The 100,225-nt window shown below is 66.4% G+C and carries 99 protein-coding genes and 1 rRNA gene (1 of these 100 cut by a window edge); 41 read left to right on the forward strand and 59 right to left on the reverse strand.

Translation table 11 applies throughout. The features are described from left to right. A protein-coding gene (locus IB255_RS22850; RefSeq protein WP_024765462.1) for a GNAT family N-acetyltransferase crosses the window boundary here: on the reverse strand, positions 1-17 show its beginning. It extends 268 nt beyond the left edge of the window; 17 of the gene's 285 nt are visible here — the first part of the coding sequence; the start codon lies at positions 15-17; the stop codon falls past the left edge of the window. 22 nt (positions 18-39) lie between these two features. After that, entirely contained in the window at positions 40-1,314 is a 1,275-nt protein-coding gene (locus tag IB255_RS22855; protein WP_081520597.1) for a hypothetical protein, read from the reverse strand. A 237-nt stretch (positions 1,315-1,551) separates the two neighbouring features. Here IB255_RS22855 and IB255_RS22860 point away from each other — a divergent pair, with 237 nt between their 5' ends. The 4 genes from IB255_RS22860 (at position 1,552) to IB255_RS22875 (ending at position 4,219) form a co-directional block, all read left to right on the forward strand. Further along, the gene (locus IB255_RS22860; protein ID WP_045208591.1) at positions 1,552-2,241 is read left to right on the forward strand and encodes a crotonase/enoyl-CoA hydratase family protein; all 690 of its coding nucleotides are present in this window, start codon (positions 1,552-1,554) and stop codon (positions 2,239-2,241) included. Positions 2,242-2,400: 159 nt separating this feature from the next. Further along, complete coding sequence (locus IB255_RS22865; protein ID WP_081520664.1) at positions 2,401-2,592, forward strand: hypothetical protein; 192 nt, start codon at positions 2,401-2,403, stop codon at positions 2,590-2,592. Between the two features lie 348 nt (positions 2,593-2,940). Then, on the forward strand, positions 2,941-3,162 hold the full coding sequence (locus IB255_RS22870) for a hypothetical protein (RefSeq protein WP_081520598.1): 222 nt from the start codon (positions 2,941-2,943) through the stop codon (positions 3,160-3,162). Between the two features lie 85 nt (positions 3,163-3,247). Further along, positions 3,248-4,219 carry a magnesium and cobalt transport protein CorA gene (locus IB255_RS22875; RefSeq protein WP_081520665.1) on the forward strand — a complete coding sequence of 324 codons (972 nt, stop codon included), beginning with the start codon at positions 3,248-3,250 and terminating at the stop codon, positions 4,217-4,219. A 123-nt stretch (positions 4,220-4,342) separates the two neighbouring features. On the opposite strand, the gene IB255_RS22880 is transcribed toward IB255_RS22875, so the two are convergent. The 4 genes from IB255_RS22880 to IB255_RS22895 all read right to left on the reverse strand — a co-directional run bounded on the left by IB255_RS22880 (position 4,343) and on the right by IB255_RS22895 (position 9,299). Continuing rightward, on the reverse strand, positions 4,343-5,080 hold the full coding sequence (locus tag IB255_RS22880) for an amidotransferase (RefSeq protein WP_192210888.1): 738 nt from the start codon (positions 5,078-5,080) through the stop codon (positions 4,343-4,345). A 204-nt stretch (positions 5,081-5,284) separates the two neighbouring features. Then, positions 5,285-5,839, reverse strand: a complete 555-nt coding sequence (locus IB255_RS22885; RefSeq protein WP_192210889.1) for a cysteine hydrolase family protein — start codon at positions 5,837-5,839, stop codon at positions 5,285-5,287. A gap of 92 nt (positions 5,840-5,931) precedes the next feature. Continuing rightward, a complete protein-coding gene (locus IB255_RS22890; protein ID WP_192210890.1) occupies positions 5,932-8,076 on the reverse strand; it encodes a 3-hydroxyacyl-CoA dehydrogenase NAD-binding domain-containing protein in 2,145 nt (714 codons plus the stop codon). A gap of 17 nt (positions 8,077-8,093) precedes the next feature. Continuing rightward, complete coding sequence (locus tag IB255_RS22895) at positions 8,094-9,299, reverse strand: acetyl-CoA C-acetyltransferase (RefSeq protein WP_081520602.1); 1,206 nt, start codon at positions 9,297-9,299, stop codon at positions 8,094-8,096. Between the two features lie 672 nt (positions 9,300-9,971). Between IB255_RS22895 and IB255_RS22900 the strand changes: the two genes are divergently transcribed. Further along, positions 9,972-10,775, forward strand: a complete 804-nt coding sequence (locus IB255_RS22900; RefSeq protein ID WP_081520603.1) for a cytochrome c — start codon at positions 9,972-9,974, stop codon at positions 10,773-10,775. Positions 10,776-11,009: 234 nt separating this feature from the next. Here IB255_RS22900 and IB255_RS22905 read toward each other — a convergent pair whose 3' ends face one another. From IB255_RS22905 to IB255_RS22920, 4 genes are all read right to left on the reverse strand, one after another. Beyond that, positions 11,010-11,744, reverse strand: coding sequence for a proteasome-type protease (locus IB255_RS22905; protein WP_081520604.1), 735 nt, complete (start codon positions 11,742-11,744; stop codon positions 11,010-11,012). 67 nt (positions 11,745-11,811) lie between these two features. Further along, entirely contained in the window at positions 11,812-12,621 is an 810-nt protein-coding gene (locus IB255_RS22910; RefSeq protein ID WP_081520605.1) for a transglutaminase family protein, read from the reverse strand. Continuing rightward, positions 12,618-13,568 carry an alpha-E domain-containing protein gene (locus IB255_RS22915; RefSeq protein ID WP_045208605.1) on the reverse strand — a complete coding sequence of 317 codons (951 nt, stop codon included), beginning with the start codon at positions 13,566-13,568 and terminating at the stop codon, positions 12,618-12,620. Before IB255_RS22915 ends, IB255_RS22910 begins: the two co-directional genes overlap by 4 nt. A gap of 2 nt (positions 13,569-13,570) precedes the next feature. Further along, positions 13,571-14,983, reverse strand: a complete 1,413-nt coding sequence (locus tag IB255_RS22920; protein WP_081520606.1) for a circularly permuted type 2 ATP-grasp protein — start codon at positions 14,981-14,983, stop codon at positions 13,571-13,573. A 328-nt stretch (positions 14,984-15,311) separates the two neighbouring features. Between IB255_RS22920 and ydcS the strand changes: the two genes are divergently transcribed. The 5 genes from ydcS to IB255_RS22945 all read left to right on the forward strand — a co-directional run bounded on the left by ydcS (position 15,312) and on the right by IB255_RS22945 (position 21,009). Next, a complete protein-coding gene (ydcS, locus tag IB255_RS22925; RefSeq protein ID WP_081520607.1) occupies positions 15,312-16,484 on the forward strand; it encodes a putative ABC transporter substrate-binding protein YdcS in 1,173 nt (390 codons plus the stop codon). A 278-nt stretch (positions 16,485-16,762) separates the two neighbouring features. Further along, complete coding sequence (locus IB255_RS22930; protein ID WP_138216385.1) at positions 16,763-17,782, forward strand: ABC transporter ATP-binding protein; 1,020 nt, start codon at positions 16,763-16,765, stop codon at positions 17,780-17,782. Then, the gene (locus tag IB255_RS22935) at positions 17,782-18,681 is read left to right on the forward strand and encodes an ABC transporter permease (protein WP_081520609.1); all 900 of its coding nucleotides are present in this window, start codon (positions 17,782-17,784) and stop codon (positions 18,679-18,681) included. The genes IB255_RS22930 and IB255_RS22935 overlap by 1 nt, the downstream gene beginning before the upstream one ends. Further along, a complete protein-coding gene (locus IB255_RS22940) occupies positions 18,671-19,492 on the forward strand; it encodes an ABC transporter permease (RefSeq protein WP_081520610.1) in 822 nt (273 codons plus the stop codon). The genes IB255_RS22935 and IB255_RS22940 overlap by 11 nt, the downstream gene beginning before the upstream one ends. Before the next feature lie 92 nt (positions 19,493-19,584). Further along, positions 19,585-21,009 carry a gamma-aminobutyraldehyde dehydrogenase gene (locus IB255_RS22945; protein WP_081520611.1) on the forward strand — a complete coding sequence of 475 codons (1,425 nt, stop codon included), beginning with the start codon at positions 19,585-19,587 and terminating at the stop codon, positions 21,007-21,009. 248 nt (positions 21,010-21,257) lie between these two features. Here IB255_RS22945 and IB255_RS22950 read toward each other — a convergent pair whose 3' ends face one another. The 6 genes from IB255_RS22950 to IB255_RS22975 form a co-directional block, all read right to left on the reverse strand. Further along, positions 21,258-21,962 carry a type 1 glutamine amidotransferase gene (locus IB255_RS22950; protein WP_081520612.1) on the reverse strand — a complete coding sequence of 235 codons (705 nt, stop codon included), beginning with the start codon at positions 21,960-21,962 and terminating at the stop codon, positions 21,258-21,260. A gap of 228 nt (positions 21,963-22,190) precedes the next feature. Beyond that, entirely contained in the window at positions 22,191-22,529 is a 339-nt protein-coding gene (locus tag IB255_RS22955) for a ribonuclease E inhibitor RraB (RefSeq protein WP_045208619.1), read from the reverse strand. Positions 22,530-22,810: 281 nt separating this feature from the next. Then, positions 22,811-23,494 carry a hypothetical protein gene (locus IB255_RS22960; RefSeq protein ID WP_081520613.1) on the reverse strand — a complete coding sequence of 228 codons (684 nt, stop codon included), beginning with the start codon at positions 23,492-23,494 and terminating at the stop codon, positions 22,811-22,813. Between the two features lie 154 nt (positions 23,495-23,648). Next, complete coding sequence (locus IB255_RS22965; RefSeq protein ID WP_081520614.1) at positions 23,649-24,407, reverse strand: SDR family oxidoreductase; 759 nt, start codon at positions 24,405-24,407, stop codon at positions 23,649-23,651. Beyond that, positions 24,404-25,381: an alpha/beta hydrolase gene (locus tag IB255_RS22970; RefSeq protein WP_192210891.1), complete on the reverse strand. Its 978-nt coding sequence runs from the start codon at positions 25,379-25,381 to the stop codon at positions 24,404-24,406. Before IB255_RS22970 ends, IB255_RS22965 begins: the two co-directional genes overlap by 4 nt. Then, on the reverse strand, positions 25,365-26,840 hold the full coding sequence (locus tag IB255_RS22975; RefSeq protein WP_192210892.1) for a flavin-containing monooxygenase: 1,476 nt from the start codon (positions 26,838-26,840) through the stop codon (positions 25,365-25,367). The genes IB255_RS22970 and IB255_RS22975 overlap by 17 nt, the downstream gene beginning before the upstream one ends. A 146-nt stretch (positions 26,841-26,986) precedes the next feature. On the opposite strand from IB255_RS22975, the gene IB255_RS22980 reads away from it, so the two are divergent. Then, positions 26,987-28,003 (forward strand): AraC family transcriptional regulator, encoded by a 1,017-nt coding sequence (locus tag IB255_RS22980; RefSeq protein WP_192210893.1) that lies wholly within the window; start codon positions 26,987-26,989, stop codon positions 28,001-28,003. Between the two features lie 19 nt (positions 28,004-28,022). Here IB255_RS22980 and IB255_RS22985 read toward each other — a convergent pair whose 3' ends face one another. From IB255_RS22985 to speE, 3 genes are all read right to left on the reverse strand, one after another. Then, positions 28,023-28,808 carry a sulfite exporter TauE/SafE family protein gene (locus tag IB255_RS22985; RefSeq protein ID WP_081520618.1) on the reverse strand — a complete coding sequence of 262 codons (786 nt, stop codon included), beginning with the start codon at positions 28,806-28,808 and terminating at the stop codon, positions 28,023-28,025. Positions 28,809-29,074: 266 nt separating this feature from the next. Then, positions 29,075-31,153: an LTA synthase family protein gene (locus tag IB255_RS22990; protein ID WP_192210894.1), complete on the reverse strand. Its 2,079-nt coding sequence runs from the start codon at positions 31,151-31,153 to the stop codon at positions 29,075-29,077. A 322-nt stretch (positions 31,154-31,475) separates the two neighbouring features. Beyond that, complete coding sequence (gene speE / locus IB255_RS22995) at positions 31,476-32,336, reverse strand: polyamine aminopropyltransferase (RefSeq protein ID WP_192210895.1); 861 nt, start codon at positions 32,334-32,336, stop codon at positions 31,476-31,478. A gap of 194 nt (positions 32,337-32,530) precedes the next feature. Between speE and IB255_RS23000 the strand changes: the two genes are divergently transcribed. Both IB255_RS23000 and IB255_RS23005 read left to right on the forward strand, forming a co-directional pair. Next, positions 32,531-33,436, forward strand: a complete 906-nt coding sequence (locus IB255_RS23000; protein WP_081520621.1) for a DNA-3-methyladenine glycosylase family protein — start codon at positions 32,531-32,533, stop codon at positions 33,434-33,436. Between the two features lie 2 nt (positions 33,437-33,438). Continuing rightward, entirely contained in the window at positions 33,439-33,915 is a 477-nt protein-coding gene (locus IB255_RS23005; RefSeq protein ID WP_081520622.1) for a methylated-DNA--[protein]-cysteine S-methyltransferase, read from the forward strand. A 26-nt stretch (positions 33,916-33,941) separates the two neighbouring features. Here the strand turns inward: IB255_RS23005 and IB255_RS23010 are convergent, their stop codons facing one another. Together IB255_RS23010 and IB255_RS23015 are read right to left on the reverse strand one after the other, a co-directional pair. Further along, a complete protein-coding gene (locus tag IB255_RS23010) occupies positions 33,942-34,475 on the reverse strand; it encodes a methylated-DNA--[protein]-cysteine S-methyltransferase (protein WP_081520623.1) in 534 nt (177 codons plus the stop codon). Between the two features lie 24 nt (positions 34,476-34,499). Continuing rightward, positions 34,500-35,078, reverse strand: a complete 579-nt coding sequence (locus IB255_RS23015) for a helix-turn-helix domain-containing protein (protein ID WP_081520624.1) — start codon at positions 35,076-35,078, stop codon at positions 34,500-34,502. Between the two features lie 67 nt (positions 35,079-35,145). On the opposite strand from IB255_RS23015, the gene IB255_RS23020 reads away from it, so the two are divergent. Next, positions 35,146-35,673, forward strand: a complete 528-nt coding sequence (locus tag IB255_RS23020) for a dihydrofolate reductase family protein (protein ID WP_081520625.1) — start codon at positions 35,146-35,148, stop codon at positions 35,671-35,673. Between the two features lie 52 nt (positions 35,674-35,725). On the opposite strand, the gene IB255_RS23025 is transcribed toward IB255_RS23020, so the two are convergent. The 6 genes from IB255_RS23025 to aroC form a co-directional block, all read right to left on the reverse strand. Then, the gene (locus tag IB255_RS23025) at positions 35,726-35,917 is read right to left on the reverse strand and encodes a PLDc N-terminal domain-containing protein (protein WP_045208647.1); all 192 of its coding nucleotides are present in this window, start codon (positions 35,915-35,917) and stop codon (positions 35,726-35,728) included. Positions 35,918-36,000: 83 nt separating this feature from the next. Beyond that, positions 36,001-36,684, reverse strand: coding sequence for an acireductone synthase (mtnC, locus tag IB255_RS23030; protein WP_081520626.1), 684 nt, complete (start codon positions 36,682-36,684; stop codon positions 36,001-36,003). Between the two features lie 166 nt (positions 36,685-36,850). Further along, positions 36,851-37,396 (reverse strand): 1,2-dihydroxy-3-keto-5-methylthiopentene dioxygenase, encoded by a 546-nt coding sequence (locus IB255_RS23035; RefSeq protein ID WP_024765430.1) that lies wholly within the window; start codon positions 37,394-37,396, stop codon positions 36,851-36,853. Between the two features lie 47 nt (positions 37,397-37,443). Next, entirely contained in the window at positions 37,444-38,070 is a 627-nt protein-coding gene (locus IB255_RS23040; protein WP_081520627.1) for a methylthioribulose 1-phosphate dehydratase, read from the reverse strand. Continuing rightward, on the reverse strand, positions 38,054-39,214 hold the full coding sequence (locus tag IB255_RS23045; RefSeq protein ID WP_081520628.1) for an MFS transporter: 1,161 nt from the start codon (positions 39,212-39,214) through the stop codon (positions 38,054-38,056). The genes IB255_RS23040 and IB255_RS23045 overlap by 17 nt, the downstream gene beginning before the upstream one ends. Before the next feature lie 55 nt (positions 39,215-39,269). Then, a complete protein-coding gene (gene aroC / locus IB255_RS23050) occupies positions 39,270-40,361 on the reverse strand; it encodes a chorismate synthase (RefSeq protein WP_192210896.1) in 1,092 nt (363 codons plus the stop codon). Between the two features lie 123 nt (positions 40,362-40,484). Between aroC and IB255_RS23055 the strand changes: the two genes are divergently transcribed. Both IB255_RS23055 and IB255_RS23060 read left to right on the forward strand, forming a co-directional pair. Further along, positions 40,485-41,504, forward strand: coding sequence for an alpha/beta hydrolase (locus IB255_RS23055; RefSeq protein WP_081520630.1), 1,020 nt, complete (start codon positions 40,485-40,487; stop codon positions 41,502-41,504). A gap of 49 nt (positions 41,505-41,553) precedes the next feature. Continuing rightward, complete coding sequence (locus IB255_RS23060; RefSeq protein ID WP_081520631.1) at positions 41,554-42,333, forward strand: hypothetical protein; 780 nt, start codon at positions 41,554-41,556, stop codon at positions 42,331-42,333. 70 nt (positions 42,334-42,403) lie between these two features. Here IB255_RS23060 and prmB read toward each other — a convergent pair whose 3' ends face one another. Further along, entirely contained in the window at positions 42,404-43,318 is a 915-nt protein-coding gene (gene prmB / locus IB255_RS23065; RefSeq protein WP_139791696.1) for a 50S ribosomal protein L3 N(5)-glutamine methyltransferase, read from the reverse strand. Between the two features lie 180 nt (positions 43,319-43,498). Here prmB and IB255_RS23070 point away from each other — a divergent pair, with 180 nt between their 5' ends. The 3 genes from IB255_RS23070 (at position 43,499) to IB255_RS23080 (ending at position 45,215) form a co-directional block, all read left to right on the forward strand. After that, complete coding sequence (locus IB255_RS23070; protein WP_081520633.1) at positions 43,499-44,095, forward strand: cysteine hydrolase family protein; 597 nt, start codon at positions 43,499-43,501, stop codon at positions 44,093-44,095. A gap of 173 nt (positions 44,096-44,268) precedes the next feature. Beyond that, positions 44,269-44,589: a hypothetical protein gene (locus IB255_RS23075; protein WP_081520634.1), complete on the forward strand. Its 321-nt coding sequence runs from the start codon at positions 44,269-44,271 to the stop codon at positions 44,587-44,589. A 68-nt stretch (positions 44,590-44,657) separates the two neighbouring features. After that, entirely contained in the window at positions 44,658-45,215 is a 558-nt protein-coding gene (locus IB255_RS23080) for a Smr/MutS family protein (protein ID WP_081520635.1), read from the forward strand. Here the strand turns inward: IB255_RS23080 and IB255_RS23085 are convergent, their stop codons facing one another. Beyond that, entirely contained in the window at positions 45,216-45,764 is a 549-nt protein-coding gene (locus tag IB255_RS23085) for a carboxymuconolactone decarboxylase family protein (protein ID WP_081520636.1), read from the reverse strand. It abuts the gene before it with no gap. A 74-nt stretch (positions 45,765-45,838) separates the two neighbouring features. On the opposite strand from IB255_RS23085, the gene IB255_RS23090 reads away from it, so the two are divergent. Continuing rightward, positions 45,839-46,180: a winged helix-turn-helix transcriptional regulator gene (locus IB255_RS23090; protein WP_081520637.1), complete on the forward strand. Its 342-nt coding sequence runs from the start codon at positions 45,839-45,841 to the stop codon at positions 46,178-46,180. A gap of 91 nt (positions 46,181-46,271) precedes the next feature. Beyond that, positions 46,272-46,817 (forward strand): GTP cyclohydrolase I FolE, encoded by a 546-nt coding sequence (folE, locus tag IB255_RS23095; protein ID WP_017517249.1) that lies wholly within the window; start codon positions 46,272-46,274, stop codon positions 46,815-46,817. Between the two features lie 64 nt (positions 46,818-46,881). On the opposite strand, the gene IB255_RS23100 is transcribed toward folE, so the two are convergent. The 4 genes from IB255_RS23100 to IB255_RS23115 form a co-directional block, all read right to left on the reverse strand. Beyond that, a complete protein-coding gene (locus IB255_RS23100; protein ID WP_225594963.1) occupies positions 46,882-47,733 on the reverse strand; it encodes a cache domain-containing protein in 852 nt (283 codons plus the stop codon). A gap of 97 nt (positions 47,734-47,830) precedes the next feature. Then, positions 47,831-48,292 carry a bacteriohemerythrin gene (locus IB255_RS23105; protein WP_081520638.1) on the reverse strand — a complete coding sequence of 154 codons (462 nt, stop codon included), beginning with the start codon at positions 48,290-48,292 and terminating at the stop codon, positions 47,831-47,833. 367 nt (positions 48,293-48,659) lie between these two features. Further along, positions 48,660-49,262 (reverse strand): glutathione S-transferase family protein, encoded by a 603-nt coding sequence (locus tag IB255_RS23110; RefSeq protein WP_192210897.1) that lies wholly within the window; start codon positions 49,260-49,262, stop codon positions 48,660-48,662. Between the two features lie 10 nt (positions 49,263-49,272). Then, on the reverse strand, positions 49,273-50,430 hold the full coding sequence (locus IB255_RS23115) for a PLP-dependent aminotransferase family protein (protein ID WP_081520640.1): 1,158 nt from the start codon (positions 50,428-50,430) through the stop codon (positions 49,273-49,275). Between the two features lie 82 nt (positions 50,431-50,512). On the opposite strand from IB255_RS23115, the gene IB255_RS23120 reads away from it, so the two are divergent. Continuing rightward, positions 50,513-50,956 carry a MarR family transcriptional regulator gene (locus tag IB255_RS23120; protein WP_081520641.1) on the forward strand — a complete coding sequence of 148 codons (444 nt, stop codon included), beginning with the start codon at positions 50,513-50,515 and terminating at the stop codon, positions 50,954-50,956. Here IB255_RS23120 and IB255_RS23125 read toward each other — a convergent pair. Beyond that, positions 50,953-51,594, reverse strand: a complete 642-nt coding sequence (locus IB255_RS23125) for a hypothetical protein (RefSeq protein ID WP_081520642.1) — start codon at positions 51,592-51,594, stop codon at positions 50,953-50,955. The genes IB255_RS23120 and IB255_RS23125 overlap by 4 nt on opposite strands. A 166-nt stretch (positions 51,595-51,760) precedes the next feature. Between IB255_RS23125 and IB255_RS23130 the strand changes: the two genes are divergently transcribed. From IB255_RS23130 to IB255_RS23140, 3 genes are read left to right on the forward strand one after another with little or no spacing between them, the layout of a single operon-like run. Continuing rightward, a complete protein-coding gene (locus IB255_RS23130; RefSeq protein WP_081520643.1) occupies positions 51,761-52,363 on the forward strand; it encodes a LysE family translocator in 603 nt (200 codons plus the stop codon). A gap of 13 nt (positions 52,364-52,376) precedes the next feature. After that, positions 52,377-53,576, forward strand: a complete 1,200-nt coding sequence (locus IB255_RS23135) for a benzoate/H(+) symporter BenE family transporter (RefSeq protein ID WP_081520644.1) — start codon at positions 52,377-52,379, stop codon at positions 53,574-53,576. 54 nt (positions 53,577-53,630) lie between these two features. Next, complete coding sequence (locus IB255_RS23140) at positions 53,631-54,794, forward strand: AAA family ATPase (protein ID WP_081520645.1); 1,164 nt, start codon at positions 53,631-53,633, stop codon at positions 54,792-54,794. Positions 54,795-55,079: 285 nt separating this feature from the next. Here IB255_RS23140 and IB255_RS23145 read toward each other — a convergent pair whose 3' ends face one another. Beyond that, complete coding sequence (locus IB255_RS23145; RefSeq protein WP_081520646.1) at positions 55,080-55,970, reverse strand: bile acid:sodium symporter family protein; 891 nt, start codon at positions 55,968-55,970, stop codon at positions 55,080-55,082. 325 nt (positions 55,971-56,295) lie between these two features. After that, positions 56,296-57,057 (reverse strand): SDR family oxidoreductase, encoded by a 762-nt coding sequence (locus IB255_RS23150; protein WP_081520647.1) that lies wholly within the window; start codon positions 57,055-57,057, stop codon positions 56,296-56,298. 237 nt (positions 57,058-57,294) lie between these two features. Here IB255_RS23150 and IB255_RS23155 point away from each other — a divergent pair, with 237 nt between their 5' ends. Further along, positions 57,295-58,299 (forward strand): NADP-dependent oxidoreductase, encoded by a 1,005-nt coding sequence (locus IB255_RS23155; protein ID WP_081520648.1) that lies wholly within the window; start codon positions 57,295-57,297, stop codon positions 58,297-58,299. A 473-nt stretch (positions 58,300-58,772) separates the two neighbouring features. Next, positions 58,773-60,518 carry a SulP family inorganic anion transporter gene (locus IB255_RS23160; RefSeq protein ID WP_081520649.1) on the forward strand — a complete coding sequence of 582 codons (1,746 nt, stop codon included), beginning with the start codon at positions 58,773-58,775 and terminating at the stop codon, positions 60,516-60,518. Here IB255_RS23160 and IB255_RS23165 read toward each other — a convergent pair. Beyond that, positions 60,486-62,441: a methyl-accepting chemotaxis protein gene (locus IB255_RS23165; RefSeq protein ID WP_192210898.1), complete on the reverse strand. Its 1,956-nt coding sequence runs from the start codon at positions 62,439-62,441 to the stop codon at positions 60,486-60,488. The genes IB255_RS23160 and IB255_RS23165 overlap by 33 nt on opposite strands. Positions 62,442-62,714: 273 nt before the next feature. On the opposite strand from IB255_RS23165, the gene IB255_RS23170 reads away from it, so the two are divergent. After that, a complete protein-coding gene (locus IB255_RS23170) occupies positions 62,715-63,089 on the forward strand; it encodes a hypothetical protein (protein WP_081520651.1) in 375 nt (124 codons plus the stop codon). Positions 63,090-63,113: 24 nt separating this feature from the next. On the opposite strand, the gene IB255_RS23175 is transcribed toward IB255_RS23170, so the two are convergent. After that, a complete protein-coding gene (locus IB255_RS23175; RefSeq protein ID WP_192210899.1) occupies positions 63,114-63,722 on the reverse strand; it encodes a flavin reductase family protein in 609 nt (202 codons plus the stop codon). A 65-nt stretch (positions 63,723-63,787) separates the two neighbouring features. After that, positions 63,788-64,066: a hypothetical protein gene (locus IB255_RS23180; RefSeq protein WP_081520653.1), complete on the reverse strand. Its 279-nt coding sequence runs from the start codon at positions 64,064-64,066 to the stop codon at positions 63,788-63,790. Positions 64,067-64,218: 152 nt separating this feature from the next. Between IB255_RS23180 and IB255_RS23185 the strand changes: the two genes are divergently transcribed. Further along, on the forward strand, positions 64,219-64,566 hold the full coding sequence (locus IB255_RS23185; RefSeq protein ID WP_081520654.1) for a GFA family protein: 348 nt from the start codon (positions 64,219-64,221) through the stop codon (positions 64,564-64,566). Positions 64,567-64,831: 265 nt separating this feature from the next. Here IB255_RS23185 and mnmH read toward each other — a convergent pair whose 3' ends face one another. Further along, complete coding sequence (gene mnmH, locus IB255_RS23190; protein ID WP_081520655.1) at positions 64,832-65,932, reverse strand: tRNA 2-selenouridine(34) synthase MnmH; 1,101 nt, start codon at positions 65,930-65,932, stop codon at positions 64,832-64,834. Beyond that, positions 65,932-66,966 carry a selenide, water dikinase SelD gene (selD, locus tag IB255_RS23195; protein ID WP_081520656.1) on the reverse strand — a complete coding sequence of 345 codons (1,035 nt, stop codon included), beginning with the start codon at positions 66,964-66,966 and terminating at the stop codon, positions 65,932-65,934. The genes mnmH and selD overlap by 1 nt, the downstream gene beginning before the upstream one ends. A 108-nt stretch (positions 66,967-67,074) precedes the next feature. Between selD and IB255_RS23200 the strand changes: the two genes are divergently transcribed. After that, entirely contained in the window at positions 67,075-68,112 is a 1,038-nt protein-coding gene (locus IB255_RS23200) for a patatin-like phospholipase family protein (RefSeq protein WP_081520657.1), read from the forward strand. A 237-nt stretch (positions 68,113-68,349) separates the two neighbouring features. Here the strand turns inward: IB255_RS23200 and IB255_RS23205 are convergent, their stop codons facing one another. The 6 genes from IB255_RS23205 to kdpF form a co-directional block, all read right to left on the reverse strand. Then, entirely contained in the window at positions 68,350-69,042 is a 693-nt protein-coding gene (locus IB255_RS23205) for a response regulator (RefSeq protein ID WP_081520667.1), read from the reverse strand. A 40-nt stretch (positions 69,043-69,082) separates the two neighbouring features. Continuing rightward, complete coding sequence (locus IB255_RS23210) at positions 69,083-71,740, reverse strand: sensor histidine kinase (protein ID WP_081520658.1); 2,658 nt, start codon at positions 71,738-71,740, stop codon at positions 69,083-69,085. Between the two features lie 154 nt (positions 71,741-71,894). Then, the gene (gene kdpC / locus IB255_RS23215; protein WP_081520659.1) at positions 71,895-72,443 is read right to left on the reverse strand and encodes a potassium-transporting ATPase subunit KdpC; all 549 of its coding nucleotides are present in this window, start codon (positions 72,441-72,443) and stop codon (positions 71,895-71,897) included. A 170-nt stretch (positions 72,444-72,613) separates the two neighbouring features. Continuing rightward, on the reverse strand, positions 72,614-74,674 hold the full coding sequence (kdpB, locus tag IB255_RS23220; protein ID WP_081520660.1) for a potassium-transporting ATPase subunit KdpB: 2,061 nt from the start codon (positions 74,672-74,674) through the stop codon (positions 72,614-72,616). 12 nt (positions 74,675-74,686) lie between these two features. Continuing rightward, a complete protein-coding gene (kdpA, locus tag IB255_RS23225) occupies positions 74,687-76,381 on the reverse strand; it encodes a potassium-transporting ATPase subunit KdpA (protein ID WP_081520661.1) in 1,695 nt (564 codons plus the stop codon). A gap of 8 nt (positions 76,382-76,389) precedes the next feature. Continuing rightward, complete coding sequence (kdpF, locus tag IB255_RS23230) at positions 76,390-76,479, reverse strand: K(+)-transporting ATPase subunit F (protein WP_009618573.1); 90 nt, start codon at positions 76,477-76,479, stop codon at positions 76,390-76,392. A 321-nt stretch (positions 76,480-76,800) separates the two neighbouring features. Between kdpF and IB255_RS23235 the strand changes: the two genes are divergently transcribed. The 5 genes from IB255_RS23235 (at position 76,801) to IB255_RS23255 (ending at position 81,657) form a co-directional block, all read left to right on the forward strand. Further along, on the forward strand, positions 76,801-77,556 hold the full coding sequence (locus tag IB255_RS23235; protein ID WP_081520662.1) for a response regulator: 756 nt from the start codon (positions 76,801-76,803) through the stop codon (positions 77,554-77,556). Continuing rightward, positions 77,537-78,667: a sensor histidine kinase gene (locus IB255_RS23240; protein ID WP_151186502.1), complete on the forward strand. Its 1,131-nt coding sequence runs from the start codon at positions 77,537-77,539 to the stop codon at positions 78,665-78,667. The genes IB255_RS23235 and IB255_RS23240 overlap by 20 nt, the downstream gene beginning before the upstream one ends. Before the next feature lie 107 nt (positions 78,668-78,774). Beyond that, positions 78,775-79,560 (forward strand): EF-hand domain-containing protein, encoded by a 786-nt coding sequence (gene xopAW / locus IB255_RS23245; RefSeq protein WP_081519169.1) that lies wholly within the window; start codon positions 78,775-78,777, stop codon positions 79,558-79,560. Between the two features lie 128 nt (positions 79,561-79,688). Continuing rightward, positions 79,689-80,336: a FadR/GntR family transcriptional regulator gene (locus IB255_RS23250; RefSeq protein ID WP_081519168.1), complete on the forward strand. Its 648-nt coding sequence runs from the start codon at positions 79,689-79,691 to the stop codon at positions 80,334-80,336. Between the two features lie 43 nt (positions 80,337-80,379). After that, positions 80,380-81,657, forward strand: a complete 1,278-nt coding sequence (locus tag IB255_RS23255; RefSeq protein ID WP_081519167.1) for a CynX/NimT family MFS transporter — start codon at positions 80,380-80,382, stop codon at positions 81,655-81,657. A 279-nt stretch (positions 81,658-81,936) separates the two neighbouring features. Here the strand turns inward: IB255_RS23255 and IB255_RS23260 are convergent, their stop codons facing one another. The 11 genes from IB255_RS23260 to IB255_RS23310 form a co-directional block, all read right to left on the reverse strand. Continuing rightward, positions 81,937-82,992: an AI-2E family transporter gene (locus tag IB255_RS23260; RefSeq protein WP_081519166.1), complete on the reverse strand. Its 1,056-nt coding sequence runs from the start codon at positions 82,990-82,992 to the stop codon at positions 81,937-81,939. 89 nt (positions 82,993-83,081) lie between these two features. Continuing rightward, the gene (locus IB255_RS23265; protein WP_412548131.1) at positions 83,082-83,981 is read right to left on the reverse strand and encodes a DUF4892 domain-containing protein; all 900 of its coding nucleotides are present in this window, start codon (positions 83,979-83,981) and stop codon (positions 83,082-83,084) included. 83 nt (positions 83,982-84,064) lie between these two features. Beyond that, a complete protein-coding gene (locus tag IB255_RS23270) occupies positions 84,065-84,925 on the reverse strand; it encodes an alpha/beta fold hydrolase (protein ID WP_081519165.1) in 861 nt (286 codons plus the stop codon). Between the two features lie 9 nt (positions 84,926-84,934). Next, complete coding sequence (locus tag IB255_RS23275; protein WP_081519164.1) at positions 84,935-85,735, reverse strand: alpha/beta fold hydrolase; 801 nt, start codon at positions 85,733-85,735, stop codon at positions 84,935-84,937. Between the two features lie 228 nt (positions 85,736-85,963). Continuing rightward, on the reverse strand, positions 85,964-86,611 hold the full coding sequence (locus tag IB255_RS23280; protein WP_081519163.1) for a LysE family translocator: 648 nt from the start codon (positions 86,609-86,611) through the stop codon (positions 85,964-85,966). Between the two features lie 45 nt (positions 86,612-86,656). Continuing rightward, positions 86,657-87,460, reverse strand: coding sequence for an AraC family transcriptional regulator (locus IB255_RS23285; RefSeq protein WP_081519162.1), 804 nt, complete (start codon positions 87,458-87,460; stop codon positions 86,657-86,659). Between the two features lie 357 nt (positions 87,461-87,817). Beyond that, positions 87,818-88,243, reverse strand: a complete 426-nt coding sequence (locus IB255_RS23290) for a hotdog fold thioesterase (RefSeq protein WP_081519161.1) — start codon at positions 88,241-88,243, stop codon at positions 87,818-87,820. Between the two features lie 15 nt (positions 88,244-88,258). Next, on the reverse strand, positions 88,259-89,926 hold the full coding sequence (locus IB255_RS23295) for an AMP-binding protein (RefSeq protein WP_081519160.1): 1,668 nt from the start codon (positions 89,924-89,926) through the stop codon (positions 88,259-88,261). 259 nt (positions 89,927-90,185) lie between these two features. Then, positions 90,186-90,650: a phosphohistidine phosphatase SixA gene (gene sixA, locus IB255_RS23300; protein ID WP_081519159.1), complete on the reverse strand. Its 465-nt coding sequence runs from the start codon at positions 90,648-90,650 to the stop codon at positions 90,186-90,188. Continuing rightward, positions 90,647-91,003, reverse strand: a complete 357-nt coding sequence (locus IB255_RS23305) for a DUF4389 domain-containing protein (RefSeq protein ID WP_081519158.1) — start codon at positions 91,001-91,003, stop codon at positions 90,647-90,649. Before IB255_RS23305 ends, sixA begins: the two co-directional genes overlap by 4 nt. A 12-nt stretch (positions 91,004-91,015) precedes the next feature. Continuing rightward, entirely contained in the window at positions 91,016-92,038 is a 1,023-nt protein-coding gene (locus tag IB255_RS23310; RefSeq protein ID WP_081519157.1) for an NAD(P)H-dependent glycerol-3-phosphate dehydrogenase, read from the reverse strand. Positions 92,039-92,220: 182 nt separating this feature from the next. On the opposite strand from IB255_RS23310, the gene IB255_RS23315 reads away from it, so the two are divergent. From IB255_RS23315 to IB255_RS23340, 6 genes are all read left to right on the forward strand, one after another. Next, on the forward strand, positions 92,221-94,329 hold the full coding sequence (locus IB255_RS23315) for a TonB-dependent receptor plug domain-containing protein (RefSeq protein ID WP_230986157.1): 2,109 nt from the start codon (positions 92,221-92,223) through the stop codon (positions 94,327-94,329). A gap of 1 nt (position 94,330) precedes the next feature. Continuing rightward, on the forward strand, positions 94,331-95,251 hold the full coding sequence (locus tag IB255_RS23320) for an ABC transporter substrate-binding protein (protein WP_081519156.1): 921 nt from the start codon (positions 94,331-94,333) through the stop codon (positions 95,249-95,251). Continuing rightward, positions 95,248-97,164, forward strand: a complete 1,917-nt coding sequence (locus IB255_RS23325; protein ID WP_081519155.1) for an ATP-binding protein — start codon at positions 95,248-95,250, stop codon at positions 97,162-97,164. The genes IB255_RS23320 and IB255_RS23325 overlap by 4 nt, the downstream gene beginning before the upstream one ends. A gap of 231 nt (positions 97,165-97,395) precedes the next feature. Beyond that, positions 97,396-97,911 carry a 3-hydroxyacyl-[acyl-carrier-protein] dehydratase FabA gene (gene fabA / locus IB255_RS23330; RefSeq protein ID WP_017517389.1) on the forward strand — a complete coding sequence of 172 codons (516 nt, stop codon included), beginning with the start codon at positions 97,396-97,398 and terminating at the stop codon, positions 97,909-97,911. Positions 97,912-97,921: 10 nt separating this feature from the next. Then, on the forward strand, positions 97,922-99,139 hold the full coding sequence (fabB, locus tag IB255_RS23335; RefSeq protein WP_045208787.1) for a beta-ketoacyl-ACP synthase I: 1,218 nt from the start codon (positions 97,922-97,924) through the stop codon (positions 99,137-99,139). A gap of 118 nt (positions 99,140-99,257) precedes the next feature. Next, positions 99,258-99,716: a GNAT family N-acetyltransferase gene (locus IB255_RS23340; RefSeq protein ID WP_192210900.1), complete on the forward strand. Its 459-nt coding sequence runs from the start codon at positions 99,258-99,260 to the stop codon at positions 99,714-99,716. A gap of 209 nt (positions 99,717-99,925) precedes the next feature. Here the strand turns inward: IB255_RS23340 and rrf are convergent. Beyond that, positions 99,926-100,041: ribosomal RNA gene (gene rrf, locus IB255_RS23345) — 5S ribosomal RNA — on the reverse strand. Between the last annotated feature and the right edge of the window lie 184 nt (positions 100,042-100,225).

Consider the following 100,225-nt stretch of genomic DNA (forward strand, 5'->3'; position numbering starts at 1 on the left):
GACAACGACTCACTCACTTGCTCTCTCCTTCGCAGGGCCTCACAACATGACCCGCACCTGATTGATCTTGTTCAGGCGGAGGAACATTTCCGCCGAGCCCGTCCCGATCATGACGGTGATATAGACTCGGCCGTTCTCCACCTTGTGCAGCACACCCTGATAATAGGCACCATCAAACGTGATGAACTGCAGGCGCTTGCCTGTGTACTGGGCAAGACTTTCAACGCTAACGAACTCATATTGCTGCGTTTTGGCCTGCGACTCAACCGTTTCCGGGGCCGAAACCATTTGATACTGGCTTTCCGGCGTGAGTTTTTCCTTAGCCGGATCGACCCACGCGAACCCCAGCGGTGTGACTGACTGCTGGTTCACTAAGACGACCGGATGCAACATCTGGATCACATCCTTGGGCTCGAAAAATTGCAGACCGCCCCAGGCCATTCCCTCACTGGGCATCAGCTCGATGCGCAGCGAACGCGGATCTTCCAGGTAACGGCCATAGGCCTCGAGTAGCGGCTTGTCGAGCGCGACGCGCTGCTGGCGCAAGGCCTTGTCGAATTTCTCCAGCGACAGCGCGGTGTAGGCTTTCTGATCGACGCCCAGCTTGCCACGGCAGAATTCGCTGACCCGGCGCTGGTACTGGTTGTCGTTCATCTCGAAGACGACCTGGGATACCCGCGGCGGGTTCACGCGCATGTCGCCCGGACGCTCGGAAACGTTCATCAATGTCATGCTGGTGTGCATGTCGAGCATGTCGCGAGTGTCGCTGCGCAGGTCGAAGGTCAGGGTCTGCGCGCCCGGCTGCATGCGGTAGGAAAACTCGATATCCGACTCGAGGGTGCGGTACCCCATCTGCAGCAACTCATCGACGCCGATGTTGCGGACGTTGCCGCAGGCCACTTCGCTCATGGCAGTGAAGGCGCTCTTCTCTGCCGGCTTGGCGTACAGCGATTGCATGAACGGACCGTGGATCTGCAACTCGACGCCCTTGAGGTCTGCTGCCATCTGCTCCGGCAGCTTGCCCTCATCCAGACGCTCCTTGAAGCTCAGCAACTCGCGCAGCCCATTGAACTTCAACTGGGCGTGGGAGACCTTCAGGCTGTCACCGGCCATGGGCACCCTGATCACCACGTTCTGCAGACCGACACGGCCGTCGAAGGACGAAGAGATTCCGCCATAGGTGATCTCCATGAACGGAGAGACGCGGGCGATGGCTTCGTTCACCACGCTGCGTACGGAAAGCCAGAGCGACGCCTTGATGATGAGGGCGATCGCCACGACGGCAAAAAGGGACCACTTGAGAATCTTCGACATGGCAGGCACATCCTGGATTGTGCGAGAGCGGGACGCAGGGATACTGGCAGCTTAACAGTACGCCTGAGACCTCTCCACGAACGCCGTCGGAATTTGCGTGCACAGCGCACAGAAATCGCCCGAATTTAGTGGCATGCGGCTGACTCATCAGTCAGTCAAAACGCTTTACGCACCAGGCCTGCGTCAGTATGTTCTGGCCACTTCCAACCCAAGGACTGCAACCCAGGACCCTCTGCCATGAGTGAGCTGATCAGCTACCAATTCGAAGACGGCATCGCCACCCTGACCCTGAACAACGGCAAGGTGAACGCCATCTCCCCGGCGGTCATCGAAGCCTTCAACCAGGCCCTGGACCAGGCGGAGAAGGACCGTGCCATCGTCATCGTCACCGGCCAGCCGGGCATCCTCTCCGGCGGCTACGACCTCAAGGTGATGACCTCCGGCCCGGAAAACGCCGTGAACCTGGTGGCCGCCGGCTCCACCCTGGCCCGCCGCATGCTGTCCCACCCGTTCCCGGTCATCGTCGCCTGCACCGGCCACGCCGTGGCCAAGGGCGCCTTCATCCTGCTCTCGGCGGATTACCGCATCGGTGTCGACGGGCCGTTCCAGATCGGCCTCAACGAAGTGGCCATCGGCATGACCATGCACCACGTCGGCATCGAACTGGCCCGTGACCGCCTGCGCCGTTCCGCCTTCACCCGCTCTGTGGTGAACGCCGAAATGTTCAACCCGCGCGACGCCGTGGACGCCGGTTTCCTCGACAAGGTGGTGCCGGCCGAACAACTCCAGGCCGCTGCCCTGGAGGCCGCCCAGCACCTGAAGAAGCTGAACATGACCGCCCACCGCAACACCAAGCTGAAAGTGCGCAAGCAGTTGCTGGAAACCCTGGACAAGTCCATCGAGCTGGACCGGAACCACCTGGCCTGATCGCCCGATGACCCAAAGCCCGGCCTGGTGCCGGGCTTTTTCATGCCACCACTATTACCTAAATAGCAATACTGATTAAGCCTGTTTGCTATTTTTCAAAAATTATTACGCATTAACCTATAGATGAACCCGAAACAAACCAACCCAGAGGTGTTCATCATGAAACTCAACATCATCGCCGCCAGCGTACTGGCCGCCGCTACCGCCTTCGCCGCCCAGGCCAGCTTTGCCGAAGAGTCCCCGCTGATGCAGGACCGCATGGTTCACATGACCCAGGCCGCTATTCAGCAACAACAGTCCGAGCAGTCCGCCAGCCAGGTGAATGTCGAAGCCGCTTCCAAGCAGGGCTGAAACCCTCACATCCCGCCAGCCGCCTGCAGCAGGTGACGTCATGCAACCCTGCCCGAAGCGAAAAGCCCGGCGTGATGCCGGGCCTTTCAGGGACGATGACGCAACCTCAGTGCTTTTCGACGGCCGCCACGCCCGTCGCCTCCCCTCCCTGACGAGGGTCAAGCAGCCATGAAGCCCGCCAGAGTTCCGGAAACATCCGATAGCGTCCCGCCACTCACCTCCTTGCGTCTGGTCGTAGCGCCGCCATCTATCAATTTGCCTGATACCGGGAACCAACCGGCATCGTTATTCAATCGAAATGACCAAAGCGACACTGGGCCATCACTTCCCCTGACCCGAGTCGCCAGCATGAACCGCCAAGCCCACCGCTACGCCCGCAACGGCGCCCTCGCCGCCCTGGGGCTCTACACCATCGTGATCCTGGTGGTCACCGCCCTCAGCGCCGGCTTCGATGGCGCGCGCCGTGCCCCGGTGGACAACATCGACCGCAGCGGGCTCTTCGAACGTTTCAACCAGGCGGTGCCCGTGGCACTGCAAGGCCTCCAGGAAGCGCTCACGCCTCACTCCTGATTCCGCTTCGCTGGCGCGTCGCGCCAGGCTGGCCAACACTCAATCCCTGCAGAACGACCTATCCAGCAGCAGGGTGGGCTTGAGCATGGGCCGAGTCATCGCTTCCGCCGTCTACAGCAAGGGCCGCAAGGTCTCCGACATCCCGCTCGAGGACGGCTACCGCTGGGCGTGTCAACCCGACCACTTCGTCTGGACCGGCCTGCAGGAGCCAACGCCGGAAGAGATGTTCAACCTGCAACGGCAGTTCAACCTGCACGAGCTGGCCGTGTCAGACGCGCTGGAAAAGCACAGCAGGCCGAAGCTGGAAACCTTCGGCGACGCGCTGTTCATCGTCATCTACTCACCGATCCGCGCCGATAGCCGACTGATGTTCGTCGAAACCCACCTCTTTGCCGGCATCGGCTACATCATCAGCGCGCGCCATGGCTTCTCCCAGTCCTACGCCCAGGTCCGCCAGCGCTGCGAGGCGCGACCGCTGCTGCTGGCCCATGGCACCGACTTCGTGCTCTACGCCCTGCTGGATTTCGTGATGAGCAATTACGAGCCGGTGGTCGAGGCGATCCGCGCGGAGATTGAGGAGGTGGAACAAGAGGTGCTGCGCAAGTCGCTGACCCAGGAGCAGATCGAAAAGATCTACGGCCTGCGCCGTGAAGTACTGCGGCTCAGGCGCTATGCCGCGCCCATGGTGGAAATCTGCCAGGAGCTGCAGCGCCTGGACTTCCCCTTCATCGACAAGCAGATGCGCCCCTACTTCCGCGACGTGGCGATCCATGTGAACCGCCTGCTCGAAGACCTCACCACTTTGCGCGACGTGGCCAGCCAGACCATCGAGGTCGGGCTGGCGCTGGAGTCCTCGCGGCAGAGCGTGGTGCAGCGCAAGTTCGCCGCCTGGGCAGCCATCCTCGCGTTCCCCACCGCCGTGGCCGGCATCTACGGGATGAACTTCGAGTACATCCCGGAGCTACACTGGCACTACGGCTACTTCCTGATCATGGGGCTGCTGGCGCTGGGCTGCGTCGGGCTCTACATCAGCTTCAAGCAGGCCGACTGGCTCTGACCGCAAGCTACAGATGCCCCCGGGAAGCTCCACCCATCCTACAAAAGCCGTTTGCCGATACCCCGTCTCCAGAATCGAAAACGCCGCTCGATTGAGCGGCGTTTTCAGTCAACACGGCAGGAGTCAGGCCGCGCTCTTCTTTTCATCACGCCCCTGCTGGACGAAGCGCATCATCCATTCGCCGACCGCCGTACCCTGGTGCGGGCGCGAGAGGCTGTCGATGCCGGACTGGAACACCGGCTCGCTGAAGATGTGCTTGCGCAGCTCGAGGATCGCCTGGGAATAGTCGCTCTGGAACTCCGGGTGTCCCTGGAAGCACAACACCTGGTCACCGATGGCGTAGGCGGCGTTCGGGCAGAAGTCGCTGGAGGCGATGCGACGGGCGCCGTGGGGCAGCTCGGTAACCTGGTCCTGGTGGCTGACCAGCAGGGTCAGGGCATCGCCCGGCGCCGGGCTCATCCACTCCGGCTGCTCCTCGATGCGGTAATCGTGGATACCCACGCCCCAGCCCTGGCTCGCGCGCTCGGTCTTGCCGCCCAGCACCAGCGCCAGCAGCTGGTGGCCGAAGCACACGCCCAGCAGCTTGTCGCCGCGCTGGTAGAGCTTGAGCACGTAGTCCTTGAGGGTCTGGATCCAGGGATCAGTGCCGAAGGAGTCCGCCTTGCTGCCGGTCACCAGGTACGCGTCGAACTTCTCATCTTCGGGCGGGTAATGCCCTTCCACCACGTTGTAGACCGTGAACTCGGCCGGAACGGGTTGCTTGGCGAACAGTTGCTGGAACATCCAGCCATAGCCCTTGTACTGATCGATGAGTTCGGGGCGGAGGATGTCGGTTTCCAGAATGCAGATGTGCAACGACATGCAGGGGTGATTCCTGGGGGGTTGGCGGCTGATAAGAATGGTTTTCCTGACACTGATGAAACGCGCGTGAAAATTACGCCCTATTTTTTCACCACACAAGATGCCGAGGCCGATTCTTGTGTAGGAATTTCAGGGGAAATACCGGAAAAACCGACTTCCTTCAATTGCACGGATGCACAGGAGTGACGGCCGGTTGGCAAGGATTCAGCCGATGGACCGCCTTTGCAGCAGCGAGTTCGTGTCCAGGACCTGCGCGTACTCGCCCTGCAGGTTGGCCAGGGACATGGCGTGGACCTCCTCGGCACTGCGTTGCACACCGTTGAAATCGCGCTTGTCGAAGGCGAAACAGGCGTCGGCGACGACCTGCGTAGTGAAGCCCAGGTTGCCCGCCGTGCGCGCCGTGGCCTCCACCGAGTTGTTGGTGCTGACGCCGCAGATCACCAGCGCCCCGATATCCCGCACACGCAGCCAGCGCTCCAGCCCGCTGTGGATGAAAGCGTCGGGGACGTTCTTTTCCACCACGTGCTCATGCTCCCGCGGTGCCAGCGCCTCCTGGAACTCGGCGCCCGGCTGCCCGGGCCAGAACGGCGAGCCCGGTGTTCGCGACATGTGGCGGATATGCACCAATGGCCAGCCTTCCCGGCGCCAGGCGGCCAGCAGCTCGCCGATGCGCTGCTCGGCCTGGGGGTTGTTGCGCGGCTCCAGGCTGTCACGCATGCCTTTCTGCTGGTCGATGATCAACAAAGCGGGAGGCGTCATCGGAGCGATCCTGCTGAAGGGGAAGACGCCATCCTACGGTTTGCACAGGCAAGAAAAAACCGGCACAGGGCCGGTTTTTCTTGCAGGTACGGTCAGAACTGCTCGTTACGTGCGGCCTTCTCCAGCAGCAGCGCCGGCGGCAGGAAACGCTCGCCGTACTGCTCGGCCAGATACTCGGCGCGGGCGACGAAGTCCTTCAGGCCGTACTGGTTGATGAACTGCAGTGCGCCGCCGCTCCAGGCCGCGAAGCCGATGCCGAAGATCGAGCCGATGTTGGCGTCGGCGGTGGAGGTCAGCACGCCCTCCTCCACGCAGCGCACCGTCTCGATGGCCTGCACGAAGAGAATGCGGTCGCGCACATCCTCGGCGGAAATCTGCGCGTCAGCCTTCTCGAAGCGCTGCTTCAGCTCCGGCCACAGGTGCTTCTTGCCGTTGGCGGGATAGTCGTAGAAGCCAGCGCCGGCAGCTTTGCCCGGGCGCTTGTACTCGTTGACCATCAGGTCCACCACCGCGAAGGCCGGGTGTCTGGGCAGTTGCTTGCCTTCTGCTTCCAGATCCTTGCGGGTCTGCTCGCGGATGTGGGTCATCAGGCTCATGGAGACTTCGTCGCTGATCGCCAGCGGGCCCACCGGCATGCCGGCCTGGCGCGCCTGGTTCTCGATCATCGCCGCCGACACACCCTCGCCGAGCATGGCCAGGCCTTCGTTGGTGAAGGTGCCGAACACGCGGGAGGTGAAGAAACCACGGCTGTCGTGGACGACGATCGGGGTCTTCTTGATCTGCAGGACGTAGTCGAAGGCGCGGGCCAGGGTAACGTCGTCGGTCTTCTCGCCGCGGATGATCTCCACCAGCGGCATCTTGTCCACCGGGCTGAAGAAGTGCAGGCCGATGAATTTCTGCGGCTGCGCCACGGCTTCGGCCAAACCGGTAATCGGCAGGGTCGAGGTGTTGGAGGCGATCACCGCATCGGGCAGCGCGGCAGATTCGGCGGCAACGCTGACCTTGGCCTTCAGGCCACGGTCCTCGAACACCGCTTCGATGATCAGGTCGCAGCCTTCGAAGTCAGCGTCGCTGGCGGTCGGCTTGATCCGCGCGAGGAAGGCATCGCGTTTCTCGGCGCTCATCTGGCCCCGGCCGACCTTCTTGTCCAGCAGGCCGGCGGAATAGGCCTTGCCCTTCTCTGCCGACTCCAGGGAAACGTCCTTGAGCACCACCTCGATGCCGGCGGCGGCCGAGACGTAGGCGATGCCCGCGCCCATCATGCCGGCACCGACTACCCCGACCTTCTTCGTCTGCTGCGGCGGGATACCCTGCGGACGGGATTTGCCGGCGTTGATCTCGTTGAGCTGGAACCAGAAGGTGCCGATCATGTTCTTCGCCACCTGGCCGGTGGTCAGCTCGGTGAAGTAGCGCGCCTCGATCAGCTGAGCGGTGTCGAAGTCCACCTGCGCGCCTTCGACGGCGGCGCACATGATCTTCTCCGGCGCCGGGAAGCAGCCCTTGGTCTTATCGCGCAGCACGGAAGGCGCGATGGCCAGCATCTGCGCCACGGCCGGGCTGGATGGCGTGCCGCCGGGGATCTTGTAGCCAGCGCTGTCCCACGGCTGCTTGGCGGCCGGGTTGGCGGCAATCCACTCACGGGCCTTGCTCAGCAGCTCGTCGCGACTGGAAGCCAGCTGATGGATCAGGCCGGCCTTGAGTGCCTGGTCCGGGCGCACCTTCTTGCCTTCGGCCAGGTACGGCAGGGCCTTCTCCAGGCCGAGCAGGCGCACCATACGCACCACGCCGCCACCTCCTGGCAGCAGGCCCAGGGTGACTTCCGGCAGGCCGAGCTGGACGTGGCTTTCGTCCAGGGCGATGCGGTGGTGACAGGCCAGGCAGATTTCCCAGCCGCCGCCCAGGGCCGCGCCGCTGATGGCGGCGACTACCGGCTTGCCGAGGGTCTCCAGGCGACGCAGCTGGCCCTTGAGCACCAGGATGCCTTCATAGAAGGCCTGGGCATCGGCCTTGGTCACCTTGATCAGTTCATTGAGGTCGCCGCCGGCGAAGAAGGTCTTCTTCGCGGAAGTGATCACCACACCGGCAATCGACTCCTTCTCGGCTTCCAGGCGCGCCACGGTGGCGGCCATGGCCTCGCGGTAGACACCGTTCATGGTGTTGGCGCTCTGGCCGGGCATGTCCATGGTCAGGACGACGATATTGTCCTGGCCTTTCTCATAACGGATGGCGTCGGTCATTTTCTTGTTCTCCGGCCTCAAACCCTTTCGATAATCGTCGCGATACCCATGCCGCCGCCCACGCAGAGGGTGGCCAGGCCGTAGCGCAGGTTGCGCCGCTCCAGTTCATCCAGCAGGGTGCCGAGGATCATGCAGCCGGTGGCGCCCAGCGGGTGGCCCATGGCGATGGAGCCGCCGTTGACGTTGACCTTGCTCTCCGGCACGCCCATGTCCTTCATGAACTTCATCACCACCGAGGCGAAGGCTTCGTTGACCTCGTAGAGGTCGATGTCCTCGGCCTTCAGCCCGGCCTTGGCCAGCGCCTTGCGGGTCGCCGGCGCGGGGCCGGTGAGCATGATGGTCGGGTCGGTGCTGGTCACCGCGGTGGCGACGATGCGTCCGCGGGCCTTCAGGCCCAGTTCGCGGCCCTTGGCCTCGGAGCCGATGAGCATGGCGGTGGCGCCGTCGACGATGCCCGAGCTGTTGCCCGGCGTGTGCACGTGATCGATGCGCTCGACGAAGCTGTACTTGCGCAGCGCGCTGGCGTCGAAGCCCATCTGCCCCATCATTTCGAAGCTGGGTTTGAGCGCGCCGAGGCCTTCGAGGGTGGAGTCGGCGCGGATGAATTCGTCATGGTCGAGCAGGACGATACCGTTCTGGTCCGTCACCGGCACCAGGGATTTGCCGAACAGCCCTTCAGCGCGGGCCTTGGCGGCCTTCTGCTGGGAGCGCAGGGCGAAGGCGTCGACGTCGGCGCGGCTGAAGCCTTCCAGGGTGGCGATCAGGTCGGCGCCGATGCCCTGGGGCACGAAGCTGGTGTGCAGGTTGGTTTCCGGGTCCAGCGCCCAGGCGCCGCCGTCGGAGCCCATGGGCACGCGGGACATGGATTCCACGCCGCCGACCACCACCAGGTCCTCGAAGCCCGAGCGCACCTTCATGGCGCCCAGGTTGACCGCTTCCAGGCCCGAGGCGCAGAAGCGGTTGATCTGCACGCCGGCGACCTGCTCGTCCCAGTCGGCGACCAGCGCGGCGGTCTTGGCGATGTCCGAGCCCTGGTCGCCCACCGGGGTCACGCAGCCCAGGACGATGTCGTCGACCTGCGCGGTGTCGAGCTGGTTGCGCTGCTGCAGCGCGCGCAGGACCCCGGCCATCAGGTTGACCGGCTTGACGCTGTGCAGCGCGCCGTCCTTCTTGCCCTTGCCGCGGGGAGTACGCACCGCGTCGTAAATGAATGCTTCGGTCATGGCGTTCTCTCTTAGAGTTGTCGTCACGCAGGCGTGGCGTGTCGGCCTACCTTAGCGGCGTATCGGCGCGCGGCAATGACCGCAGCGCTCAGCGCAATTGACCGCCACGCTCAGCCACCGACCGGCGGCGAACGGGTCGAAGGCTCTGGAAAGGGGCTGCCGGAGCAGGCAGACGAACGGTCGAAAAGCTGAACAGAGCTGTCACGGCCCGGTCATATAGAGGGAATATGCCTGAAGCTGCAGGACTTGCTGCCAGATGGTCTAAGCCCCCGCGGCACTAGGCTTAGACTCAATCAGGCAGATGATGCGAAGAGTGCCGTTGCCGGGTTTTGCCGGCTCGGCTCGATAAACCAGAAGCCAAGGCATGGGCGTCACTATCAACAGGCCGTGAGTGAGCCGTGCCAAGAACAAGAAAGGCGGAAGGACATCATGGACAAACAATCGAGAAAGTGGCGTCAGGCTAGCCTGATCGTCTTCGCAACCACCGTTGTTTTGATCATCCCCAATCTGAGTCGTCTGGTCGGCTAGGGCCAACACCCGGCAACCCCGCCGCTGCGTACCGCGTGCCGCCATTCGCGAGCCACGGTCAACGCAGCGCGGGAGCCACCTGCCTCCTGCTGCGCCCACTCCTCTGCTAATGTTCCGCGGCCCTCTCCCGCCACGGATGCGACCATGCGCCCACTGCTGCTGACGCTGCTGCTGCTCTGCCCCACCACTTTCGCCGCCACGCTCACCCTGGAACTGCCCGACGGCAGGCAAGACTTCAGCACGGAACAACTGCTGACCAACCCCAAGGCGCAGGACATCGAGATTCCCGCCGACGTCTCCTACAACCGCACCATGCATTACCGCGCGGTACCGCTGGCGGCGCTGCTGCAGGGCGTGAAGCCGGCCGACCACCTGCAAGCCGTGGCGCTGGATGGCTTCGCTGCCGAACTGCCGGCCGCGCCGCTGCTGGCGGAAAAAGGCTCGCGCGCCTGGCTGGCCATCGAAGAGACAGGCAAACCCTGGCCACCGTTGGCCGAAGGCAAGCCTTCCGCCGGGCCTTTCTATCTGGTGTGGACCGATCCGAAAGCCGCCGGCATCGGCCCGGAGCAATGGCCCTTCCAGGTCGCCAGCATCCGTTACCTCAAGCCGCTGGCCGAGCGCTTCCCCGCGCTGCTGCCGGCGAAGAATGCGCCTGAATCAGTGCAGAAGGGCTTCGCTCAGTTCCAGAAGAACTGCCTGGCCTGCCACCGCCTGAACGGCGCCGGTGACTCACAGTTCGGCCCGGACCTGAACCTGCCGCACAACCCCACCGAGTACTTCGCGCCGGGCTATCTCAAGCAGTACATCCGCGATCCGCAGAGCCTGCGGCACTGGCCGGAAGCGCGGATGAAGGGCTTTGCGGCGGATGTGGTCAGCGATGCGGAACTGGAGCAGATTGTCGCCTACCTGAAGCACATGGCGGGGCGGAAGGTGAAGGCTGGCGGGTAACCAAACCGGCACGGTAATGGCTCGCGAGCATGCTCACTCCTGCAGAGCATCCATCGAAAGTTCCGGGTGCATCGGCGCAAGGGATTGCCCTCACCCTAACCCTCTCCCAGAGGGAGAGGGGACCGTTCGGAGCAGGATGAAACGACCGCGTCAGCCGGCACGGACGGCTCCCTCTCCCCTTGGGAGAGGGCTGGGGTGAGGGTTTCAGCTCAAGCGCAGATGCTTAACCAGGCCTCAGTGCCAGTAATCCCCCGGCGGCGCCGGCAGTTCACCGAGCAACTGGCGCAGCCCCGCGCCCCACTGGTTGCGAATGCCCTCGAAATACGGGTCACCCTCCTGGATGCGGTACCCCGCCGGCACCTCCAGGCTGCCCTCGCGGTACACCAGCAGGTCCAGCGGCATGCCCACCGAGAGGTTGCTGCGGATGGTCGAGTCGAAGCTGATCAGCGCGCAGCGCAGGGCCTGCTCCAGCGGCGTGGCGTAGCTCATGGCGCGGTCGATGATCGGCTTGCCGTACTTGCTCTCGCCGATCTGGAAGTACGGCGTATCGCGGCAGGACTCGATGAAGTTGCCCTGCGGGTAGACGTTGAACAGGCGTGGCACTTCGGTGCCGATCTGCCCGCCGACCAGGAAGGAGCTGCCCAGGTCGACGCCCTGGTTCTGGCCGATGTTCTCGTCGTGATCGACCACCTCGCGCAGCGTCGCGCCGACCAGCCGCGCCGCTTCGAAGAGGTTCTCCACCGTGCCGAGGTTCGGCCCGTCGCCGCCCATGCGCTGGCGCAGCGTGCTGATCACCGACTGCGAGGTGGCCAGGTTGCCGGCGCTCTGCACCACGATCAGGCGCTCCCCCGGCGTGCCGAAGATATGCAGCTTGCGGAACACCGCGATGTTGTCGACGCCGGCGTTGGTGCGCGAATCGGAAACGAAGACCAGGCCCTGGGCGAGGTTCATGGCGACGCAGTAGGTCATGGCTTTCTCATGGCGGCAGGAACTGGCACCGATCTTATGCCGGTGCCGTCGCTTGTGCCACGCATCCTCACTGTTGCGCCTGCTGCATCTGCTGCAGATGACCCGGCGCCACGGTGACGCGGGCGTGCATCTGCTCACCACCGCCGCCCCGGCGCATCCCGCGCACCGGGCAGGCATCGAGGTAATCCAGGCCCACCGCCAGTTTCAGATGCCGCTCAGGGCGATCCAGCACGTTGGTCACGTCGAAACTGTACCAGGCGTCATCGAGCCAGGCCTCGGCCCAGGCGTGGCTGGCCAGGTGATCCTCCACATCGGTGTAGAGATAGCCGGAGACGTAGCGCGCCGGCACACCGAGGTAGCGCAGGCAGGCGAGGAAGGCGTGGGCGTGGTCCTGGCAGACGCCCTGCCCGGCCGCGAAGGCTTCGGCGGCGGTGCTGTCCACCTGGGTCGAGCCCGGCACGTAGGCGATGCGCTCGTTCAGCGCCTGCATCAGGCGAATCATTGCCTTGCGGTCGCGGCGATCGGAACACTGGGCACGGGCGAACTCCTGCAGCGCGCCGTCGGCCTGGGTCAGCCGGGTGCTGCGCAGGAACGGCAGCGGCGACAGGTGATCGTGCTCGCGCTCGTTCTCCACGTCGATTTCCACCTGACCGTGGGCGGCGATGACAATGGCCTCGTGGGGCTCATCCAGGGTCAGTACGTGAAGGATGTTGCCGTAGGCATCGCGCTGCGGGTGTGCCGGTCGCGGCAGGTGCAACTGCCAGTCGAGCACATGCTGGCGCTCGCTTTCCTGCGGGGTCAGCCGCAGGTACTGGATGCTCGCGCGCACCTGGTCTTCGTAGCGGTAGGTGGTGTCATGGCGGATGGAGAGTTTCATGCGGCCTCCAGGTACGAGCTGTGAATGGCGTTGGCGAGCTGGCGCACCAGCCCGATGTGGTCGGTGATCCAGGGGTGCAGGCCACTGCCCAGTACTTCGTCGATGCCGGTGTAGCGCACCCGCGCTTCCAGTTCGGCGGCCAGACGCTGGGCCGGGCGGCCGTTGATGCCGGGCAGGCTGGCGAGGATCTGGCGCAGCTCTTCGGCGCAGGCCAGCAGCGAGCGCGGGACGTCCTCGCGCAACAGCAGGAGTTCGGCGATATTCCGTGCGTTGAGGGCGTCGCGGTACAACTCGGTGTAACCCTCGAACGCCGACAGCGCGCGCAGCAGCGCGGTCCACTGGTAGTAGCCGCGTGCCGTGCCTTCGGCCGGGCCAGCGCTGTGCTCACCCAGCACCTGATGGCGCGCGTCGAGCAGGCGCAGGGTGTTGTCGGCGCGCTCGATGTAGGTGCCCAGGCGGATGAAGTGGAAGGCATCGTTGCGCATGCTGGTGCCGAAGGTGGCGCCACGGAACAGGTGCGAGCGGTCCTTCACCCATTCGCAGAAGTGGCTGATGCCGTAGCGCAGCAGGCCCTGGTGGGCGATGTCGCGCATCTCCAGCCAGGTGGCGTTGATGTTCTCCCACATGTCGGTGGTGATCCGTCCGCGCACAGCGTGGGCGCCGGCACGGGCGGCGCCGAAGCAGGAGTAGATACTCGCGGGGTTCTGCGCATCCAGGGCGAAGAAGTTCAGCAGACGTTCGGCGTGCAGCTCGCCGTGGCGGGCGAGGTAGGCGTCGAGGTTGCCGGTGATCAGCAGCGGCATGGCCAGTTCTTCCAGGCCGTCGCCACGGCCGTCCTGGGGCATCAGCGACAGCGAGTAGGACACGTCGAGCATGCGCGCGAGGTTCTCGGCGCGCTCCAGGTAACGCGACATCCAGTACAGGTCGGAGGCGGTTCTACTGAGCATGCTTAATCCTCTACTACCCAGGTGTCCTTGGTACCGCCACCCTGTGACGAGTTGACGACCAGCGAGCCTTCGCGCAGCGCCACGCGGGTCAGCCCGCCGGGCACCAGGCGCACGTTGTCCGGCGCGGAGAGCACGAAGGGGCGCAGGTCGATATGGCGCGGGGCGATGCCGTTCTCGACGAAGGTCGGGCAGGTCGACAGGCTCAGGGTCGGTTGCGCGATGTAGGCTTCCGGGCGCGCCATCAGCCGGGCGCGGAAGGCTTCGATCTCGGCACTGCTGGCGGCCGGGCCGACCAGCATGCCGTAGCCGCCGGAGCCCTGCGCTTCCTTCACCACCAGCTCGGGCAGGTGCGCCAGCACGTGGGACAGGTCCTGCGGGCGGCGGCACTGCCAGGTCGGCACGTTGTGCAGGATCGGCTCCTGGTCGAGGTAGAAGCGGATCATCTCCGGCACGTAGGGATAGACGGACTTGTCATCGGCGACGCCGGTGCCGATGGCGTTGGCCAGCACCACGTTGCCCGCACGGTAGGCGGCCAGCAGGCCGGGCACGCCGAGCATGGAGTCGGGGTTGAAGGCCAGCGGGTCGAGGAAGTCGTCGTCCACCCGCCGGTAGATCACGTCCACCGGCATCGGGCCGGAGGTGGTGCGCATGTAGACGCGCTCGTCGCGAACGAACAGGTCGGCGCCTTCCACCAGCTCCACGCCCATCTCGCGGGCCAGGAATGCATGCTCGAAGTAGGCACTGTTGAAGCGACCGGGCGTCAGCACCACGACGCAGGGCTGCTCCACTTCACTGGCCTGACGCAGGGTGTCGAGCAGCAGGTTCGGGTAGTGGTCGATGGGCGCGATGCGCTGGGCGCCGAACAGTTCGGGGAACAGGCGCATCATCATCTTGCGGTTCTCCAGCATGTAGGAGACGCCGCTGGGGGTGCGCAGGTTGTCTTCGAGGACGTAGTAGGCGCCGTTGCCGTCGCGCACCAGGTCGATGCCGGCGATGTGCGCATAGACGTTGCCGGGCACGTCCAGGCCCTGCATGGCCAGCTGGTACTGGTCGTTGGCCAGGACCTGCTCGGGCGGGATCAGGCCTTCCTTGAGGATGCGCTGGTCGTGGTAGAGGTCGGCGAGGAACAGGTTGAGCGCCTGCACCCGCTGGATGCAGCCGGCCTCGATGATCTTCCATTCGCTGGCCGGGATGCTGCGCGGGATGGTGTCGAAGGGGATCAGGCGCTCGGTGCCCTGGTCGTCGCCATAGAGGGTGAAGGTGATGCCCGCGCGATAGAACAGCAGGTCGGCCTCGCGGCGGCGCTGCTGCAGCTGTTCGCCGGGCATGTCCGCCAGCCAGCGGGCGAACTCCGTGTAGTGCGGTCGGCAGGCGCCAGCGGCGTCATGCATTTCGTCATAGAACACCCGAGCCATCTTCCACTCCTTGTTGCCGCTCTCACTCGGCTACAGGTGCCGTCGCAAGGCCCGTGCCAGAGGTCGATTTCCTGTCCATTCAATGACTTGCAAAGGCTGTTTGCGCAGACCGCACTGCCATGGTGCGAAACCGCCACCGCCCCTGCGCGCCGCGCCCTTTTTGGGGCCACGGGCCGCGCCAGGGCTCGCTTGTCAGCCTCCGGGGCCAGAACTACGCTGCAAGAGCGTGGCCATTCCCCATGGACTCGCAGCGGTCAACGGAGGTGCCATTTTTCTGCGCGCTGGTTCCGCAGTGGCTCCCACAACGAAGAACAACAGGAGTCCGTCCATGTCATCAGTGCAATTGCTTTCACTGAAAGTCGCGGCGCTGGCCTTTGCCGGCGCCGGCCTGCTCGCCAGCGGCTCGTTGCAGGCCGCCGAGGCGCTCAAACAACTCGGCAATCCCGAAGGGGCGCTGGATATCATTGCCTGGCCCGGCTACATCGAACGCGGCGAGAGCGACAAGAATTACGACTGGGTCAGCCAGTTCGAGAAGGACACCGGCTGCAAGGTCAACGTGAAGACCGCCGCCACCTCCGACGAGATGGTCAGCCTGATGGCCAAGGGCGGCTACGACCTGGTCACCGCGTCCGGTGACGCTTCCCTGCGGCTGGTCTACGGCAAGCGCGTGCAGCCGATCAACATCGCCCTGGTACCCAACTGGAAGAACGTCGACCAGCGCCTGCAGGACGCGCCCTGGCACACGGTGGACGGCAAGCACTACGGCACGCCCTACCAGTGGGGGCCGAACGTGCTGATGTACAACACCAAGGTCTTCCCCAAGGCGCCGGAAAGCTGGAGCGTGGTGTTCAGCGAGCAGAAGCTGCCCGACGGCAAGTCGAACAAGGGCCGCGTGCAGGCCTACGACGGCCCGATCTACATCGCCGACGCGGCGCTCTACCTGAAGACCGCCGAGCCCAAGCTGGGCATCCAGGACCCCTACGAGCTCAACGAGGAACAGTACGCCGCCGCGCTCAAGCTGCTGCGTGAACAGCAGAAGCTGATCCACCGCTACTGGCACGACGCGACGGTGCAGATGAGCGACTTCAAGAACGAAGGCGTCGCCGCTTCCGGCTCCTGGCCCTATCAGGTCAACGCGCTGCAGGGCGAGAAGCAGCCGATCGCCTCGACCATCCCCGGCGAAGGCGTCACCGGCTGGGCCGACACCACCATGATGCACGTCGACGCCAAGCACCCGGTATGCGCCTACAAGTGGCTGAACTGGTCGCTGGAGCCCAAGGTGCAGGGCGACGTTGCCGCCTGGTTCGGCTCGGTGCCCGCCTCACCCGATGGTTGCACCGGCAGCCAGTTGCTGGGCGAAAAAGGTTGCGCCACCAACGGCTACGACCAGTTCGACCGCATCGCCTTCTGGAAGACGCCGCAGGCCAAGTGCGACCAGGGCCAGTGCGTGCCGTACAGCCGGTGGACGCAGGACTACATCGCGATCATGGGCGGGAGGTGATGCTGCATTGCTCGCCTGAAAGCCCCTCTCCCCAGCCCTCTCCCTGAAGGGAGAGGGGGTATCCGAGTCAGGCATGCTGCCGTGCAAATGGCATGCTTGGGCGCAGGTTGATGCCATGATTACTCTTGATGCCGATCCAGTCCCCTCTCCCTTCAGGGAGAGGGTTAGGGAGAGGGAGCTCGGCATCAGCCACACCATGGATTCCGACTGACCAAGCACCCTCTTCCCCATGCGCTACCTTTTCTGATGCAGCCCCCGCCATTCAGGTAGCCAGCAGCATGACCACAGCCGTCCAGTTCACCGACGTGAGCCGTCATTACGGCGAGGTGCGCGCCGTCGATTCGGTGTCCATCGAGATCCGCGACGGCGAGTTCTTCTCCATGCTCGGCCCTTCCGGCTCGGGCAAGACCACTTGCCTGCGGCTGATCGCCGGCTTTGAGCAACCCACCTCCGGCTCCATCCGCATCCATGGCGCAGAAGCGTCGGGCCTGCCGCCCTACGAGCGCGACGTGAACACGGTATTCCAGGACTACGCGCTGTTCCCGCACATGAGCGTGCTGGACAACGTCGCCTACGGCCTGAAAGTGAAAGGCGTGGCCAAGGCCGAGCGCTACCACCGCGCCGAAGAGGCCCTGGGCATGGTCGCCCTGGCCGGGTACGGCAAGCGCAAGCCGGCGCAGCTCTCCGGCGGGCAGCGCCAGCGCGTCGCCCTGGCCCGCGCGCTGGTGAATCGCCCGCGCGTCCTGTTGCTGGACGAACCCCTCGGCGCGCTCGACCTGAAGCTGCGCGAGCAGATGCAGGTGGAGCTGAAGAAGCTGCAGCGCCAGCTCGGCATCACCTTCATTTTCGTCACCCATGACCAGAGCGAAGCGCTGTCCATGTCCGACCGCGTGGCGGTGTTCAACAAGGGCCGCATCGAACAGGTCGACACCCCCGGCAACCTCTACCGCCGCCCCGCCACGCGCTTCGTCGCCGAGTTCGTCGGCACCGCCAACGTGCTGCGCGGCGACCTCGGCCAACGCCTGCTGGGCGAGTCGCGCCCGCACTCGCTGCGCCCCGAGCACGTGCGCTTCGGCCGTGCGGGCGACGGCGAGCTGGAAGTCAGCGGCACGCTGTTCGACGTGCAATACATGGGCGCCAGCAGCCGCTACGAGATCGAACTGGAAAACGGCGTGCGCCTGGTCGCGGCCCTGCCCAATGGCGAGCGAGAGGAGCAACGGCCGAAACCGGGTGACGCGGTGACCGCCTGCTGGGCACGCAGCGCGCTGGTGCCGCTGCTCGAGGAGCCGGCGCCGTGATGGCGATCTCCAGCTTCCTCTACCGGCGCAGCACGCTCTACCTGCTGATGCTGCTGATCCCGCCGCTGCTGTGGTTCGGGGTGATCTACATCGGCTCGCTGTTCGCCCTGCTCTGGCAGAGCTTCTACACCTTCGACGACTTCACCATGGCGGTGACGCCGGACCTGACCCTGGCCAACTACCAGGCCCTGTTCAACCCGGCCAACTACGACATCGTCCTGCGCACCTTCAGCATGGCGATTGCCGTGTCGGTGGCCAGCGCCGTCCTCGCCTTCCCCATCGCCTACTACATGGCGCGCTATGCCGGGCCCAAGGAGAAGGCCTTCTTCTACATCGCGGTGATGCTGCCGATGTGGGCCAGCTACATCGTCAAGGCCTACGCCTGGACGGTGATCCTGGCCAAGGGCGGCATCCTCTACTGGGTGATCGAGCACCTGCACCTGCTCGGCCTGCTGGACCTGCTGCTGCAAGTGCCAGGCGTGGGTGGAAACACCCTGTCCACCTCGCACCTGGGGCGCTTCTGGGTGTTCACCTACGTCTGGCTGCCGTTCATGATCCTACCGATCCAGGCCGCCCTGGAGCGCCTGCCGCCATCGCTGCTGCAGGCCTCGGCGGACCTTGGCGCGCACCCGCGGCAGACCTTCTTCCAGGTGATCCTGCCGCTGGCCTTCCCCGGCGTGGTGGCGGGCTCGATCTTCACCTTCAGCCTGACCCTGGGCGACTTCATCATCCCGCAGCTGGTGGGCCCCAGCGGGCTGTTCATCGGCACCATGGTCTACGTACAGCAGGGCGCGGTGGGCAACATGCCGCTGGCGGCGGCCTTCACCCTGGTGCCCATCGTGCTGATCGCCGTCTACCTGTCCATCGCCAAGCGACTGGGGGCTTTCGATGCGCTCTGACGCACATTCCACCGATCGCCCCTCCTGGTTCCTGCGCCTGGCAGCCTGGGGCGGGCTGGTGTTCCTGCACTTCCCGATCCTGGTGATCCTGCTCTATGCCTTCAACACCGAGGAGTCGGCCTATAGCTTCCCGCTGCAGGGCTTCACCCTGAAGTGGTTCAGCATCGCTTTCCAGCGCGGCGACGTGCTCGACGCCATCTGGCTGTCGGTGAAGATCGCCTGCGTGGCCACGCTGATCGCCATGGTCCTCGGCACCCTGGCCGCCGGCGCGCTGTACCGCCGCGACTTCTTCGGCAAGGAGAGCATCTCGCTGATGCTGATCCTGCCCATTGCCCTGCCCGGCATCATCACCGGTATCGCCCTGCTCTCGGCATTCAAGACGCTGGGAATCGAGCCGGGCTTCCTGACCATCGTCATCGGCCATGCGACCTTCTGCGTGGTGATCGTCTACAACAACGTCATCGCGCGCTTCCGCCGCACCTCCTTCAGCCTGATCGAAGCGAGCATGGACCTGGGCGCCGACGGCTGGCAGACCTTCCGCTACATCATCCTGCCGAACATCGCCACGGCGCTGCTGGCCGGCGGCATGCTGGCCTTCGCCCTGTCGTTCGACGAGATCATCGTCACCACCTTCACCGCCGGCCACGAGCGCACCCTGCCGCTGTGGCTGCTCAACCAGCTGAGCCGCCCGCGCGATGTGCCCATCACCAACGTCGTCGCCATGCTGGTGATGCTCGCCACCATGCTGCCGATTCTCGGCGCCTACTACCTGACGCGCGGGACCAGCGATGTGGCGGGCAGCGGGAAATGATTCCTGGCGTTTTGCGAAGCGCCCCCTCCCCAGCCCTCTCCCTGAAGGGAGAGGGCTGGGGAGGGGGGAAACCCATTGAAGGAGGAGCCCCCATGCAAACCAAACTCCTGATCAACGGCCAGTTCGTCGCCGGCGAAGGCGCCCCGCTGGATATCCTCAACCCCGCCACCGGCACCGTGATCGGCCAGATCGCCGAGGCCAGCGAAGCCCAGGTGGACAGCGCCGTGCGCGCCGCCGACGCAGCATTCGACGGCTGGTCGCAGACTGCGCCGAAAGACCGCGCCATGCTCCTGCTGCGCCTGGCCGACCGCATCGAGGAGCACGCCGAGGAGCTGGCCAAGCTGGAATCCGACAACTGCGGCAAGCCCTACGCCGCCGCGCTGAACGACGAGATCCCGGCCATCGCCGACGTATTTCGCTTCTTCGCCGGTGCCTGCCGCGTGCTGCCAGGTTCCGCCGCCGGCGAGTACCTGCCTGGCTTCACCTCGATGATCCGCCGCGACCCGGTGGGTGTGGTCGCCTCCATCGCACCGTGGAACTACCCGCTGATGATGGCAGCGTGGAAGCTCGGCCCGGCGCTGGCCGCCGGCAACTGTGTGGTGCTCAAGCCTTCGGAGCAGACGCCGCTGACCGCTCTGCGGGTGGCCGAATTCATTGCCGAGCTGTTCCCCGCCGGCGTGGTCAACCTGGTCTTCGGCCGCGGCCCGAGCGTGGGCGCGCCGCTGGTGAGCCACGACCTGGTGCGCATGGTTTCGCTGACCGGCTCGGTGGGAACCGGCAAGGCCATCATCCGCAGCGCCGCCGACAGCGTGAAGCGCCTGCACATGGAGCTGGGCGGCAAGGCGCCGGTGATCGTCTTCGACGACGCCGACCTGGAAGACGTGATCGCCGGCATCCGCACCTTCGGCTTCTACAACGCCGGGCAGGATTGCACCGCCGCGTGCCGCATCTACGCCGGCAAGAAGGTCTATGACAACTTCGTCGCCGACCTCGCCAGCGCGGTGTCGAGCCTGAAGACGGGTCTGCAGAACGACCCTGATACCGAGCTTGGTCCGCTGATCACCGGGGCCCAGCGCGACCGCGTCGCCGGCTTCGTCGAGCGCGCCAAGGCCAGCCCGCACATCCAGATCGCCACGGGGGGCAAGGTGGTCAGCGGCAATGGCTTCTTCTACGAACCGACGGTGGTGGCCAACGCCCAGCAGGACGACGAGATCGTCCGCCGCGAAGTGTTCGGCCCGGTGGTTTCGGTGACCCCGTTCAGCGACGCCGACGAGGCGGTGCGCTGGGCGAACGACTCCGACTATGGGCTGGCCTCGTCGGTGTGGACGAAGGATGTCGGCCGCGCCTCACGGGTGGCGGCGCGGCTGCAGTACGGCTGCACCTGGGTGAACACCCACTTCATGTTGTGCAGCGAGATGCCCCACGGCGGCTTCAAGCAGTCCGGCTACGGCAAGGACCTGTCCATGTACGGCCTGGAGGACTACACCGTGGCGCGGCACATCATGTTCAAGCATTGAGCCGGTGGCAGAACGGATTACCTGTAGAAACAACAGCGCTCTTCTGCGCAATCCGTGCCTGGGCTATCCCCCTCACCCCAACCCTCTCCCTTAGGGAGAGGGGGCAGTCCGTATCGGCTGACACCAAGGTTTCATCCTGCACCGAACGGTCCCCTCTCCCTAAGGGAGAGGGTTAGGGTGAGGGGTTCTTGATCTCGTAGGAGCGGACTCCGTCCGCGATGGCTCGCCGCCGTACCGAAACAGCAGGATCAGACCAACCCGGCCAGCCTCAGCCAATGCTGGTAGAAACCCTCTGCCACGCGGTTCATCGCCGCGACCTTCTGCGGCAGGTCGGCCAGCATCGCTTCCGCGCACTCCTGGCTCGGCTGGCTGGGGTCCTGGTATTCCGGGAAGCCATTGACCCAACCGCTCACCAGTTCCTCGGTCATCTCCGGGTGGCCCTGCAGGCCGAGTATGCGCTCGCCGAAGCTGAAGCCCTGGTTCTCGCACCAGGGGCTGGAGAGCAGGCGGGTGGCGCCTTCGGGAAGGTCGAAGGTATCGCCATGCCACTGGTAGATCGGGAATTCCTCGGGCAGGTGCGCCAGCCACGGGCTCTGCCCTTCCTGGCGGCGCATCGGCTGCCAGCCCATCTCGGTGTACGGCAGGCGGTGGATATCGGCGCCCAGCGCCTTGGCCAGCAGTTGACCACCCAGGCAGTGGCCGATCATCGGCACGTCGCGCTCGATGAAGCGGCGGATCGCAGCGATCTCGTCGCGCAGCCATTGCAGGTCGTCGTTCACGCTCATGGGCCCACCCATGATGGCGACGGCTTTCGGCCGCTCCAGGTCGTAGCCATCCAGCTCGCCCAGATCGACACGGCGCACGTCGAACGGCAGTTGCAGTCGGTCGAGCAGCGCGCCCAGGTGGCCGGGCGGGCAGAAATCGACGTGGGTCAGGATCAGGATATCGGTCATGGTCACCTCCGCGCGGCAGTCTGCCGCATCGGTGGCGGTGAGGAAACCCGGCGTGTCCGCAAGCGCGTCCTTGCACGGCTGCCGTCCTGGCGCCGTTCCCCGGACGAAGAAAGGCGCGCCGTCACAGCTGGCGACGGCGCGCATTTTCATTCTTACGGGTAAAGAGCACGGGTGAAAAACGCGGGTAGAAGATCGGCCGTCGCAAGACGGCTCAACGACGTGTTGCGATCAACGCAGGGAGGTGACCTCCTGGGTCACGCCCCATCCATCGAGCGTACCGCCCAGTGGCACCACGACTTCCTCAAGGTCGTGTTCGAAATCGCCGATGGCGGCATGGGTGGCGAACATCACCTTGCTGATCTGCAGGTTCCAGCCGCCGTCATCGCGCGCTTCGACCTGGGTTCTCAGCGACTCGCCGCGAAACTGCCGGGCAGCTTTACGGGCGTTCTGTTCATCGGAAAAGATGGCGAAAAAATCGATGGGATGAATACGAGCGAAATCGAAGCCACCTTCCTTCATCCGGCGCAACACGTTGACGCTGATATCCTCCGAGAGGGGCTTTTCCATGGTACGCACCTCCTGTCGAGACGTTCAGAGTGTATTCCCCGCCAACGAACACGCCCTGCGCGGGCGTATTCCGGGCACTTCAGTGTGCCGCCGGGAAACGTCAAATGACGCAACGTCCCCCGAAATGGTGGCCAACTCCGCCGAACGCGCCGAGCGGCGCAGCGGATATCTCCCGGCCACATTGCTCAGCGTAGCGTCTGGCGGCGGGCCCTGCCGCTACTTTGACACCAAGGCCCGTTCGGCGGCGACAGGCGGCAGCCCGATGGCGCCATCCGGGATGGCTACCCACCCAGCGCCAGGCAGATGCCAGTCATGGCCACGCCCAGCGCTGTGAATCCAACGGCGCCCTGCCACGGCCGGCCGCCAGCCCAGCGCGCCAGCAGCCAGCCCAGGCCGAACATCAGCAGCAAACCCGTGATCTGCGCCAGGCGCAGCGCCAACAGGTCGTCGTGGATAACCAGCAGCGGCAGGATGATCGGCAAGGTCGCGAGGAAGGTATGGCCGGCCAGGATCAGCCACGCCAGCCAATGCTCGCGCCCCAGGCTCGGCGCTTCCCCGGTACCGAGCAATGATTTCAGGAAGTTGCCGCGCAGGCGCTGGACGTCGCTGCTCTGCAGGTGATCCACCATCAGGTCCGGGAGGAATTCCCGCAGGCCTTCGCGGAAGCTCTTCTCGTCCGCCGACCGGCGCAGGGCGCGCAGGCCGGCGTGGCGATGCTCACGGTCCACGCGCATGCCAACCAGGGTCATCAGGGCGTCGACCATGCCCCACGCCAGGTTGCAGCCCAGCGCCGCCAGCACCAGTTGCTGTCGTCCTGCGCCATCGGCGGCGGTGGGAATGACCGAGATGATGGTCAGCGCCATGATCACCCCGAAGGCGACCTCGCTGAGCCGGTCGAACGGATCGGTCAGGTCGCTCCAGGCCTTGCTCCAGGCGGCTTTCCAGGAAAGTCGCGATTGCTCCACGAATCAGGCTCCTTCACTGCGTTGCCGCCCCGGCCAGAAGGCGCCGGGGCGGATTTCCAGTACGCAGTCTAATGGGAGCGTCCGACAGTGACGTTGATCGCAGCCGTTCTCCAGGAGAATCTCGACGCGGACCGTGAACGCCCGCGCGCTGCGCTCAGCGACTGAGCCAGGCCATCACCCAGCGGTTGATCGCCGGCGGTGAGAGCTGCCCGGACCAGTACATGGCGCGGAACATCGCGCCGATGGGCCGGTGCACACCGCCGCTCTGGGCCTGCCGCCACGCGGCCTGGGCGATGTCCTCGGCCACCAGGGTGACGCCCAGGCGACGCAGCACCGGCGGCTCGAAGGTCTGGCTGGCGACCATTGGCGTGCGCACGAAGGGCGGCATCAGGTCGGCGACGCGGATGCCCAGCTCCCGCCACTCCAGCTCCAACGCCTCGGTCAGCCCGCGCACGGCGAACTTCGACGCCGAGTAGCTGGCCATCTGCGGCACGCCATAGAGCCCGGAAGCCGAGCCCATGTTCAGCACCTGCGCGCCCGGCGTGCGCTTGAGGTAAGGCAGCGCGGCATAGCAGCAATTGAGCACGCCCTGTACGTTGATGGCGATGATGCGGTTGTGCTCGGCGAGGCTGATGTCCTCGAAGCGCCCGAAACGCAGGATGCCCGCGCAGTTGAACAGCAGGCGCAGGTGCCCGTTGTGGGCTTCGGCGAACTCGCGCACCGCCGCCGATACCGCATCGGCATCGGTGACATCCAGCGCCCTCTGCCAGGCGCCGTCCAGCTCGGCTGCCAGCGCCGCCAGTGGCTCGGGATTGAGGTCGATCAGGCCGACGCGCCAGCCGCGCTGGTGGAACAGCTTCGCGGTGGCGGCGCCGATGCCAGAGGCGGCCCCGCTGATCAGGATGGTGTTCATCGCTGCATTCCTTGCATTGAGGTGGGTTGCGGGTGCCCGGCCTGCAAATGGCTGGCGAGAAAATTGGCGACGTCCTGCAAGGCGCGATCGGCCACGTCCAGCAGGCCGGCGTGGGCCTGGAACACGTGCCAGCAACCGGGAAACCGCTGCAGCTGCACGGTATTGCCATAGCGCCGCGCAGCATCGACGAAGCGCAGGCTGTCGTTGCGCAGCACCTCGTCCTCGCCGACCTGGATCAGTAGCGGCGGCAGGCCGCCCAGATCAGCGTGCAGCGGCGACAGCCGGGCGTCCGCGCGGGGCACGCCCGGCGGGCAGAACATGCCCATGGCACTGTCCATCCAGGCGCGGGTGATCAGCGGGTCGCCCGCTGCCGGCGCGTGGAGGTGTTCATTGGAGAGATCGGTGACCGGCGAGAAGGTCACCAGCGCACCGGGCATCGGCAAGCCCTGCGCCTTGGCTTCCAGCGCCAGCTGCAGGGTCAGGTGACCGCCGGCGGAATCCCCGGCCACCGCGATGGCGGGCGCAGGGATGCCCTTGTCCAGCAGAGCGCGGTAAGCCGCCACGGCATCTTCACGCTGAGCGGGGAAGCGATGCTCGGGCGCCAGGCGGTAGTCGATCACCCAGACCTCGGCCTTGCAGCGCCGCGCCAGGTTGGCGGTGATCGCCCGGTGCGTAGCCGGTGAGCCGATCAGATACGCGCCGCCGTGCAGGTAGAGGATCACCCTGCCCTCGCCGACACCTTCCGACCGCCAGACTTCGGCGGGAACGCCGCCCAGCGTCGTCTGCTCCCGGTGCACGCCGCGCGGCGTCAGCGTGGCGGCCGTCAGCCCACGCAGCAAAGCGCGCTGCGCCTTCACCGGCAACTGCGGGCCCATCAGCCCGCGGAACAGCAGGTTGAGCGCGCCACGCAGGGCGGCCGTCAGCAGCTTCTGGCGGGTCGACAGCGGCACTTGCGGTTCAACGGATGCAGTCATAGTCGGCGAACTCCGGCTGACGGGTCTGTTGGCGATAGCGGAAGGTGAAGCCCGGCCAGTTCACGGTATTGCGCCCGCTGGCGGTCTTGTACCAGCTGCTGCAACCGCGCTCCCAGATGGTGTGCCGCAGGTCGTGCTGCAACTGGCGGTTGAAGCCCTGCTGCGCCTGCCGCTTGAGGTCCAGGTACTTCAGGCCCTCGCGCTGGATTCGCTGCAGGCAGCCGAGCACATAGGGGAACTGGCTCTCCAGCATGTAGATGATGGAGTTGTGCCCCAGGTTGGTGTTCGGCCCGTAGAGGATGAAGAAGTTGGGGAAGCCGCTGACACTGATGCCCTTGTAGGCCTCGGCACCGTCACTCCAGGCCTGGTTCAGTTCGCGCCCGGCGAGGCCGGTGATTTGCATCGGCGCGAGGAACTCGGTGGCGGCGAAACCGGTGCCGTAGATGATCGTGTCCACCGGATGCCGCACGCCGTCGCGGGTGACGATGGCGTCCTCGGTGACTTCGCGGATGCCGGTATCCACCAGCTTCACGTTGCTGCGCGCCAGCGCCGGGTAGTAGTCGTTGCTGATCAGGATACGCTTGCAGCCCATGGGGTAATCGGGCTCCAGCCGCGCGCGCAGTTGCGGATCGCTGATGCTCTTGCGCATGTGCAGGTGGAAACTGATCCGCATGATTTTCATCATCGGCGGGAATACGGTGAAGGCCAGCGCGCGGGCCTCATGCTGGATGTACTTCAGGCCCCGGTCCAGACGCTGCAGCCAGGGCAGGCGCGACTTGATGCGGCGCTCCCAGTCGGCGTAGGGGCGGTCCGGCTTGGGAATCACGTAGGCGGCGCTGCGCTGGAACAGCAGCAGCTCGGCCACCTTCGGAGCGATCTGCGGGACGAACTGGATGGCGCTGGCGCCGGTGCCGACTACCGCGACGCGCTTGCCCTCCAGCGGCGCACCGTGGTCCCACTGCGCGGAGTGGAACGCCTTGCCCTGGAAGCGTTCGATGCCCGGCAGCTTCGGGATCAGCGGGCGGCTCAGCTGGCCGAGGGCGCAGACCAGCGACTGGGCGCGCAGCTCCTCGCCGTCGGCGCAGGCCACCCGCCACTCGCCGGCCGCTTCGTCGAAGCTCGCCTCGCGCACTTCGCAGTTGAAACGGATGCGCTCACGCAGGCGGTACTTGTCCGCGCAGTGCCGCGCGTAGTCGAGGATTTCCGCCTGGGGCGCGAACTTGCGCGACCAATCGGCCTTGGGTTCGAAGGAGAAGGAGTACAGATGCGAAGGCACGTCGCAGGCGGCGCCCGGATAGACGTTCTCGCGCCAACAGCCACCGACGTCGGCAGCCTTCTCGAGGATCAGGAAGTCCTGGATGCCCGCTTGCTGCAGGCGGATCGCCAGGCCCAGGCCGGCAAAGCCGGCACCGATGATCAGCACGCGCGGGGCGGCCGATCGACGGGATGATGTTGTCATTGTTGTGCTCCCGGTTTCGAAGTCCGCACAGCGGCGGATGACACCATCCTAGTGCGACTTCCTACCGCAGGTTATGGCATAGTCGGACATAAAATTGTGACTTTCGGTCACCCCTGATTTTCGGTCATTTGAAAGCCGAGGTTCCGATGCCTGCTACTCCAGCCTGGTCGCCGCGGCGCAGCGCCATCAGCGTGCAGCTCATGACGCAGTTCGGCCTCGACCACGGCATGACCCTGGAACAGTGCCTGGATGGCACGGGCCTGGACATCGGCGTGCTCGCCGACCCGGGCGCCGAGGTGGAAGCCAGCCAGGAACTGGAGCTGCTGCGCAACATCAACCGGCAGATCGGCCAGCGCCCCGGTATCGGCCTCAAGGCTGGCCTGCGTTATCACCTCAACACCTATGGCATCTGGGGCTTCGCCCTGCTCAGCAGCTCGACCTTCCTCAGCGCGGCGCACCTGGGCCTGCGCTACCTCGACCTGACCTACGCCTTCCACCGCATGACGCTGGAGGAGCACGACGGCGAGGCGCACCTGGTGCTGGACGACTCAGCGGTGCCGGAAGACCTGCGCGACTTCCTCATCGACCGCGACGGCGGCGGCGTGCTGCGCATCCAGCGCGACCTCACCAACCAGCCGCCGCCGATCCGCCAGGCGCTGTTCCGCCGCGAGGCGCCGGCCGACCTGCAACCGTACATCGATGAACTGGGCGTGACGCCGCTCTTTGGCCAGGCGGAGAACCGCATCGTCTTCGACAGCCGCATCCTCGAAATGCCGCTGCCGGGCGCCAACCCAGAGGTGGCGCGCCGCTGCGAGGAGCAGTGCCGCGCCCTGCTCGCCCGGCGCCAGGTGCGCACCGGGCTCTCCGGACAGATCCGTGATCGACTGCTGGGCACACCGGGGCGGCTGCCGGACATGGAACAACTGGCAGATGAGCTGCACATGACGTCGCGCACGCTGCGTCGCCGGCTGGAAACCGAAGGCAGCAGCTATCGCGCCCTGCTGGACGAGGTACGCCAGGCGCTGGCCGAGGAGTTGCTGGCCACCGGGGCGATTCGTCTGGAGGAGATTGCCGAGCGGCTCGGCTATGGCGAGGTGTCGAACTTCATTCACGCCTTCCGCCGCTGGAAAGGCGTGACGCCGGGGCGTTTCCGCCGCGGCTGAGCGCTCGGGAAGCTGGCGCTTAGAAGACCAGCTTGTAGCCGATCATCGCCAGCATCACAGCCAGGCACGGCCGCAGGATGCCGTCCGGAATGCGTCCGGCCAGGTGGCTGCCGACGTAGATGCCCGGCAACGAGCCGATCAGCAGGTAGCCCAGCAGGCCCCAGTCCATGTTGCCCATGCTGGCGTGGCCGAGGCCGGCGACCAGGGTGAGCGGTACGGCGTGGGCGATCTCGGTGCCCACCAGGCGGCGGGTGGCGAGGAACGGATAGAGGATGAACAGTGCCACGGTGCCCAATGCGCCGGCGCCGATGGAGGTCAGCGCGACCATCGCGCCGAGGATGGCGCCGGTGATCACGGTCAGGGTGTTCAGCTTCGAGCCACTGAAGTGGAAACTGTCGCCGGCATGGCGCTGGGCGAAGGCCAGCACCTGCTTCTTGAACAGCACTGCCAACGCAGTGAGCAGCAGCACGACGCCCAGGGCGTTCTTGATCACGGCGTTCATGGCCGCGGTATCGGTGTGCAGGCTGTGCAGGAACAGCAGCGTCAGCGCCGCCGCCGGAACGCTGCCCAAGGCCAGCCAGCCGGTGATGCGCCAGTCGATGTTGTCGTTCTTGCGGTGAACCAGGACGCCGCCGGACTTGGTAATGGCGGCATAGAGCAGGTCGGTGCCCACGGCGGCAGCGGGGTTGATACCGAACCAGAGGAGAATCGGCGTCATCAGCGAACCGCCGCCGACACCGGTCATTCCAACGATAAAGCCAACGACAAGACCCGCGATTACGAAACCGATATTGCCAACATCCATCTACGCGTCCTGACTGGCGAAACTGATCACCTCGTGGTGTGGGCGGCAGGATAACGGCTTTTCTTATAATCCATTAGATCGATGTGGTCTTACTTTATAACTGCTTTTTACCGTTAATCGGGTTGCTTATTTCCTATCCGCAGCGCCTGGCATAAGCCTTCTAGGAGCGCGCCACACGCGCGATCGCGGGCATTGTCCGCGCCTACAGGATGCTCCGTCAGTGAATGAAAAAGGGGCCCGAAGGCCCCTTTTCACTCAGCGCTCGATCACTTCACGTCAGGCTTGCCGTCCACCACGCCAGCGGTGTTGTCCAGCAGGCTCTTGGTCGCGGTCTGGATGAAGGACTCCAGGCGCACGCGCAGGCTCTCCTGGTCGGACGCGCCGTCCACACGCTTCACGCCGAAGTCGCTGCCCAGCTTGTAGTCGTAGACGCGGATATCGCCTTCCTTCGGACGGATGAGGATGCGGTTACCGGAAATCACGGCGACCACCTGCTCGCTGCCCGACGGCTTGATGACGCCGATGCCCTTGTCGCCAGCCGGCAGGTTCAGCAGGTCGCGGCCCCAGCACTGGTGACGCACTTCACCGCCCAGGCGGCCCATGATGGTCGGCACGATGTCGATCTGGGTGCCGACGGTATCGCGGGTCGCGCCGAACTTCTCCTGGATGCCCGGGGCAACCAGCAGCAGCGGCACGTTGAAGCGGAACAGGTCCATCTCGGTCAACTGCTCGGGACTGCCGAAACCATGGTCGCCGACGACCACGAACAGGGTGTCCTTGTAGTACGGCGATTTCTTCGCCTTCTCGAAGAACTGCCCCAGCGCCCAGTCGGAATAACGCATGGCGGTCAGGTGCTCGTCGAGGCTGCCGTTACCGGTCACGCGCTCCACCGGCAGATCCTTGGGCAGTGCGTAGGGCACGTGGTTGGACAGGGTCTGCAGCAGGGCATAGAACGGTTTGCCGGTGGCTTCGAGCTTGTCCAGCTCCTCGTTGCCGCGAGCGAACATGTCCTGGTCGGACACACCCCAGGTCGGGTCGGAGAACACCGGATTGACGAAGTCGTTGCGGCCGATGAACGAGGTCATGCCCTGGTTGGCGAAGAAGCCGGACTGGTTGTCCCAGGCGAAGTCGCCGTTGTAGACGTAGACGTCCTCGAACTTGCGCGCCGACAGCAGCTGCGGCAGGCCGGAGAACTTGTGGCCACCCTCGGGCGTCTGCATCAGGTATTCGAAGCCCGGCAGGTTGGGGAAGCACGCCATGGTGGCGAACATGCCCTGGTGGGTGTGGGTGCCGTTGGAGAAGTACTGGGTGAACAGCAGCCCTTCCTTGCTCATCTTGTCGAAGTACGGCGTGATGTTGCCCTTGCCGCCCAGCGCACCGACATAGTGGCCGGCGAAGCTTTCCATCAGGATCACCACGACGTTCTTGATCGGCAGGGTGCCGTCGGCCGGCGGGGTGTAGTCGCGGCGCACGGCGGCATCGTCGGCGTCGACCAGCTTGTCGTCCGGCATCACCAGCATCTGGCGCACCACATCGCGTGCCTGGTCCACCGGCAGGGTGGCTTTCCAGATGTTGTCGCGGTCTTCGGACAGGAAGCGACTCTCGGCAGCCTTGATCAGGCTGAGGGTGCCGTTCAGGCCCAGCTGGTTGGCGAACATCGAATCGGTGGTGAAGGCATCGCCCCAGCGCAGCGGCGGGCCCTGGCGCAGGGTGCCGCGAGCGGCCACCACGCACAGCAGGATCACCACCAGCATCACGGCCACGCGGATGTACCAGACGGCGGCGGACGGACCGGAAGCATCCGGACGGGTGGCGCGGTCGATGCCGCGGAACAGCAGGTACAGGATCCAGGTGGCAAAGGCCCAGGCCAGCAGATAGCGAACCACCGGGTAGCCGTACCAGATCATGCTCATGACCGTCTTCGGGTCTTCGGACATGTACTGGAACACCAGGCTGTTCAGGCGCTGGTGGAACTCGCGGTAGAAGTCCATCTCCAGCACGCCGAGGAACAGCGTGATGCTCGCGGCGATGGTCAGCCAGGTCTTCCACAGCCAACGCCAGCCCATGGCGCGCACGCTGGCGATGGCGAACACCAGCGGGGCGACGATGTAGACCACCGCGCGGATGTCGAAGCGCATGCCGGTGATGAAGGCCTCGACGAAAGTGGACGCCGGGGTGCTGCCGATCAGCTCGCGGTTGTAGACGAGCAGTGCCACGCGCAGCAGGGAGAACATCACCATCAGCGCAACGACGCTGAGCGCGGTGAACGCCAGGTGGCTGGACAGGGTCGGCCGCGTGAGGCTCGCACCGGTCTGGCGGTTGGTCAGGACTTCTGATTGGCCCATTTCTTGGTTCCGTTGTGAACGTTCAGGGTTCGAAGGAGCGTCGCCATGGCCGGACAGACGGGCTGCCCGCGCGAGCGCGAAAGGCTGCGGCATTACACCGCAAAAGCAGCGGCGTCGCATTCTATTGTGCGCGCCTTAAGCGGACATTAAGCCTGGCGGTGCATTCGTTTCGGGATGATGCAAGCGTGAACCGGCGCAGGTGGGACCGCCTGACGGCGGGGATAGTGCCGGCCGGCATGTGAAGAAAATGTCCCGAAGGACGGGCAATCCGGGGCATTGCGCCCCTGCCCACCACGCGCGGGGCGTGGCGGGCAGCGCTGGATCAGTCGTTGGCCGGCTTGCCGATGGCCTGCAACACGTACTGCGGCAGGGCGAAGGCGCCCTGGTGGATGGCCGGGTTGTAGTAGCGGGTCTGAATGCCGCTTGCAGCGAAACGCCGGGCCAGGGTGGCAACGTCGACCTTGCGCAGCGCCGGGTTGGTCGAGCCCCAGGCGAAGGTCATCGAGCCGCCGATGTAGGTCGGCACGGCCGCCTGGTAGAAGTGCCAGTCGGTGAACAGGCCGTTCATGCGCCCAGCGGTGTTGCGCACGGTGTCCAGCTGCATGAACGGCGTGCCGTTCTGGGTCACCAGTACACCGCCTTCGTTCAGGCAGCGGTGGCAGGCCTGGTAGAAGTTCTCCGAGAACAGCACTTCGCCCGGACCGATCGGGTCGGTGGAGTCGGAGATGATGACGTCGAACTTCTCCGTGGTGGTGGCGACGAAGCGCATGCCATCGTCGATCACCAGGTTCAGGCGCGCATCGTCGAAGGCGCCCTGGGAATGGTTGGGCAGGAACTCCTTGCACATGTCGACCACGGTACCGTCGATCTCGACCATGGTGATGTGCTCGACGCTGGCGTGCTTGGACACCTCACGCAGCATGCCGCCGTCGCCGCCGCCGATGATCAGCACGCGCTTGGCCGCGCCATGGGCGAGGATCGGCACATGGGTGAGCATCTCGTGGTAGATGAACTCGTCGGCCTCGGTGGTCTGGATCACGCCGTCCAGCGCCATCACCCGGCCCATGCGGGCATTCTCGAAGATCACCAGGTGCTGGTGCTCGGTGCGCACCTCGTGGAGCATCCTGTCGACGCTGAAACGCTGGCCATAGCCGTCGTAGAGGGTTTCCTGGTAATCGTGCATGCAGTGGGCTCCCGTCGGGACAAGACACTAGGAGGGGACGGCCGGGCCGCCCCGAAAGAGGCGCGCATTCTACGTGCCGGAAGATGACAGGTCGAACCCTGCTGTCGGCGCCTTCCATATAAACAGCCTGAGCGCGACAGTTTGAAAGTCAGGCGCGGGAGGACAGCCCGCCGCGCAACAGGTAAGGTCGCCGCATGAACAACACAGCCACCGACTCCCGCAGCATCCGCCTGCCCTACCGGGCCCCCTGGGACTGGCAGCAGTTCCACGAGCACTTCGCCCTGCGCAGCCTGGCCGGCGTCGAATGCCTGTCGCCCCGGCGTTACGCCCGCAGTGTCCGGCTGGGCGCGGACAGCGGCTGGTTCAGCGTTACGCCGCTGGATGACCGCGCCGAGCTGGAACTGGAGCTGCACCTGCCGACCCGTCACGCCGAGGCGCTGACGGCTCGGGTACGCAAGATGTTCGACCTGGACAGCGACCCCGCGCCTATCGCCGGGCACCTGGGCGAAGATGCCGTCCTCGGCCCGCTACTGCTGCAAGCCCCCGGCCTGCGCCTGCCCACTGCGTTCGACCCGTTCGAGCAGGCTGTGCGCGCCATCGTCGGCCAGCAGGTCACGGTGAAAGCCGCCGTGACCATCGTCGGGCGGCTGGTGCAGCGTCTGGGCGAGACGTTGCCAGGAGAAGCCGAAGGCCAGCCAACCCGCCTCTTCCCCACGCCCGAAGCCCTGGCCGGAGCCGACCTCGCCGGTATCGGCATGCCCGGCAAGCGGGTGGAAACCTTGCAGCGCTTCTCCGCCGCCTGCGCCAGCGGCGCGCTGGCACTGCACGTGGACGACGGCGCCGAGGACCTGGTGAAACGCCTCTGTGCCCTCCCCGGCATCGGCCCATGGACCGCGGAGTACGTCGCCCTGCGGGCCTTCGGCGACCCGGATGCCTTCCCCGCCGCCGACCTGGGCCTGCTCAAATCGCCCGTCTGGGGCGCCGAAGGCATCACCGCCCGCGAACTGCAACGCCGCGCCGAAGCCTGGCGGCCATGGCGCGCCTACGCCGCCGTCTATCTGTGGCACGCCTATTCCCAGGCCGGCCGAACCGGAGGATGACCATGCACTACCGCTACCACGACAGCCCCACCGGCCGCCTGCTGCTGGCCGGCGACGAGGGCGGTCTGCGAATGCTCTACATGGACCTGGAGACGCGCCACTATCCCGAGCCTGACTGGCAACAGGGCAGCCCTTTGCTGGACGAGGTAGCGCGGCAGCTGGACGAGTATTTCGCCGGCAAGCGCCAGCGCTTCGATGTGCGTCTCAATACTGGCGGCACCGAGTTCCAGCGCCAGGTCTGGCAGGCGCTGCTGGAAATCCCCTACGGCTACACCACCGTCTATGCAGAACTCGCGCGACGCATCGGCCGCCCCAGGGCAATTCGGGCGGTGGGCGCAGCTAACGGCGCCAATCCCATCAGCATCATCGTTCCCTGCCACCGGGTGATCGGCAGTAACGGCAGCCTGACCGGCTACGCCGGCGGCCTGCCGCGCAAGGAACTGTTGCTGCGCCTGGAAGGCGCGCTGGAGTCGGCTTAGCTGCAGTCGGCTCAGGAGAATCCTGCCTAGAAATCGAAGGCGGTCTGCGCTGCCTGCGGGTCCTCGAAACCTTCCAGCGCCAGCATGCGCATCTTCGAGGTACTGCCGCCCGGCGCGGAGAAGCCGCCGGTCTTGCCGCCACTGGCGAGCACACGGTGGCAGGGAATGATCAGCGGGATCGGGTTGCTGCCCATCGCCTGCCCCACCGCACGGGACAAGCCGACATCGCCCAGTCGCCGGGCGATCTCGCCGTAGGTCGTGGTTTCACCGCGCCCCAACTGGAGAATGTCGCCGTAGACCCGGCGGTGAAAATCGCTCACCGCGGAAAGGTCCAGTGGCAGATTGCCGAAGGACACTGCCTCGCCCCGCGCATACCCCAGGATCAGCTGGCGCGCCTCGTCGATGAACGCCGGCCAGTGGGCAGTTTCGCTGCCGAGCTTGTCGAAGCGCTCGCGCACGCTGTGCACGGAGTCACCCGGCAGATAGGCGCGCGTGATCCCCTGCGGGCTCCAGGCGAGCCCGAACCAGCCGAGGTCTGTTTCGATCAGGCAGTAATGCATCGAACGAGTCTCTATCCCTGCGCCCTATCCCGCAACCCTTTCCGCCTTCAGCACGACGTCGCACCAGCGCCGCAGCTCTGCGCCGATGGCGCCGGCCGGATCGCCCTGGCGCTCGAAGGCCCACCACAGCTGCGCGCCCTGCCATTGGCTGGCCATCAGCCGGCCGAGTATCGGCTGCCGCTGCGGATCATCGCTCAAGCGCCGCCCCAATGCCTTGGCCAACGTGGCGCCCCACTGCGCACCGCGCTCTCGCAACAGCGGATCGCGCATGTCTTCCCTCAGGATCAGCAAGCCTTCGGCGTAATCCGTCTCGCCCTCACCCACCGGGAACATCGCCACGAGCATCTGCACGGCGCCTTCCGGGCTCAGTTCGGCGCTCTCGTCCAGGCGCGCGGTCTGCTCATCAAGTTGGTCCCAAGCGCGCAGCAGCACGGCGCGAAGGAACTCGGCCTTGGTTGCGTGTCGCTGCACCAGCGTCGCGGCGGACAGCCCGACCTCGCAGCCCACGGCGGCGAAGGTCACCGCCTCCGGCCCTTTGCGCACCATCAGCGCCATGGCGGCGTCGAGTATCGCTTCGTCACTCACCGTCTTGGTTCGAGCCATGCCATCCTCTTTTATAAATGAACATTCATTTATATATTGACACCAAGCTTACCCAGGGAGACCCCACATGGCCAGGATTCTCGGCTACATCGCCAGCAGCCTCGACGGCTTCATCGCCACCCCGGAACACGGGCTGGACTGGCTGTTCAAGCATGATCAGCTACAGCTGGGCGAACATGACTACGGCCTGTTCCTCCAGCGCATTCGCACGGTCGTCATGGGCCGTGCGACCTACGACTTCCTCGCCGCCGATCCCGGTCCCTGGCCCTACGGCAAACAGCGTGTGCTGGTGGTGACTTCTCGCCCCATCGACGACCCGAAGGGCCCGCTGGAAATCCGCAGCGATGTCGACGCGCTGGTCGCGGAGCTGCGAGCGCTGGAGGATGGCGACGTGTGGATGCTCGGCGGCGGCCAGTTGCAGATGGCCTTCCTCGAGCGCGGGGCGCTGGATGAGCTGGAGGTTTACGTAATGCCGGAGATCATCGGCGGCGGCTTCCCGCTGTTCCCCGCCACCGGCCTGCGGGTATCACCGACGCTGCTGTCGGCCAAGGTCATCGAGCCAGGCTGCGTGCGGATGCATTATCGGTTTGACTGAGGAGCACCCTGCAGGAGCGCCCATGGGGCGCCCCTGCAGGGAGCGACGGCAACTAGATCTTCACATTCCCCCGCGGCCCCGCTACCGCCCAGATAATCAGGCCCAGTACCGGCAGGATGACGATCACCAGGATCCAGATGATCTTCATCGACATCTCGGCGTTGCTCTTCACCACGTTGATGATCGCCCAGATATCCAGGGCAAAGATGATCAGGCTGATCAGGCCACTCAGGGTCGAACCCATATAGAAGATCCCTCTATGCGATTGTCGGCCTGATCAGCATAGCCGTCCGCGCCGCAACGGCGCGGGTTTGGCCAACGGAGGGCTCAGACCCGCGCCGGGTCGATCACCGCAAAGCTGGCCACGGTGTCGTGGCCTTCCAGCACACCGCCCTCGCGGGCCAGGCCGATAGTCTGTAGGCCGGCCAGCTGCGCGGCGTCCAGCTCCTGGACCACGTCGGACAGGAAGAGGATTTCCTCGCCCGGCAGGCCGATGGCAGCGGCGATGCGCTGGTAGGAATCAGCCTCACGCTTGGGCCCGCTGGTAGTGTCGAAGTAACCGGAGAACAGCGGCGACAGGTCGCCGGCCTCGGAGCAGCCGAAGATCAGCTTCTGCGCCTGGATCGAGCCGGAGGAATAGACGTACAGCTGGTAACCCTCGGCGTGCCAGTGACGCAGCGCGTCGACGGCGTCCGGGTAGACGTGACCCTTGAGCTGGCCGGCACGGTAGCCCTGTTCCCAGACCATGCCCTGCAACGCTTTGAGCGGCGTGGCCTTGCGGTCTTCGGCAATCCAGCCGAGGAGGATGTCGATGCAGCGTTCGGTGTCGGCGTTCGCCTCGCCGCTGCCGGCGCGCACAGCAGCCAGCTGCTCGGCTACGGCGGGCTCGGCGGCGTGCTCGCGCACGTAGTCCGGCAGGTGCGCGGCGGCATAGGGGAAGAGCACGTCGAAGACGAAGCTGACGGCGCTGGTGGTGCCTTCGATGTCAGTGAGGATGGCTTTGATGGGCATGAAAACTCCAGCTGCCCGCCCCTGGCACAGGCGGGGGGATATGGCGGTAAGAGCGAGCTTGCTCGCGAACAGATGCAGCAGCGCGGTGCGTTCGCGAGCAAGGACTAGGCGTCCCCCTCGGTCCTACGAAAAGCAAGGAACGCCCGGCAACGCCGGGGCGAAAGAATCAGTCTTCCAGCAACGGAAAGCGCTTGGCGATCTCGTCGCCGGTGAACTTCGCGACCCAGCCCTCGGCGTTGTTGAACAGGCGGATGGCGACGAAGTGCGGACGCTCGCCCATGTCGAACCAGTGGCGGGTGCCGGCAGGCACCGAGATCAGGTCGTTCTTCTCGCACTGCACGGCGTACACGTGATCCTCGATGTGCAGGGTGAACAGCCCGCGACCAGCGACGAAGAAACGCACCTCGTCCTCGCCGTGGCGGTGCTCGTCGAGGAACTTGGCGCGCAGCTCGTCCTTCTGCGGATGGTCGGCGGTGAGGCTGACCACGTCGACGGTGACATAACCCTCCTCCTCCTGCAGGCGGCGAATCTCGTGCTGGTAGGCGGCGATCACTTCTTCCTGGCTGGCGCCGGGGACGATGGGGGCGTTGGCCGCCCAGCGCTGGAAGCGCACGCCCAGCTCGCCCAGGGTGGAGGCGATGTCCTCGGCGTGGGTCAGCAGCTTCAGTGGCTGCTCGGGGTTGGATTCGTGGTAGACGGTCAGGCTGCTCATGGTCGTTATCCTTCTGGGCTGTTTCCGCAAAAGCGGGCCGGATTCGCTCAGCGCGTGCCGCCGCGAAGGCTCAAGACTTTCAATTCGCATTCGAAGAGGAATTCGAAGGCTTCGATCTGGCGCAGGGCATCGGCCATGCGTGGGCCCCAAGTGTACAGGCCGTGGCCGCGGATCAGGTAACCCGGGCAATCCGGATGCGCATCGAGCCAGGGCTGCACCTGGGCGGCCAGTCGGGCGATGTCCTGGTCGTTGTCGAAGATCGGCACGGTCACGCGGCCTTCGTGGGTGGTGACGCCGCTGAAGGCCTTCTGCAGCTCGTAGTCCTCCAGCTCCAGGCGGTCGCCGGCGGTCAGTCGCGACAGCACGGTAGCGTTGACCGAATGGGTGTGCAGCACCGCACCGATCTCCGCGCGCCAGGCGTAGAGCTGGGTGTGCAGCAGGGTTTCCGCCGAAGGCTTCTTGCCCGGCTCCAGGCTGTTGCCGGAAAGATCCGTTTCCAGCACGTCGCCCTCGCCAAGCTGGCCCTTGTGCTTGCCCGAGACGGTGAGCAGCGCGCGGTCGGCCGCCAGGCGCGCCGAGTAGTTGCTGCTGGTGGCCGGCGACCAGCCACGGCCATAGAGGAAGCGGCCGGCGTCGATGATCTGCCGGGTCAGCTGTTCACGGGTGTCGTTCATGCGGGTCCTCGTTCAGACGGGTCCAGATGATGAAGGCGGCGGCCAGCGCGGCAAGGCTGGCGATGGAAAAGGTCCAGGCCGGGCCAAGGCTACCCCAGCTGTAGCCGGAGTAAAGCGCGCCGAGCGCGCCACCGGTCCCCGCCAGTGCGGCGTAGAGCGCCTGGCCCTGGCCCTGCTGGCGCGCCTGGAAGCTGCGCTGGACGAAGTGGATAGCGGCGGCGTGGAAACTGCCGAAGGTCGCCGCGTGCAGCAACTGGGCGAACAGCAACACCAGCAGGTGTCCGGCCAGCGTACCCAGCAGCAGCCAGCGCAAGGCCGCCAGCAGGAAGCTCGCCACCAGCACCTGGCGCAGGGAGAAGCGCTTGAGCAGGCGCGGCATGACCAGGAACAGCAGCACCTCGGCCACCACGCCCAGCGCCCAGAGCTGGCCGATCAGCCCACGGGCATAGCCGAGCGCTTCCAGGTGCAGGGTCAGGAAGGTGTAGTACGGGCCGTGGGACAGCTGCATCAGGCACACGCAGAGGTAGAACGCGAGCACGCCGGGCTTGAGCAGTTGCTGACGGAAGCCACCGGCGCTGGCTTCGTCCTGCCGCGCCGGCGGCTGGGCGTTCGGCACCCACCAGCTGGCGCCGACGATGCCGAGCATGATCGCCAGCAACGCCAGCGGATAGGCGTCCAGGCTGGCGAACTCGAACAGCCAGCCGAGGCCGACCACAGTGCAGATAAAGCCGATGGAGCCCCACAGGCGAATACGGCTGTAGCTCTCGGTGCGCCCACTCAGGTGCGCCAGGGTGATCACTTCGAACTGCGGCAGCACCGCGTGCCAGAAGAACGCGTGCCCGGCCATGATCAGCGCGAGCCAGGCATAGCTGTGGCCGAGGAATATGCCGGCGAAGCACAGCGCCGTGCACACCGCGCCAAAGCGCACGATGGCCAGCCGCTGGCCGCTGCGGTCGCCCAGCCAGCCCCACAGGTTCGGCGCCACGCAGCGCATCAGCATGGGGATGGCGACCAGCTCGCCGATGCGCGCGCTGGAGAAGCCCAGGTGATGGAAATACAGCGCGAGGAACGGCGCCGTCCCGCCCAGCAGGCAGAAGTAGAAGAAGTAGAAACTGGACAACCGCCAGTAAGGGACCTGCGTCATCGGCGGCGCGACGAACCTTCCGCGAACCGGTTGGCCCGCGGAAGGTTCAGGTCGATCAGAGCTGACCGAGGACCGGAGTGCCGACCTTCACGTCGGCATTCTGCGCGCGATGGCGCAGCAGGTGGTCGAGCAGCACGATGGCCATCATCGCCTCGGCGATGGGGGTCGCGCGGATGCCCACGCACGGGTCGTGGCGGCCCTTGGTGATCACGTCCACCGGGTTGCCGTTCACGTCGATGGAACGGCCGGGGGTGGTGATGCTGGAGGTCGGCTTGAGCGCCAGGTGGGCGACGATCGGCTGGCCGGAGGAGATGCCGCCGAGGATGCCGCCGGCATTGTTCGACAGGAAGCCTTCCGGGGTCAGCTCGTCGCGGTGCTCGGCGCCGCGCTGGGCGACGCTGGCGAAGCCGGCGCCGATTTCCACGCCCTTCACCGCGTTGATGCTCATCAGCGCGTGGGCCAGTTCGGCATCCAGGCGGTCGAAGATCGGCTCGCCCAGGCCTGGCGGCACACCTTCGGCGACCACGGTGATCTTCGCGCCGACCGAGTCCTGGTCACGGCGCAGCTGGTCCATGTAGGCCTCCAGCTCCGGCACCTTGTCCGGGTCGGGGCTGAAGAAGGCGTTCTCTTCGACGCTGTCCCAGGTCTTGAAGGGGATTTCGATCGGGCCGAGCTGGCTCATGTAGCCGCGCACGCTGATGCCCATGCCTGCCAGCACCTTCTTGGCGATGGCGCCGGCCGCTACGCGCATGGCGGTCTCGCGCGCCGAGGAGCGGCCGCCACCACGGTAGTCACGCACACCGTACTTGTGGTGGTAGGTGTAATCGGCGTGGGCCGGGCGGAACAGGTCCTTGATCGCCGAGTAGTCCTTGGACTTCTGGTCGGTGTTGCGGATCAGCAGGCCGATCGGGGTGCCGGTGGTCTTGCCCTCGAACACGCCAGAGAGGATTTCCACCTCGTCGGCTTCCTGGCGCTGGGTGGTGTGGCGGCTGGTGCCGGGCTTGCGGCGGTCCAGGTCGCGCTGCAGGTCTTCCAGGGAAATCTCCAGGCCGGGCGGGCAGCCGTCGACGATGGCGACCAGCGCCGGGCCGTGGCTTTCGCCAGCGGTGGTGACGGTGAACAGCTTGCCGTAGGTGTTGCCGGACATGCGAGGCTCCGCGAAAAGACTGGGATTCGAAAAGGCCGAGCAGTATACCTGCGTCAATCCGCCCTGCGAACCTTCGCGGCCCGTGAGGATCAAAGCGCCATCAGCCCCATCCTGAAGTCATCGATGCGCCGTCTCGCCCTGTTCTGCTTCCTGCTCATTTCCTCCTTCGCCCAGGCAGCCCCCACCAGCATCCTGCAACGCCCCTATGACCTGGACACAGGTCACGGCGTGCTGCGCGGCACGATGCTGCTGCCACAGACTGACACTCCACCGCCGGTGGCCCTGCTGATCGCCGGCTCCGGCCCCACCGACCGCGACGGCAACAACCCCGAGGGCGGGCAGAACGCCTACCTGCGCAAGCTGGCCGAGGCACTGGCGGAGAACGGCATCGCCAGCGTGCGCTACGACAAGCGCGGAGTGGCCCGCAGCCTGCCCGCAGCGCCGCGCGAGGAAGAGCTCAGCGTCGAGGCCTACGTCGGCGACGTGGTGGCCTGGAGCGACAAGTTGGCCCACGACCCGCGCTTCGGCCGGCAGGTGCTCATCGGCCACAGCGAAGGCGCGCTGATCGCCAGCCTCGCCGCACCGCAAACCCATGCCGAGGCGCTGGTTTCCCTGGCCGGCAGCGCCCGCCCGATCGGCGATGTGCTGCGCGAACAGTTGCAGGGCCGTCTGCCCCCGCCCCTGCTCGCGCAAGCCGACCAACTGATCGACAGGCTGCAGGCCGGGCAGTTGCAGCCCAGGGTGCCGAAGCCGCTGAAAGTGCTGTTCCGCCCCAGCGTGCAGCCGTACCTGATCTCGCTGTTCCGCCAGGACCCGGCCCGCGCCTTCGCCACGCTCAAGCTGCCCACCCTGATCCTGCAGGGCACCAACGATATCCAGGTCGGCGTCGAGGATGCCCAGGCACTCAAGCGCGCCAAGCCCGACAGCGACTTCCACCTGATCTCGGGGATGAACCACATCCTGCGCATCGTTCCGACCAGCGGTCCGCAACAGCTCGCCTCCTACAACAACCCCAACCTGCCGCTGGCCCGCGAGCTGGTGCAGCACGTCACGACTTTCATCCGGCAGGCGCAGAACCTGCCCGGTGGCACGCTGGCGGAATCTGGAGCGAACGTCTCAAGAAATCCGCCGGTGCGTCGATAAACCACGGGAGAGCCCTGGTCACGCCCACCAGGCCCCGAGGTAGATCCCCATGACTGAAGCCGAACAGACCGCCGTCGCCGCCGACGAGGCCGCCGCCCGCCCGCACCCGTGGGCCGAGCTGGCGCCGGAACACTATCGCCTGCTGCGCCTGGCGCCGCTGCCCACCGACCGCAGCACCGGTGCGCGCCCGCTGCGCTTCGTCCAGCTCGGCCGGGTGGAACGCCACAACGCCGAGCAGAGCCTGCTGCGCCTAACCGTTCAGGTGCCCGGCCAGGTGCTGCGCAAGGAAGTGAACCTGCTGGAGGTCTGGGCGGACCACCGCAACAAGGAAGTGCGCTTTGGCGCCGATTCAGGCTTTGCCACCGATCCGCTGAACCGCGGCCTCGGGCGCTTCCTGCTGGCCCAGGGGGTGGCCTGGGCGAAAAAGAAGTGGTCACACTACCGCGTCGAGGGCGGCGCGCTGGCGATGAAGGACACGCCCAACGAAGAGGCCCGGCAGCGCCGCGACCACTTCCTGCGCGCCCAGGGCTTCGACGTGATCTACGAAGACTCGCGGTTGCTGAAGGCGCGCTACAGCGTCGGCCGGGTCAGCGAGCTGTATGACGACTGGCACAAGGAGAAGGTGCAGATACTGCCGCTGCTGGAGGCCGGCTCCATGCTGGAACAGGCCGACCAGAACCTCGCCACCCAGTCCAGCGAAATCCGCCGGCTGGAACAGCGCATCGAGACCTTCCGCCGCGACGACACCAGCCTGCGCTTCACCATTGCCTGCCTGACGGTGTTCGCCGTGTTCCAGGCCGGTCTGCTGATCTGGATCGCCACGCACTGAGGCGTGGCGATTCCCTGTAGGAGCGCCCCATGGGCGCGATCACGGGCATGGCCCGCTCCTACAGGTTCATTCAGGCTTTGATCCGCGACCTGAACAGCTCCTGATGCTCGCGGCACTGCTGCGCCGAAAGCAGGAACACGCCGTGGCCGCCGTACTCGAAGTCCAGCCAGGTGAAGTCCACTTCCGGGTAGAGGGCCGCCACGTGCACCTGGCTGTTGCCCACTTCCACTACCAGCGTGCCGCGTTCGGTCAGGTGGTCCCCGGCCTCGGCCAGCATGCGCCGCACCAGGTCCAGGCCGTCGTTGCCGCAGGCCAGGCCCAGTTCGGGCTCGTGGTGGTACTCCGCCGGCATGTCGGCGAAATCTTCGGCGTCGACATAGGGCGGGTTCGACACTATCAGGTCGAAACGCTGGCCCGGCAGGCCTTCGAAACCATCACCCTGCACGGTATAGACGCGCTCGCCGAGCTCGTGGCGCTCGATGTTGATGTTGGCCACTTCCAGGGCGTCGAACGACAGGTCGCCCAGCACCACCTCGGAGTCCGGGAAGGCGCTGGCACAGGCGATCCCGATGCAGCCCGAACCCGTGCAAAGGTCGAGGATTCTCGCCGGGTCGGCCGCCAGCCAGGGCTCGAAGCGGCGTTCGATCAGCTCGGCGATGGGCGAGCGCGGCACGAGTACGCGCTCGTCCACCACGAAAGGCATGCCGCAGAACCAGGCTTCGCCCAGCAGGTAGGCGGTCGGCACACGCTCCTCGATGCGCCGGCGCAGCAGGTGCATCAGGTAGTCGCGCTCCTCGTCCTCGAGGCGGCAGTCCAGGTAGGCATCGGCCATTTCCCAGGGCAGGTGCAGCGCGCCCAGCACCAACTGGCGGGCTTCGTCCCAGGCGTTGTCGGTACCGTGGCCAAAGAACAGTTCCTCGGCGTGGAAGCGGCTGACGGCCCAGCGGATGTGGTCACGCAGGGTCAGCAAACGGGATTCGGTCACGGCAGCAGTCCTCGCAGCTCGCAAAAAGGGGCGCATTCTAGCGGAACGCGGGGGCTCTGGGGCGCCTCCGGGCGGTTCCTGAGAAGAATGCCAATACCACTTTGGCGCGAGTTCGCAAAGATTCACAGCGGACGCGTTACGGCCCACAATGAGTGAACATGCATTTACAGGAGTCCAGACATGTCCCATCCGCTCAGCATGCTGCAGATCAGTGGGCGCGGATATCCGCCGGCCACCCTGCGCCAGAGCACTCTGTTGATCATCGACGCCCAGGAGGAATACCGCAGCGGCGTGCTCGCCCTGCCTGACCTGGACGCGGCGGTGGCGCAGATTCGCCTGCTGCTGGAGACGGCCCGGAACATGGGCACTCCTATCGTCCATGTGCATCACCTGGGTGTGGTCGGTGGCCTGCTCGACCCGCAGGGCCCGCGCGGCCGCTTCCTGCCGGAGCTGGCTCCACTGCCTGGCGAGGTGGTGGTGGACAAGCGCCTGCCCAACGCCTTCGCCGGCACCGACCTGCATGACCGCCTGCAGGCCAGCGGCCGCCTGGACCTGATCGTCTGCGGGTTCATGACCCACTCCAGCATCAGCACCACCGTCCGCGCTGCCAAGGACTACGGTTACCGCTGCACCCTGGTGGACGCGGCCTGCGCCACCCGCGACATCCCCACCCCCGAAGGTGGCGTGCTCGCCGCCCGCGACCTGCACCGCGCGGAAATCGCTGCCCTGGGCGACAACTTCGCCGCCGTGGTCGCACAGGCCCAGGCGCTGGTCTGAAGCCACTCGTCCCGACGGGCGGCAGCGACAAGCGCCCGGGGTTAGGCTCAGCTTAGGCGCGAAAGCCCGCGAACCCGCTCACCCAGCGGGTTCGCCGCGCTTCCCGACCCTGGGGTTGGAACCCCACCCCTCCCCACCGGTCATAGCCTCGTTCAACAGATGAGGAAGTCGGGATGAAGATGACCGAGAAGTTCGACCCACCCAGCCTGCGCCCGAAACGACCAGGGCGCTGGCGCTGGCGCTTTGCCGCCGCGATTGCCGCGGTGATCGCCACCTTCGGCATCCTGTCCAGCATGGCCGGCGTCGCCGCCCTGCTCCGCCGCCAGCCCGCGGTGGGCGTCCTGCACATCGAACCGGGCGCTGCCGCCGTGCTGCTGGTCATCGGCCTGTTATGTCTCTGGCTGGGCGTCACCTTCTGGCGCGCCGCCCGCCGCCGTGCCCGTGGCCGCGACGGCCTGAGCCTGTCGCCGCGACTGATGAAGCGCCGCAACTGAATTCCTGGGCGAATTTCCGTAGGACCGGCACGATCCGTTAGACTGCGCGGCTCTTCGAGGAGGTGCGCATGCAAGACGACGATTTTTCCCAGTTCGCCCGCGAGATGCGCGGCGTCAAGCGCATCACCGTGGACCAGGCCGACACCGGCAAGCCCAAGGCCGACCGCAAGCAGCTCAAGGAGCTGCGGCAGAACGCGACCGTGCGCACCGAGAACATCCGGGTGGACGGCCTGTCCGACCAGTTCGTCATCGACGTCGGCCCCGAAGACGAACTCTACTGGGCCCGCGACGGCGTCCAGGAAGGCCAGATCCGCAAGCTCAAGGCCGGCCAGATCGCCTTCGAGGGCAGCCTCGACCTGCACGGCATGAAGATCGAGACCGCCCGCGAAACCCTCTGGGACTTCATCGCCGAAGCCACTCGTTTCGAGATCCGCTGCGTCCGTGTCACCCATGGCAAGGCCGCTCGCGTCGATGGTCGCAGCCCGATGGTGAAGAGCCACGTGAATACCTGGCTGCGCCAGCACCCGCAGGTGCTCGGCTTCGCCTCCTGCCTGCCACGCCACGGCGGCACCGGGGCGATCTACGTGATGCTGCGGCGCACCATGCTGGAAGGCCGCGACGAGTAATCAGACGGGAAAACGCGCGCCGTAGCTTTCCCGCTCCACCTTCAGGCCGTTCGCCACGAACGACACCGAATGGTAGAACCCCACCACCATCAGGCACTCGATCAACTGATCAGCGCTGAAGTGCTCGCTCAGCCACGCCCACAGCTGGTCGTTCACGGTCGAGCTGTCGTGCAGGCTGTCCGCCAGCGCCAGCAGAGCCCGCTGCGCGGGGCTCCACAACGCAGCGTCCGGTGTTGCGCGGCAGGTGTCGGCCAGTTGCTCCTCGCTGAAGCCGGTCTTGCCGGTATAGAACGCCACGTGCACGCCCCACTCGTATTCCGCGCCGCAGCGCGCGGTGGTGCGCAGGATCAGCAACTCACGGTCCTCCAGGGCGATGCTGCCGCGGTCCAGCAAGCCGCCGGCGAAGAAGCGCTGCAGCACCCGCGGGTTATGCGCCATGGTACGGAACAGCTTCAGCGGCTCCACGCCGGGCGGCATGATCCGGGTGAACGCGGCTTGCTGGTCTTCGGGGAACGGCGGTTGCAACGGCTCGATACGCGGTTGTGTCATGATGCGCCTCCGGCTGCTATCAATTAAGTAGCACTCAAGCTAGACCGCTACTGAAAAAGTAGCAAGGAGAGTCGATGACACTTCCCCTCCCCGGCAACCCCGTACGCGGCTCCGACAGCGGCCGGCCGATCATGGCGCTGCTCGACCTGCTCGGCCGCCGCTGGAGCCTGCGCGTGCTCTGGGAACTGCACCAGGGGCCGGCGAGTTTCCGCGAGCTGCAGGCGCGCTGCGAAGGCCTCTCGCCCTCGGTGCTCAATACCCGTCTGGGCGAACTGCGCGAGGCGCAGCTGGTGGAAAACGGCGCAGACGGTTACCAGCTTTCCGAGCAGGGCCAGGAGCTGGCGCTGCACTGCCTGCCGCTGGCGCAATGGGCCGAGGGCTGGGCGCAGCGCCTGGCGCCAAACCGGCAGCCATAACGCGCCAACCGGCGCGCGGGCCTTGCCAGAGGGGGCTGAGCGCCCTACCCTGCGCCACGGTTTTTATTTTTGTCATTGCCACAGGTAGATCATGTCCCTGGAACAAAACTACTCCGCGATCCTCAGCCAGCTTGGTGAGGACGTCACCCGCGAAGGTCTGGTCGACACGCCCAAGCGTGCCGCCAAGGCCATGCAGTACCTTTGCCGCGGCTACCAGCAGACGCTGGAGGAGATCGTCAACGGCGCCCTGTTCAGCTCCGACAACAGCGAAATGGTGCTGGTCAAGGACATCGAGCTCTACTCGCTGTGCGAGCACCACCTGCTGCCCTTCATCGGCAAGGCCCACGTCGCCTACATCCCCAACGGCAAGGTGCTGGGCCTGTCCAAGGTCGCGCGCATCGTCGACATGTACGCCCGTCGCCTGCAGATCCAGGAAAACATGTCGCGGCAGATCGCCGAGGCCGTGCAGCAGGTCACCGGCGCCCTGGGCGTGGCCGTGGTGATCGAGGCCAAGCACATGTGCATGATGATGCGCGGTGTGGAGAAGCAGAACTCTTCCATGGTCACCTCGGTGATGCTCGGCGAGTTCCGCGAGAACTCCGCCACCCGCAGCGAGTTCCTCAGCCTGATCCGCTGATCGCGAACCGCCGCCATGAAAAAACCGGCCCTCGGGCCGGTTTTTTTGTGCCTGCAAGAAGGCATCAGCGGGTGTAGTAACCCACCGCCACCAGGTAGTGCCCGGCCTTGCGCAGGAAGGCGTGCTTGTTCTCCACCTTGCTGGTCACCGGGTTGCGCCACTGGTACTCGAACTCGGCTTCGCCCTTGGCCTTCACCAGTTCCAGCATGGCGTGGCCGATGGGGTTGCCGCCCGGGTCCTTCAGCGAGTCGAAGTCGGTGCCGACCATGCGGGTGTTGAAGCCGTGGGCGACGAACTTCGAGGACTCCAGGTCCACCACGAAGACGTAGAGGTCATCCTCGATGAAGGCCTTGTCCAGTGCGTTGATCTTCTTGAAGGTGCCCTGCGGGTCGGCCTCGACGGCCTTCACCGCCTTGTCCAGCATGGACACCGCCTGCTGCGCCGAGGCGCGCGGGATGTAATAGCCCACCGCGAGGAAGCGCTCGCCGACGCGCTGGTAATAGACGTGCTTGCGTTCCACCTTGCCGTCCGCCCAGTTCTTCCAGCGGTAGTCGGCCTGCTGCACCTTGCCGGTTTCCGGCGACTTCAAGGCCTTGGCGAACTGCTCCTGCAACGAAGGATCGAGCGTCGAGGAAACGTCGCGGTCGATCAGCACCACCGACGGCCCGCCGCTGGCGAGCATGGTGCCCTTGCTGTCCACCACGAACACATAGAGGTCGCCATCGACGAATTCGCCCTGGCGGCTGAATGCGGCGAAGGCCTTGTCGCCGTCCTGCTTGTAGGCAGCCACCGCCTTGGACAGCAGCGCCTTGGCGCGCTGGTCGTCAGAGCCTGACGTGGCGCTCGACTGGGCGGCGAACAATGGGAAGGACGACAGGAAGGAAAGCAGCAACAGTGACTTCAACAGCGTCTTCATATGCGAATACCCCCGTGGCATAGCTTGTAGTTGTGCACAGAGCATAGCCAGCCAGGGGCGATTCGCGTCGGCATTCACTGCCGAAACAGCGGGCGATTCAGCCGAAGAATCGCTTCATCGAGCGCGAAAGCCAGCCACCGTGGCCCTGGTCGCGGGTCAGCTCGTGCATGGTCGCCTTCACCGCCTCCACATAGTTGGCGTCGTCGTTGCGGATATGGTTGAACAGCCAGCGGCCGAGCAGGCCCTTGAGCTCCTCGGCGACGTCCTCGCCGGCCTCGAAGCGCGTGCGGTAATCGGAAACGCGCTTGATGAAGAGTTCATGGACCTTCTTGTGCGCGCGGGTGAACTGGTAGCCGGAGTCCTCCAGCAGGGTCTCCTCGAAGGCGAAGTGCGAGATGGTGTAGTCGACCAGTTCCTCGATCACGCCGCCGAGCATCGCTCGATCGTGATGGGCCTGGGCCTCGTGCAGCTGGTTGATCATTTCGACGATGCGCTTGTGCTGTGCGTCGATCACTCCGATCCCGGTGTCGAGATCCGCCTGCCAGACCAGATAGGCCATCTTTTCCCTCCCCATGCCAGGCGACGACACTGCCTGCCGCTCGCGCCCGGCCACATCGGTACATCCCGCATGGCAGCGCGTCCAGATTAGGGAGGGCGACAAAACGCCGCCATGATGCCGGTCAACCCCAAAGCGCCGGAATCCGCGGTTTAGAGCGGTTTTTTCGGATTCGTCTGATGGCGTTTTGCCGGTTTTCTTCACCGACGCCCGGATCAGCCTGTAGGAGCGAGCTTGCTTGCGAATCGCCCAAGGTCAGGTGTTGCCGGAAACCTGTTCGCGAGCAAGCTAGCTCCTACCAAGAGCACCGGACGCACAACGAAAAACGCCGCTTCCAGGGAAGCGGCGCTTTCAAAAAGCAAGGCGCAGATCAGTCCTGCATGCCCACATGCCGCGGGTGATCCGCCACCCGCGCCAGCCACGCGATGATCGCCGGGAAGTTCGACAGGTCGAAGCCGCCCTGGTGAGCCACATGGGTGTAGGCGTACAGGGTGATATCGGCGATGGAGTAGGTGTCGCCCACCAGATAAGGCGTCTGCTCCAGTTGCTTCTCCATCACCTTCAGCGCCTTGTAGCCGCCCTTGTGGCAGCGCGCGTATTCCTCGCGGCGCTCCTCGGGCAGGCCGAGGTAGAACTCGATGAAGCGCGCCACCGCCACGTAGGGCTCATGACTGTACTGCTCGAAGAACTGCCATTGCAGCACCTGGGTGCGCAGGCGCGGTTCGCTGGGCAGCAGCTCGCTGCCATCGGCGAGGAAGTTGAGGATGGCGTTGGATTCCCACAGGCAGGTGCCGTCCTCGAGCTTGAGCACCGGCACCTTGCCGTTGGGGTTCATCGCCAGGAACTCGGCGGTCTGCGTCTCGCCCTTGAGGATGTTGATCTCGCGCCACTGGTAAGGCAGGCCGAGCAGGTGCAGGGCCAGCTTGACCTTGTAGCAGTTGCCGGACAGTTGATCGCCGTAAACGGTGTACATGCTCATCTCCTCACTGGGCCTGGGCGTCACGGATCACCGTCGCCAGTCGACGGAGCCCTTCACCCGCGCGTTCGGGCGCCACGTGGCTGAAGTTAAGCCGCAAATAGCCGGGATTGGCATCCGGTTCGGTGAAGAAAGGCTCACCCGGCATGAAGGCCACGTTCTGCGCCAGCGCCGCGTCGAGCAGCGTGCGGGTGTCCAGCGGCTGCTTGAGCCTGAGCCAGAAGAACAGCCCGCCCTGGGGCACGTTCCACTCGGCCAGCTCGCCGAAATGCTCCTCCAGCTGCGCCTGCATGGCGTCGCGGCGGATGCGGTAGAAATCGCGCAGCTCAGCCAGATGGCCACGGTACGCTTCGGTGCCGAACCACTGCAACGCCTGCCACTGGCCGACGCGGTTGGTATGCAGGTCGGCGGACTGCTTCAGCCGCAGCAAATGCGGGAACAGGTCCGGCGTGGCGATCAGGAAGCCCACGCGCAGGCCCGGCAGCAGCGTCTTCGACACGGTGCCGGTGTAAATCCAGCTCGACTTCTTCAGGCGGCTGACCAGCGGGGTCGCAGCGCCCTCATCGAACACCAGCTCGCGGTAGGGTTCGTCCTCGATCAGGGTCACGCCGAATTCGTCGAGCACGGCTGCCACCTCATCGCGGCGCTGTTCGCTGTAACGCACGCCGGACGGGTTCTGGAAAGTCGGGATCAGGTAAGCGAAGGCCGGCTTGCTGGTCTCCAGGCGCTGGCGCAGCGCGGCGACGTCCGGGCCTTCGGCGCCCAGCGGCACGGTCAGGCAGTTCGCGCCGAACAGCTGGAAGGCCTGCAGCGCAGCGAGGTAGGTCGGCGCCTCGAGCAGCACTTCGGTGCCCGGATCGATGAACAGCTTGCTGGCCAGGTCGAGCGTCTGCTGCGAGCCGCTGACGATCAGCACCTGGCCCGCCTCGCAGGGCACGCCCAGTGCGCGCGCCTCGGCGGCAATCGCTTCGCGCAGCGCCGGCTCCCCTTCACTCATGCCGTACTGACCCATGCTTGCGGGCATGGCGTCCCAGTTCACCTTCGGCAGCATCGGCTCGGCGGGCAGGCCGCCAGCGAAGGACATCACCTCCGGGCGCTGCGCCGCGGCGAGGATTTCACGGATCAGAGAGCTTTTCAGTCGGGCGATGCGTTCGGAGAAGGCCATGGGAGTCACCGGTAGCGGGAGCACGGAAGAATGAGTCAAACTGCTTGACCGAAGCTACGACGCCCGAGACGGATACGTCAATATGCCTGACCTAATAAAAAATGCCCTGCAACTCCAGGCCATGGAAGCCTTCTTCTTCAGCTACCGGGCCTTCACCGCAAAACCCGACGAGATGCTGGAGCGCCGCGGCCTGAGCCGTGTGCACCACCGCATCCTGTTCTTCATCGCGCGCAATCCGGGGCTGAGTGTCAGCGAGTTGCTGTCCGCTCTGGGCGTGACCAAGCAGGCGCTGAACGTGCCGCTGCGCCAGTTGCTGGAACGCGACCTGATCCGCAGCGAAGCCTGCGACAACGACAAGCGCAGGCGCCTGCTGGAGCTGACGGCCGAAGGCGGCAAGCTGGAAAAGGCCCTGCGCCAGGAACAGGGACGCCTGCTGCAACGCGCCTTCGACGAAGCCGGAGAGGACGCCGTGCGCGGCTGGCTGGCGGTCAACCAGGCCATCGCCTGGTCGCAGGACGAAGACTAGCGGGCGGCGGCTTCCAGCTCGCGGGCGGCGCGCAGGAACATCAGCGCCAGCGGCAGCAGGCTGGCCATCGCCAGGGCTGTGCCGGGCAGGAACAGCAGGACGCTGAGCAGGCACACCCCGGAGGTGACCTCCAGCCACCCCATGACCTTCACCGACGGGTACGGCAGCTCGATCTTCAGCAGGCGGATGCCGTACCACAGCGTGACGATACCGGTGGGCACGAACAACCCCATGAAGCCCATCAGCGCGCCGTTGAATTCGCCGCTGAGCTGCTCGTCGAAGATCAGGCTGTAGACCTGCATCACCAGCGCGATGGCGATCGACAGCCCGACCGGCCAGGCCAGTCCGCGGGCGTTGAAGCGATCCTCGAGAAAACTGCGGGTACGCCACAGCAGGAAGCAGCCGAGCACCGTGCTGAGCACGCCGACCCAGAGTTCGTAGCGCTGCCACGTACTCGACTCATGCAGCGCTGCCGCGAAGGACAAGGCGAACAACACCACATTGCACAGCAGCAGCGCGAGACTCAGGAAACCGAGCAGACGCAGGTGGCCGGGGTTCCAGCGCCCGGCGAGGAAGGCCCCCGGAGCGCTCTGATCCACCAGCTCGACCTTGGGCGCGGCGTAGGGATTCTGTTCCATGGTGGCGATCTTCCATCAGTCGTACGGCTTTCCCGCACCATACCGGCGCACTCCCGCGCACGCCACTGCCGCTCGCACTGTACGGGCCACTCGGCCGCTGGCTGTTATGGGACAGCCTGGAGCCCGCGGGATTAGGCTGGTCCTACAACTAGACCGGTATACCGCCATGCCCCTCGAACTCCTCGGCGCCTTCGTGCTGTTCGCCTTCGTCACCTCCATCACCCCCGGCCCCAACAACATGATGCTGCTGGCCTCGGGCGTGAACTTCGGCGTGCGCCGGACCATCCCGCACATGCTCGGCATCAGCATCGGCTTCCTGCTGCTGGTGGTCGCCGTGGGCCTGGGCCTGCACCAGCTGTTCGAGCGCTTCCCGGCCACCTATACCGCGCTGCGCTACGCCGGCGGCGCCTATCTCCTGTACCTGGCGTGGAAGATCGCCCGTTCCGGCGCGCCCGAAGCCAAGGGCGAGCACAGCGCCAAGCCGATGACCTTCCTCCAGGCCGCCGCCTTCCAGTGGGTCAACCCCAAGGCCTGGGTGATGGCCGTCGGCGCTATCGCCACCTACCTGCCGGCCAACAGCTGGATCGGCAACGTGGTGCTGATCGCCACCCTGTTCGCCGTGGTCAACCTGCCCAGCGTGGGCGTCTGGACGGTGCTCGGCAGCCTGCTGCGGCGCTGGCTGGAAGACCCGCTGCGGCTTCGCCTGTTCAATGTCGGCATGGCGGCGCTGCTGGTCGCCTCGCTCTACCCTCTGTTCACCCGCACCTGATGGAAGTTCGTGCATGACTGACACCACACCCGCCAGCGCGCCCATGCGCCCGCTGGCAGACTCCTCCCCCGCCGCCATCGTCGCCGGGTTCGTCGCCATGCTCACCGGCTACACCAGCTCGCTGGTGCTGATGTTCCAGGCCGGCCAGGCGGCGGGGCTGACCACCGCGCAGATTTCCTCGTGGATCTGGGCGCTGTCCATCGGCATGGCCCTGACCACCATCGGCCTGACCCTGCGCTACCGCACGCCGATCGTCATCGCCTGGTCCACCCCCGGCGCCGCACTGCTGATCAGCAGCCTGCCCGGCGTGCCTTACGGCGAGGCCATCGGCGCGTTCATCGTGTGCGCCGCGCTGATCACCCTCTGCGGCGTCACCGGCAGCTTCGAGCGTCTGATGCGCCAGGTACCCGGCTCGCTGGCCTCGGCGCTGCTGGCCGGCGTGCTGTTCCGCATCTGCATCGAAATCTGCAACGCCGCGCAGCAGCAGACGGCGCTGGTGGTGGCGATGTTCGTCAGCTACCTGATCGCCAAGCGCCTGTCGCCGCGCTATGCGGTGTTCGCCGCACTGCTGGTGGGCGTAGCCCTCGCCGGCGTCCTCGGCCTGCTCAACTTCAGCCACTTCCAGCTGGAAGTCGCCAGGCCTGTGTGGACCACGCCGAGCTTCTCGCTGGCCGCCACCATCAGCATCGCCATCCCGCTGTTCATCGTGGCGATGGCCTCGCAGAACATGCCCGGCCTCGCCGTGCTGCGCGCCGACGGCTACCAGGTGCCCGCCTCGCCGCTGATCTCCACCACCGGCATCGCCTCACTGCTGCTGGCGCCGTTCGGCTCCCACGGCATCAACCTGGCGGCCATCAGCGCAGCGATCTGCACCGGCCCGGAGGCCCACGAAAACCCGCACAAGCGCTACACCGCCGCGCTCTGGTGCGGGCTGTTCTACGGCATCGCCGGCATCTTCGGCGCCACCCTGGCCGCGCTGTTTGCTGCATTGCCCAAGGCGCTGGTGCTGTCCATCGCCGCGCTGGCCCTGCTCGGTTCGATCACCAACGGTCTGACCAATGCCATGGCCGACGCGCGCCAGCGCGAAGCGGCGATGGTCACCTTCCTGGTCACCGCCTCGGGCTTCACTTTGTTCTCCGTCGGTTCGGCCTTCTGGGGACTGGTGGCCGGCCTGCTGACCCAGCTGGTGCTGAACTGGCGCCGCGCGCCGTAAAGGCGCAACCCTTCTGCTAGCATGCGGGCGATTGCCCGAACCGGATCGCCCCGCATGCTGCACACCCTGGCTGTCGCCAACTACCGCTCGATCAACTCGCTGGTGCTGCCGCTGGGCCGGCTGAATCTGATCACCGGCGCCAACGGCAGCGGCAAGTCCAACCTCTACCGCGCCTTGCGCCTGCTTGCCGAGACCGCCCAGGGCGGCGTGGTGAATGCACTGGCGCGCGAGGGCGGGCTGGAGTCCACCTTCTGGGCCGGGCCGGAAACCCATTCGCGGCGCATGCGCACGGGCGAAGTGGAAGTCCAGGGCGGCCCGCGCAACGAAGTGAAGCGCCTGCGCCTGGGCTTTGCCGGCGAAGATTTCGGCTACGCCATCGCCCTCGGCCTGCCGCCACCGCCGGTGGTCAGCGCCTTCGGCCTGGACCCGGAGATCAAGCACGAAAGCATCTGGGCCGGCCCCTGGTACCGCCCCGCCTCGCAACTGGTGGAGCGCAACGGCCCAATGCTGCGCGCCCGCGAAGGCCGCAGCTGGCAGGTGCTGGAGCAGCACATCCCGACTTTCGACAGCCTGTTCACCCAGATCGGCAGCGGCTCGGACTGCCCCGAAGCCCTGCTGCTGCGCGAGCAGATTCGCGGCTGGCGCTTCTACGACCACTTCCGCACCGACGCCGACGCCCCCGCGCGCCAGCCGCAGCTCGGCACCCGCACCCCGGTGCTGCACCACGACGGCCGCGACCTCGCCGCTGCGCTACAGACCATTCGTGAAATCGGCAACACGACAGCACTGGAAACCGCCATCACCGACGCCTTCCCCGGCGCCGAACTGCAGATCGACTGCCAGCCCGGCGGACGCTTCGCCGTGGCGCTGAAGCAGTACGGCCTGCTGCGTCCGCTGAGCGCGGCGGAGCTCTCCGACGGCACCTTGCGCTACCTGCTGCTGGTCGCCGCCCTGCTCACCCCGCGCCCGCCGTCGCTGATGGTGCTCAACGAACCGGAAACCAGCCTGCACCCGGACCTGCTGCCCGCGCTGGGGCGGTTGATCATCGAGGCCTCGAAGCACACCCAGGTCTGGGTCGTGTCCCACGCCAGCCGGCTGATCGCCACGCTGGAGGAGCACCCCGAGTGCAACTGCCTGCACCTGGACAAGGAGCTGGGCCAGACGCGCATCCGCGACCAGGGCATGTTCGATGCCCCGGCGTGGCATTGGCCGGATTGAGGCTGCTCAGCGGCAGCAGGCGCGCACCTTCGCAGGTTGGCCAGGGCGGCGTTCCGCGAGTTCGCGATCCCCATGCGATCCCTGCTGGGGTTCGATGGGTATCGCAAGCTCCACCCATCCTACGTCGCGTTCAACCGGCGGTATCGGGTCCACGGAGCACGTAGGGCGCATAACCCGGAACGGGTTATCCGCCGATGCCCTGGCGGCGGATAACGCTGACGACCTGCCAGGAGCGTGAGAAACCAACCGGCAAGGCACGGCGCTCCTACAGGGAAAATCCGGGCGTCAGGCGGGCGCCTGCTCCGGTGCGGTCTTGGCCACGCCACGGCTGACCCACCAGCCGAAGAGGCCGGCGGTGAAGAACATAAGCACGCCATAGATGGCCGCCGGGATCGCCATGGTCTTGTTGTTCAGCAGCATCGGGCTGAGCGCCAGGGCGATGGCGAGGGTGCCGTTGTGGATGCCGATTTCCATGCCGATGGCGATGGATTGCGGCTTGGACAGCTTGAGCAGGCGCGGAATCCAGTAGCCCACGGCCAGGCTCAGCAGGTTGAAGCACAGTGCCGCCGCGCCGACGATGGGCGCATAGGTGAGGAACGTCTGCCAGTCCTTGGTCACGGCCACGCCGATGATCACCGCCAGCAGCAGCGCGGAGAGGATCTTCACCGGCTTCTGCAGTGCCGCCGCCACGCCCGGCAGCAGGCGCCGCACGATCATGCCGATGGCCACGGGGCCGAGGACGATGATGAACACCTGCACCACCTTGGCGAACTGCAGCGGGATGGTCTGGCCGTCGTTCATGAAGTACAGCAGCGACATGTTCACGATCAGCGGCATGGTGAGGATGGCGATCACCGAGTTCACCGCGGTCAGCGTGATGTTCAGCGCGACGTCGCCGTGGGCCAGGTGGCTGTAGAGGTTGGCGGTGGTGCCGCCGGGCGATGCGGCGAGCAGCATCATGCCCACGGCGAGCGCCGCTTCGAGGGCGAAGCCCAGGGTAATGAGGAAGCACGCCAGGGGCAGCAGGATGATCTGGCACACCAGGCCGATCAGCACGGGCTTGGGATAGCGCACCACGCGGGCGAAGTCGGCGATGGTCAGGGACAGGCCGAGGCCCAGCATGATGATGCCCAGGGCGATGGGCATGAACAGCGTCAGCAAGGGATCGTTGGTCATTGTCATTATTCTCCAACTGGAATGGGCCGATTGTTTCGGCCTCTTGGGCGCTTGTAACTGGCCTTGCAGGCCAATACCACTTCTTCCTGTAACAGAATGCGAAAGTTTGTAGCGAACGAGGCGGGATCTTGCAGGCGAGCTCCCTGTAGGAGCGGGCCAGACGCGAGCACATCGCGGCAGCGTGTAGGGCGCATAACCTGGAACAGGTTATCCGCCGCATGGTTCGTGGCGGATAACGCTGGCGCGTTATGCGCCCTACGGGGCTGCAGGTGCCTCACGGAAAAAATGGTGAGGGCAGCCCGAACACCGGGCAGCCCCGAGACGATCAGATCGCCGTCGCCCCGCCATCCACCGGCAGCGCGATACCGGTGGTGAAGCCGGCGTGGTCGCTGCACAGGTAGAGCACGGCGGAGGCGATTTCCTCGACGCGGCCGACGCGACCCACCGGGTGCATGGCGGCGGCGAACTCGGCCTTCTTCGGATCGGCCTCGTAGGCGCGGCGGAACATGTCGGTGTCGATCACCGCCGGGCACACCGCGTTGACGCGGATTTTCTTCTTTGCGTACTCGATGGCGGCGGACTTGGTCAGGCCGATCACCGCGTGCTTGGAGGCGGCATAGATGCTCATCTTCGGCGCGGCGCCCAGGCCGGCAACCGAGGCGGTGTTGACGATGGCGCCGCCGCCCTGCTCCAGCATCACCGGAATCTGGTGCTTCATGCACAGCCAGACACCCTTGACGTTGACGCCCATGATGGCGTCGAACTCGCTCTCCTCGCCATCGGCCAGCTTGCCCTTCTCGATCTCGATGCCGGCGTTGTTGAAGGCGTAGTCCAGGCGGCCGTAGGCAGCCACGGTGCCTTCCACCAGCGCCTTGACCTCGGCGTCGCGGGTCACGTCGCAACGGATGAAGGTCGCCTCGCCACCCGCCGCGCGGATCAGCTCGACGGTGCCTTCGCCGCCCTTGGCGTCGACGTCGGAAACCACGACCTTCACGCCCTGCTGGGCGAAGGCCTGGGCGGTGGCGCGGCCGATGCCGTTGGCGGCGCCGGTGACCAGGGCGACCTGGCCGGAAAGCAGCTGACTCATGAGCGTTCCTCGAAAGCGTTGCGAAGCGAATGGGGATAACCGTCGCAGTCTAGCCAGCGCGTTGCGGGCGCGAAGCACTATCAGGCGGGGCGACGTCGTTGCATCCATGCCGATGATGATTCGGACAAATCCGGATCACTGGAACCGATGGACGGACATTCCCCCGGCGGACGGAACTTGCCCCAACGCCGCGCGCGGACTATCACCTAGGCTTTCCCCCTGACTGAGTCCACTGCCATGTCCGCCCAGATCAACCGTCAGTTCCAGCTCGCCCAGCGCCCGGTCGGCGCCGCCACCCGCGACACCTTCGCCTACGTGGAAACCCCGGTCGGCGAGCCCGGCCCCGGCCAGATCCTGGTGAAGAACCAGTACCTGTCGCTGGACCCGGCCATGCGCGGCTGGATGAACGACGCGAAGTCCTACATCGCCCCGGTGGCCATCGGCGACGTGATGCGCGCCCTGGGCGTGGGCAAGGTGATCGCCTCGCAGCACCCGGACTTCAAGGTCGGCGACGAAGTGAACGGCGCCCTCGGCGTGCAGGATTACTTCCTCGGCGAGCCCAAGGGTTTCTACAAGGTCGACAGCCAGCGCGCGCCGCTGCCGCTGTACCTGTCCGCGCTGGGCATGACCGGCATGACCGCCTACTTCGGCTTCCTCGACGTCGGCCTGCCCCAGGCCGGTGACACCGTGGTGGTCTCCGGCGCCGCCGGCGCGGTGGGCAGCGTGGTCGGGCAGATCGCGAAAATCAAAGGCTGCCGCGTGGTCGGCATCGCCGGCGGCGCCGACAAGTGTCGCTACCTGGTGGATGAACTGGGCTTCGACGGCGCCATCGACTACAAGGCCGAGGACGTCAACGCCGGCCTCAAGCGCGAATGCCCCAAGGGCGTGAACGTGTTCTTCGACAACGTCGGCGGTGACATCCTCGATGCCGTGCTCGCCCGCCTGGCGCCCAAGGCGCGGGTGGTGATCTGCGGTGCGATCAGCCAGTACAACAACAAGGAAGCCGTGCGCGGCCCGGCCAATTATCTCTCGCTGCTGGTCAACCGCGCGCGCATGGAAGGCATGGTGGTGATGGACTACGCCCACCGCTTCCAGGAAGGCTTCAAGGACATGGCGACCTGGATCGCCGAGGGCAAGCTGAAGTCGAAGGAAGACATCGTCGAAGGCCTGGAAACCTTCCCCGAGACCCTGGCCAAGCTGTTCAGCGGCGAGAACTTCGGCAAGCTGGTGCTGAAGGTCTGACGGCCGCTCTTACCAGGATTCCTGTGCTCGGATCGGCCCTCACCCTCTCCCAGAGGGAGAGGGGACCGTTCGGCGCAGGATGAAACTACAGCGTCAGCCGGCACAATCGGCTCCCTCTCCCTCCGGGAGAGGGCTGGGGTGAGGGAAATCGCAGGCCCAGGTTTTCCGGAAAAAGACAGTTGCTCCTACAGGAGCAAAAGCCTCCCCCCCTCTCCCGCAAGCGGGAGAGGGGACCGTTCAGCGCAGGATGAAACTACAGCGTCAGCCGGCACAGTCGGCTCCCTCTCCCCCTGGGAGAGGGCTGGGGTGAGGGAAAAGGCACTGCGCCAGAATCACAGGGGGAGGATGTTCGCGGACATGGCCCGCTCCCGGAGTTCTGCATTCCTCGCTCTATCTCGATGATTTCCGACAAGCTCTGTTGAGCCTTTCCAGCTAGGATTTCCCCTGGTCGATTCCAAGGAAGATCCCCCCGAATGTCCCTCGCCCGTTGGCTGCCCGGCCTGGACAGCCTGCTGCACTATCGTTTCGACTGGCTACCGCGCGATGTGCAGGCCGGCCTGTCGGTGGCCGCGGTGCAGATTCCCACCGCCATCGCCTATTCGCAGATCATCGGCTTCCCGCCGCAGGTCGGGCTCTACGCCTGCATCCTGCCGATGCTGATCTACGCCATCGTCGGCAGCTCGCGGCAGCTGATGGTCGGCCCGGATGCCGCCACCGCCGCGATGGTCGCGGCCGCTATCACGCCACTGGCCGCCGGCAACCCGGAACGCCTGCTGCAACTGTCGATGATCGTCGCGGTGCTGGTGGGCGCCATGTCCATCGCCGCCGGGTTCGCCCGCGCCGGCTTCGTTGCCAGTTTCCTCTCGCGGCCCACGCTGGTGGGCTACCTGAACGGCATCGGCCTGAGCCTGATCGCCGGCCAACTCGGCAAGATCCTCGGCTACCACAGCGAGACCAGCGGCTTTGTCCGCGGCCTGATCGCCCTGGTGCGCAACCTCGCCGATACGCATTTCCCGACTCTGGCGCTGGGGGTCGGCACGCTGGCGCTGATGATCCTGTTGCCGCGTCGCTACCCGAAGATTCCCGGCGCACTGGTGGGCGTGCTGTTCGCCTCGGTCATCGCCGCCGTATTCGGCCTCGACCAGTACGGCATCAAGCTGCTGGGTGAAGTGCCGCAAGGCCTCCCGCAATTGAGCTGGCCGAAGACCAGCTACGAGGAACTGGGCAGCCTGTTCCGCGATGCCATGGGCATCACCATCGTCAGCTTCTGCAGCGCCATGCTGACCGCACGCAGCTTCGCCGCCCGCCACGGCTACGCCATCGATGCCAACCACGAGTTCATGGCACTGGGCATGGCCAACATCGGCGCGGGGATTTCCCAGGGCTTCGTCATCAGCGGCGCGGACTCGCGCACCGCGGTGAACGACATGGTCGGCGGCAAGAGCCAGCTGGTCGGCGTGGTGGCCGCGCTGGTCATCGGCCTGGTCCTGCTGTTGTTCAGCAAACCACTGGGCTGGGTGCCGATGCCGGCGCTGGGGGCGGTGCTGCTGATGGCCGGCTGGGGGCTGATCGACTTCCGTGCGCTGCGCGGCTTCTGGGCACTGAGCCGGTTCGAGTTCGGCCTGTGCGTGCTGACCACGGCCGGTGTGCTCAGCGTCGGCGTGCTGCCGGGCATCTTCGTCGCCATCATGCTCGCCCTGCTGCGCCTGCTCTACCTCACCTATCGCCCGCACGACGCGGTGATGGGCTGGGTGCACGGCATCGACGGCCAGGTGGAGCTGGAGCAGTACCCCAACGCCCACACCCTGCCTGGTCTGGTGATCTACCGTTTCGACGCGCCGATCCTGTTCTTCAATGCCGACTACTTCAAACAGCGCCTGCTGGAAGTAGTGGCCGAGGCGCCCAGCGCCCGCGCGGTGCTGCTCAATGCCGAGGGCATCCTCAACCTGGATATCAGCGGCCTGACCACCTTGCGCGAGGTTCAGCAAACCCTCGACGCCCAGGGCGTGCACCTGTCCCTGGCGCGGGTGACCGGCGAAGCCCTGGCGATGCTCAAGCGCTCCGGCGCCCTGGGCGAGGTGAAACCGCCGCTGGTATTCAGCTCGGTGCGGGCCGGCGTCAACGCTTACCGGCGCGTGCATCAGCAACACAAGCGTGAGCAGGCGGCCGAACGAGTCGCGCCGGCTTCAGAGACGGAACTGCCCGACCAGCCCCTGTAGCTCGCGGCTGAGCTGCGCCAGCTCGACGCTGGAAGACGCAGTGGACTCCATGGCCTGCGCCGATTCGTCGGCGATGCCACGGATGCTGCTGACGCTGCGGCTGATCTCCTCGGCCACCGCGCTCTGTTGCTCGGAAGCGGCGGCGATCTGCTGGTTCATCTGGTGGATCACCGCCACCGCCGAGGCGATGGTGCCCAGCGCGGCCTCGGTCTGTACCGCGTCGCCGACGGTCATTTCCACCAGCGCGTGACTGCGCTGCATACGTTGCACCGATGTATTCGCGCCGTTCTGCAGGGCGGCAATCAGCGTCTCGATCTCCGCGGTGGACTGCTGGGTACGCCGCGCCAGCGCCCGCACCTCATCCGCCACCACGGCAAAGCCCCTGCCCTGCTCGCCCGCCCGCGCAGCCTCGATGGCGGCGTTGAGTGCCAGCAGGTTGGTCTGCTCGGCGACGTTCTTGATCACGTCCAGCACGCTGCCGATGCTCTGGCTCTCCCGGCCAAGCTGCTCGATGCTCTGCGTGGCCGCGCGCACCGCATCGGCCAATTGTTCGATGCGACCCAGCGTCTGGCGCACCACGTCCTGCCCGCTGGCCACTTTGCCGTCGGCCTGTTCGGCGGAGCTGGCGGCCTCTTCTGCATTGCGCGCCACGTCATGGACGGTGGCCGCCATCTGGTTCATCGCCGTAGCAACCTGATCGGTCTCGGCCTTCTGGCTGTTCACCCCGTGCTGGGTGCGCTCGGTGACGCTGGACAGTGCCTGCGCCGAAGCGGTGATCTGCCCCACGCCATCGCTCAGCCGGCTGACGATGCCGCGCAGGCTGTCGGCCATACTGCCGACTGCGCCCATCAGTTGGCCGACCTCATCCTTGCGCCGCACCTCGATGCTCACGCTCAGGTCACCCTCGGCGATGCGTCGAGCCATGCCGATCACCTGGCGCAGCGGTCGCACGATCATCCAGGTGATCAGCATCGACGCCAGCGCGCCGACCAGCAGCGCCAGCGCCGCCGAAGCGACGATCAGCAGCGTATTGGTCCGCAACTGGCTCTGCATCGCCGCACGCTGGGCAGCGTAGGCATCGTCGACCTGCTGCATGACCAGCGCCGCTCGGTCGTTCATCTGCGCGTGGACCTGTTTTTCCTGCTCGAGGCTGGCGGTGTATTCGTCGAGCTTCTCGACGAAGGCGTTGATGTTGGTGATAACGTCCTTGAGCACCGAGACGTAGGTCGGATCGGTAATCGCTTCCTGCAGCTTGGCGGACAGCTCCAGCGCCTCGGCGGCGGACTTGATGCGACCGCCCTCGGCCTTCTCGTCGCTGCCCGCTTCCATGCGCGAGCGGGCCTCGTTCAGCCCCTGCAGCACCAGGCGGTAGAGCTGGCTGACCTGGGTAGCCTGCTGCAGCAATTCCTCGCCCTTCTGGCCCTGGGAGTCCTTGAGTTCGTAGGCGCCGTCATCGGCCAGGCTGGATTGCAGGATGTCCAGGCTGTTGGACGCGCCGTTCACCGACCAGGTGGCGGCGTCCAGCGACAGGCGCCGGCTCTTGCTGGACTTCTCGAAGCTGGCGAAGGCGGCCAGGTAGTCGGCAATGCCCTGCTCCACGCGGGCCATGGCCGCTGCCTGGTCCGGCTGGGTCTTGAGACGTGCCGCCGCTTCGCCGAGGTTGCCGGCGTGTTCGCGCAGGCGCTTGGCCGAGGCATCGCTGGCGTCGATCACGAAGTCCTTCTCGCTCTGGCGCATCTCCAGCAACTCGCGGTTGATGGTCGACATGTCGCCGAGCAGGTCGAAGCGCTGGGAAATCGCCCGTAGCGAGGTCACGCCGATCACCGCCACCACGGCCGTCAGCAACAGCACCAGGCCGAATCCGATGGCCAGTTTCTTCGCCGTTCCCATGTCGGCCAGACGACGCTGCACGAAGGCAACCATGGCTTCTCCCCCCATCCGCAATGGCGTTGCAGGAAATCCCGAAGGTCTCCTGATCGTTATCGCTGCTTTAGCGCGGAACATTAGGAGCGCCGCCCACCGACTGGATAGAGGGTACGACGGTGATGGCACGGTGATGCTGCACAGAGATACGTGGAGGTCGTATCCAGAACACTGAACAGGACTTTCCTGACCCGGATGCGGAAATCGCCGACAGCGACCTGCCAGCCTGACCGTTCAGATTCCGACACCTGACTTTTCACTCCAGGTGCTCGGATGAACGCCTACTACCAACTGGTCCTGCAGCGCCCGCTGGCGGGATTCGCCCAAGAACTCTTTCTGCCGGAGCTGTACCGCCAGCAGCGCCGCCTCGACCCGTTGCTACTGACTCGCGGACAGCTGCCGATCCGTCACTTTGTCTGCCCGCAGGCGTATGACGAGGCCAAGGGCGAATGGCTGGACTGCTGGTTCGATGCCCAGGCCGGCTGGCGTCTGGTGCATGGCATCGTCAGCCTGATCCACGGCAGCACGCTGGACTTTACCCGCCGTGACGAGCTGCTCTCCGAACTCTTCGCCCTTGGCGAACGGCTGGACGTGGCGCGGATGGGTGGCATCCACTGGCAACTCGGGCTGGAACTGGAGTTCGCCTGACGCCGCCGCGCCAGGCGCGGAGTCCTACTTCGGACGGATCATGCTGAAGGTGTCGCGGGTGTAGCTGTACTGGGTGCCGCCCAGGCGACCGACCAGGTCCAGCTTCGCCGGGTCGACGTGGCGCTCGTCCTGCATCACCGACTCATCGATATGCGCCAGCAGCACGCGGGCGAAGATCAGCATGCTGGAGGGGTTTTCTGCCGGGTACGGCATGATTTCCGCCAACTGGCATTCGAAGGCCACCGGTGCGCCGACAACGCGCGGCGGTGCCACGCGCTCGCTGGGCACGGTAGCGATGCCGGTGTGTTCGATCTCGCTGACGCCGTGGGGCAGCCAGGCGGCGGTGGCGTTCATGTTCTCGGCCTGGGCGGCGCTGACCAGGTGGATCACCATCTCGCCGGTCTCGCGCACGTTGCGCAGGGTGTCCTTGACGCTGCCGTCCTCGCGCACGCTGGTGTTGACCAGCAGGGTCGGCGGCGAATCGCTGATGACCTGGAAGAAGCTGAACGGCGCGAGGTTGCTCTGGCCGTCCCTGGACAAGGTGCTAACCCAGGCGATCGGGCGTGGCGTGACGGTGGAGGCCAGCCAGCGGTAGGCCTCGGCCTTGGACAGTTGGGTGAAGTCGAGTTGCATGTCGAAATCCGGGCGATGCGGTAGGGAAGGCGCGGGCCGCTTCAGGCGGCCCGGCGATACGCGGCTCAGCGGCCGGCGCGGGATTCCTTGATGTAGAAGCGCGCGCGGCTGGCCTTGTCGGCGCAACCGTCATAGGCCTCGACCTGCTGCTGGGTCTTGGCGGCGGTCAGCAGCCCGACGGCCTTGGAGTAACTGACGGTGCCGGCGAAACCTTCGGCCTTGGCCAGGTCCAGTTCGTGCCAGGCGGCATTCAGCTCGTTGGCGCAGCTGTCGCGGTTGACGGTCTTGCCCGAGCAGCCGGCAACGGCGAGCAGCAGGGCGATGATCAGGGGAATGCGCGGCATGACGAAACTCCTGGAAGTATTCGGGGGTGAATCCAGCTTAGAACGCGGCGCAGGGGCCTGCCGGACGGCGCCGCAGTATGCCACCGGACGGATGGCATTCAAGCGACTACTACACTGTTTGCCCACGGGGTATCCCGACAAGGAGAAGGATCATGGTGCACCAGGGCAGCTGCCATTGCGGGCAGATCGCGTTCGAAGTGGAAGGGGATGTCGGTGAAGTCGTGTCATGCAACTGCTCGATCTGCCGGCGCAAGGGCTCGCTGCTGTGGTTCGTGCCGCGCGGCAAGCTGAAGCTGACGACTCCTGAGAGTGCGATGAGCACCTATACGTTCAACACCCATCGCATCGAACACCGTTTCTGCCCCACCTGCGGCTGCGCGCCGCTGGCCTACGGCGCGATGCCGGACGGCACGCCGATGGCGGCGATCAACGTGCGCTGCCTGCCGGGGGTGGACCTGGCGGGACTGACGGTGAAGGAGTACGACGGCAAGAGCGTGTGAGCACCTGTTGGTCCGCTGCAGCGTGTAGGGCGGATAACCCGGAACGGGTTATCCGCCGATGGCATAACGGCGGATAACGCTGGCGCGATATGCGCCCTACGAAACTGAAAGCTAGTCGTAGGATGGCGTGGAGCGAAGCGATACCCATCGCTCTCATGCACCGACAGCAGCATGGGTATCGCAAGCTCCACCCATCCTACGTTGGTGCTCCGTCTTGATGCCGGTGCGGGCCGGTATGGCCCGCCCCTGTAGGGGAACGCCGGGATCAGCGCTCCGCGCGGAAGCGCAGGTACTCGACCACCTCGTCCTGGGTGCCGCGGAACTCCACGCGCTCGCCCTTGCTCTCACGCTGGAAGGCGTACATCGGGTCGTAGTATTCGCCCAGCAGCCCTTCGATCCAGCCCCGGTGCAGGTCCACCGCGCCGCTGCGCTTCTGCTCGTCCAGCGCCTCATCCATGATCGCCGCCAGGCGCTGGTAGCGTTCGCCGCCCAGGCGCTTGACGATGCCCGACAGGCTCTTGCGCAGGTAGGCGGCGAAGGACTCGAAGCCGCCCTCCTCGCCCACTACCTGCACATGGTCGGCGCACAGGTTCACCACGTAGTCCTTGAGGATGCGCTCCACGCGCTGCTCGAAGCTGTCTTCCAGCCACACCAGCGGGTAGTGCTGCATGCCCTGGTACAGCTCCAGCGGCACCGAGCAGCTGCCGACGATGCGCCCCTCGTCCTCCAGCACGAACTGCTCCGTGCCGGCGTGGCGCTTCTTCAGGATGTCGATGGCCAGGCGGTTCTCGAAATCGATCTGCGCCGGCTGCGGCGTGGCGCGGCGGCCGAAGGCGGAACCGCGGTGGTTGGCGTGGCCTTCGAGGTCCAGGCTGTTGGCCAGCTGGGCGATGACCTCGGTCTTGCCGGTGCCGGTCAGGCCGCCCACCAGCACGAACTGGCACTCCTCGACGGCGGCGCGGGTGGTGTCGAAGAGGAAACCGCGCATCGCCTTGTAGCCGCCGACCACGCGCGGGTATTCGATGCCGGCTTCGGTCTTCAGCCACTGCTGGGTGATCTGCGAACGCAGCCCGCCGCGGAAGCAGTACAGATAGCCCTCGGGGTTGGCCCTGGCGAAATTCGCCCAGGCCTCGATGCGCGCGGCCTTGAGCTTGCCCATGACCAGCTCGTGGCCCAGCGCGATGGCCGCCTGCTGGCCATTCTGCTTGTAGCAGGTGCCGACCTTCTGCCGCTCGCTGTCGTTCATCAGCGGCAGGTTGATCACATTGGGGAACGCGCCCTTGTCGAACTCGACCGGGGCGCGCACGTCCATCATCTTCACATCGCCGAGGAACAGTTCGCGGTAGTGGCGGGTGTTGTCGCGCATCACATCACCTCGACCGCGTGACGCTGTCGGCCGACCAGTTCGCCGATGGGCGCCAGGTCCATGCCCAGCGCCTTCGCCGTGGCGAGGAACTGCGCCTCGCCCGCAGGCTCTACCGCCACCAGCAGGCCGCCGCTGGTCTGCGGGTCGCACAGCAGCAGCTTGTGCAGCTCGGGCAGCGGCGCGATGCGTTCGCCGTAGCTGTCGAAGTTGCGCAGGGTGCCGCCGGGTACGCAACCGGCTTCCAGGTAGTACTCGACGCTGGCCAGACGCGGCACGGCGTCGTAGCTCACGCGGGCAGTCAGGCCGCTGCCGTCGGCCATTTCCACCAGGTGGCCGAGCAGGCCGAAGCCGGTGACGTCGGTCATCGCCTTCACTCCGTCGAGCTTGCCGAAGCGCGCGCCGGGCTTGTTCAGGGTGCACATCCAGTCGCGGGCGACGCCCACGTCTTCGGCGCGCAGCTTGGCCTTCTTCTCGGCGGTGGTGAGGATGCCGATGCCCAGCGGCTTGGTCAGGTACAGCTTGCAGCCGGCGGTGGCGGTGTCGTTGCGCTTCATGAAGCGCTTCTCCACCAGTCCGGTGACAGCCAGGCCGAAGATCGGCTCGGGAGCATCGATGGAGTGCCCACCGGCCAGCGGGATGCCGGCTTCGTCGCAGACCTTGCGGCCACCGGCGATCACTTCGCGGGCGATTTCCGGCGCCAGCACGTTCACCGGCCAGCCGAGGATGGCGATGGCCATCAGCGGGTCGCCGCCCATGGCGTAGATGTCGCTGATGGCATTGGTGGCGGCGATACGGCCGAAGTCGAAGGGATCATCGACGATCGGCATGAAGAAATCGGTGGTGGACACCACGCCGCGCTCGGCATCGATCTCGTAGACGGCGGCGTCATCGCGCGAGGCGTTGCCGACCCACAGCTTGGGGTCGAGGTTCTGCGCGCCGCTGCCCGCGAGGATGACCTCCAGGACCTTGGGGGAAATCTTGCAGCCACAGCCGGCACCGTGGCTGTACTGGGTCAGGCGGATCGGTTCGCTCATCGGGAGGCTCCGGGCAGGGAAATCAAACGGCGATTCTAGCAAAGCCCGGCTTGGCGCGGCCGCTGCCCACGGCGTATCGTCGCAGGGTTCGTCACGCGGAGTTGCCCCATGTCAAAACAGATCGCGCTGGTACTCGGTTCCGGCGGCGCGCGCGGTTATGCGCATATCGGAGTGATCGAGGAGATCGAACGGCGCGGCTATGAGGTGGTTTGTATCGCCGGCTGCTCCATGGGCGCGGTGATCGGCGGCATCTACGCCGCCGGCAAGCTGGGCGAGTACCGCGACTGGGTGGAAAGCCTGGACTACCTCGACGTGCTGCGCCTGCTGGACGTCAGCTTCCGCCTCGGCGCCATCCGTGGTGAGCGGGTATTCGGCAAGATCCACGAAATTCTCGGCGAGATCGACATCGAACAGCTGCCGATCCCCTACACCGCGGTGGCCACCGACCTCACCAACCAGCAGGAAATCTGGTTCCAGGAAGGCTGCCTGCACCAGGCCATGCGCGCCTCGGCGGCGATCCCCAGCCTGTTCACCCCGGTCATGCAGGGCACCCGCATGCTGGTGGACGGCGGCCTGCTCAACCCGCTGCCGATCGTCCCGGTGGTCTCGACCCACGCCGACCTGATCGTCGCGGTCAACCTCAACGCCACCAACCAGCGCCAGTACTCGCTGCCGGTGATCGAGCGCCCACCGGCGCTAAAGGGCCGCTTCGATTCGGTGATCTCCGGGCTGTCGAACAAGCTGAGCTTCTTCCGCCGCGGCGACGTCGAGCCGCCACCCGAACTGATCGCCGACGCCCTGCTGCACCCGGTGCCAGCCGCCGCCGAAGAGCCCGCCGAACCGGAAATGCAGCAACCCGCCGCGGCTCCACAGGCCAAGGGCTCGCCACGCTCGGCCACCGGCAGCCACGTGATCGACAGCAGCAGCCCGGCCTCGCTGCTGGAGTTGGTGAACCAGAGCTTCGAGGTGATGCAGACCTCGCTGGCGCAATACAAGATCGCCGGCTACCCGCCGGATATCCTGATCAACGTGCCCAAGCGCGTGTGTCGCTTCTTTGAGTTCTACAAGGCCCCCGAACTCATCGCCCTCGGCCGGCAGATCGCCAGCGATACGCTGGATCGGTATGAGGCGGAGAATCCTTATTGAGTTGAGCCGCCCCTGCAGGAGCGCGCCATGGGAGTGGGTCGCGGGCTTGCTTGGCCCGCTCCTACAGGGAGCGTGATGCTCCGGAGTTTCCCTTTTGGATCAGATTTCGCCGCGAGGGACTTCGCGGACAAGGTCCGCTCCGACGTGGCAGTTTCGTAGGGCGCATAACGCGACAGCGTTATCCGCCGCGGTGGAATCGGCGGATAACCCGTTCCGGGTTATGCGCCCTACGCGCTGTCAGGCTTCGCGCAGGCGGTACCCGACTCCCGCCTCGGTGACGATGAACCGCGGCACCGCCGGATCATCCGCGAGCTTCTGCCGCAGGTGACCGACCACCACCCGCAGGTAGTGCGTGTCCTCGGTATGCGTCGGCCCCCAGATATCCTTGAGCAGTTGCTGCTGGGTCACCACCCGGCCCACATGCCGCGCCAGGGTCGAGAGCACCGCGTACTCCTTGCGCGTCAGCGAGACTTCCTCGCCATCGAGCAGCACGCGGCGATAGGAGAAATCCACACTCAGCGGCCCCACCGCGACCACCGCCTCCTGCGTCTCGCCACTGGCGCCCTGGCGCAGCAGCACGCGGATGCGCGCGAGGAATTCCTGGATGCCGAAGGGCTTGGTCACGTAGTCATTGGCGCCGCTGTCCAGCGCCAGCACCTTCTCGCTTTCGCTGGCACGCACGGAAAGCACCAGCACCGGCACCTGCGACCACTCGCGCAGTTCGCGCAGCACGTCCTGGCCGTCCTTGTCCGGCAGGCCAAGGTCGAGTACCACCAGGTCCGGGCGGCCCAGTGCGGCCTGGGCCAAACCTTCCTCGCCGGTGCCGGCTTCGAGCACCTTGTAGCCACCGGCGCTGAGGCTGATACGGAGGAACTTGCGGATCTGCGGTTCGTCATCGACGACCAGGATGGTGGCGGCGCTGGCGTTCATCGGCAGTCCGGGCTGGCGGGGGGCGTCCAGCTTGAGCCTTTCAGACAGCAGCATCAAGCTGCTCCAAGTCCGGCTGTTGCTGCAGCGGCAGGTGCAGCACGAGGGTGGTTCCGCGCCCGTCGATGCCGTCCTCGACGGTGATGCGCCCGCCGTGGGCGCCGACCATGCCCTGGCAGATCGCCAGGCCCAGCCCGGTGCCTTGCCCGCCACGATCACCGCGCGCGGCGGTGTAGAACATGTCGAAGATCTTCTCGCGCTCCGCCGGCGGTATACCCGGCCCTTCGTCGCTGACCAGGAAGCGCAGCTCGTCCTCGCCCTGCTCTACCGCCACCCGCAAGCGGCCTTGCGGCGGCGAGAAACGCGCGGCGTTTTCCAGCACGTTGACCAGCGCCTGTTCGATCAGCGCGGCATGCACGTAGAGCAGCGGCAGTTCCGGCGCTACGCGGGTTTCCACCCGATACGGAGCGACCACCGCGCGCAGGCGATTGAGCGCGCTGCCAACGATGTCGCCGGGCGATACCCAGTCGCGCGACAGCTTCAGGCCGCCATGGCCGAGACGGGTCATGTCCAGCAGGTTCTGGATGTAGCGGTCCAGGCGCTCGGCCTCGTCGCGGGTGCTCTCCAGCAACTCGCGGCGATCCGGCGGCGGGATGGCGTCGCCGAGGGCCAGCAGGCTGTCGATGGCGCCGCGCATGGAGGTCAGCGGGGTACGCAGGTCGTGGCTGACCGAGGCCAGCAGCGCACTGCGCAGTTGTTCGGTTTCGCCGTGCAGACGCGCGGCTTCGAGATCTTCGGCCAGACGAGCACGGGCCAATGCCTGCGCCAGTGGCTGCCCCAGAGCTGCAAGCAGACGACGGCGCGAGCCGGACAAAGGTTGCGAATCACGCGGGCTGACGCCGAGCAGCGCCAGCGGACCGTCCTCGCCCGACAGCGGCCACCACCACCAGCGCCCGCCCGGCAGCGTGCCGGTGCCCAGGCCGGCGGGCTGATCGTGCTGCCAGGCCCAGTCGGCGGCGGCACGCTCCTGGTCTTCCAGCGTGCGGTTGAAGCCACCCTCCAGCTTCCACTCGCCGTTGACCCGGCCAAGCAGGCAGATATCCAGCCCCTCCCAGCCGCCCAGTTGCTGCGCGGCGGCAGCCATCACCGCCTGGCGGTCGGTGGCGGCGGTGAGCTTGCGCGACAGTTCGAGCATCTGGCTGGTCTCTTCCTGCGTTTCGCGTAGCGCCTGCAACTGCCGACGCTGGCGAGCCGCGAGGTTGCCGGTGAGGCCGGCCATGAGGAGGAAGAACAGCAAGGTCAGCACGTCTTCTTCGCGCTGGATGGAGAAGGAGAAATGCGGCGGGATGAACAGGAAGTCGTAGGCCAGGAACGACAGCACCGCGCAAGCCAGCGCCGGGCCGAGGCTGCTGCGTACCGCCACCAGCAGTACGGCGGCGAGGAACACCAGGGAGATGTTCGGCAGCTCCAGCACACTGGCCACTGCCCACGCCAGGGCGCTGGCACAGCCGGCGGCCAGCGTGGCGAGCAGGTAGTTGCCCCAGGGCCAGGGCGATTGCGGACGGGCCCTGGGCGGTGCGAGGTCGGCCTCGCTGTCGAGCACGCTGATTTCCAGCCCGTCGCCCAGGCGCAGCAGGCGCGCTGCCAGGCCGCCGCCGAACAGACGGCGATACCAGCGTTGCCGCGAGCGGCCGACCAGCAACAGCGTGGCGCGACGTTCCTTGGCGTGTTCGACCAGGGTGCGCGCGACTTCGCCGCCGCGCAGTTCGACCACGTCGCCACCGAGGCGCTCGGCCAGTTGCTGGGCGTTCTGCAACTGCATGCGCGACGTTTCGCTGCGCGCCTCGCCGGTATCGACGTGGACCAGCGACCAGGGCAGATGCCGGCGTTCGGCGACGCGGCTGGCATGGCGCACCAGCCGTTCGGCGTTGTGTTCTCCATCCACCCCCACCAGCAACCTTCCGCGCACAGCGGGGGCGTCGCCGCCCTGCTGGCGATAGCGATGGGCGAGATCGTCGTCAACCCGCGCGGCAGCGGTCTGCATGGCCAGCTCGCGCAGTGCGGTGAGGTTGGTCTGACTGAAGAAGGCGTCGATGGCGGCGCGGGCCTGCTCGGGCACGTAGACCTTGCCCTCGCGCAGGCGCTCCAGCAGCTCGCGCGGCGGCAGGTCCACCAGCAGCAGCTCGTAGGCTTCCTGCAATACCCAGTCGGGCACGGTTTCGCGCACCTGCACGCCGGTGATGTCGCGCACCTGGTCGTTGAGGCTTTCAAGGTGCTGGACGTTGACCGTGGTGTAGACGTCGATGCCGGCGGAGAGCAGTTCCTGGATGTCCTGCCAGCGTTTGGCATGGCGGCTGCCGGGGGCGTTGCTGTGGGCCAGCTCGTCCACCAGCGCCAGCGCCGGCGGGTCGCCGAGCAGGCCGTCGAGGTCCATTTCCTCCAGGGTGATGCCGCGGTACTCGGAGCGCTTGAGCGCCTGCTGCGGCAGGCCGGCGAGCAGCGCCTCGGTCTCGGCGCGGCCATGGGTTTCGACGACGCCGACACGTAGCTTCACGCCCTGGCGCAGCTGACTCTGGGCGGCCAGCAGCATGGCGTAGGTCTTGCCGACGCCCGGTGCGGCGCCGAGGAATACCTTGAGGCGGCCACGGCCCATGGGGGGCAGGTCGGCCAGCAGGGCGTCGGCGCGGTTGGGGTCGGTCATGGGGCTATCCTCGGAGCGCACGGGGCGCTCTTTTCATGTTTTGCCAAGGCGGAGACAAGCCCCTCTCCCCAGCCCTCTCCCTGGAGGGAGAGGGAGCTGTCCGCAGCAGGCCGGCACCCTCGTGCAGCGGCCTGGACGGCTCTGGCGCTGGAGTCTAGCGAGGCAGGCTGGCCAGGGCCATGTTCAGCGCCAGCACGTTGACCACGGCGGGGCCGATGAGCGGGCGTTCGGTGTTGGCTTCCACCAGTTTCTCCAGGCGCGCCGCCGGTACGCCGCGCTCCAGGGCGATGCGCGGCACCTGGTACAGCGCGGCGGCGGGCGGCAGTTGCGGGTCAAGACCGCTGCCGGAGGTGGTGACCAGCGCCAGCGGCACCGGTTGCTCGCCAATCTGCTGGGCAGCGGCATCCTTGGCGATGCGTTCGGCCAGCGCCGGGTTGCCGGGCGCGAGGTTGCTGGCGCTGCTGGAGACGGTGGCGAAGTCGCCGGCCGAGGGGCGCGAGTGGAACCACTGGGCACCGTCGAATTTCTGCGCGATCAGCGCCGAGCCGCGCACGTTGCCCTGGTCGTCGCGCACCAGGCTGCCGTTGGCCTGGTCGTGGAAGGCGACCTGGGCGATGCCGGTGACGGCCAGCGGGTAGGCAACGCCGGTGACGGCGCTGAGCAGTATCAGCGAGACGATGGCGGGGCGGAGTTGGTTGAGCATGTTCGTGTTCCTCTGTGAGATTCGGAGCGAGGGAATGCCCTCACCCCAGCCCTCTCCCAGAGGGAGAGGGGGTTGTTCGGCGTATCCGGCGAGATCGGTGCTTCCCGATCACTCCGAACGGTCCCCTCTCCCTCCGGGAGAGGGTTAGGGTGAGGGGGAAGCCGCGTGCCTTAGGCCAGGCCTACGCCCACCAGAATCATGTCAATCACCTTGATCCCCACGAACGGCGCCAGCAGTCCGCCCACGCCATAGATCAGCAGGTTGCGCCGCAGCAGCTGCGAAGCGTCGCTGGCCTGCACGCGCACGCCGCGCAGGGCCAGGGGGATCAGCGCGACGATGATCAGCGCGTTGAACACGATGGCCGAGAGGATGGCGCTCTGCGGGCTGGCCAGTTTCATCACGTTGAGTACGCCCAGTTGCGGGTAGATGCCGGCGAACAGCGCAGGAAGGATGGCGAAGTACTTGGCCACGTCGTTGGCCACCGAGAAGGTGGTCAGCGCGCCACGGGTCACCAGCAGCTCCTTGCCCACCTGCACCACGTCCAGCAGCTTGGTCGGGTCGCTGTCCAGGTCCACCAGGTTGGCGGCCTCGCGGGCGGCCTGGGTGCCGTCGTTCATGGCCATGCCGACATCTGCCTGCGCCAGGGCGGGGGCGTCGTTGGCGCCGTCGCCGCACATGGCGACCATGCGGCCCTCGCCCTGCTCCTGGCGAATGCGCGCCAGCTTCTTCTCCGGCGTGGCTTCGGCGATCACGTCGTCCACGCCCGCTTCGGCGGCGATGGCGGCAGCGGTCAGCGGGTTGTCGCCGGTCACCATCACGGTACGGATGCCCATGCGGCGCAGCTCGGCGAAACGCTCGCGAATGCCCGGCTTGACCACGTCCTTCAGGTGGATAGCGCCCAGCAGCTTGCCGTCGGCCACCACCAGCAGCGGCGTGCCGCCGCTCTGGGCGATGCGCTCGATCTCCTTGGCGAGGGTTTCGGGCATCTGCGTGCGGTCCATACCGATAAAGGCCAGCGCAGCGTCCACCGCGCCCTTGCGGTACACGTGGCCGTCGATGTTGATGCCCGACAGGCGCGTCTCGGCACTGAAGGCCACCGGAGTCACGCGGTTGCGGTCCGGCTCCGGCAGGATGATCTGCGCCCTCAAGAACTCCACTATGGATTTGCCCTCCGGCGTGTCGTCAGCCAGCGAGGCGAAGAACGCGCCCTCGGCCAGCTCCAGCGGCTGCACGCCGGGAGCGGTGTGCAGCGCGCTGCAGCGGCGATTGCCGAAGGTGATGGTGCCGGTCTTGTCGAGCATCAGCACGTGCACGTCCCCCGCCGCTTCCACGGCGCGGCCGGACTTGGCGATGACGTTCAGGCGCACCAGGCGGTCCATGCCGGCGATGCCGATAGCCGAAAGAAGCCCGCCGATGGTGGTGGGGATCAGTGTCACCAGCAGCGCCACCAGGAACACCAGCGGCAGGTTGCCGCCGACGAACAGGGCGAAGGGCTTCAGGGTCACGACCACCAGCAGGAAGATCAGCGTCAGGCCGATCAGCAGGATGTCCAGCGCCACCTCGTTGGGGGTCTTCTGGCGCTTGGCGCCCTCCACCAGGGCGATCATGCGGTCGAGGGTGGACTCGCCGGGATTGGCGGTGATCTTCACCAGCAGAGCGTCGGAGACCAGCCGGGTGTTGCCGGTCACGGCCGAGCGGTCGCCGCCGGATTCGCGGATCACCGGCGCGGATTCGCCGGTGATGGCGGCCTCGTTGACCGCCGCCACGCCTTCGATCACTTCGCCGTCGCCGGGGATCAGTTCACCGGCTTCGACACGCACCACGTCACCCTTGCGCAGGCTGCTGGCGGCGACTTTCTCGAAGTTGCCGCTGGCAGTCCGGCGCATGGCCTGCAGACCCTGGGTGCCGGCCTTGAGGCTGTCCGCGCGGGCCTTGCCACGGCCCTCGGCGAGGGCTTCGGCGAAGTTGGCGAAGAGCACGGTAAACCACAGCCACACGGCAATCTGCACGGCGACGAAGGTGGGCACCGAGTCCCCGCCTGCCACGCAAAGCACAGTGGTCAGCACGGCGGTCAGGGCCACCACCAGCATCACCGGCGAGCGTTGCAGCTGGCGCGGGTCGAGCTTGACGAAGGCCTGCACCAGCGCCGGCTTCCACAGGGCGGACAGCGCGGTAGTCGGGCGTTTTTCGACGGCCTTGTTCAGGGCCAGTTCCTGGGTTTTCGCATTCATGGAGGCGGCTCCTCAGAAGCCAAGCGTCAGGTGATCGGCCACCGGGCCCAGCACCAGCGTTGGCAGGAAGTTCAGGCCGCCCACCAGCAGGATGGTGGCGGTCAGCAGGCTGACGAACAGCAGGCCGTGGGTCGGGAAGCTGTTGGGGCCAACCGGGGTGGCCTTCTTCGCCGCCAGGCTGCCGGCAATCGCCAGCACCGGGAGGATGTAGCCGAAGCGGCCGATCAGCATGGCCAGGGCGATCATCAGGTTGTGGAACGGGGTGTTGGCGCCGAAGCCACCGAAGGCCGAACCGTTGTTCGCGGTGCCCGAGGTGTAGGCGTAGAGCAGTTGGCTGAAGCCGTGGGCGCCGGGGTTGCTCACCGCCGAGGCCGGGCCGGGCAGGCTGGCGGCGATGGCGCCGAGCACCAGTACGCCGACCGGCATCACCAGCAGGGTCGCCACCAGCAGGCGCACTTCACGGGCCTCGAGCTTCTTGCCGAGGTATTCCGGGGTGCGGCCGACCATCAGCCCGGCGAGGAACACCGCCACCAGGACGAACAGCAACATGCCGTAGAGGCCCGCACCGACGCCGCCGAAGATCACTTCGCCGACCATCATGTTGAGCATCGCGACCATGCCCGACAGCGGGTTGAGGCTGTCATGCATGGCGTTCACCGAGCCGTTGGAGGCCGCCGTGGTGGTCACCGCCCAGAGCACGCTGGCGGTGGTGCCGAAGCGGCTCTCCTTGCCCTCCAGCGGAGCGACCTGCTCCACCGGCAGCGCGCTGAGCGCCGGGTTGGGCTGGTACTCGGCCCACAGTGTCACGCCCAGGCCCAGGGCGAACAGCACCAGCATGCAACCGAGGATGGCGCGGCTCTGGCGCAGGTCCTTCACGTAGTGGCCGAAGGTGAACACCAGCGCGGCCGGGATCAGGATGATGGAGACGACCTCGAACAGGTTGCTCCAGATGGTCGGGTTCTCGAACGGGTGCGCCGAGTTCACGCCGAAGAAGCCGCCGCCGTTGGTGCCCAGCTGCTTGATGGCGATCTGGCTGGCCGCCGGGCCCAGCGGGATGGACTGGTCGGCGCCCTGCACGGTCAGCGCGTGGGCATAGTCGAGGAAGGTCTGCGGCACGCCCTGCCAGACCAGCAGCAGCGCCAGCAGCAGGCACAGCGGGATCAGCCCGTAGAGGGTGGCGCGGGTCAGGTCGACCCAGAAGTTGCCGAGGTTGTTCGTCGACTTGCGCGAGATGCCTCGGGCCAGCGCCACCAGCACGGCCAGGCCGACGGCGGCGCTGACGAAGTTCTGCACGGTCAGGCCGAGCATCTGGCTCAGGTAGCTCAGCGAAGCTTCGCCGCTATAGGCCTGCCAGTTGGTGTTGGTGACGAAACTCACCGCGGTGTTGAACGCCAGCGTCCATTCCAGGCCCGGCAGGTTCTGCGGGTTGAGCGGCAGCAGCCCCTGCAGCACGAGGATGGCGAACAGCAGCACCAGCCCCACCAGGTTGAACGCCAGCAGGGCCAGGGTGTAGCTCTTCCAGTCCTGTTCGTCTTCGGGACGGATGCCGCACGCGCGGTAAATGGCCCGTTCAACCGGCAGGAACACGGGGCTGAGGAAGGTGCGCTGCCCCTCCATCACCTTGTAGTAGAAGCGCCCGAGGAACGGTGCCGGCACCAGCACCAGCGCCAGGAAGGCGACGATCAGCAACAGGTCATGACTGTTCATGACGTCTCCTAGGAACGGTCGGCGCGCAGCAGCGCCACCAGCAGGTAGATGAACAGTCCCGTGGCCAGGACCAGTGACACACCGTCGAGCACGCTCATGATTGCTTTCTCCTCACGCGGGCGACTCCATCGCTTGGGCGGCCGTTGCCGCCTGACGGAAATTTTCCGCAAGCGGCGCGTAAAGGAGCGATTCCCGGCCCCGGCGGGCGGCATAAAGAAAGCGTAAAAAACCGCTCTGGCGCGGTGATCGGAAGGTTTTGTATCGAGCCCGATACAGAGCGGACACGCTGGCGACACCCGCACACCGCAGCCTCGCCGACCATGGCCCGCGCACGCGATGACGGGTTAGCATGCGCGCGTCGCATGCCCCTGGCGGCCCCTGGCCATCCTGCCCCACGTTTTCCCGCGACAGGTTTCTTCATGTACCCGACCACTACCGACGACCCACGCCGCTGGACTACCCGTGCCCTGCTGGTGGATGACGACGAGCCGATCCGCGAACTGCTCTGCGGCTACCTCGCGCGCTTCAACATCGAAACCCACGGCGTCGCCGACGGCGTCGAAATGCGCCGCGCGCTGGAGAACGAAAGCTTCGACGTGGTGGTACTGGACCTGATGCTGCCCGGCGAAGACGGCCTGTCCCTGTGCCGCTACCTGCGGGCCGAGTCGGACATCCCGATCCTCATGCTCACCGCCCGCTGCGAACCGGCGGACCGCATCATCGGCCTGGAACTGGGCGCCGACGACTACATGGCCAAGCCCTTCGAGCCGCGCGAACTGGTAGCGCGCATCCAGACCATCCTGCGGCGCGTGCGCGGCACCAGCCTCACCAGTGAGGAAGGCGCCCGCGGCGAACCGCGCGCCCAGGTGCGCTTCGACCAGTGGCGCCTGGACAGTGTGCTGCGCCAGCTGCATGCGCCCGATGGCCTGGTGGTGCCGCTGTCCAACGCTGAATTCCGCCTGCTCTGGGTGTTCCTCGAACGCCCACGGCGGGTGCTCAACCGCGAACTGCTGCTGGACGCGGCCCGGGGCCGCACCATCGAGGCCTTCGACCGCAGCATCGACCTGCTGGTCTCGCGCCTGCGGCAGAAGCTCGGCGACGATCCGCGCTCGCCCCGGCTTATCAAGACCGTGCGTGGCGAAGGGTACCTGTTCGATGTCCGCGATATCGCCTGAGTCCGCGCCCGAGCGCGCGAAGGAAAAACCCCTGGAGCGCGCCGATAGCCTGTTCGCCCGGCTGTTCGGGGTGTTCCTGCTGGCCATCGTGGTCGCGCACCTGCTGGCCTTCGCCTGGTTCCACCATTACGGCCCGCACCGGCCCGACATGCCGCCGCCCCCGCCGCCAGGGCAGGGCTTCGAGCGGGGTCCGCCGCCGCAAGGTTTCGCGCCGGGCCCCGAGGGTTTTCGCCCGCCGCCTCCCCCGCCGCCGCGCCTGCCGTTCTGGAGCGCGCCGTTCGCCTTCCAGCTGCTGGCCCTGATCCTCGCCGCCGGCATCGGCGCCCGCCTGCTCGCCCGCCCGGTGCAGCGCATGGGCGACGCCGCGCTGCGCCTCTCCGAGGACCTGGACAGCCCGCCGCTGCCGGAAACCGGCCCGCGCGAAGCGCGCCAGGCCGCCCACGCCTTCAACCGCATGCGCGAACGTATCCGCGAACAGGTGCAGCAGCGCAGCCGCATGCTGGTGGCGGTGTCCCATGACCTGCGTACCCCGCTGTCGCGGCTGCGCCTGCGCGTCGAGGAAATCGACAACCCGCAGCTGCGCACCCGCATCGGCCAGGACCTGGCCGAGATGATCGGCATGCTCGACTCCACCCTGCATTACCTGCAGCAGGAGCGCGCCACCGAGCCGCTGCAGTGGTTCGACGTGAAGGCCCTGGCCGATTCGCTGGCCGAGGACGCCTGTGAGCGCGGCGCCGATGTCGGCGTGGAAGGCTTCTGCGCGCCGCTCAAGGTCCAGCCGATGGCGCTGCGCTCGTGCCTGAACAACCTGCTGGACAACGCCCTGCGCTACGCCGGTGATGTCAGCATCGAGCTGCGCGACGGCACCCGCGAAGTGGAAATCCGCGTCCGCGACCACGGCCCGGGCATCCCCTCAGAGCTGCGCGAGCAGGTGTTCGAGCCGTTCTTCCGCCTGGAAGGCTCGCGCAACCGCAATTCCGGCGGCGTCGGCCTGGGACTGTCCATCGCCCGCGATGCCGCGCGGCGCCAGGGCGGCGACCTGACCTTCGAGGAAACCCCCGGCGGCGGCGCCACCGCCGTGCTGCGCCTGCCCAGAAGCGCAGCCACGTAACGCCGTGTAGCGACCCGCAAACAAAGCGCACAAACCCGCGACACAGGCGCGCCCGAGGCTGTCATCAGCGGAGAACCCTCCGCTTCGTCAACCACGGAGACTCTCCCATGATCAGCGGCGTGAGCAGCAGCTATGCGAGCTACTACACCAGCTCGCTCGCCCGGACCCAGACCGCCAGCAGCACCACCGCGACGCAGAGCGGTAGCACTGGCGGTTCCCAGGGCGCGGCGAAATTCCAGGAAGACCTGTTCAAGTCCATCGACAGCGATGGCGACGGCAGCATCAGCAAGGACGAACTGACCAGCGCGCTGGCCTCCAGCGATGACTCGGGCAGCGATATCGACATCGACGCCCTGCTCAGCGAGCTGGACAGCGACAGCAGCGGTGGCATCTCCCAGGACGAACTGGCCGCCGCCATGCCTCCTCCCCCCCCACCACCCGGCGACATGGGAGGCATGGGCATGGGCGACTCCGCAGAAGACCTGATCAGCGCCCTGGACAGCGACGGAGACGGCAGCATCAGCAGCGACGAGCTCTCCGCCCTGGGCAGCAGCGACGACGACAGCGAGCGCCTGAGCGAACTGTTCAGCCAGCTCGACGCCGACGGCAGCGGCTCGATCAGCAGCGACGAGCTTTCCAGCGCGCTGCAGGCCCAACGCCCCGACGGCCCGCCGCCGCCCCCGCCGGCTTCGGCCTCCAGCAGCTCGTCCGACGACTCCTCCAGCAGTGCTTCGGACAGCTCGACGACCACCGCCTCCAGCGCCTCCTCGACCAGCGCCAACACGGGCGCCGCCTACCAGAAGCTGGTGGCCAACCTGCTCAAGCAGTACCAGAGCAGCGAAGTCACCGCCCTCCAGGCGACCAGTGGCAGCCTGGTGAACATCGCCGCCTGATCCGCGTCGATGCCCGCCGCCGGAGCGCCCCCCGCTCCGGCGGCCTTCTCTTCTCCCCGCATTGCCAGCCAACACGGAACTGTCCTAATCTTGGCCTCTTCAAATTCATCCGATGATTGGATGTTTCAATGCCAAGCCCCATTCAGAAGCGCTCGCTGGTGGACATCGCCCTCGAGCAGATCCACCGGCGTATCGACGACGGCACCTGGCCGCTAGGCCAGCGCCTGCCGCCGGAACCCGAACTGGCCGAGTCCCTGGGTATCAGCCGCAATACCGTGCGCGAAGCGGTCCGCGTGCTGACCTTCTCCGGCGTGCTGGAAGTGCGCCAGGGCGACGGCACCTATGTGCGCGCCCGCGCCAACCCGCTGGAAACCATGCTGGTGCTGGCCCGCAGCTCGGTGGAGCAGGCACTGGAGGCGCGCGGCGTCATCGAAGTGGAAGCCAGCCGGCTGGCCGCCGAGCGCCGCACCGAAGCCGACCTCGCCGCACTGCGTGAGGCCCTGGAGCGCTCTGCCGTTCATCACGGTGGTGCGCTGGATGAGTACATCGCCCACGACCTGGCCTTCCACCAGCGCGTGGTGGACAGCGCCCACAACCCGGTGCTCAGCGAGCTGTACCGCTACTTCTCCCAGGTGATCCGCGCCGGCCTGGAGCGCACCATCGGTGACCCGAGCCGGCCGCAACCGGGCTTCGATCTGCACCGCGAACTGGTGGATGCCATCGCCCGCGGTGACGCGGACGCAGCCGCAAAAGCGAACCGCGCGCTGCTGATCTGACTCTGAATGCTTTCTTCTGCCTTGCTGCCCTGGAATGCCCACCATGTCCTTGCCCAATGACCCGAAAGACACCGAGCACAAGGTGTCCTGCCCGCCCGAAGAACTGCTGATCGACGCCGAGGACGACGGCGTGAAAGCCGCGCCGCGCCCGCAGCGCACCTGGCTGTTGCTGCTCGGCCTGGTGCTGGTGGCGATCAACCTGCGCCCGGCGCTTTCCAGCCTGTCGCCGCTGCTCAACACCGTGCGAGACGGCACCGGCCTGTCCGCCGCCGCTGCGGGCCTGCTGACCACCCTGCCGGTGCTCTGCCTGGGCCTGTTCGCGCCGCTGGCGCCGATGCTCGCGCGACGCCTGGGCGCCGAACGAACCGTACTGCTGATCCTCTTCACCCTGGCCGGCGGCATCGTCCTGCGCAGCCTGTTCCCGGTGGCCGGACTGTTCCTCGGCAGCCTGGTGGCCGGCGCCAGCATCGGCATCATCGGCGTGCTGCTGCCGGGCATCGTCAAGCGCGACTTCCCGCACATCGCCGGGACCATGACCGGCGTCTACACCATGGCCCTGTGCCTGGGCGCCGCTACTGCGGCCGGCTCCACCGTGCCGCTGGCGACGCTGATGGACAATAGCTGGCAACTGGCGCTGGCGTTCTGGGCGATCCCGGCCGTAGTCGCCGCGGCGATCTGGCTGCCGCAGACCCGCCAGAACCACCACGCCCACCGCGCGGTGTACAAGGTGAAGGGGTTGTGGCGCGACCCGTTGGCCTGGCAGGTGACGCTGTACATGGGCCTGCAATCGTCGCTGGCCTACATCGTCTTCGGCTGGGTGCCGTCGATCCTCATCGACCGTGGCCTGAGCGCGGTGGAAGCCGGGCTGGTGCTCTCCGGCTCGGTGATGGTGCAGCTGTTCAGCGCCCTCGCCGCGCCCTGGCTGGCCACCCGTGGCAAGGACCAGCGCATCGCCGTGGTGATCGTCATGGGCCTGACCCTGGCCGGCCTGCTCGGCCTGCTGTTCGCCCCGCTCTCGGGCATCTGGGGCTGGGCGGTGGTGCTCGGTCTCGGCCAGGGCGGCACCTTCAGCATCGCACTGGCGCTGATCGTGCTGCGCTCGCCGGACTCCCACGTCGCCTCCAACCTCTCCGGCATGGCCCAGGGCGTGGGCTACACCCTGGCGGCCTGCGGGCCCTTCCTGGTCGGTGTGGTGCACGACGCCACCGGCGGCTGGGCAGCGACCGGGGTGATCTTCGTGGTGGTGACGGTGGCGGGGATCGTCTTCGGCCTGGGCGCCGGGCGGGACAAGCTGGTGCAGGTGAAGAGCGAGCACGTCTGAATCACGTAGGGCACATGACGCCCCAGGCGTTATCCGCCATGGCGGCGGATAACCCGTTCCGGGTTATGCGCGCTACGTTGCTGTGAACTTTGATGCGTCTGCTGACACCCTCACCCCAGCCCTGGCTGCGCGCCCCGTTCCAGAGGGAGAGGGAGCCGCTCGGCGCAGGAGCTCTTCTAAGAAGTCAGCCGGCGAGCTCCCATCTTGCAAAGCGCACCAACCGGTCCCCTCTCCCTCCGGGAGAGGGTTAGGGTGAGGGCAATCTCTCGCGCCGAAGTATCAAACCACCGGCGGCGGCGGAGGCCGTTGCGAGCTGGCCACCCACGCGCTGACCAGGTTGTAGACCACCGCCAGCAGCACCGGACCGAGGAACAGGCCGATGAAGCCGAAGCTGAGCAGTCCGCCGAGCACGCCCAGCAGCACCACCACCAGCGGCAGGTTGCCGCCGCGGCTGATCAGGTAGGGCTTGAGGATGTTGTCCACGCCGCTGATCACGAAGAAGCCCCAGATCGCCATGAACACCGCGTAGCCGTAGCTCTCCTGGTAGAATAGCCAGATCACCGCCGGGCCCCACACCAGCGGCGGCACCATCAGCAGGCTGCAGACGAAGGTCAGCAGGCCGAGCAGAAAGGCGCCGGGAACGCCGGCAATGAAGAAGCCGATGGTGGCCAGCACGGCCTGGGCCGCGGCGGTGCCAATCACGCCGTTGACAACCCGCTGTACGGTGCCGGCGATGATGTCCATGTACTGCTGCGCGGCAGGCCCGATCAGGCGCTCCAGCACACCATGGGCAAAGGCTTGCAGGCGCAGGCCGTCGCGATAGAAGAAGAAGATCAGCACCAGGCTCAGCACCAGTTCGAAGATGCCCGCGCCCAGCTTGGCGCTACGCGCCAGGGCCCAGTTGCCGACCTCGCCCATGTACGGTTTGAGCGCGGAGAACATCGCCACGCCCTGCTGGTCGGCCTGGTACCACCAGCCGATCAGCCGGTCGCCGATCAGCGGCACCCGCGCCATCCACTCCGGCGGCGGCGGCAGGCCGGACACCTGCAGGTTCTTCACCAGCTCGACGCCTTCGCGCACCCGGTCGACCAGGCCAAAGCCCAGCCACACCAGCGGCAGCGCCACCAGGACGATCCAGCCGATGGTCAGCAGGCCCGCCGCAGAGGCCTGGCGACCGCCCAGCAACTGCGTCAGCAGACGCATCAGCGGCCAACTGGCGAAGGCCAGCACGGCGGCCCAGAACAGCGCCGACCAGAACGGCAGCAGTACCCAGATACTCGCGCCCAGCAGGCCGAGCAACAGCAGGCGCAGCAACAGGCGATCGTTGTCGAACATTGGAAACCCCGGTTGGCTCGAAAGCCCCAGTGTAGGGCGTTTCCGCTCTCAACGTAGGATATTCAGCCTGGAGAATCAGTTCAGGAAAATCAGCGCAGCCAGGTCAGGTGCAGGCCGTCACCGTCATCCTTGCCCTGCTCCAGGCGCGCATCGCGTACGCCCTGGGCGGTGAGCGCGGCACGCCAGTCACCAGCGTGCTGGCCGGCCAGCTCGACGCGCACGCCGGTGTCCAGGCGCAAGGTGCGCACCAGCAGGTCGAGCCAGGCGCCGCCCGGCTCCTGCGGCACGTGGCTGAGGGTCAGCTCGCCGTTGGCCTTGAGCAGGCGCATCAGGGTCGCGGGGCTGGGCAGCAGTTCGCCGAGGGCGGCGGTGCTGTCCAGCTGTTCGGCATGCAGGTAGGCGCGGCGGTTGCCACGGGTAATGGTGTAGACCGCCAGCAGGCTGTTCTCGTGCGGCGCGGCGAGGCGCACCAGCAGGTAGGCCTGCTGGTCGTCCGGACCGAACAGTTTGGAGTTGCCGAACACCGAGTTGGCCAGCAGGTTGCTGGAGCCGCAGTCACGGCTCTCGCACCAGAACAGCGGCGTAGCGTCGGCCTTGAGCAGGTCCTTGCGCGCGGCGGCGAAGGCGCTCTGGCTGGAGTCCTCGTCGGGCAGGCGATAGGTCACGGCGGTCAGGTCGCCGATGGCGCGCACCTCCCCTTCCATGCGCAGGCGCCCGCTGATGCGGCTGATCGAGCCCTGCGGGTAGATGCGTTCCTGGCTGGTGGTCTGGTTGAAGTCGACGATCTCCGAGCGCGGGAAGCGCGGGAGTATTTCCAGGTCGTGGCTATCGGGCAGGTCAGCGGCGCCGGCGAGGCTGGCGAGGCTGGCGATGCCGAGCAGTCCACCGGCGAGCAGCGTGCGGAGCAGCCGTGACATCCGGTGCGCGTCGGTCCTGACGAAGTGAGGGTTTTCCGGCCCCTGGCGCGCGGCGGTCTGGATGTCGAGCATGCACAATCTCCCTGAAGCGATCCGTGCAGCGTCGCGGCCGGCCCCGCTTTAGTCAAGCCGCAGGGCACTACGGGGTGTTTCCCTCAGCCCTGCAGGAAGGGTCGGAAGATCGCCGCGACGGCTTCGGCACCCGCCTCGTCATCCAGGTGCAGGTGGTGCTGGCCGGGCAGCTCGTGGACCGCGAAGGGCCTGTCTTTCAGGAGCTCGCGGGTGGCCGGCTCGACCAGCATGAGACCCTGCTGCGCCAGCACGAGGCTGGTCGGGCATTGCACGGAGTGGACGAATTGTCGCGCATGGGCGCGGGTCAGGCGCAGCGGCGACGGCAGGGTCAGGCGTGCATCGGTGCGCCAGGTGTAGCCACCAGGTACCGGCACCAGGCCACGGGATGCCAGCAGCTCCGCCGCTTCTCGGCTTACCGCGCCGACACCTTTCATGCGCGCTTCCACCGCGCGGTCGATGGCTTCGTAGACCGGCTTGCGCTTGTTCGGCAGGGCGAGCTGGGCGCGCAGGGCTTCGCCGAGCTTCTGCGGCGAAGTCTCCGGTTCGCCGGTATAGGGCACCAGGCCGTCGATCAGCGCCAGGCGCTCGACGCGTTCGGGCATGGCGCCGGCCAGCAGCACCGAGACGATGGCGCCCATGGAATGCCCGAGCAGGGAGAAACGCTCCCAGCCCATCTGGTCGGCCACCATCAGTACGTCCAGCGCGTAGTCCCACAGCAGGTAACTGGCCCCCGGCGCACGGTGGCCGGAATGGCCGTGGCCGGCGAAGTCCAGGGCGAGGATGCGCACGCCCTCGAGCTTGGGCGCCAGGCGGGCGAAGCTCATGGCGTTGTCCAGCCAGCCGTGCAGGGCGATCACCGGACGGCCGTCTTCCGGGCCGAAGAGGTGTGCGGCCAGTTCGATGTGCGGCAGGTTCAGGCGAATTTCCTGGACTTTGGCGGTCATGGCGATTCCTTAGGCGTTGGCGCGCTGTTGCCAGCGGGCGAAGACGGTCTTGAGCAGCGCGGCGGTGTCCTGCGGGCGCTCCAGCGGGAACATGTGGCCGCCCGGCAGCGACAGGCTCTCGCCCATGGGGATGCGGCCGATCAGGCGGGCATGGTGCGGCAGCACCACGCGGCTGTGGCGCCCGCGCACCATGGTCAGCGGCACGGCCAGCTGTTTGGCGCGGCCGGGCGCGGTATGCGGCACGTTGCGGTAGATGGAGATTTCCGTGGCCGGGTCGAACTTCAGCCGCAGGCCCCGCGCGTCGACCGGCGCCAGCCCGTGGCGCACGTAGGCCTCCAGGCAGTCGCGGTCGAAGCGCTTGAACAGCGGCTTGCCGGCGAAGTATTCCAGCGCCTCGGCAAAATCGTCGAAGTCCTCGCGGCGGCCGAGGGTGCGGCCGGCGGGCGTCAGCCGGTCGATGAAGCCGAAGCGCTTGGCGACGCAGATCACCAGTTGGTCGGCCAGCGTCAGCAAGGGCGAGTCGAGCATCACCACGCCGCGGTACAGCTCGGGTTTGCGCAGCGCCGCGTGGTAATGCAGCACGCCGCCGAGGGAATGGCCGACGCCCCACACGGGCTCGTCCAGCGCCTCGAGGTGATGCAGCAGCTCTTCCACCAGGTTTTCCCAGTTGGCGTTCACCGGGAAGCGCGGGTCATGGCCGTGCATGTCCAGCCGATGGACCCGGTAATCCGGCTCCAGGGCATCGAACAACTTGCCGTAGGTCCCCGAGGGGAAGCCATTGGCGTGGGCGAAGAAGACCGCTTGCGACATGCTGCGTGAACTCAGGGGAATGACAGCCTGAATTTTCCGACAGCACCGGGGGCGCGGCAATGACCCGCGCTCCCGCGAATGACGGCACTACGGCCAAACTCCATGGCGCTCCGGCGGATTTGCCCTGATCTCTCCCTTTTACGGCGGATAACTTGTTCCAAGTTATCCGCCCTACGATGGAGTTCTCGTAGGACGCATAACGCGGCACGCGTTATCCGCCGACAGCCCTCAAACCCAATGCGTCGCGTGGTTCACCACGCTGAACAGGATGCCGCCCGCCACCAGCAGGAACACCAGTCCGCAGGCGCCGTCGATCACCGGCACCGCGCGCAGCAGGCGCCGCTGCCACAACGGTCGGGTGAGGATCACGCTGAGCAGGCTGAACCAGACGAAACCGGTGCCGAACAGCATCACCGCCACCGCGACCTTGCCCGGCGCCGACATGTCCACCGGGATCAGGCTGCTGAGCAGCGCAAGGAAGAACACCAGTGCCTTGGGGTTGAACAGGTTGGTCGCCAGCCCGCGTAGCCAGGGGCCGAGCCTCGACGCGGACAACTCGCCGTCGATGCGCCCTGCCCCGCCCGGCTTGCGCAACGCGCGCAGTGCGCCGACACCGAGCCAGCCGAGGTAGGCCGCGCCCACCAGTTGCAGCGCGCTGAACAGCAGCGGTGAGCGGCTGAGCAGCAACGACACGCCGGTCAGCACCAGGGTGCCGTGGACCAGGATGCCGCAGGCCAGCCCGAGGGCACTGAGCACCCCGGCGCGGCGGCCCTGGTGCAGCGAGGTACGCACCACCAGCGCGACGTCCGGGCCGGGGCTGACCAGGGCGACCGCGAACACGGCGGTAAGCATGAGCAAGACGTGAACCTCCTGCATGGCGGGATTCTCCAGTGGGAATGAAACGGGATTTTTTAGGGCGGATCAGCGCTGGCGTAGTCGCGCGGGCGGCAATCCGTAGGTACGGCGGAACAGGCGGCTGAAGTGCGCCTGGTCATAGAAGCCCAGGCTCAGGGCGATCTCCGACAGCGGCTGGCCCTTGATCACCCGCGGCAGCGAACGCTCCAGGCGCAGCTGGGTGAGCCACTGGTGCGGCGGCAATCCGCACTGGTGGCGGAAGCGACGCAGCACCTGCCAGGGGCTGAGGTCGCAGAACCCGGCGATCTCTTCCAAAGTCGGCGGGGTTTCCAGGCGCGATTCCAGCCACTCGCGAAGGCGCGCCCAGGTCGGCGCGTCGAAGCCCTGCCCCGGCTCGCGGATGCGCAGGCTGGAGGCGCGCTCCAGCAGCGCGGCCAGCGCCTGCCAGAGCTGGCCTTCCTGCGCCAGCCGCTCGCCGCCGAGCATCAGGGCGTGTGCGCGTTGCAGCTCGACCTGCAGCAGTGGATCGCGCAGTTGCGCGGCGGTCAGGCGCGGCGCGCCCTGGCGGCCATCGCTGAAGGCGCGGCAGGCGTCGTCCAGCCATTGCGGGTCGATGGACAGCACGCGGATGCGGTAGCCGTCCTCGCCCTCGCTGGAACCGTCGTGGATGCTTTCGGGACTCATCAGCAGGATGTCGCCATTCCCGGCCAGCGAGCGTTCACCGCGATGGGTGTAGCGCTGGCAGCCGTCCAGCATCAGCCCGACGTGGTAGTCGAGATGAAAATGCCGGGGAAAGGCGAAACGGCGGTACTCGGCGTCGATGAAACGGACGCCGGGCAGGCCGCTGCTGTGGTGTTCGATGCGTTCCATGGGCCTACTGTACCGGCGCGGGAACGGCGGGTCTTGGACAAAATTGCGAGGGCGCCGGGCGGCGCTCCTGCAATCGCAGGGAGCGCCCTTGTAGGATGGGTGGAGCCTAGGCGATACCCATGCTGCTGATGCAGGAATCGATGGGTATCGCTTCGCTCCACGCCATCCTACGGCCGAGGCGCCGGTTCAACATTGCGAGGGCGCCGGGCGGCGCTCCTACAATCGCAGGGAGCGCCCTTGTAGGATGGGTGGAGCCTAGGCGATACCCATGCTGCTGATGCAGGAATCGATGGGTATCGCTTCGCTCCACGCCATCCTACGGTCCCATCCAGGGACAGGCCGCAGATTGGAACTGGTTCAGCGCTCCAGCGGCACCACCGCCATGGTCAGCCGCGAGATGCAGCTCGGCTTGCCGTCATCTCCATGCAGGCGGATTTCCCAGACGTGGGTCGAGCGGCCGATATGCACCGCCTTGGCCACCGCCGTCACCCGTCCGCTGCGCAGCCCGCGCAGGTGGTTGGCGTTCACTTCCAGGCCCACGCAGTAGTACTTGCTGTTGTCCAGGCACAGGTAGCTGGCGGTGGAGCCGACGGTTTCCGCCAGCACCACCGAGGCGCCACCGTGCAGCAGGCCGTAGGGCTGGTGGGTGCGCGAATCCACCACCATGCTGGCGGTCAGCGAGTCGTCGTCGAACGCCTCGAAACGGATGTCGAGCACTTCACCGATGGTGTTCTTCAGGTTCGCGTTGAGCTTTTCCAGGTCGGGCGTGGTGCGCCAGGTCATTCCGCATTCCTTCTGTCATTCATGCCATTGCACCGCCTCGCGGCGCTCCGCCCATTCATTGAAGCGCTTGCCGTAGGTCCCTTCCACCACGTTGCGCTTGATCTTCAGGGTCGGCGTGAGGAAGCCGTTGTCCACGGTCCAGACGTCCTTGACCAGCACCAGCCCGGCCAGGCGCTCGTGCTTGTCCAGCGCTTCATTCACTTCCGTCAGCAGCTCCTGCAGGCTCTGCTCCAGCTGGCTGCGCGAGCCGTTGGCGGCTTCCTGGCGGCCTACTTCGGAGAGCACGCAGAGGCCCAGCGGGGCGATCAGGCCGTCGCCGACCACGCAGATCTGCTCGATCCGCGAATGCACGGCCAGGCGGTTTTCGATGGGCGCCGGAGCGACGTACTTGCCCTTGGCGGTCTTGAAGATTTCCTTGATGCGGCCAGTCAGGCGCAGGTGGCCTTCGGCGTCCTGCTCGCCCTTGTCGCCGGTGCGCAGGAAGCCGTCTTCGGTGATGGTCTCGGCGGTGCGCTCCGGGTCCTTGAAGTAGCCCACCATGGTCGCGCCGCTGCGTACCTGCACCTCGCCTTCGTCGCTGATGCGCACTTCCACGCCGGGGCTGTTGCGGCCGATCCAGCCGACCCGCTGCTCACCCGGCCGGCAGACGTGGGAATAACCGCAGTTCTCGGTCATGCCGTAGACCTCGAGCACGTTCAGGCCCAGACGCTGGTACCAGCCCAGCAGCGCCTCGGGCACCGGCGCAGCCCCGCACAGGGCGAAGCGCACGGCGTCCAGGCCAAGGCCGGCGAGCACCTTGCGGCCCACCAGACGGCCGACGATGGGCAGGCGCAACAGGCGGTCGAGCTTCTGCGCCGGCATCTGCGAGTAGACGCCCATCTGGAACTTGGTCCAGATGCGCGGCACGCCGAAGAACACCGTGGGCCGCGCGCGGCGCATGTCGGCGACAAAGGTGTCCAGGCTTTCGGCGAAGAAGATCGTCTGCCCGGCATAGATCGACGCCATCTGCACGAACATGCGCTCGGCCACGTGGCACAGCGGCAGGTAGGACAGCAGGCGGTCCTCCTCGCCGACGCCGAACAGGTCGATGGCATGGCTGGCGGCGAAGGCGAAATTGCCGAAGGTGTGCATCACGCCCTTGGGCGTGCCCGTGGTGCCGGAGGTGTAGATGAGGGTCGCCAGCGTCGCGGCGTCCGGGCGCGGATCGTCGCTGATCGGCGCCAGTTGCTGCAGGTCGCTCCACTGCTGGTCGAAGTGGCCCTGCGGATGCAGCGGCAACGCGACGGTCGGCACGCCCTCGGGAATGCCGTCCTTCATCGCCGGCCAGTCGTCGAGCTTGCCGATGAAGGCCACCCGCGCTTCGGAGTGAGTCATCACCTGGCGCACGGAATCGGCGGTGAGGTTGGGATACAGCGGCACCGAGACGTGGCCGGCCATCCAGATGGCGATGTCGGCGACTATCCAGTGCGCACAGTTCTTCGAAATGATCGCCACCCGGCTGCCTTCGGGCAGGTCCAGGCTGCGCAGCCAGGCAGCGGCGCGGCGGGCCTGCTCGCCCACTTCGCCCCAGGTCAGGGTCTGCACTTCGCCGCCGGTCAGCGGCTGCACCAGGTAGCGTTTGTTCGGGTGGCTCTTCTCGCGCTGATAGAACAGGTCGAGTGGTAATCGGACTGCTTTAACCACGTGCCCCTCCTTTGTTCTTGTTGTCAGAGGTGTAGCTCAGGGATATAGCGATGGATCAACCAAGCACTTGCTTGGTTGAATATTCCACGCAGCGCAGCGGCAGACAAGGCTGGTCGTGTGAACTTTTGTAGGATTTAGCCGAAGGATGGGCTCCGGACGCTCTGCGACGGGCCCTGCGTGGAAACATCCGGGCACGATTTGCCGGCGTCGGAAATGCAAAAGGCCCCTTGCGGGGCCTTTTCGCGGAGACTTGCCTGCCTCAGGAATGCCGCGGATGGTGCAGCGACACCAGCTCCATCAGCCCCGCTACCGGCACCTCGCCTTCCAGCTCCGCCAGGGTGGCGGTGCTGAACGGCACGGCGTCGCTGCGGCTGCCATGCACCAGCAGGCCGGCCAGCGCGCCCACCAGCGGCTGGTGGGTGACCAGCAGCAGGTTCTGCTCGTTGCGGCCGTCGAGGAAGCGCAGCACGTCCTTCGGATCATCGTCGGGGGTCAGCCAGGGCGCGGTGCCGACGGAACCCTCGAAACCCAGCGCCTCGCGGACCAGTTCGGCGGTTTCCTGGGCGCGCGCATAGGGGCTGGCGAGGATGCCATCCAGCGGCTGGCCGGCGAGCTGGGCAGCACTTTTCAGCACTTCCTTGACGCCGTGTGCCGTCAGCCGGCGTTCGGAGTCGCGGCGGGCCTGGGGTTCGGCTTCACCATGACGGAGCAGCCAGAGCTTCAAAGCTTGGGCTCCTCGTCGCGCACCGGGTGCGGCGCCGGCGGCACATCATGCGGGGCCTCGCCTTCGGGCGTATGGGCGGTCGGCCAGTCGGCGAACGGCCAGGGCTTCTCTTCAGTCTGGAAGGTGCCGAAGCGGCCGATCTGCGCGAAGTACTGGCTCAGGCTGTCACCGAAGCCCATCAGGCTGCCGCTGGGCGCGCCGTAGATGATGCGGTAGACCAGCTGGATGACCACCACGGCGCCGAGGATCATCTCGGCGACGAACCAGACCAGCGCGAAGACCAGCATCCAGACGACGCGCAGGACCAGGGATTCTTTCTCCAGACGGTCAGAGGGCTGACGTTCCGCAGACATGGTGATACCTCCTCAGAAACCTGTGGTGGGAATGAAGTCGACGTCGGTCTTCGGCTCGCCGCTCATCAACGCGCCTATGACCTGTTCCAGGGTGCGGCCGCCGAACAGGATGGCGTTGAGGCCGGCCACCAGCGGCATGTAGACCTGCAGCTCGTCGGCCTTGGCCTTGAGCACCTTGAGGGTGTTCACGCCCTCGGCAGTCTCGCCCATGCGCGCCACGGCATCTTCCAGGGTGAGGCCTTCGCCCAGGGCGAAGCCCACCTGATAGTTACGGCTCTTGGGTGACGAACAGGTGACGATCAGGTCGCCCACGCCGGCCAGGCCGAGGAAGGTCATGGGGTTGGCGCCGAGCTGGACGGCGAAGCGGGTCATCTCCGCCAGGGCGCGGGTGATCAGCATGCCCTTGGTGTTCTCGCCCATGCCCAGCGCGGCGGCCATGCCGGCAATGATGGCGTAGACGTTCTTCAGCGCGCCGCCCAATTCGACGCCGAAGCGGTCGCCACTGGCGTAGACGCGGAAGGTGCGCCCGTGCAGTGCATCCTGCACCTGCGCGCAGAGGTCGTCATCCTCGCTGGCGACCACGGTGGCGGTCAGCTCATGCTCGGCGATCTCGCGCGCCAGGTTCGGGCCGGAGATCACCGCGATGCGGGACTTCGGCGCGATCTCTTCGAGCACCTGGCTCATCAGCTTGAAGCTCTGCGCCTCGATACCCTTGGTCAGGCTGACCAGCATCTTGCCCGCCAGCTCCTCGCTGCGGCCGTCGAGCACCTTGCGCAGGGCGCTGGAAGGCACCGCGACGAAAATCATCTCGCACTCGGCCAGGGTCGCGGCGAGGTCGGTGGTCGGCTCCACGCCGTCATGGATGCGCACGCCCTTGAGGTAATTGGGGTTCTCGCGGCGGGTGCGGATCGCCTCGGCCTGTTCCTCGTCGCGCATCCACTGGCGAACGCGCTGTCCGTTTTCTGCCAGCAGATTGGCGAAGGCGGTGCCGAAACTGCCACCACCGAGGACGGCGATCGGTTGCTGCTGTGTCATGTCTGTTCCATTGGTGACCGCTTAGCGGCGGCGATTGGGGCATTATAAGGCCGCATCGGCGACCGGCCAGTCCGGATCGCGGTACTGGCAATCAGCGCTGCCTCGTTTAACATCCGTCCTGTGGAAAACGTCTAGCCGTAGACATTGACCGAACCCATAAGAACCGAGAACAAGGTCGTTCCGTGCATCGTCCCGTCCGCGCTCCACTGCCGCTTTCCCTGCTTGCCGCACTGCTGGCGGGCGAGGCCGTGGCGGGCGACCTGTTCGTGGACAGCCTCGACGTCCCTGAAGTTCTGACCGCGACGCGGCTCAAACAGTCCCCCGCCGAAGTCCCTGGCAGCATGACGGTGCTCGACCGCGACCTGATCAAGGCCTCCGGCGCCCGCGACATTCCCGAACTGATGCGCCTGGTGCCGGGCATGATGGTCGGCTACCTGTCGGGCAACCAGGCAACGGTGAACTACCACGGCACCAACGTCACCGAGGCGCGGCGCCTGCAGGTACTGGTGGACGGCCGCTCGGTGTACCGCCCGGGCCTGGCCACGGTGGACTGGAGCGACATCCCGGTGGCCATCGAGGACATCGACCGCATCGAGGTCTTCCGTGGCCCCAACGCCGTGAGCTACGGCGCCAACGCACTGATGGGCGTGATCAACATCCTCACGCGCCACCCGGCGGACAGCCAGGGCACGCGGCTGAAGTACACCGCCGGGCAGAACGGCGTGCGCGACTGGTACGCCAGCCAGGGCATCCATGACCGCTCCGGCGACTACCGACTGTCACTCTCCGGGCAGGCAGACGATGGCTTCGACCACGACCAGTTCGACCGCGACTACCGCGACGGCCGCCGCCTGAGCCGCTTCAACCTGACGGCCAGCCACAACCTTGACCTGCGCAACAGCCTGGACTGGCAGCTCGCGGCGAAGGAAGGCAGCAACCAGCGCCCCTACGACTACGAGCCGATCTTCGGCAACATCGCCGCCGGCGACGACAACTCCGACCTGACCGCCCGCGACTACGCCGGCTCCCTGCGCTGGACCTTCGACATCAACCCCGAGCACAGTCTCTACGTGCAGGGATACGCCGAACACTGGGAGCGCCTGCAGGACTTCGGCGCGTGCGAGGCACAGATCGCCTTCAGCCCGCAGCTCGCGCAGTTGTGGGATATGAATCCGAAGTACGTGCAGAACTTCGCCGACACCTTGCCACGCATTCCCCGCGGCACGGCGCAGGAGCAGGCACTGGCCCGGCAGGTGGTCCAGCAACTGGCGGCCGGCGCCTACCTGCCGGTCTGCGGGCAGGTGAACCAGAACATCCGCGAAACCCGCTACGACCTCGAAGTCCAGGACACCCTGAGCCTCGCCGATGGCGTGCGGCTGGTCAGCGGCATGAGCTACCGCCACGACCAGGCCACCTCGGAAACCTACTTCGACGGCACGGTGAACAACGACATCTGGCGCCTGTTCGGCCAGCTGGAGTGGCACCTGACGCCGCACTGGTTGCTACAGGGCGGCGCAATGGTGGAGGACGACCAGCTCTCCGGCAGCTCGGTCAGCCCGCGCCTTGCCCTCAACTACCTGATCACCCCGCGCCACAGCCTGCGCGCGGTGTACTCCGAGGCCGTGCGCTCGCCGGACATGTACGAGAACGACGTGAACTGGAGCTACCGGGTGCGCAACCTCTCGGCACCGGTCTACGGCCAGTCCAGTGCCTACTACTTCGCCCGCGCCCACGGCCCCGGCGATCTCGACCAGGAGCGCATGCGCTCGCGGGAAATCGGCTACAACGGCCAGTTCGACGAACTCGGGCTCGCGGTCGACATCAAAGCCTACTACGACGAAATCCACGGGCTGATCAGCGATCCCTTGAAGGTCTCCGACTTCGAACCGAGCAACGACAACGACATCCGCTTCAGCGGCGCCGAGTCCCAGCTCGACTGGCGCCTGACGAGGCAGGATCGCGTGCGCCTGACCTACGCCTACGTCGATTACGACGCCAGCAGCCGCTACGACCAGCGCCTTACCGCGCGCAACAGCGGCTCGGCCGGCTGGATGCGCGACTGGGGGCGCGGCTGGTCGAGTTCGGTCTTCTACTACGGCGACGATGCACTGAACGAGCACCGCTTCGAGCGCCTCGACCTGCGCGTGGCCAAGCGCATTCCCCTGGGTCACGCCGCGCTGGAGCTGGCCGGCGTGCTGCAGCAACGGCTGGACGACGAGCCGCTGACCTGGCCGGAAAACCGCTACGACAGCCGCCACCTGCTCTACTTCAGCGCCGAGGTGGACTTCTAGCATGTCTGCCCGCCGCTCATGGACGAGCCTCGGAACCCTACTCAGCGCCCTGCTCCTCGGGCTGGCCTGCCTGTTCGCACTACCGGCCCAGGCCCGTGACATCCTGCTGGTCAGCACCGAACAGAGTCAGGCCCTGCAGGACTTCGCCGAGGCCCTGGCGCAACGCCGCCCGCACGACCAGGTGCGGCTGGAATCCCCGGAGAACCTGCCGCCCGCCGCCAGTCTCGATGGCGAAACCCGCCTGCTGCTGCTCGGCAGCGGCGCGCTGAACTGGCGCCTGGCCAGTGACGATGCACCGCCGGCACTGACCCTGCTGGTCAGCCGCGTCGAGGCCCGGCAAGTGCTGGGCGAGCGCGAGCCGCCACACCTGAGCCTGCTATGGAGCGACCCGCCACCGGCACGCCAATTGGCGTTGGCCCTGCAACTCAACCCGCGCCCACAACGCATCGGCGTGCTGCTCGGCCCCAGCAGCGAGTTCCTTCTGGAAGAGCTTCAGCGCAGCGCGGAACAGCTCGGCGTCGAACTGACGAGCGAGCTGCAAACCCGCGCAGAAGACAGCCGCCCGCTGCGAGAACTGCTCGGTCGCAGTGACCTGCTGCTCGGGTTGGACGACAAACAGCTTTATAACGCGCAGACCATCAAGGGCATTCTCCTCAGCGCCTACGCCGAAAACCGGGCGCTGATCGGCCCGACTGCCGCCTTCGTCAAGGCCGGCAGCCTGGCCAGCAGCTACAGCGACCAGAGCGACTGGCTGGAGACCCTCGACACCCTGCTCGACGAGCCGGCGGAGCAATGGCCCCGCAGCCTCTACCCCGAACGCTTCAAGGTGCAGAGCAACCGCCAGGTGGCGCGCTCGCTCGGCATCGACCTGCAAGGCGACGCGGAACTCGCGCAGCGCCTGGCCGAAGGAGAAAAACCATGAGTTCCCGCAAGAGCTGGAACATCCAGACGCGCATGCTGGCCATCAGCCTCGGCCCGGCGCTGCTGCTGACTGTGCTGCTGACCGCCTACTTCACGTATTCGCGTCTGCAGGACCTGCGCCTGGAGTCCAACCACACCGGCCAGCTGATCGCCAACCAGCTCGCCCCGGCGGCGGAATACGGAGTGATCTCCGGCAACCTGCCGGTGCTGCAGAGCCTGTTGCGGGCGACCTTGAGCACCGCCCACGTGCGCTTCATCGAAGTGCGCGATCGCGGCGACAACATCCTCGTCTACGTCGAGCACGCCGCCGATCCCGCGCAGGCGAGCACCAAGGTGGAAATCTTCCACGCCTCGATCCAGCGCGAGAACATCGCCCTCAATGGCAGCGACCTGGCGAGCTCCAACGACATGCTACCGACGGCCGCACCGCCCAGCGGGGATTACCTCGGCCGCGTGGTAGTCGGGATGGCCAGCGACGCCTTCAGCGAACGGCAACAGGAAATCCTCCTCAAGGCCAGCCTGCTCGCGCTGTTCGCGCTGATCCTCACCTACCTGCTGGCGCGCCGCCTCGCCCGCCGCCTGGCCGCACCGATCCATACCATGGGCCGCGCCGTGCAGGCGATCCAGACCGGCGACTACCACACCACCCTGCCGGTGCCGGATGACGGCGAAGTCGGCGACCTCGCCCGGCACATCAACAACCTGGCCCGTGGCCTGCAGCAAGCCAGCCTGGAGCAGGAGCGCAGCATCGCCCAACTGGTGGCGGCGCGGGAGGAGGCCGAAGAGGCCAACCGCGCCAAGTCCGATTTCCTGGCGATGATGAGCCACGAGCTGCGCACCCCGATGAACGGCGTGCTGGGCATGCTGCAGCTGCTGGAAACCACCGAGCTGAACCAGGAACAGGCCGAGTACAGCGCACTGGCCACCGAATCCACCGAGCACCTGCTCAAGGTCATCAACGACATCCTCGACTTCTCCCGCGTCGAGCGCGGCGCGCTGGAACTGGAGCGCATCCCGTTCAACCTGCTGGAACTGATCCAGAGCTCGATCCAGGTCTTCCAGCACAGCGCCCAGCAACGCGGCCTGGAACTGGAAATGAACGTGCAGGACGGCCTCGACAACCTCGAGGTGCAGGGCGACCCGACGCGCATCCGGCAGATCCTGGTCAACCTGCTGGGCAACGCCCTGAAGTTCACCGAGGAAGGCGGCGTGCGCCTGGAAGCCACCTGGCAGGCGCTGGACGACGAGGTGCTGTGGCTCAGCTGCTCGGTGCAGGACAGCGGCATCGGCATCTCCCGCGAGCGCCTGGAGCACATGTTCGAGGCCTTCCAGCAGGCCGATTCGTCGACCTCGCGGCGCTACGGCGGCACCGGACTGGGGCTGTCCATTGCGCGTACCCTGGCCGAACGGATGGGCGGCACCCTGGGTGCGGTCAGCGAGGAAGGTTGCGGCTCGACCTTCACCCTGGAGATCCCCCTGCCCTTCAGGGAGCGTCAGAGTGCCGCAGACGACGGGACGAACGGCGGCGACGCCCTTGCCACTGGTCAGTCCGTGCTGCTGGTGGAGGACAACCCGGTGAATCAAACGGTCATAGAAGCTATGTTGCGCAGCCTGGGTTATCGCGTCACGCTGGTGGGTGACGGCGCCCAGGCTGTGCGTACCTCGGAGCGCGGCGAGTTCGCGGCGATCCTGATGGATTGCCGCCTGCCGGTGCTCAACGGCTACGAAGCCACCCGGCAGATTCGTGCGAAACCGGGCGGCGAACAGGTACCGATCATCGCCCTGACCGCCAACGCGCTGCAGGGCGACCGCGAGGCGTGTCTTGAAGCAGGAATGAACGACTACCTCGCCAAGCCGTTCAAACGCGCGGAGCTGCAGCGGATTCTGCAGCGCTGGGTTGCTCCAGGTCGTTGATCGATGGAGCGCTTGCCCGCAAACTGCGGACCGGCCCGGGGCCTGCGTCCCGACGGAGAAACCAGGCATCGGCGAAAAGTGAACAAGCGTTCGCCGATTGCTGTGACTTTCACTTAAAGGCAATAGTCTATGACTAGGCTGCCGCATGACACCGTGACAAGAACAACGGAACGCGGCGCCGCAGGCACAAGCCAAACAACGCCTGCTATCCAGGATTTTTGAGGAGCTCGCATGACCAAACAAAACGCCTTCACCCGAGAAGACCTGCTGCGCTGCAGCCGCGGCGAGCTCTTCGGCCCGGGTAATGCGCAACTGCCCGCCCCGAACATGCTGATGATCGACCGCATCACCCACATCAGTGATGTCGGCGGCAAGTATGGCAAGGGCGAACTGGTCGCCGAGCTGGATATCAACCCGGACCTGTGGTTCTTCGCCTGCCACTTCGAGGGCGACCCCGTCATGCCCGGCTGCCTGGGCCTCGACGCCATGTGGCAGCTGGTTGGCTTCCACCTCGGCTGGCAGGGCAACCCCGGCCGTGGCCGCGCCCTGGGTTCGGGCGAAGTGAAGTTCTTCGGCCAGGTCCTGCCGACCGCCAAGAAAGTCACCTACAACATTCACATCAAGCGTACGATCAATCGTTCGCTGATCCTGGCCATCGCCGACGGCACCGTCAGCGTCGATGGCCGCGAAATCTACAGCGCCGAAGGCCTCCGCGTCGGCCTGTTCACTTCCACTGACAGCTTCTAAGGGTATCCGCATGCGTCGCGTCGTGATCACCGGTCTGGGCATCGTTTCCTGCCTGGGCAATGACAAAGACACCGTCTCCGCCAACCTGCGTGCAGGCCGTGCTGGCATCCGCCACAACCCCAGCTACGCCGAGATGGGCCTGCGCAGCCACGTTTCCGGTTCGGTCAACCTGAACCTGGAAGAGCTGATCGACCGCAAGGTCTTCCGCTTCATGGGCGACGCCGCCGCTTATGCCTACCTGGCAATGGAACAGGCGATCAAGGACTCCGGCCTCACCCCCGAGCAGATCTCCAACCCGCGCACCGGCCTGATCGCCGGCTCCGGCGGTGCTTCCACCCTGAACCAGATGGAAGCCATCGACACCCTGCGCGAGAAGGGCGTCAAGCGCATCGGCCCATACCGCGTCACCCGCACCATGGGCAGCACCGTTTCCGCGTGCCTGGCCACTCCCTTCCAGATCAAGGGCGTGAACTACTCCATCTCCTCGGCCTGCGCCACCAGCGCGCACTGCATCGGCCAGGCCATGGAGCAGATCCAGCTGGGCAAGCAGGACGTCGTCTTCGCCGGCGGCGGTGAGGAAGAACACTGGAGCCAGAGCTGCCTGTTCGACGCCATGGGCGCCCTCTCCACCCAGTACAACGACACCCCGGAAAAGGCCTCCCGCGCCTACGACGCCAAGCGTGACGGTTTCGTCATCGCCGGCGGCGGCGGCATGGTCGTGGTCGAAGAGCTGGAACACGCCCTCAAGCGTGGCGCCAAGATCTACGCCGAAATCGTTGGCTACGGTGCGACTTCCGATGGCTACGACATGGTTGCCCCGAGCGGCGAAGGCGCCATCCGCTGCATGCAGCAGGCCCTGTCGACCGTGGATACCCCGATCGACTACCTGAACACCCACGGCACTTCCACCCCGGTCGGCGACGTCGCTGAAATCCGCGGCGTGCGTGCAGTGTTCGGCGACAAGGCCCCGGCCATCAGCTCCACCAAGAGCCTGTCCGGCCACTCCCTGGGCGCCGCAGGCGTTCACGAAGCGATCTACTGCCTGCTGATGATGGAAGGCAACTTCATCGCCGGCTCGGCAAACATCGACGAGCTGGACCCGGAAGTCGCTGACCTGCCGATCCTGCGCGAGACCCGCGAGAACGCGAAGATCGACACCGTCATGAGCAACAGCTTCGGCTTCGGCGGCACCAACGCCACCCTGGTCCTGAAACGCCACAACGGCTGATCGGTGATCCAAACAGGAAAGGCGCCCCAGGGCGCCTTTTTTGTTGCCTGCAATTCCGCCCTACCCTCGCGCTGCCGATCCCGTCAGGATGAGCAGGCGGATAACAGGGAGCGCAGAGATGGAATTGACGATCAGACAAGCGCGCAGCGACGACGCCACGGCCATCAGCCAGGTGATCGTCGCGGCCGTCAGGGAAAGCAACGGCCAGGACTACCCAGCGAGTGTCATCGAATCGGTGGTGGCGAACTTCACGCCTGCGCGGGTGATTGAGCTGCTGGAGCAACGCCTGGTCTTCGTTGCCTTGCTGGGGAGCGAGATCGTCGGCACAGGCGCCCTGGATGGCAATACCGTGCGCAGCCTCTTCATAGCGCCACAGCAGCAGCGCAAGGGCATCGGCCAAGCCCTGATGGAGCAAATAGAGAAAGCCGCCCTACAGCGCGGCGTAGAGACCCTGCTGGTCCCCTCTTCTCTCACCGCTGAAAGCTTCTACGCTCTCCTGGGCTATCGCGTGGTACGCGAACAACTCCACGGCGAAGAGCGCACCCTCATCATGAACAAGCCCCTCACTCCCCAGTAGGAGCGGGCCATGCCCGCGAACCGCATCCCTCACGGACCTCCGGCAAACGCCGGTCGTAGGGCGCATAACGCCTCAAGCGTTATCCGCCATTGCAACGAATAACCCGTCCCGGGTTACTCGCCCTGTATAGGGCTCCCGCATTGGCTTTTTCCGCCCCAAAAACAAAACCCCCGACCAGCTCTCGCTGATCAGGGGCTTTGGAATTAGAAGCTTGACGATGACCTACTCTCACATGGAGAAACTCCACACTACCATCGGCGATGCATCGTTTCACTACTGAGTTCGGGATGGGATCAGGTGGTTCCAATGCTCTATGGTCGTCAAGCAATTCGGCTGGATGCTCGCCTTGGCGCTCATCCGAATTCGGGTTGCTTACACTAATAAGCAAAACCCCCGGCCAGCGATGCTGACCAGGGGTCTTGGGATAGGAGCTTGACGATGACCTACTCTCACATGGAGAAACTCCACACTACCATCGGCGATGCGTCGTTTCACTACTGAGTTCGGGA

This window comes from Pseudomonas sp. PDM22 (assembly GCF_014851965.1).
Taxonomy (GTDB): Bacteria; Pseudomonadota; Gammaproteobacteria; order Pseudomonadales; family Pseudomonadaceae; genus Pseudomonas.

Coding starts and splice junctions, on each gene's coding strand:
- IB255_RS23080 (WP_081520635.1), top strand. CDS start 44,658: ATGCAAGACGACGATTTTTCCCAGTTCGCCCGCGAGATGCGCGGCGTC.
- aroC (WP_192210896.1), bottom strand. CDS start 40,361: ATGTCCGGCAACACCTACGGCAAGCTGTTCACCGTCACCACCGCTGGC.
- IB255_RS23010 (WP_081520623.1), bottom strand. CDS start 34,475: ATGCATTACTGCCTGATCGAAACAGACCTCGGCTGGTTCGGGCTCGCC.
- IB255_RS23185 (WP_081520654.1), top strand. CDS start 64,219: ATGGTGCACCAGGGCAGCTGCCATTGCGGGCAGATCGCGTTCGAAGTG.
- kdpB (WP_081520660.1), bottom strand. CDS start 74,674: ATGAATGCGAAAACCCAGGAACTGGCCCTGAACAAGGCCGTCGAAAAA.
- IB255_RS23045 (WP_081520628.1), bottom strand. CDS start 39,214: ATGACGCAGGTCCCTTACTGGCGGTTGTCCAGTTTCTACTTCTTCTAC.
- IB255_RS22935 (WP_081520609.1), top strand. CDS start 17,782: ATGGCGATCTCCAGCTTCCTCTACCGGCGCAGCACGCTCTACCTGCTG.
- IB255_RS23235 (WP_081520662.1), top strand. CDS start 76,801: ATGTACCCGACCACTACCGACGACCCACGCCGCTGGACTACCCGTGCC.
- IB255_RS23020 (WP_081520625.1), top strand. CDS start 35,146: ATGGCCAGGATTCTCGGCTACATCGCCAGCAGCCTCGACGGCTTCATC.
- IB255_RS23120 (WP_081520641.1), top strand. CDS start 50,513: ATGCCTGACCTAATAAAAAATGCCCTGCAACTCCAGGCCATGGAAGCC.
- mnmH (WP_081520655.1), bottom strand. CDS start 65,932: ATGCGCGACAACACCCGCCACTACCGCGAACTGTTCCTCGGCGATGTG.
- IB255_RS23250 (WP_081519168.1), top strand. CDS start 79,689: ATGCCAAGCCCCATTCAGAAGCGCTCGCTGGTGGACATCGCCCTCGAG.
- IB255_RS23100 (WP_225594963.1), bottom strand. CDS start 47,733: ATGAAGACGCTGTTGAAGTCACTGTTGCTGCTTTCCTTCCTGTCGTCC.
- IB255_RS23105 (WP_081520638.1), bottom strand. CDS start 48,292: ATGGCCTATCTGGTCTGGCAGGCGGATCTCGACACCGGGATCGGAGTG.
- IB255_RS23140 (WP_081520645.1), top strand. CDS start 53,631: ATGCTGCACACCCTGGCTGTCGCCAACTACCGCTCGATCAACTCGCTG.
- IB255_RS22970 (WP_192210891.1), bottom strand. CDS start 25,381: ATGACTGCATCCGTTGAACCGCAAGTGCCGCTGTCGACCCGCCAGAAG.
- IB255_RS22930 (WP_138216385.1), top strand. CDS start 16,763: ATGACCACAGCCGTCCAGTTCACCGACGTGAGCCGTCATTACGGCGAG.
- IB255_RS23210 (WP_081520658.1), bottom strand. CDS start 71,740: ATGACCGACCCCAACCGCGCCGACGCCCTGCTGGCCGACCTGCCCCCC.
- IB255_RS23175 (WP_192210899.1), bottom strand. CDS start 63,722: ATGCAACTCGACTTCACCCAACTGTCCAAGGCCGAGGCCTACCGCTGG.
- kdpF (WP_009618573.1), bottom strand. CDS start 76,479: ATGAGCGTGCTCGACGGTGTGTCACTGGTCCTGGCCACGGGACTGTTC.
- IB255_RS23305 (WP_081519158.1), bottom strand. CDS start 91,003: ATGTCTGCGGAACGTCAGCCCTCTGACCGTCTGGAGAAAGAATCCCTG.
- IB255_RS22890 (WP_192210890.1), bottom strand. CDS start 8,076: ATGACCGACGCCATCCGTTATGAGAAAGGCCAGGACAATATCGTCGTC.
- IB255_RS23110 (WP_192210897.1), bottom strand. CDS start 49,262: ATGTACACCGTTTACGGCGATCAACTGTCCGGCAACTGCTACAAGGTC.
- IB255_RS23025 (WP_045208647.1), bottom strand. CDS start 35,917: ATGGGTTCGACCCTGAGTGGCCTGATCAGCCTGATCATCTTTGCCCTG.
- IB255_RS22900 (WP_081520603.1), top strand. CDS start 9,972: ATGCGCCCACTGCTGCTGACGCTGCTGCTGCTCTGCCCCACCACTTTC.
- IB255_RS23260 (WP_081519166.1), bottom strand. CDS start 82,992: ATGTTCGACAACGATCGCCTGTTGCTGCGCCTGCTGTTGCTCGGCCTG.
- IB255_RS22950 (WP_081520612.1), bottom strand. CDS start 21,962: ATGACCGATATCCTGATCCTGACCCACGTCGATTTCTGCCCGCCCGGC.
- selD (WP_081520656.1), bottom strand. CDS start 66,966: ATGAGCGAACCGATCCGCCTGACCCAGTACAGCCACGGTGCCGGCTGT.
- IB255_RS23290 (WP_081519161.1), bottom strand. CDS start 88,243: ATGACCTGGCGCACCACGCCCGACCTGGAAAAGCTCAACGCGAACCTG.
- IB255_RS23085 (WP_081520636.1), bottom strand. CDS start 45,764: ATGACACAACCGCGTATCGAGCCGTTGCAACCGCCGTTCCCCGAAGAC.
- IB255_RS22855 (WP_081520597.1), bottom strand. CDS start 1,314: ATGTCGAAGATTCTCAAGTGGTCCCTTTTTGCCGTCGTGGCGATCGCC.
- IB255_RS23320 (WP_081519156.1), top strand. CDS start 94,331: ATGTCTGCCCGCCGCTCATGGACGAGCCTCGGAACCCTACTCAGCGCC.
- IB255_RS22940 (WP_081520610.1), top strand. CDS start 18,671: ATGCGCTCTGACGCACATTCCACCGATCGCCCCTCCTGGTTCCTGCGC.
- IB255_RS23145 (WP_081520646.1), bottom strand. CDS start 55,970: ATGACCAACGATCCCTTGCTGACGCTGTTCATGCCCATCGCCCTGGGC.
- IB255_RS23135 (WP_081520644.1), top strand. CDS start 52,377: ATGACTGACACCACACCCGCCAGCGCGCCCATGCGCCCGCTGGCAGAC.
- IB255_RS22945 (WP_081520611.1), top strand. CDS start 19,585: ATGCAAACCAAACTCCTGATCAACGGCCAGTTCGTCGCCGGCGAAGGC.
- IB255_RS23090 (WP_081520637.1), top strand. CDS start 45,839: ATGACACTTCCCCTCCCCGGCAACCCCGTACGCGGCTCCGACAGCGGC.
- IB255_RS23200 (WP_081520657.1), top strand. CDS start 67,075: ATGTCAAAACAGATCGCGCTGGTACTCGGTTCCGGCGGCGCGCGCGGT.
- IB255_RS23285 (WP_081519162.1), bottom strand. CDS start 87,460: ATGGAACGCATCGAACACCACAGCAGCGGCCTGCCCGGCGTCCGTTTC.
- IB255_RS23055 (WP_081520630.1), top strand. CDS start 40,485: ATGCGCCGTCTCGCCCTGTTCTGCTTCCTGCTCATTTCCTCCTTCGCC.
- IB255_RS23340 (WP_192210900.1), top strand. CDS start 99,258: ATGGAATTGACGATCAGACAAGCGCGCAGCGACGACGCCACGGCCATC.
- IB255_RS23150 (WP_081520647.1), bottom strand. CDS start 57,057: ATGAGTCAGCTGCTTTCCGGCCAGGTCGCCCTGGTCACCGGCGCCGCC.
- IB255_RS22955 (WP_045208619.1), bottom strand. CDS start 22,529: ATGGAAAAGCCCCTCTCGGAGGATATCAGCGTCAACGTGTTGCGCCGG.
- IB255_RS23130 (WP_081520643.1), top strand. CDS start 51,761: ATGCCCCTCGAACTCCTCGGCGCCTTCGTGCTGTTCGCCTTCGTCACC.
- IB255_RS22895 (WP_081520602.1), bottom strand. CDS start 9,299: ATGACCGAAGCATTCATTTACGACGCGGTGCGTACTCCCCGCGGCAAG.
- IB255_RS22980 (WP_192210893.1), top strand. CDS start 26,987: ATGCCTGCTACTCCAGCCTGGTCGCCGCGGCGCAGCGCCATCAGCGTG.
- fabB (WP_045208787.1), top strand. CDS start 97,922: ATGCGTCGCGTCGTGATCACCGGTCTGGGCATCGTTTCCTGCCTGGGC.
- IB255_RS23255 (WP_081519167.1), top strand. CDS start 80,380: ATGTCCTTGCCCAATGACCCGAAAGACACCGAGCACAAGGTGTCCTGC.
- IB255_RS23240 (WP_151186502.1), top strand. CDS start 77,537: ATGTCCGCGATATCGCCTGAGTCCGCGCCCGAGCGCGCGAAGGAAAAA.
- IB255_RS22985 (WP_081520618.1), bottom strand. CDS start 28,808: ATGGATGTTGGCAATATCGGTTTCGTAATCGCGGGTCTTGTCGTTGGC.
- IB255_RS22885 (WP_192210889.1), bottom strand. CDS start 5,839: ATGACGCCTCCCGCTTTGTTGATCATCGACCAGCAGAAAGGCATGCGT.
- IB255_RS23270 (WP_081519165.1), bottom strand. CDS start 84,925: ATGACCGCCAAAGTCCAGGAAATTCGCCTGAACCTGCCGCACATCGAA.
- IB255_RS23275 (WP_081519164.1), bottom strand. CDS start 85,735: ATGTCGCAAGCGGTCTTCTTCGCCCACGCCAATGGCTTCCCCTCGGGG.
- IB255_RS22880 (WP_192210888.1), bottom strand. CDS start 5,080: ATGTCGTTGCACATCTGCATTCTGGAAACCGACATCCTCCGCCCCGAA.
- IB255_RS22865 (WP_081520664.1), top strand. CDS start 2,401: ATGAAACTCAACATCATCGCCGCCAGCGTACTGGCCGCCGCTACCGCC.
- kdpC (WP_081520659.1), bottom strand. CDS start 72,443: ATGCTCAACCAACTCCGCCCCGCCATCGTCTCGCTGATACTGCTCAGC.
- IB255_RS23180 (WP_081520653.1), bottom strand. CDS start 64,066: ATGCCGCGCATTCCCCTGATCATCGCCCTGCTGCTCGCCGTTGCCGGC.
- folE (WP_017517249.1), top strand. CDS start 46,272: ATGTCCCTGGAACAAAACTACTCCGCGATCCTCAGCCAGCTTGGTGAG.
- IB255_RS23060 (WP_081520631.1), top strand. CDS start 41,554: ATGACTGAAGCCGAACAGACCGCCGTCGCCGCCGACGAGGCCGCCGCC.
- IB255_RS23280 (WP_081519163.1), bottom strand. CDS start 86,611: ATGCAGGAGGTTCACGTCTTGCTCATGCTTACCGCCGTGTTCGCGGTC.
- IB255_RS23265 (WP_412548131.1), bottom strand. CDS start 83,981: ATGCTCGACATCCAGACCGCCGCGCGCCAGGGGCCGGAAAACCCTCAC.
- IB255_RS22870 (WP_081520598.1), top strand. CDS start 2,941: ATGAACCGCCAAGCCCACCGCTACGCCCGCAACGGCGCCCTCGCCGCC.
- speE (WP_192210895.1), bottom strand. CDS start 32,336: ATGCACGATTACCAGGAAACCCTCTACGACGGCTATGGCCAGCGTTTC.
- IB255_RS23310 (WP_081519157.1), bottom strand. CDS start 92,038: ATGACACAGCAGCAACCGATCGCCGTCCTCGGTGGTGGCAGTTTCGGC.
- IB255_RS22975 (WP_192210892.1), bottom strand. CDS start 26,840: ATGACAACATCATCCCGTCGATCGGCCGCCCCGCGCGTGCTGATCATC.
- IB255_RS22920 (WP_081520606.1), bottom strand. CDS start 14,983: ATGGCTCGGGTGTTCTATGACGAAATGCATGACGCCGCTGGCGCCTGC.
- IB255_RS22860 (WP_045208591.1), top strand. CDS start 1,552: ATGAGTGAGCTGATCAGCTACCAATTCGAAGACGGCATCGCCACCCTG.
- IB255_RS23155 (WP_081520648.1), top strand. CDS start 57,295: ATGTCCGCCCAGATCAACCGTCAGTTCCAGCTCGCCCAGCGCCCGGTC.
- IB255_RS23115 (WP_081520640.1), bottom strand. CDS start 50,430: ATGGCCTTCTCCGAACGCATCGCCCGACTGAAAAGCTCTCTGATCCGT.
- IB255_RS23325 (WP_081519155.1), top strand. CDS start 95,248: ATGAGTTCCCGCAAGAGCTGGAACATCCAGACGCGCATGCTGGCCATC.
- IB255_RS22990 (WP_192210894.1), bottom strand. CDS start 31,153: ATGGGCCAATCAGAAGTCCTGACCAACCGCCAGACCGGTGCGAGCCTC.
- kdpA (WP_081520661.1), bottom strand. CDS start 76,381: ATGAACAGTCATGACCTGTTGCTGATCGTCGCCTTCCTGGCGCTGGTG.
- IB255_RS22965 (WP_081520614.1), bottom strand. CDS start 24,407: ATGAACACCATCCTGATCAGCGGGGCCGCCTCTGGCATCGGCGCCGCC.
- mtnC (WP_081520626.1), bottom strand. CDS start 36,684: ATGCCCATCAAAGCCATCCTCACTGACATCGAAGGCACCACCAGCGCC.
- fabA (WP_017517389.1), top strand. CDS start 97,396: ATGACCAAACAAAACGCCTTCACCCGAGAAGACCTGCTGCGCTGCAGC.
- IB255_RS23035 (WP_024765430.1), bottom strand. CDS start 37,396: ATGAGCAGCCTGACCGTCTACCACGAATCCAACCCCGAGCAGCCACTG.
- IB255_RS23005 (WP_081520622.1), top strand. CDS start 33,439: ATGCACTACCGCTACCACGACAGCCCCACCGGCCGCCTGCTGCTGGCC.
- IB255_RS23040 (WP_081520627.1), bottom strand. CDS start 38,070: ATGAACGACACCCGTGAACAGCTGACCCGGCAGATCATCGACGCCGGC.
- xopAW (WP_081519169.1), top strand. CDS start 78,775: ATGATCAGCGGCGTGAGCAGCAGCTATGCGAGCTACTACACCAGCTCG.
- IB255_RS22915 (WP_045208605.1), bottom strand. CDS start 13,568: ATGCTCAGTAGAACCGCCTCCGACCTGTACTGGATGTCGCGTTACCTG.
- ydcS (WP_081520607.1), top strand. CDS start 15,312: ATGTCATCAGTGCAATTGCTTTCACTGAAAGTCGCGGCGCTGGCCTTT.
- IB255_RS22875 (WP_081520665.1), top strand. CDS start 3,248: ATGGGCCGAGTCATCGCTTCCGCCGTCTACAGCAAGGGCCGCAAGGTC.
- IB255_RS23165 (WP_192210898.1), bottom strand. CDS start 62,441: ATGGTTGCCTTCGTGCAGCGTCGTCTGGCCGACATGGGAACGGCGAAG.
- IB255_RS23170 (WP_081520651.1), top strand. CDS start 62,715: ATGAACGCCTACTACCAACTGGTCCTGCAGCGCCCGCTGGCGGGATTC.
- IB255_RS23205 (WP_081520667.1), bottom strand. CDS start 69,042: ATGAACGCCAGCGCCGCCACCATCCTGGTCGTCGATGACGAACCGCAG.
- IB255_RS22910 (WP_081520605.1), bottom strand. CDS start 12,621: ATGAAACTCTCCATCCGCCATGACACCACCTACCGCTACGAAGACCAG.
- IB255_RS23075 (WP_081520634.1), top strand. CDS start 44,269: ATGAAGATGACCGAGAAGTTCGACCCACCCAGCCTGCGCCCGAAACGA.
- IB255_RS23015 (WP_081520624.1), bottom strand. CDS start 35,078: ATGGCTCGAACCAAGACGGTGAGTGACGAAGCGATACTCGACGCCGCC.
- IB255_RS23000 (WP_081520621.1), top strand. CDS start 32,531: ATGAACAACACAGCCACCGACTCCCGCAGCATCCGCCTGCCCTACCGG.
- IB255_RS23070 (WP_081520633.1), top strand. CDS start 43,499: ATGTCCCATCCGCTCAGCATGCTGCAGATCAGTGGGCGCGGATATCCG.
- IB255_RS22905 (WP_081520604.1), bottom strand. CDS start 11,744: ATGACCTACTGCGTCGCCATGAACCTCGCCCAGGGCCTGGTCTTCGTT.
- IB255_RS23160 (WP_081520649.1), top strand. CDS start 58,773: ATGTCCCTCGCCCGTTGGCTGCCCGGCCTGGACAGCCTGCTGCACTAT.
- IB255_RS23125 (WP_081520642.1), bottom strand. CDS start 51,594: ATGGAACAGAATCCCTACGCCGCGCCCAAGGTCGAGCTGGTGGATCAG.